This is a genomic window from Nocardioides flavescens (assembly GCF_009823805.1).
GTDB lineage: Bacteria > Actinomycetota > Actinomycetes > Propionibacteriales > Nocardioidaceae > Nocardioides > Nocardioides flavescens.
In genome coordinates this window covers 1-110,552 of sequence record NZ_WUEK01000015.1, presented here as the reverse complement: position 1 = coordinate 110,552, position 110,552 = coordinate 1, and the positions used below count along the sequence as shown (strand labels likewise).

The 110,552-nt window shown below is 73.5% G+C and carries 120 protein-coding genes and 1 tRNA gene (1 of these 121 running past the window's edge); 32 read left to right on the top strand and 89 right to left on the bottom strand.

The genetic code is table 11. From position 1 onward, the window contains the following. Positions 1-303 carry the 5' portion of a GNAT family N-acetyltransferase gene (locus tag GRQ65_RS20205; protein ID WP_237448619.1) on the bottom strand. The gene continues 234 nt to the left of window position 1, outside the view, so only the first 303 of its 537 coding nucleotides appear in the window; its start codon is at positions 301-303; its stop codon lies off the left edge, out of view. 27 nt (positions 304-330) lie between these two features. Here GRQ65_RS20205 and nucS point away from each other — a divergent pair, with 27 nt between their 5' ends. Next, a complete protein-coding gene (gene nucS / locus GRQ65_RS20200; RefSeq protein ID WP_160879806.1) occupies positions 331-1,014 on the top strand; it encodes an endonuclease NucS in 684 nt (227 codons plus the stop codon). A gap of 7 nt (positions 1,015-1,021) precedes the next feature. Next, a complete protein-coding gene (locus GRQ65_RS20195; RefSeq protein ID WP_160879805.1) occupies positions 1,022-1,339 on the top strand; it encodes a DUF952 domain-containing protein in 318 nt (105 codons plus the stop codon). 15 nt (positions 1,340-1,354) lie between these two features. On the opposite strand, the gene GRQ65_RS20190 is transcribed toward GRQ65_RS20195, so the two are convergent. The 7 genes from GRQ65_RS20190 to GRQ65_RS20160 form a co-directional block, all read right to left on the bottom strand. Further along, the gene (locus GRQ65_RS20190) at positions 1,355-2,953 is read right to left on the bottom strand and encodes a sulfatase-like hydrolase/transferase (RefSeq protein WP_160879804.1); all 1,599 of its coding nucleotides are present in this window, start codon (positions 2,951-2,953) and stop codon (positions 1,355-1,357) included. A 50-nt stretch (positions 2,954-3,003) separates the two neighbouring features. Further along, positions 3,004-3,921 (bottom strand): FAD-dependent oxidoreductase, encoded by a 918-nt coding sequence (locus GRQ65_RS20185; RefSeq protein ID WP_160879803.1) that lies wholly within the window; start codon positions 3,919-3,921, stop codon positions 3,004-3,006. Between the two features lie 41 nt (positions 3,922-3,962). Continuing rightward, positions 3,963-4,496: a ferritin gene (locus tag GRQ65_RS20180; protein WP_160879802.1), complete on the bottom strand. Its 534-nt coding sequence runs from the start codon at positions 4,494-4,496 to the stop codon at positions 3,963-3,965. Further along, positions 4,496-4,678 carry a hypothetical protein gene (locus GRQ65_RS20175; protein ID WP_160879801.1) on the bottom strand — a complete coding sequence of 61 codons (183 nt, stop codon included), beginning with the start codon at positions 4,676-4,678 and terminating at the stop codon, positions 4,496-4,498. Before GRQ65_RS20175 ends, GRQ65_RS20180 begins: the two co-directional genes overlap by 1 nt. Positions 4,679-4,755: 77 nt before the next feature. Beyond that, positions 4,756-6,762, bottom strand: a complete 2,007-nt coding sequence (locus tag GRQ65_RS20170; protein WP_160879800.1) for a protein meaA — start codon at positions 6,760-6,762, stop codon at positions 4,756-4,758. A gap of 51 nt (positions 6,763-6,813) precedes the next feature. Further along, positions 6,814-7,113 (bottom strand): STAS domain-containing protein, encoded by a 300-nt coding sequence (locus GRQ65_RS20165; RefSeq protein WP_160879799.1) that lies wholly within the window; start codon positions 7,111-7,113, stop codon positions 6,814-6,816. A gap of 225 nt (positions 7,114-7,338) precedes the next feature. Then, positions 7,339-7,890 carry a hypothetical protein gene (locus GRQ65_RS20160; RefSeq protein ID WP_160879798.1) on the bottom strand — a complete coding sequence of 184 codons (552 nt, stop codon included), beginning with the start codon at positions 7,888-7,890 and terminating at the stop codon, positions 7,339-7,341. Between the two features lie 18 nt (positions 7,891-7,908). On the opposite strand from GRQ65_RS20160, the gene GRQ65_RS20155 reads away from it, so the two are divergent. Then, entirely contained in the window at positions 7,909-8,490 is a 582-nt protein-coding gene (locus tag GRQ65_RS20155) for a cob(I)yrinic acid a,c-diamide adenosyltransferase (RefSeq protein WP_160879797.1), read from the top strand. An 87-nt stretch (positions 8,491-8,577) separates the two neighbouring features. Here GRQ65_RS20155 and GRQ65_RS20150 read toward each other — a convergent pair whose 3' ends face one another. The 27 genes from GRQ65_RS20150 to argS all read right to left on the bottom strand — a co-directional run bounded on the left by GRQ65_RS20150 (position 8,578) and on the right by argS (position 33,170). Then, positions 8,578-8,892 carry a hypothetical protein gene (locus GRQ65_RS20150; RefSeq protein WP_160879796.1) on the bottom strand — a complete coding sequence of 105 codons (315 nt, stop codon included), beginning with the start codon at positions 8,890-8,892 and terminating at the stop codon, positions 8,578-8,580. Between the two features lie 45 nt (positions 8,893-8,937). Then, positions 8,938-9,669, bottom strand: coding sequence for a hypothetical protein (locus GRQ65_RS20145; protein WP_160879795.1), 732 nt, complete (start codon positions 9,667-9,669; stop codon positions 8,938-8,940). Next, positions 9,666-10,208, bottom strand: coding sequence for a hypothetical protein (locus tag GRQ65_RS20140; RefSeq protein ID WP_160879794.1), 543 nt, complete (start codon positions 10,206-10,208; stop codon positions 9,666-9,668). The genes GRQ65_RS20145 and GRQ65_RS20140 overlap by 4 nt, the downstream gene beginning before the upstream one ends. A 110-nt stretch (positions 10,209-10,318) precedes the next feature. Continuing rightward, positions 10,319-11,527, bottom strand: coding sequence for an MFS transporter (locus GRQ65_RS20135; protein WP_337191909.1), 1,209 nt, complete (start codon positions 11,525-11,527; stop codon positions 10,319-10,321). Beyond that, complete coding sequence (locus GRQ65_RS20130) at positions 11,485-11,928, bottom strand: DUF2550 family protein (protein ID WP_160879793.1); 444 nt, start codon at positions 11,926-11,928, stop codon at positions 11,485-11,487. Before GRQ65_RS20130 ends, GRQ65_RS20135 begins: the two co-directional genes overlap by 43 nt. A gap of 55 nt (positions 11,929-11,983) precedes the next feature. Next, complete coding sequence (locus tag GRQ65_RS20125) at positions 11,984-12,385, bottom strand: F0F1 ATP synthase subunit epsilon (protein ID WP_160879792.1); 402 nt, start codon at positions 12,383-12,385, stop codon at positions 11,984-11,986. 3 nt (positions 12,386-12,388) lie between these two features. Beyond that, positions 12,389-13,843 carry a F0F1 ATP synthase subunit beta gene (atpD, locus tag GRQ65_RS20120; RefSeq protein ID WP_160879791.1) on the bottom strand — a complete coding sequence of 485 codons (1,455 nt, stop codon included), beginning with the start codon at positions 13,841-13,843 and terminating at the stop codon, positions 12,389-12,391. 15 nt (positions 13,844-13,858) lie between these two features. Next, complete coding sequence (locus GRQ65_RS20115; RefSeq protein ID WP_160879790.1) at positions 13,859-14,785, bottom strand: F0F1 ATP synthase subunit gamma; 927 nt, start codon at positions 14,783-14,785, stop codon at positions 13,859-13,861. A gap of 7 nt (positions 14,786-14,792) precedes the next feature. Beyond that, a complete protein-coding gene (gene atpA / locus GRQ65_RS20110; protein WP_160879789.1) occupies positions 14,793-16,433 on the bottom strand; it encodes a F0F1 ATP synthase subunit alpha in 1,641 nt (546 codons plus the stop codon). 62 nt (positions 16,434-16,495) lie between these two features. Then, positions 16,496-17,323 (bottom strand): F0F1 ATP synthase subunit delta, encoded by an 828-nt coding sequence (locus GRQ65_RS20105; RefSeq protein WP_160879788.1) that lies wholly within the window; start codon positions 17,321-17,323, stop codon positions 16,496-16,498. Then, complete coding sequence (locus GRQ65_RS20100) at positions 17,323-17,892, bottom strand: F0F1 ATP synthase subunit B (protein ID WP_160879787.1); 570 nt, start codon at positions 17,890-17,892, stop codon at positions 17,323-17,325. The genes GRQ65_RS20105 and GRQ65_RS20100 overlap by 1 nt, the downstream gene beginning before the upstream one ends. A gap of 29 nt (positions 17,893-17,921) precedes the next feature. Continuing rightward, positions 17,922-18,125: an ATP synthase F0 subunit C gene (atpE, locus tag GRQ65_RS20095; protein WP_160879786.1), complete on the bottom strand. Its 204-nt coding sequence runs from the start codon at positions 18,123-18,125 to the stop codon at positions 17,922-17,924. Between the two features lie 73 nt (positions 18,126-18,198). Further along, positions 18,199-19,014 (bottom strand): F0F1 ATP synthase subunit A, encoded by an 816-nt coding sequence (gene atpB / locus GRQ65_RS20090; RefSeq protein ID WP_337191908.1) that lies wholly within the window; start codon positions 19,012-19,014, stop codon positions 18,199-18,201. Next, positions 19,011-19,319 (bottom strand): AtpZ/AtpI family protein, encoded by a 309-nt coding sequence (locus GRQ65_RS20085; RefSeq protein ID WP_202388422.1) that lies wholly within the window; start codon positions 19,317-19,319, stop codon positions 19,011-19,013. Before GRQ65_RS20085 ends, atpB begins: the two co-directional genes overlap by 4 nt. A gap of 29 nt (positions 19,320-19,348) precedes the next feature. Further along, entirely contained in the window at positions 19,349-19,843 is a 495-nt protein-coding gene (locus GRQ65_RS20080) for a hypothetical protein (protein WP_160879785.1), read from the bottom strand. A gap of 102 nt (positions 19,844-19,945) precedes the next feature. Continuing rightward, positions 19,946-21,085 carry an MraY family glycosyltransferase gene (locus GRQ65_RS20075; protein ID WP_160879784.1) on the bottom strand — a complete coding sequence of 380 codons (1,140 nt, stop codon included), beginning with the start codon at positions 21,083-21,085 and terminating at the stop codon, positions 19,946-19,948. Positions 21,086-21,092: 7 nt separating this feature from the next. Next, complete coding sequence (locus GRQ65_RS20070; protein WP_160879783.1) at positions 21,093-21,785, bottom strand: L-threonylcarbamoyladenylate synthase; 693 nt, start codon at positions 21,783-21,785, stop codon at positions 21,093-21,095. 4 nt (positions 21,786-21,789) lie between these two features. Further along, a complete protein-coding gene (prmC, locus tag GRQ65_RS20065) occupies positions 21,790-22,629 on the bottom strand; it encodes a peptide chain release factor N(5)-glutamine methyltransferase (RefSeq protein WP_160879782.1) in 840 nt (279 codons plus the stop codon). A 10-nt stretch (positions 22,630-22,639) separates the two neighbouring features. Next, positions 22,640-23,713 (bottom strand): peptide chain release factor 1, encoded by a 1,074-nt coding sequence (prfA, locus tag GRQ65_RS20060; protein ID WP_160879781.1) that lies wholly within the window; start codon positions 23,711-23,713, stop codon positions 22,640-22,642. Between the two features lie 104 nt (positions 23,714-23,817). Then, on the bottom strand, positions 23,818-24,045 hold the full coding sequence (gene rpmE, locus GRQ65_RS20055) for a 50S ribosomal protein L31 (RefSeq protein WP_160879780.1): 228 nt from the start codon (positions 24,043-24,045) through the stop codon (positions 23,818-23,820). A 103-nt stretch (positions 24,046-24,148) separates the two neighbouring features. Continuing rightward, on the bottom strand, positions 24,149-24,529 hold the full coding sequence (locus GRQ65_RS20050) for a response regulator (RefSeq protein WP_160879779.1): 381 nt from the start codon (positions 24,527-24,529) through the stop codon (positions 24,149-24,151). Positions 24,530-24,659: 130 nt separating this feature from the next. Further along, complete coding sequence (gene rho / locus GRQ65_RS20045) at positions 24,660-26,687, bottom strand: transcription termination factor Rho (protein ID WP_160879778.1); 2,028 nt, start codon at positions 26,685-26,687, stop codon at positions 24,660-24,662. A gap of 133 nt (positions 26,688-26,820) precedes the next feature. Beyond that, positions 26,821-27,717 carry a homoserine kinase gene (gene thrB / locus GRQ65_RS20040; protein WP_337191907.1) on the bottom strand — a complete coding sequence of 299 codons (897 nt, stop codon included), beginning with the start codon at positions 27,715-27,717 and terminating at the stop codon, positions 26,821-26,823. Between the two features lie 5 nt (positions 27,718-27,722). Next, positions 27,723-28,820 (bottom strand): threonine synthase, encoded by a 1,098-nt coding sequence (thrC, locus tag GRQ65_RS20035; RefSeq protein WP_160879777.1) that lies wholly within the window; start codon positions 28,818-28,820, stop codon positions 27,723-27,725. Continuing rightward, the gene (locus GRQ65_RS20030) at positions 28,817-30,118 is read right to left on the bottom strand and encodes a homoserine dehydrogenase (protein ID WP_160879776.1); all 1,302 of its coding nucleotides are present in this window, start codon (positions 30,116-30,118) and stop codon (positions 28,817-28,819) included. Before GRQ65_RS20030 ends, thrC begins: the two co-directional genes overlap by 4 nt. After that, a complete protein-coding gene (gene lysA, locus GRQ65_RS20025; protein ID WP_160879775.1) occupies positions 30,118-31,518 on the bottom strand; it encodes a diaminopimelate decarboxylase in 1,401 nt (466 codons plus the stop codon). The genes GRQ65_RS20030 and lysA overlap by 1 nt, the downstream gene beginning before the upstream one ends. Beyond that, the gene (gene argS, locus GRQ65_RS20020) at positions 31,515-33,170 is read right to left on the bottom strand and encodes an arginine--tRNA ligase (RefSeq protein WP_160879774.1); all 1,656 of its coding nucleotides are present in this window, start codon (positions 33,168-33,170) and stop codon (positions 31,515-31,517) included. The genes lysA and argS overlap by 4 nt, the downstream gene beginning before the upstream one ends. 124 nt (positions 33,171-33,294) lie before the next feature. Between argS and GRQ65_RS20015 the strand changes: the two genes are divergently transcribed. Beyond that, positions 33,295-33,369 (top strand) — tRNA-Arg (locus GRQ65_RS20015). On the opposite strand, the gene GRQ65_RS20010 is transcribed toward GRQ65_RS20015, so the two are convergent. The 3 genes from GRQ65_RS20010 to GRQ65_RS20000 form a co-directional block, all read right to left on the bottom strand. After that, a complete protein-coding gene (locus GRQ65_RS20010; RefSeq protein ID WP_160879773.1) occupies positions 33,355-35,019 on the bottom strand; it encodes a hypothetical protein in 1,665 nt (554 codons plus the stop codon). The genes GRQ65_RS20015 and GRQ65_RS20010 overlap by 15 nt on opposite strands. Positions 35,020-35,082: 63 nt before the next feature. Further along, positions 35,083-36,393 (bottom strand): ATP-binding protein, encoded by a 1,311-nt coding sequence (locus GRQ65_RS23095; RefSeq protein ID WP_160879772.1) that lies wholly within the window; start codon positions 36,391-36,393, stop codon positions 35,083-35,085. A gap of 18 nt (positions 36,394-36,411) precedes the next feature. After that, complete coding sequence (locus tag GRQ65_RS20000; RefSeq protein ID WP_160879771.1) at positions 36,412-37,077, bottom strand: response regulator transcription factor; 666 nt, start codon at positions 37,075-37,077, stop codon at positions 36,412-36,414. Positions 37,078-37,190: 113 nt separating this feature from the next. On the opposite strand from GRQ65_RS20000, the gene GRQ65_RS19995 reads away from it, so the two are divergent. Continuing rightward, positions 37,191-37,985 (top strand): COG4705 family protein, encoded by a 795-nt coding sequence (locus GRQ65_RS19995; RefSeq protein WP_160879770.1) that lies wholly within the window; start codon positions 37,191-37,193, stop codon positions 37,983-37,985. On the opposite strand, the gene GRQ65_RS19990 is transcribed toward GRQ65_RS19995, so the two are convergent. From GRQ65_RS19990 to GRQ65_RS19945, 10 genes are all read right to left on the bottom strand, one after another. Beyond that, positions 37,958-39,232 (bottom strand): PAS domain S-box protein, encoded by a 1,275-nt coding sequence (locus tag GRQ65_RS19990; RefSeq protein ID WP_160879769.1) that lies wholly within the window; start codon positions 39,230-39,232, stop codon positions 37,958-37,960. The two genes, GRQ65_RS19995 and GRQ65_RS19990, sit on opposite strands and share 28 nt — an antisense overlap. Beyond that, complete coding sequence (locus tag GRQ65_RS19985; RefSeq protein ID WP_160879768.1) at positions 39,233-39,760, bottom strand: GAF domain-containing protein; 528 nt, start codon at positions 39,758-39,760, stop codon at positions 39,233-39,235. A gap of 19 nt (positions 39,761-39,779) precedes the next feature. Then, a complete protein-coding gene (locus GRQ65_RS19980; RefSeq protein ID WP_160879767.1) occupies positions 39,780-41,297 on the bottom strand; it encodes a sensor histidine kinase in 1,518 nt (505 codons plus the stop codon). After that, positions 41,294-41,950: a response regulator gene (locus GRQ65_RS19975; protein WP_160879766.1), complete on the bottom strand. Its 657-nt coding sequence runs from the start codon at positions 41,948-41,950 to the stop codon at positions 41,294-41,296. The genes GRQ65_RS19980 and GRQ65_RS19975 overlap by 4 nt, the downstream gene beginning before the upstream one ends. Before the next feature lie 228 nt (positions 41,951-42,178). After that, positions 42,179-44,560 (bottom strand): FdhF/YdeP family oxidoreductase, encoded by a 2,382-nt coding sequence (locus GRQ65_RS19970; protein ID WP_160879765.1) that lies wholly within the window; start codon positions 44,558-44,560, stop codon positions 42,179-42,181. Positions 44,561-44,635: 75 nt separating this feature from the next. After that, positions 44,636-46,114, bottom strand: a complete 1,479-nt coding sequence (locus GRQ65_RS19965; RefSeq protein ID WP_160879764.1) for an aldehyde dehydrogenase family protein — start codon at positions 46,112-46,114, stop codon at positions 44,636-44,638. A gap of 82 nt (positions 46,115-46,196) precedes the next feature. Next, positions 46,197-47,171: an AraC-like ligand-binding domain-containing protein gene (locus GRQ65_RS24215; RefSeq protein ID WP_160879763.1), complete on the bottom strand. Its 975-nt coding sequence runs from the start codon at positions 47,169-47,171 to the stop codon at positions 46,197-46,199. Between the two features lie 83 nt (positions 47,172-47,254). Further along, the gene (locus tag GRQ65_RS19955) at positions 47,255-49,567 is read right to left on the bottom strand and encodes a thiamine pyrophosphate-binding protein (protein WP_160879762.1); all 2,313 of its coding nucleotides are present in this window, start codon (positions 49,565-49,567) and stop codon (positions 47,255-47,257) included. Further along, on the bottom strand, positions 49,564-50,841 hold the full coding sequence (locus GRQ65_RS19950; RefSeq protein ID WP_160879761.1) for a CaiB/BaiF CoA transferase family protein: 1,278 nt from the start codon (positions 50,839-50,841) through the stop codon (positions 49,564-49,566). Before GRQ65_RS19950 ends, GRQ65_RS19955 begins: the two co-directional genes overlap by 4 nt. Then, positions 50,838-51,776, bottom strand: coding sequence for a hydroxymethylglutaryl-CoA lyase (locus tag GRQ65_RS19945; RefSeq protein WP_202388421.1), 939 nt, complete (start codon positions 51,774-51,776; stop codon positions 50,838-50,840). Before GRQ65_RS19945 ends, GRQ65_RS19950 begins: the two co-directional genes overlap by 4 nt. Positions 51,777-51,899: 123 nt before the next feature. Between GRQ65_RS19945 and GRQ65_RS19940 the strand changes: the two genes are divergently transcribed. Beyond that, positions 51,900-52,808 carry an SCO6745 family protein gene (locus GRQ65_RS19940; RefSeq protein ID WP_160879759.1) on the top strand — a complete coding sequence of 303 codons (909 nt, stop codon included), beginning with the start codon at positions 51,900-51,902 and terminating at the stop codon, positions 52,806-52,808. Between the two features lie 13 nt (positions 52,809-52,821). On the opposite strand, the gene GRQ65_RS19935 is transcribed toward GRQ65_RS19940, so the two are convergent. From GRQ65_RS19935 to GRQ65_RS19870, 14 genes are all read right to left on the bottom strand, one after another. After that, positions 52,822-53,841, bottom strand: coding sequence for an alcohol dehydrogenase catalytic domain-containing protein (locus GRQ65_RS19935; RefSeq protein WP_160879758.1), 1,020 nt, complete (start codon positions 53,839-53,841; stop codon positions 52,822-52,824). Between the two features lie 2 nt (positions 53,842-53,843). Next, positions 53,844-54,350: a DinB family protein gene (locus GRQ65_RS19930; RefSeq protein WP_160879757.1), complete on the bottom strand. Its 507-nt coding sequence runs from the start codon at positions 54,348-54,350 to the stop codon at positions 53,844-53,846. A 104-nt stretch (positions 54,351-54,454) separates the two neighbouring features. Next, positions 54,455-56,473: a sensor histidine kinase gene (locus GRQ65_RS19925; RefSeq protein WP_160879756.1), complete on the bottom strand. Its 2,019-nt coding sequence runs from the start codon at positions 56,471-56,473 to the stop codon at positions 54,455-54,457. Positions 56,474-56,560: 87 nt separating this feature from the next. Next, entirely contained in the window at positions 56,561-56,962 is a 402-nt protein-coding gene (locus GRQ65_RS23090) for an anti-sigma factor antagonist (RefSeq protein WP_160879755.1), read from the bottom strand. A 33-nt stretch (positions 56,963-56,995) separates the two neighbouring features. Next, on the bottom strand, positions 56,996-57,472 hold the full coding sequence (locus GRQ65_RS19915; protein WP_160879754.1) for a DUF2231 domain-containing protein: 477 nt from the start codon (positions 57,470-57,472) through the stop codon (positions 56,996-56,998). A 60-nt stretch (positions 57,473-57,532) separates the two neighbouring features. Then, complete coding sequence (locus GRQ65_RS19910) at positions 57,533-57,751, bottom strand: ferredoxin (protein ID WP_160879753.1); 219 nt, start codon at positions 57,749-57,751, stop codon at positions 57,533-57,535. Further along, the gene (locus tag GRQ65_RS19905; RefSeq protein ID WP_160879752.1) at positions 57,748-59,001 is read right to left on the bottom strand and encodes an NADH-ubiquinone oxidoreductase-F iron-sulfur binding region domain-containing protein; all 1,254 of its coding nucleotides are present in this window, start codon (positions 58,999-59,001) and stop codon (positions 57,748-57,750) included. The genes GRQ65_RS19910 and GRQ65_RS19905 overlap by 4 nt, the downstream gene beginning before the upstream one ends. After that, a complete protein-coding gene (locus GRQ65_RS19900; protein ID WP_160879751.1) occupies positions 58,998-59,582 on the bottom strand; it encodes a ferric reductase in 585 nt (194 codons plus the stop codon). The genes GRQ65_RS19905 and GRQ65_RS19900 overlap by 4 nt, the downstream gene beginning before the upstream one ends. Then, complete coding sequence (locus GRQ65_RS19895) at positions 59,579-60,451, bottom strand: FAD:protein FMN transferase (RefSeq protein ID WP_160879750.1); 873 nt, start codon at positions 60,449-60,451, stop codon at positions 59,579-59,581. Before GRQ65_RS19895 ends, GRQ65_RS19900 begins: the two co-directional genes overlap by 4 nt. Beyond that, entirely contained in the window at positions 60,448-60,696 is a 249-nt protein-coding gene (locus GRQ65_RS19890; RefSeq protein WP_160879749.1) for a hypothetical protein, read from the bottom strand. Before GRQ65_RS19890 ends, GRQ65_RS19895 begins: the two co-directional genes overlap by 4 nt. A gap of 57 nt (positions 60,697-60,753) precedes the next feature. Next, on the bottom strand, positions 60,754-62,085 hold the full coding sequence (locus GRQ65_RS19885; protein ID WP_160879748.1) for an ATP-binding protein: 1,332 nt from the start codon (positions 62,083-62,085) through the stop codon (positions 60,754-60,756). Further along, entirely contained in the window at positions 62,082-62,795 is a 714-nt protein-coding gene (locus tag GRQ65_RS19880; protein ID WP_160879747.1) for a response regulator, read from the bottom strand. The genes GRQ65_RS19885 and GRQ65_RS19880 overlap by 4 nt, the downstream gene beginning before the upstream one ends. Positions 62,796-62,798: 3 nt before the next feature. Continuing rightward, positions 62,799-63,680 (bottom strand): homocysteine S-methyltransferase, encoded by an 882-nt coding sequence (mmuM, locus tag GRQ65_RS19875; protein WP_160879746.1) that lies wholly within the window; start codon positions 63,678-63,680, stop codon positions 62,799-62,801. A 19-nt stretch (positions 63,681-63,699) separates the two neighbouring features. Then, positions 63,700-63,885, bottom strand: a complete 186-nt coding sequence (locus GRQ65_RS19870; protein WP_160879745.1) for a hypothetical protein — start codon at positions 63,883-63,885, stop codon at positions 63,700-63,702. A gap of 56 nt (positions 63,886-63,941) precedes the next feature. Between GRQ65_RS19870 and GRQ65_RS24210 the strand changes: the two genes are divergently transcribed. Beyond that, positions 63,942-65,189: a cytochrome P450 gene (locus GRQ65_RS24210; protein ID WP_160879744.1), complete on the top strand. Its 1,248-nt coding sequence runs from the start codon at positions 63,942-63,944 to the stop codon at positions 65,187-65,189. A gap of 57 nt (positions 65,190-65,246) precedes the next feature. Here GRQ65_RS24210 and GRQ65_RS23595 read toward each other — a convergent pair whose 3' ends face one another. Continuing rightward, a complete protein-coding gene (locus GRQ65_RS23595; protein ID WP_272917775.1) occupies positions 65,247-65,381 on the bottom strand; it encodes a hypothetical protein in 135 nt (44 codons plus the stop codon). Between the two features lie 13 nt (positions 65,382-65,394). After that, complete coding sequence (locus GRQ65_RS19860; RefSeq protein ID WP_160879743.1) at positions 65,395-66,318, bottom strand: manganese catalase; 924 nt, start codon at positions 66,316-66,318, stop codon at positions 65,395-65,397. Between the two features lie 241 nt (positions 66,319-66,559). Between GRQ65_RS19860 and GRQ65_RS19855 the strand changes: the two genes are divergently transcribed. The 3 genes from GRQ65_RS19855 (at position 66,560) to GRQ65_RS19845 (ending at position 70,217) form a co-directional block, all read left to right on the top strand. Then, positions 66,560-67,303, top strand: a complete 744-nt coding sequence (locus GRQ65_RS19855; protein WP_160879742.1) for a BTAD domain-containing putative transcriptional regulator — start codon at positions 66,560-66,562, stop codon at positions 67,301-67,303. Positions 67,304-67,483: 180 nt separating this feature from the next. Then, on the top strand, positions 67,484-68,326 hold the full coding sequence (locus GRQ65_RS19850) for a sigma-70 family RNA polymerase sigma factor (RefSeq protein WP_160879741.1): 843 nt from the start codon (positions 67,484-67,486) through the stop codon (positions 68,324-68,326). 151 nt (positions 68,327-68,477) lie between these two features. Next, complete coding sequence (locus tag GRQ65_RS19845; protein WP_160879740.1) at positions 68,478-70,217, top strand: GAF domain-containing SpoIIE family protein phosphatase; 1,740 nt, start codon at positions 68,478-68,480, stop codon at positions 70,215-70,217. Here the strand turns inward: GRQ65_RS19845 and GRQ65_RS19840 are convergent. Continuing rightward, positions 70,162-70,863 carry a response regulator transcription factor gene (locus GRQ65_RS19840; protein ID WP_160879739.1) on the bottom strand — a complete coding sequence of 234 codons (702 nt, stop codon included), beginning with the start codon at positions 70,861-70,863 and terminating at the stop codon, positions 70,162-70,164. The two genes, GRQ65_RS19845 and GRQ65_RS19840, sit on opposite strands and share 56 nt — an antisense overlap. Before the next feature lie 90 nt (positions 70,864-70,953). Between GRQ65_RS19840 and GRQ65_RS19835 the strand changes: the two genes are divergently transcribed. The 3 genes from GRQ65_RS19835 to GRQ65_RS19825 are packed head-to-tail and all read left to right on the top strand — an operon-like array spanning position 70,954 to position 72,448. Then, positions 70,954-71,547, top strand: coding sequence for a hypothetical protein (locus tag GRQ65_RS19835; protein ID WP_160879738.1), 594 nt, complete (start codon positions 70,954-70,956; stop codon positions 71,545-71,547). Beyond that, a complete protein-coding gene (locus GRQ65_RS19830) occupies positions 71,544-71,927 on the top strand; it encodes a phage holin family protein (RefSeq protein WP_160879737.1) in 384 nt (127 codons plus the stop codon). The genes GRQ65_RS19835 and GRQ65_RS19830 overlap by 4 nt, the downstream gene beginning before the upstream one ends. Next, positions 71,903-72,448, top strand: a complete 546-nt coding sequence (locus GRQ65_RS19825) for a DUF3618 domain-containing protein (RefSeq protein WP_160879736.1) — start codon at positions 71,903-71,905, stop codon at positions 72,446-72,448. The genes GRQ65_RS19830 and GRQ65_RS19825 overlap by 25 nt, the downstream gene beginning before the upstream one ends. 28 nt (positions 72,449-72,476) lie before the next feature. On the opposite strand, the gene GRQ65_RS19820 is transcribed toward GRQ65_RS19825, so the two are convergent. Beyond that, on the bottom strand, positions 72,477-73,127 hold the full coding sequence (locus GRQ65_RS19820) for a LuxR C-terminal-related transcriptional regulator (protein ID WP_337191906.1): 651 nt from the start codon (positions 73,125-73,127) through the stop codon (positions 72,477-72,479). 68 nt (positions 73,128-73,195) lie between these two features. On the opposite strand from GRQ65_RS19820, the gene GRQ65_RS19815 reads away from it, so the two are divergent. The 7 genes from GRQ65_RS19815 to GRQ65_RS24290 are packed head-to-tail and all read left to right on the top strand — an operon-like array spanning position 73,196 to position 79,009. Next, on the top strand, positions 73,196-74,167 hold the full coding sequence (locus tag GRQ65_RS19815; RefSeq protein ID WP_160879735.1) for an SDR family NAD(P)-dependent oxidoreductase: 972 nt from the start codon (positions 73,196-73,198) through the stop codon (positions 74,165-74,167). Positions 74,168-74,214: 47 nt separating this feature from the next. Then, on the top strand, positions 74,215-75,243 hold the full coding sequence (locus tag GRQ65_RS19810; protein ID WP_160879734.1) for a polyprenyl synthetase family protein: 1,029 nt from the start codon (positions 74,215-74,217) through the stop codon (positions 75,241-75,243). After that, complete coding sequence (locus tag GRQ65_RS19805) at positions 75,240-76,151, top strand: squalene/phytoene synthase family protein (protein ID WP_202388420.1); 912 nt, start codon at positions 75,240-75,242, stop codon at positions 76,149-76,151. The genes GRQ65_RS19810 and GRQ65_RS19805 overlap by 4 nt, the downstream gene beginning before the upstream one ends. After that, on the top strand, positions 76,148-77,737 hold the full coding sequence (crtI, locus tag GRQ65_RS19800) for a phytoene desaturase family protein (protein ID WP_160879733.1): 1,590 nt from the start codon (positions 76,148-76,150) through the stop codon (positions 77,735-77,737). The genes GRQ65_RS19805 and crtI overlap by 4 nt, the downstream gene beginning before the upstream one ends. Positions 77,738-77,773: 36 nt before the next feature. Continuing rightward, the gene (locus GRQ65_RS19795) at positions 77,774-78,148 is read left to right on the top strand and encodes a PH domain-containing protein (protein WP_160879732.1); all 375 of its coding nucleotides are present in this window, start codon (positions 77,774-77,776) and stop codon (positions 78,146-78,148) included. 2 nt (positions 78,149-78,150) lie between these two features. Beyond that, positions 78,151-78,921 carry an RCC1 domain-containing protein gene (locus GRQ65_RS19790; protein WP_160879731.1) on the top strand — a complete coding sequence of 257 codons (771 nt, stop codon included), beginning with the start codon at positions 78,151-78,153 and terminating at the stop codon, positions 78,919-78,921. Then, complete coding sequence (locus GRQ65_RS24290; RefSeq protein WP_202388419.1) at positions 78,872-79,009, top strand: RCC1-like domain-containing protein; 138 nt, start codon at positions 78,872-78,874, stop codon at positions 79,007-79,009. Before GRQ65_RS19790 ends, GRQ65_RS24290 begins: the two co-directional genes overlap by 50 nt. On the opposite strand, the gene GRQ65_RS19780 is transcribed toward GRQ65_RS24290, so the two are convergent. Next, entirely contained in the window at positions 78,973-80,382 is a 1,410-nt protein-coding gene (locus GRQ65_RS19780) for a hypothetical protein (RefSeq protein WP_160879730.1), read from the bottom strand. The two genes, GRQ65_RS24290 and GRQ65_RS19780, sit on opposite strands and share 37 nt — an antisense overlap. Positions 80,383-80,602: 220 nt before the next feature. Further along, positions 80,603-81,175: a GNAT family N-acetyltransferase gene (locus GRQ65_RS19775; RefSeq protein WP_160879729.1), complete on the bottom strand. Its 573-nt coding sequence runs from the start codon at positions 81,173-81,175 to the stop codon at positions 80,603-80,605. A 34-nt stretch (positions 81,176-81,209) separates the two neighbouring features. On the opposite strand from GRQ65_RS19775, the gene GRQ65_RS19770 reads away from it, so the two are divergent. Further along, positions 81,210-81,698, top strand: coding sequence for a GNAT family N-acetyltransferase (locus tag GRQ65_RS19770; protein ID WP_160879728.1), 489 nt, complete (start codon positions 81,210-81,212; stop codon positions 81,696-81,698). Then, positions 81,695-82,309, top strand: a complete 615-nt coding sequence (locus tag GRQ65_RS19765) for a hypothetical protein (RefSeq protein ID WP_160879727.1) — start codon at positions 81,695-81,697, stop codon at positions 82,307-82,309. Before GRQ65_RS19770 ends, GRQ65_RS19765 begins: the two co-directional genes overlap by 4 nt. A gap of 2 nt (positions 82,310-82,311) precedes the next feature. Here GRQ65_RS19765 and GRQ65_RS19760 read toward each other — a convergent pair whose 3' ends face one another. The 3 genes from GRQ65_RS19760 to GRQ65_RS19750 are packed head-to-tail and all read right to left on the bottom strand — an operon-like array spanning position 82,312 to position 84,341. Further along, entirely contained in the window at positions 82,312-82,548 is a 237-nt protein-coding gene (locus GRQ65_RS19760) for a helix-turn-helix domain-containing protein (protein WP_160879726.1), read from the bottom strand. A 27-nt stretch (positions 82,549-82,575) separates the two neighbouring features. Next, positions 82,576-83,394, bottom strand: coding sequence for an SDR family NAD(P)-dependent oxidoreductase (locus tag GRQ65_RS19755; protein WP_160879725.1), 819 nt, complete (start codon positions 83,392-83,394; stop codon positions 82,576-82,578). Continuing rightward, the gene (locus GRQ65_RS19750; RefSeq protein ID WP_160879724.1) at positions 83,391-84,341 is read right to left on the bottom strand and encodes an SDR family NAD(P)-dependent oxidoreductase; all 951 of its coding nucleotides are present in this window, start codon (positions 84,339-84,341) and stop codon (positions 83,391-83,393) included. The genes GRQ65_RS19755 and GRQ65_RS19750 overlap by 4 nt, the downstream gene beginning before the upstream one ends. Positions 84,342-84,547: 206 nt before the next feature. On the opposite strand from GRQ65_RS19750, the gene GRQ65_RS19745 reads away from it, so the two are divergent. Further along, complete coding sequence (locus GRQ65_RS19745) at positions 84,548-85,375, top strand: DICT sensory domain-containing protein (protein ID WP_160879723.1); 828 nt, start codon at positions 84,548-84,550, stop codon at positions 85,373-85,375. Here GRQ65_RS19745 and GRQ65_RS19740 read toward each other — a convergent pair. After that, positions 85,372-86,421 carry a YihY/virulence factor BrkB family protein gene (locus tag GRQ65_RS19740; RefSeq protein ID WP_160879722.1) on the bottom strand — a complete coding sequence of 350 codons (1,050 nt, stop codon included), beginning with the start codon at positions 86,419-86,421 and terminating at the stop codon, positions 85,372-85,374. The genes GRQ65_RS19745 and GRQ65_RS19740 overlap by 4 nt on opposite strands. Then, on the bottom strand, positions 86,418-87,530 hold the full coding sequence (locus tag GRQ65_RS19735; RefSeq protein ID WP_160879721.1) for an NAD-dependent epimerase/dehydratase family protein: 1,113 nt from the start codon (positions 87,528-87,530) through the stop codon (positions 86,418-86,420). Before GRQ65_RS19735 ends, GRQ65_RS19740 begins: the two co-directional genes overlap by 4 nt. 110 nt (positions 87,531-87,640) lie before the next feature. On the opposite strand from GRQ65_RS19735, the gene GRQ65_RS24205 reads away from it, so the two are divergent. Then, positions 87,641-88,258 carry a LuxR C-terminal-related transcriptional regulator gene (locus GRQ65_RS24205; protein ID WP_160879720.1) on the top strand — a complete coding sequence of 206 codons (618 nt, stop codon included), beginning with the start codon at positions 87,641-87,643 and terminating at the stop codon, positions 88,256-88,258. A gap of 19 nt (positions 88,259-88,277) precedes the next feature. Here GRQ65_RS24205 and GRQ65_RS23590 read toward each other — a convergent pair whose 3' ends face one another. Next, the gene (locus GRQ65_RS23590) at positions 88,278-88,409 is read right to left on the bottom strand and encodes a hypothetical protein (RefSeq protein WP_272917774.1); all 132 of its coding nucleotides are present in this window, start codon (positions 88,407-88,409) and stop codon (positions 88,278-88,280) included. Between the two features lie 37 nt (positions 88,410-88,446). Here GRQ65_RS23590 and GRQ65_RS24200 point away from each other — a divergent pair, with 37 nt between their 5' ends. Continuing rightward, positions 88,447-89,076 (top strand): LuxR C-terminal-related transcriptional regulator, encoded by a 630-nt coding sequence (locus GRQ65_RS24200; RefSeq protein WP_160879719.1) that lies wholly within the window; start codon positions 88,447-88,449, stop codon positions 89,074-89,076. Between the two features lie 8 nt (positions 89,077-89,084). On the opposite strand, the gene GRQ65_RS19720 is transcribed toward GRQ65_RS24200, so the two are convergent. Genes GRQ65_RS19720 through GRQ65_RS19700 form a run of 5 tightly spaced genes read right to left on the bottom strand, consistent with a single transcriptional unit; the run spans position 89,085 to position 93,303 of the window. Further along, positions 89,085-89,396 (bottom strand): hypothetical protein, encoded by a 312-nt coding sequence (locus GRQ65_RS19720; protein WP_160879718.1) that lies wholly within the window; start codon positions 89,394-89,396, stop codon positions 89,085-89,087. Then, positions 89,393-90,226 (bottom strand): galactosyltransferase-related protein, encoded by an 834-nt coding sequence (locus GRQ65_RS19715; protein ID WP_160879717.1) that lies wholly within the window; start codon positions 90,224-90,226, stop codon positions 89,393-89,395. The genes GRQ65_RS19720 and GRQ65_RS19715 overlap by 4 nt, the downstream gene beginning before the upstream one ends. Then, positions 90,223-91,245: a glycosyltransferase gene (locus GRQ65_RS19710; RefSeq protein WP_160879716.1), complete on the bottom strand. Its 1,023-nt coding sequence runs from the start codon at positions 91,243-91,245 to the stop codon at positions 90,223-90,225. Before GRQ65_RS19710 ends, GRQ65_RS19715 begins: the two co-directional genes overlap by 4 nt. A gap of 7 nt (positions 91,246-91,252) precedes the next feature. Further along, positions 91,253-92,311, bottom strand: a complete 1,059-nt coding sequence (locus GRQ65_RS19705; RefSeq protein ID WP_160879715.1) for a glycosyltransferase — start codon at positions 92,309-92,311, stop codon at positions 91,253-91,255. After that, entirely contained in the window at positions 92,311-93,303 is a 993-nt protein-coding gene (locus GRQ65_RS19700; RefSeq protein WP_337191905.1) for a glycosyltransferase family protein, read from the bottom strand. The genes GRQ65_RS19705 and GRQ65_RS19700 overlap by 1 nt, the downstream gene beginning before the upstream one ends. Before the next feature lie 252 nt (positions 93,304-93,555). Here GRQ65_RS19700 and GRQ65_RS19695 point away from each other — a divergent pair, with 252 nt between their 5' ends. Genes GRQ65_RS19695 through GRQ65_RS19680 form a run of 4 tightly spaced genes read left to right on the top strand, consistent with a single transcriptional unit; the run spans position 93,556 to position 96,744 of the window. Then, positions 93,556-94,044: an SRPBCC family protein gene (locus tag GRQ65_RS19695; protein ID WP_160879713.1), complete on the top strand. Its 489-nt coding sequence runs from the start codon at positions 93,556-93,558 to the stop codon at positions 94,042-94,044. After that, positions 94,041-95,639, top strand: a complete 1,599-nt coding sequence (locus GRQ65_RS19690) for a phytoene desaturase family protein (RefSeq protein WP_337191904.1) — start codon at positions 94,041-94,043, stop codon at positions 95,637-95,639. Before GRQ65_RS19695 ends, GRQ65_RS19690 begins: the two co-directional genes overlap by 4 nt. Before the next feature lie 29 nt (positions 95,640-95,668). Next, positions 95,669-95,830, top strand: coding sequence for a hypothetical protein (locus tag GRQ65_RS19685; RefSeq protein WP_160879712.1), 162 nt, complete (start codon positions 95,669-95,671; stop codon positions 95,828-95,830). Positions 95,831-95,835: 5 nt separating this feature from the next. Further along, positions 95,836-96,744 carry a hypothetical protein gene (locus GRQ65_RS19680; RefSeq protein ID WP_160879711.1) on the top strand — a complete coding sequence of 303 codons (909 nt, stop codon included), beginning with the start codon at positions 95,836-95,838 and terminating at the stop codon, positions 96,742-96,744. Between the two features lie 7 nt (positions 96,745-96,751). On the opposite strand, the gene GRQ65_RS19675 is transcribed toward GRQ65_RS19680, so the two are convergent. From GRQ65_RS19675 to GRQ65_RS19660, 4 genes are read right to left on the bottom strand one after another with little or no spacing between them, the layout of a single operon-like run. Then, a complete protein-coding gene (locus GRQ65_RS19675; RefSeq protein ID WP_160879710.1) occupies positions 96,752-98,866 on the bottom strand; it encodes a xanthine dehydrogenase family protein molybdopterin-binding subunit in 2,115 nt (704 codons plus the stop codon). After that, positions 98,863-99,876 carry an FAD binding domain-containing protein gene (locus tag GRQ65_RS19670; protein WP_160879709.1) on the bottom strand — a complete coding sequence of 338 codons (1,014 nt, stop codon included), beginning with the start codon at positions 99,874-99,876 and terminating at the stop codon, positions 98,863-98,865. Before GRQ65_RS19670 ends, GRQ65_RS19675 begins: the two co-directional genes overlap by 4 nt. Continuing rightward, positions 99,873-100,409 (bottom strand): 2Fe-2S iron-sulfur cluster-binding protein, encoded by a 537-nt coding sequence (locus GRQ65_RS19665; protein ID WP_160879708.1) that lies wholly within the window; start codon positions 100,407-100,409, stop codon positions 99,873-99,875. The genes GRQ65_RS19670 and GRQ65_RS19665 overlap by 4 nt, the downstream gene beginning before the upstream one ends. 54 nt (positions 100,410-100,463) lie before the next feature. Further along, positions 100,464-101,435: an AraC family transcriptional regulator gene (locus tag GRQ65_RS19660; RefSeq protein ID WP_160879707.1), complete on the bottom strand. Its 972-nt coding sequence runs from the start codon at positions 101,433-101,435 to the stop codon at positions 100,464-100,466. 284 nt (positions 101,436-101,719) lie between these two features. Between GRQ65_RS19660 and GRQ65_RS19655 the strand changes: the two genes are divergently transcribed. Continuing rightward, positions 101,720-102,337, top strand: a complete 618-nt coding sequence (locus GRQ65_RS19655) for a helix-turn-helix transcriptional regulator (protein WP_160879706.1) — start codon at positions 101,720-101,722, stop codon at positions 102,335-102,337. Here the strand turns inward: GRQ65_RS19655 and GRQ65_RS19650 are convergent. The 3 genes from GRQ65_RS19650 to GRQ65_RS19640 form a co-directional block, all read right to left on the bottom strand. Beyond that, positions 102,327-102,596: a hypothetical protein gene (locus GRQ65_RS19650; protein WP_160879705.1), complete on the bottom strand. Its 270-nt coding sequence runs from the start codon at positions 102,594-102,596 to the stop codon at positions 102,327-102,329. The genes GRQ65_RS19655 and GRQ65_RS19650 overlap by 11 nt on opposite strands. A gap of 126 nt (positions 102,597-102,722) precedes the next feature. Further along, positions 102,723-103,151, bottom strand: coding sequence for a hypothetical protein (locus GRQ65_RS19645; protein WP_160879704.1), 429 nt, complete (start codon positions 103,149-103,151; stop codon positions 102,723-102,725). Next, positions 103,148-104,296 carry a molybdopterin-dependent oxidoreductase gene (locus GRQ65_RS19640; RefSeq protein WP_337191903.1) on the bottom strand — a complete coding sequence of 383 codons (1,149 nt, stop codon included), beginning with the start codon at positions 104,294-104,296 and terminating at the stop codon, positions 103,148-103,150. The genes GRQ65_RS19645 and GRQ65_RS19640 overlap by 4 nt, the downstream gene beginning before the upstream one ends. A gap of 198 nt (positions 104,297-104,494) precedes the next feature. On the opposite strand from GRQ65_RS19640, the gene GRQ65_RS24195 reads away from it, so the two are divergent. After that, positions 104,495-105,418, top strand: a complete 924-nt coding sequence (locus tag GRQ65_RS24195; protein WP_160879703.1) for a methyltransferase — start codon at positions 104,495-104,497, stop codon at positions 105,416-105,418. A gap of 9 nt (positions 105,419-105,427) precedes the next feature. Here the strand turns inward: GRQ65_RS24195 and GRQ65_RS19630 are convergent, their stop codons facing one another. Both GRQ65_RS19630 and GRQ65_RS19625 read right to left on the bottom strand, forming a co-directional pair. Beyond that, on the bottom strand, positions 105,428-106,099 hold the full coding sequence (locus GRQ65_RS19630; RefSeq protein ID WP_202388418.1) for a DUF2064 domain-containing protein: 672 nt from the start codon (positions 106,097-106,099) through the stop codon (positions 105,428-105,430). After that, the gene (locus GRQ65_RS19625) at positions 106,096-106,791 is read right to left on the bottom strand and encodes a glycosyltransferase family 2 protein (RefSeq protein WP_337191902.1); all 696 of its coding nucleotides are present in this window, start codon (positions 106,789-106,791) and stop codon (positions 106,096-106,098) included. Before GRQ65_RS19625 ends, GRQ65_RS19630 begins: the two co-directional genes overlap by 4 nt. A 23-nt stretch (positions 106,792-106,814) precedes the next feature. Between GRQ65_RS19625 and GRQ65_RS19620 the strand changes: the two genes are divergently transcribed. Further along, positions 106,815-108,197, top strand: coding sequence for a glycosyltransferase family protein (locus GRQ65_RS19620; protein WP_337191901.1), 1,383 nt, complete (start codon positions 106,815-106,817; stop codon positions 108,195-108,197). Here the strand turns inward: GRQ65_RS19620 and GRQ65_RS19615 are convergent. After that, entirely contained in the window at positions 108,182-109,768 is a 1,587-nt protein-coding gene (locus GRQ65_RS19615; protein WP_160879702.1) for a GAF domain-containing protein, read from the bottom strand. The genes GRQ65_RS19620 and GRQ65_RS19615 overlap by 16 nt on opposite strands. Between the last annotated feature and the right edge of the window lie 784 nt (positions 109,769-110,552).

The following is a 110,552-nucleotide window of genomic DNA, read 5'->3' as shown; positions in this document are numbered from 1 at the left end:
CACGAGCGCGGTGCCGAGCCCGCGGCGTCCGACCTCGGGGCGCACCGACAGCTGGGCCAGCAGGGGTGAACCGTCGACGACCTCGACGTGGGCGAACCCGACCGGCTCCCCCACCGGCCCGACCACGAGCAGGAAGCCCGGTCGGTCGAGCCGCTCGCCCCCGCTCGGCGGCTCGGCGAGCAGCGGGTCGCCGGTGAGGTCGCCGTACGCCTCCTCGAACAGCACGCCGCCCGAGGCCTCCACGTCCGCGATCCGGCGCAGGTCGGCCGCCCGCGCGTGCCGGACGGGTGCGGGCTCGCTCATCACGGGCTCACTGTAGATTCGCCGCTCGTGAGGTTGGTCGTCGCGCGCTGCCAGGTCGACTACGCAGGGCGGCTGACCGCCCACCTGCCGATGGCCAACCGGGTGCTGATGGTCAAGGCCGACGGCTCGGTGCTCGTGCACTCCGACGGGGGCTCCTACAAGCCGCTCAACTGGATGTCGCCGCCGTGCTCGGTGCGCGAGGGCACCACCGACGACGGCCAGGTCGAGTGGACCGTCACCGGCAAGGACGGCGACACGCTGCGCATCCTGCTCGAGGACGTCCAGCACGACTCCTCCCACGAGCTCGGCGTCGACCCCGGACTGCAGAAGGACGGCGTCGAGAAGCACCTGCAAGAGCTCCTCGCCGAGCACCCCGCGACCATCGCCGAGGGCCTGACCCTGGTGCGCCGTGAGTACCCCACAGCCATCGGACCCGTCGACCTCATGTGCCGCGACACCGCCGGGCTCAGCGTCGCCGTCGAGATCAAGCGCCGCGGCGAGATCGACGGCGTCGAGCAGCTCACCCGCTACCTCGAGCTCCTCAACCGCGAGCCGCTGCTGACCACCAAGGGCCCCGTCCGCGGCGTCTTCGCCGCCCAGCTCATCAAGCCCCAGGCCCGCGTCCTCGCCGAGGACCGCGGCATCTCCTGCGTCACCGTCGACTACGACGCCCTGCGCGGGCTCGACGACCCGAGCCACCGGCTGTTCTGAGGGCCCGGTGCGCATCTTCCACGTCGCGACGGCTGCCGACTGGGCGGCGGCACAGGCCAGCGGGACCTACACGACCTCGACGTACGGCGTCAGCCTGACGCAGGAGGGGTTCATCCACGCGAGCCGGGAAGACCAGTGGCGTGGGGTCCTGGAGCGCTTCTACGCCGACGTCACCGAGCCGCTGGTGCTGCTCGAGATCGACACCGACCTGCTGGCGAGCGAGGTGGTCGAGGAGCCGCCGGCGCCGGGTGTCGAGGAGACCTTCCCCCACGTCTACGGGCCGATCGAGACGGCTGCCGTGGTCGCGGGGACCCCCCTGCGCTGAGCGCCGGGAGCGGGCTCAGCGGCAGGTGTCTCCCGCGCAGGTCGTGAGCCGGTCGAGCGCGCGCCGCAGCCCGTCGACGATGCCGCGGCCCTGGTCGGTCATCGCGTCGTACGACGCCTGGTCGTCGCGCAGCAGGTTGTCGAGCTCGTAGGGGTCGTTGGCGAGGTCGTAGAGCTCCTCGTGCGGGATGTGGGTGTAGCGCACGAGCTTGAACCGGCCGTTGGTGACGCCGGTGAAGTCGTTGAGCAGCGCGGAGCGGTCGGTCTCGACGTAGTCCTCGGTGGGCTCCTCGAGCCCCGTCGCCGACTGCGCCTGCGTGGGGGTGAGCGCACGGCCGAGCAGGAAGAAGCGCCGGTCGAGGGGTGGGCCGCCGTGCAGCCGGTCGAGCAGCGAGACCCCGTCGACCTCGGGCGCCTCGGCCCCGGCGATGTCGGCGATGGTCGGCGCGATGTCGATGTTGCCCGCGAGGTCGTCGATCTCCGTGCCGGGCTCGATGCCGGGGCCGCGGACGAAGAAGGGGACGTTGACCGTGCCCTGGAACTGGTTGTACTTGCCGATGTCGCGACGGTGGTTGCCCATGAGGTAGCCGTTGTCGCTGGTGAACATGATGTAGGTGTCGTCGAGGTCGCCCTGCGCGTCGAGCTGCGCGACGAGCCGGGCGACGTTGTCGTCGAGCACCTGCAAGGAGCGGATCCGCTTGCGGAAGACCTCGTCGATCTCGGCGGTCTTGGCCGCGGTGAGCGGCGGGCGGGTCGCGGTGAGCCCGAACTTGTCGCTCACGTCGGCCTCGTCGAAGTCCGGCGTGCGCGGGTAGGTCTCGTCGGTGAACGTGTCCGCGAACCGCGGCGGGTAGGCGTACGGCGTGTGCGGGGAGTAGGACGCGTAGTAGACGAACTGCCCGCCCTTGTCGAAGTCGAAGCCGTCGGCGCCCCCGACCAGCGAGAGCATCCGCTCCCCGAGCCAGGTGTCGAGGTAGGTCTCGCGGAAGTCGGTGTCGACGACGCCGTCGTTGTTGAGCTTGTAGTGGTCCTGCGCGTAGGCGTTGCCCTGGACGACGGCCGACCAGGCCTGCCACCCGTCGGGCACGTGCGCCTTGCGGGCGTCCTTCTCCTCGCGGGTCAGGTCGATGCCGGGGTGGAAGGGGTACTCGTTGAGGTACTTGCCGAGCATCGCGCTGCGCCAGCCGGCCTGCTCGAGCCAGACCGGCAGGTCCTTGCCCTCGCGGGTCTCGCGCCAGCGGTCGTAGCCGCCCTCGGGCCACACGTTGCCGATGACGCCGTGGTTGTGGGCGTACTCCCCCGACAGGATCGAGGCGCGCGAGGGGCAGCACGACGACTGCTCGGTGTAGAAGTTCGGGAACGACGCGCCCTGGTCGCGGATCAGCTCGTTGACGTGCGGCAGGTACGGCATCAGCGACCAGTCGAGGTCGTCGACCAGGATCATGACGACGTTGGGCTCGCGCGGCTCGGACGCGCCGGCGACCGGCTGCGCTCCGCCGTCCGCCTGGGGTGCCCGGGGGCCCGAGGAGGCCAGCGACCCGCTGGTGCCGAGCGCGGCGGCGCCCAGGGTGAGGCAGACCAGCAGCACCACGAGGAACCGGCTGCTCCGAGACACGGCCCCGAGGCTACCGGCGGGTCCGAACCCCTCAGAATCCTCAGGAGAGGTCAGCCGACCAGCGAGACGACCTCGTCCGCGCAGCCCCAGCTGACCGTCACACCGGCCCCACCGTGGCCGTAGCAGTGCACGACGTCGCCGCTCCGCTCGAGCCGCACCTCGGCCCGGCCGGGAGCGGTTCCCACCTTGTGGGCGAGCACCTGCGCGCCCGCGAGCTCGGGCACCAGTCGCAGCGCGCGGCGCAGCACGGCCCGGGAGACCTCGGGGTCGGCGGAGCGGTTCCACTCCCCCTCGACCCAGGTGCCGCCGACGACGACGTCGTCCTCGCGCGGCACGACGTACGTCGGCCCGTCGGCGTCGTAGGCCCACCGGTCGAGCCCGACCTGCTCGACGAGCACCACCTGCCCCTGCAGGGGGTGGACGCCGGGGTCGGCGGCGAGGAACTTCGCGCCGATCCCGGAGCAGTTGACCACCAGGTCCGCCCCGTCCTCACCCGTGCGCGGCAGGCCCTGGAGGTTGAGCCGGGTGACGGTGCCGCCGAGCGCCTCGATGCGGGCGACCAGCCACGGCAGGTGGCGGCGCAGGTCGACCACCGGCGCGGTGTGGCTCCAGCCGCCGTCGTGGCCGGCGGGCACGTCGACGGTCTCGCGCAGCTCGGGGACGGCCGGCGCCCACCACGGCCGCTCGGCCCGGCTCGCCACGACCTCGGTGCCGTCGAGCATCCGCACGCCGCTGTCCGGCTCGGAGGCCGCGAGGTCGGCGTACGCCGCGCGCGCGGTGCCCGCCCAGGCGAGCACGCGGTCCTGCGGCCAGATCCGGGCCGGGCGCCACAGCCCCGCTGCGACCCCGGAGACCGTCTCGCGCGGTAGGTCACGCGCCAGGACGTCGACGCGGTGACCCGCCTCGAGCAGCCGTACGGCGCACGTCAGTCCCACGACGCCGGCGCCCACCACCACGATCCTGCTCACAGGGCCGAGTCTGGCCTACGGGCGGGTGGAGCGGGAGGTGTTCACCCCTCGGCGGCGCCCGCAGCGCGCGGCGCCGTCGGGTCGGCCCCCTCGGCTGCGGCCTCGCGCTCGACGTAGCCCTCGATGTCCTCGAGGTCGCCGGCGTTGCGGGTGACGATCGCGAGCAGGTCGGTCATGGTCGCGACCTCCTCGACCTGCTCCTTGATGAACCACTGCATGAACTGCTCGGAGGCGAAGTCGAACTCCTCGCGCGCGATGCGCAGCAGGCCGTTGATCTGCTCGGTGACGCGCTTCTCCTGGTCCAGCGCGAGCTGGACGGGCGCGACCACGTCGGGGAAACGGCACACGGGCGCCTCGACGCCGGGGATGTCGACCTGCGAGTCGGTGTCGAGGAGGTACTGCACCATCATCATGGCGTGGTCGCGCTCCTCGAGCGCCTGGCGGTAGAAGAAGCCCGCCATCTGCGGCATGGTCAGGTCGTCGAAGTGGACCGCGCAGGCGACGTACTGGTGGTGCGCGGAGAACTCGTTGCCGATCTGGGCGTTGAGCGCCTCCACGAAGCGGGGCGAGACCATCAGGCGGCCTTCGAGAGCTGCTTCTTGGTGACCTTCTTGCCGTCGAGGGTCACGAGCTTGCGGCGCTTGACGGTGAGCCCGTCGGGCAGCGTGCCCTCCTTGAGCATGCGCAGCGGGCAGCGGTCGCACTTCTTGCGCGACTCGCAGCACTCCGTCTTCGGCAGCTTCACCTTCTTGCCCACGACCACACCGTAGCAGCGAAGTCAGGTGAGCCTCACCTAGGTGAGGGCTACCTCACCTGGCGTCCTCCGAGGCGGGCTCAGTCGAGCTCGTTGGCCCGGCGGATGACGTCGACGATGCCCCCCATGATCTCGGTCAGGCCGAAGTCCTTGGGCGTGAAGACGGCGGCGACACCGAGCTCGACCAGCCGGCGCCCGTCGGACTCGGGGATGATCCCGCCGACGATCACCGGGACGTCGGCGCCGGCCGCACGCAGCCCGTCGAGGACCGCCGGCACCAGCTCCATGTGGGAGCCGGAGAGGATCGAGAGCCCGACGCAGTGCACGTCCTCGGCGACGGCGGCCGCGACGATCTGCTCGGGCGTGAGCCGGATGCCCTGGTAGATCACCTCGAAGCCCGCGTCGCGCGCTCGTACGGCGACCTGCTCGGCGCCGTTGGAGTGACCGTCGAGCCCGGGCTTGCCGACCAGGAGCCGCAGCCGGGTGCCGAGCTCCTCACCGGTCGCGCGGACCCGCTCGCGCACGGCCGTGAGCTCCGCCCCGGCCGCGCCGGCGGCCTGGGTCATCCCGACCGCTCCGCTGACGCCGGTGGGGGCGCGGAACTCGCCGAACACCTCGCGCAGCGTGCCGGCCCACTCCCCCGTGGTCGCCCCGGCGCGGGCGGCGGCGAGCGTCGCGGTCATGAGGTTCTCGTCGGTCTTCGCGGCGGCGGCGAGCCGCTCGAGCGCAGCGCGGACCTCGGCCTCGTCGCGCTGGGCCTTCCACGCCTCGACGCTGGCCAGCGCGGCCTGCTCGGCTTGCGGGTCCGCGGTCTGGATGGCGCCGTCGAGGTCGGCGGTCAGCGGCGAGGGCTCCGTGGTCTCGTAGACGTTGACCCCGACGATCTTCTCCTCGCCGGCCTCGATCCGGGCCCGACGGGCGGCGTGGCTCGAGACCAGCGCCTCCTTCATGTAGCCGGACTCGACCGCGGCGATCGCGCCGCCCATCGCCTGCACCCGGTCGATCTCCTCGGTGGCCCCGCCGACCAGCTCGGCGACCTTCGCCTCGACGACGTGCGAGCCGTCGAACAGGTCGTCGTACTCGAGCAGGTCGGACTCGTAGGCGAGCACCTGCTGCAGGCGCAGCGACCACTGCTGGTCCCACGGCCGGGGCAGACCCAGGGCCTCGTTCCACGCCGGGAGCTGCACGGCGCGCGCCCGCGCGTTCTTGGACAGCGTGACGCCGAGCATCTCCAGCACGATGCGCTGTACGTTGTTCTCCGGCTGCGCCTCGGTCAGGCCGAGGGAGTTGACCTGCACGCCGTAGCGGAACCGGCGCATCTTGGGGTCCTCGACGCCGTAGCGCTCGAGGGTGATGCGGTCCCACAGCTCGACGAAGGCGCGCATCTTGCACATCTCCTCGACGAAGCGGACCCCGGCGTTCACGAAGAAGGAGATGCGCCCGACGACCTTGCCGAAGTCCTCCTCCGAGACCTGGCCCGACGCCTTGACCTGGTCGAGGACGGCGATGGCGGTGCACAGCGCGTAGGCGAGCTCCTGGGTCGGCGTCGCTCCGGCCTCCTGCAGGTGGTAGCTGCAGATGTTGATCGGGTTCCACTTCGGGATCCGGTGGACCGTGTAGGCGATGACGTCGCTGATCAGGCGCAGCGAGTGCTCGGGCCCGAAGACGTAGGTCCCGCGGGAGAGGTACTCCTTGATGATGTCGTTCTGGGTGGTGCCGGCGAGCTTCGCCGCGACCTCCTCCGGCGAGAGGTCGGGGTGCTGCTCCTCGGCGACGACCTGGTAGAGCGCCAGCAGCCACATGGCCGGCGCGTTGATCGTCATCGAGGTGTTCATCTCGGTGAGCGGGATGTCGGCGAAGAGCTTGCGCATCTCGCCCAGGTGGGGCACCGGCACGCCCACCTTGCCGACCTCGCCGCGCGCCAGCGGCGAGTCGGGGTCGTAGCCGGTCTGCGTCGGCAGGTCGAAGGCGACGGAGAGTCCCGTCTGCCCCTTGGCCAGGTTGCCGCGGTAGAGGGCGTTGGACGCCTCCGCGGTCGAGTGGCCGGCATAGGTCCGCATCACCCAGGGACGGTCCTTCTCAGGCATCCTCCGAGGGTAGGGGCGAAGTTAACGCGTGGTAACCGCTCTCGGTGTTACCTATCCGACACCACGGTCGACCTCGACGACCCGGATCAGGTGGGACAGGTGCAGGAGTCGGGTGACCGCCGGCGAGGGGTGCCGCAACCGCAGGTGGTGGCCGTCGCGCACGCTCTGCAGGGTCGCCGCCGCGAGCACGCGCAGGGCGGTGACGTCGACGGAGTCGACGCCGCTGAGGTCGATGACGACCTCGGGGTGGGAGGCGAGGTGCTCCTGGATCGCCGAGCGGACCCGCATCGTGCTGCGCACGTCGAGATCACCGCTGAGGACCAGGACGGGCCCGTCGCTCATGATCTCCATCGGTCGCTCCAGCGTGTCGAGGCTCACACGTATTAGACGTCCGGGGCGCCCGTTCGGTTGCCGTGACGCGCCGTCGAGGAGGTGCTGATCACCCTGGGGTGGATGTCAGCGTCGTCCCGGTGCGTGCCCGAGTGGTGCCGACGAGGGAGCCGTGCCGGAGGCACGGCGACCGAGGAGAAGTCGCTCGGGTGCGTGCTGGGGCGGGGCTGACGCCGCCTCAGCTGATCAGCTCCTCCTCATGGCCGCCCCGGCGGTCCCGAGCCCGATCAGGGCCATCCCGGCGACCCCCTCCGGCGCGAAGATGTGGCCGATGTGCACCAGCACGGCCCCCGGCACCAGCAGCACGACCGGCCAGGCGCGGTGACGGCGCAGCTGGTCGTAGACGAGCAGCGCGGCCGCGGCGATGAGCGCTGCGCTGCCGACCTCGCCGAGCGGCGTACCGATGCCGAACATCAGGCTGACCGCCCGCGGTCGTGGTACGTCGGGACCGAGCTCGTGGGTGACCCAGCCGGCACCGATGCCGCTCACGACGTCGAGCGCGGTGTAGAAGGTCGCGTAGACGTAGGCCGCCAGGCGGATCAGCCAGGCGACGGCGTCACGACGTCCGTGCACGAGCTCGGCCAGCGCCAACCCGACCAGGGGGAAGACCAGCAGCCCCGGCACGTGCAGCGCGTACCACCGGTAGGAGGTGTCGTAGCTGAGGTGGTGGGGGTGGAAGAGGCCCGCCACCGCGAGCGCGAACCCGGGGACGGCCAGGAGCCAGACGCGACGAGGCATGGCCCTACTGTGGCTCCCATGGTCAACCTGACGCGGATCTACACGCGCACCGGCGACGCCGGCGAGACCCGGCTCGGCGACAACTCGGTCACGACCAAGAACGACTCGCGCCTGCACGCCTACGCCGACGTCGACGAGGCCAACGCCCACCTCGGCGTCGCGGTCTCCGTCGGGGGGCTCGACCCCGACGTCGTCGACGTGCTCGTCCACGTGCAGAACGACCTCTTCGACGTCGGCGCCGACCTGTGCACGCCGGTGGTTCCGGACCCGGAGTACCCGCCGCTGCGCGTCGAGCAGGACTACGTCGACCGCCTCGAGGCCTGGTGCGACCACTACAACGACACCCTCGAGCCGCTGCGCTCCTTCATCCTGTCCGGCGGGAGCCCGGCGGCCGCCCAGCTGCACGTCTGTCGCACCGTCGTACGCCGCGCCGAGCGGTCGGGCTGGGCGGCACTGTCCGAGCACGGCGACTCGATGAACCGACTCGCGGTGACCTACCTCAACCGTCTCTCCGACCTGCTCTTCATCCTCGCCCGCCACGCCAACCGCGAGCAGGGCGACGTGCTCTGGGTCCCCGGCGGCGAGCGCTCGAAGGGCTGAGGCCGCCCGCCGGGGTGGTAGTCCGTGACGTCCTGGCCCCCAGGACGCGGCGCAAAGGGCCAGAACGTCACGGACTACCGATCAACGTCAGAGCAGCAGGAGCACACCCAGGGCGAAGACGGCAGCGAGGCCGAGGAGCCCGAGGCCGACAACGCTGTAGGTCCGGGACCGCTGCTCGTAGGCGCCCGCGGAAGGCCGCAGCTCGCTCGCCTCGACCTCGGGCATCACCAGCGTCTCGACGCGGGTCCGGGCGGCGAGCAGCCGCCGGTCCACCTGGGCCGCGACGCTGCCCTGCTCGGCGGTCGGCGTCACCTCGAGCTGGCGTCCGGCCCGGACGAGCCGCACTCCCGTCCACGTCATCGCCACGCACACCACGAGCCCGAGAACACCGAAGACGACCACGGTCCCATGGTGCCCATGAGCCCCAACCGTCACGCGGTCCGGGGCCTAGCCGACCAGCTGAGGTGTGGCCGTCAGCACGTCGAGCTGCGCTGGCGCCCCCGCGATCGTCACCGTGCCGTCGACCGGCTGCCAGGCTCCCTGCCCCTGCAGGCGCCACTGCGCGGCGTACGTCGTGTCCAGGCTCGGAGCCACCTGACCCTTGCGCCGGTACTCGTGGGTCACGCCCATCGTCGGGTACGGCGCACCCCGCTCCGACGTCGTCACCGACCGGCCGTCACCGAAGTGCCACGTGAACGACTCCGGCCACACCCGCAGTTCGACGACCTGGTCCAGTAGAGGCACGGCGATGATCGGGAGCACTTCGGGTGCGTCGGTGTAGAAGTTCGTCTCGAAGTTCACCAGCGTCCGCCCGTTCGGCGGCTGAACGATCAGGTTCTGCGGCGGCAACGGCGTGAACTGGAAGGCCTGCGTCACCAGAGCTGTCGTCACGACGGCTTGCTCCTGCGGTGCTTCTTGCGGGACGCAACTCGGCGTCCAGTTGAGACCGTCGCAGAAACCATCCACGAGTTCCGTTCCGAGATCTATGGTCACCGAGGTCTGATCCGCATCGCTCGGGGTGTTTTGCGACGAGTTTCCGGTGAGGTTCTGGTTGGTTACATGGCCCCATAGTCCCCCGGTGCCAGCGGTCGCTCCGGCAGATCCGTCATCACCGTCTGCGCTAGCCGCCGGCCCGCTCAGGACGATGATGACGAGCGCCGCGGCGATACGGGCCTTCATGACGTCCGAAGATCTAGCTCACGAACTTTGAGCTCACCGGCATCGGTAATTGCGAGTCCGACCACGTCGGTCCGTGGTGGGAATTCACGTACTACTTCACCCGTGCTGGACAGCCAGGTCTGTGAAGTCTGTTCGACGCGGACGTTCCAAACTTGACCCAAGTTTCCTGTGGTCTTAAACCGCGAGCTCAGCGCACGCCAACTGCCTCCGTCGATCCTGCCCCCGTTCGCGAAGCCATCGGCGAGTCCCTGAGCGAGACTCTTGCAGTTTTTGCACTCCGGCGACGACATCGCCAACCACTCGCTCGGATCACCGGTGGACAGCGATCGCGAGATCGCGTCGACGTAGGACTCGATGAAGTCGCGGTAGGCCTGCTGGGTGTCAGCCGTCTCCGACGCGGTGGGCGAGGCGGACGCGGTTGGCGCCGACGTCGAGGCGCTCGGCGCCGGGTCGGCGACCTTGGGCTCGGGGTCTCCCCCGCACCCGGCGAGGGCCAAGGCACCGGCCAGTGCGAGAGCAGCAAGCGTGCGTGACGTCATGTGAGTCCTCCCCCGGAAGCGGACGGCCTCACCCTAACGAGGGAGCACCGCCCGGAGGAACCGCTCGATCGCCGCCTGTGGACAGACGGCACTGGTGTGACCAGAGGGTCTCAGGGGGCTCGGACGGTCTGGGGTCGAGCCGCGGTGACGCTCAGCGCGGCGGGCGCCATCAGGACCGCGACGGCGAGGAGTGCCTCGAGGGTGCCGACGTGGTCGCCGAGGTAGCCGAGCAGCGGCGGCCCGGCGAGGAACGCGGTGTAGCCGATGGTGGAGACCACCGCGACCCGGCCGGCGGAGTGGCGGGGGTCGTCGGCAGCCGCCGACATCCCGACGGGGAAGCCGAGCGAGGCGCCGAGGCCCCAGATCAGGATCCCGAGCACGACCACGGGCGCCACCGTGCCGAAGACGGTGAGCACGATCCCGAGGGCCGCGCAGAATGCTGTCGCCCACAGCACGCGCACGCGCCCCCAGCGGTCGAGCACGTTGGGGCCGAGCAGGCGGCCGGTGGTCATGGCGGAGACGAAGACCGCGAACCCCGCGACGCCGACCCAGTGGTCGACCTCGTAGCCGTCGATGAGGGCGAGGCTGAGCCAGTCGTTGGCCGACCCCTCGACGACGGCGAAGCCGAGCACCATCACGCCGATGGCGAGGGTGCGGGGCTCGAGCCAGGCGGAGCCGGCCGAGGCTGGGGCCGACTCCCCCGGCTCCGGCTCGACGACGGGCAGGAACGAGCGGGTCCAGCGGAACACCGCGGCAGCGCTGACGACCCCGACCGCGGCGAAGTGCAGCGGGATCGGCACGTGGAGTGCCGCCATCGGTACGCCGATCGCGGCCCCGGCGATCGAGCCGAAGGACCACGCGGCGTGGAAGCGCGGCATGATCGAGCGGCCGAGGTGTCGCTCGACCTCGGCACCCTCGACGTTCATCGCGACGTCCCAGACCCCGGTGCCGATGCCGTAGCAGAAGAGCCCGACGGCGGTCAGCGGCACGATGCCGAGCACGGCACCGCTCGCCGCGCAGAGCAGACCACCCGCGTCGAGACAGACCGCCGTGCGCACCACCAGAGCCGCGGAGTGGCGCTGGATGAAGAACCCCGCCGAGGGCAGGGCCAGCACCGAGCCCGCCGCGATGGCGAGCAGCAGCAGGCCGAGGGCACCGTTGTCGAGGTCGAGCCCCGAACGCACGTCGGGGATGCGCGAGACGAAGGAGCTGAACAGGACGCCGTTGAAGGCGAAGACCGCGAAGACGGCGTTGCGAGCGGCAGCGTGGGGAGAGCTCAGTGCGACCAGTCCGTCCCGGGCGGGCGGGACTCCAGCCACGCCTGGAAGCCGGTCAACGACTCGCGCCCCATCGCCAGGTCGACCGGGCCGGACGCGGTCTCGCACTCGACGACGACGTGGTCGGGGTAGAGCACGTTGCGCTCCAGCCCCTCGGGCTCACGGGACCGCTCGTAGGCCAGCGACCCGCGGGTCCAGGCCCGTTTGGGACGCGGCGAGAGCGTGAAGATCCGGAACCACTCGAGCTGCTCGCCGGAGTAGCGACCCAGGCCCAGGAGCCAGCCGCGCCCCGGCTCGTCGCCGGGGCGCATGCGGTGGCTCAGCTCGAAGGTGCCGCCGTGGCGTGACAGCACGCGACGGCGTACGACGAGCGCGAGCCCGTAGAGGATCACGAGGGCGACCAGGGCGCCGGCGACGTCCAGCAGCGTCAACCAGACGGGCACCCTGGCATCCTCCCATTCGCGACCGGGGCCCACAGCGGGGCCCCGGTCGAAGGCGTTACCTCGAGGTGTCGCGCTCGACGACGCGCAGGCGCGCCTCGGCCATGCGGATGCGGCGCTGGGTCTCGTCGCCGGTGGGCAGCGAGCCCGAGCGGGCCTCCTCGAGCGCGGCGCGGGCCGCGTCGACGTCGACCTCGGCCGACAGCTCAGCGTGCTCCGACAGGATGGAGACACGGTCGCCGGCCACCGACAGGAAGCCGCCGTCGGCCACCGCGAAGACGACGGAGCCGTCCTCGCTGGTGATCTCGACGACCGCCTCCGTCAGGACCGACAGGACGGGCGCGTGGCCGCGGAGGACGCCGATGTCGCCCTCCACGGTCCGCGCGATGACCATCGTGGCCGCACCGGACCAGACGACGCGGTCGGCCGCGACCAGCTCGACAGTGAGTGAGTCAGCCATGGGTCACAGGCTCTTCTGGATCTCGTCCCACTTGCGCTCCACGTCGTCGAGACCGCCGCACATGAAGAACGCCTGCTCGGCCACGTGGTCGTAGTCGCCGTCGGCGATCTTGTTGAACGCCTCGATCGTCTCCGACACCGGGACCGTGGAGCCCTCGATGCCGGTGAACTGCTTGGCGACGTAGGTGTTCTGCGAGAGGAACCGCTGGATGCGGCGGGCCCGCGAGACGATGATCTTGTCCTCCTCGGAGAGCTCGTCGACACCGAGGATCGCGATGATGTCCTGGAGCTCCTTGTTGCGCTGGAGGATCTGCTTGATGCGGATCGCGCAGTCGTAGTGCGCCTGGCCGATGTACTCGGCCGAGAGGATCCGCGACGTCGAGGTCAGCGGGTCCACGGCCGGGTAGATGCCGAGCGAGGCGATCTCGCGCGACAGCTCGGTGGTGGCGTCGAGGTGCGCGAACGTCGTCGCGGGCGCCGGGTCGGTGTAGTCGTCGGCCGGCACGTAGATCGCCTGCATCGAGGTGATCGAGTGACCACGCGTCGAGGTGATGCGCTCTTGGAGCACACCCATCTCGTCGGCGAGGTTGGGCTGGTAGCCCACCGCGGACGGCATGCGGCCCAGCAGGGTCGACACCTCGGAACCGGCCTGGGTGAACCGGAAGATGTTGTCGATGAAGAGCAGCACGTCCTGGTTCTGCACGTCGCGGAAGTACTCCGCCATCGTCAGCGCAGACAGCGCGACCCGCAGGCGGGTGCCCGGCGGCTCGTCCATCTGGCCGAACACGAGGGCGGTCTGGCCGATGACGCCGGCCTCCTCCATCTCGACGATGAGGTCGTTGCCCTCGCGGGTGCGCTCACCGACACCGGCGAACACCGACACACCACCGTGGTCCTTGGCGACGCGGGCGATCATCTCCTGGATCAGCACGGTCTTGCCGACGCCGGCACCACCGAACAGACCGATCTTGCCGCCCTGGACGTACGGCGTGAGCAGGTCGATGACCTTGATGCCGGTCTCGAACATCTGGGTCTTCGACTCGAGCTGGTCGAACGCCGGCGCCTTGCGGTGGATGCTCCACCGCTCCGGGGCGTCGAGGGTCTCGCCCTCCTTGAGGTTCAGCGGCTCGCCGAGCATGTTGAACACCTTGCCGAGCGTGGCGTCGCCGACGGGCACGGTGATCGGGGCACCGGTGTCGCGCACCTGGGCGCCGCGGACCAGGCCGTCGGTCGGCTGCAGCGAGATCGCGCGGACCATGCCGTCGCCGATGTGCTGGGCCACCTCGAGGGAGAGGACCCGCGACTCGCCGCCGATCTCGAGGTCGCTCTCGAGCTTGTTGTAGATGTCGGGCATCGCGTCGACGGGGTACTCCACGTCGACGACCGGCCCGATCACGCGTGCGATGCGCCCGACGGCGCCGGCACCCGTCTCCTTGGTCTCCTCGACCACTGCGGTCATGTCTCTACTCCCTACTTACGCTTCGGCCTGGGCGTCGGCCAGCGCGTTGACGCCACCGACGATCTCGCTGATCTCCTGGGTGATGCCGGCCTGACGCGCCTGGTTGGCCACCCGGGTGTACTTCTTGATGAGCTCGTCCGCGTTGTCCGTCGCCGACTTCATCGCCTTCTGACGTGCGGCCAGCTCGGAGGCGGCCGCCTGCAGCAGGGCGAAGAAGATGCGGCTCTGGACGTACTGCGGCAGCAGCGCGTCGAGCACGCGCTCCGGCGAGGGCTCGAACTCGTAGAGCGGCAGCAGCTCGGTCTTCTGAGGTGCCTCGCTGGACCCACCCTCTTCGGCCTCCACGACCTCGAGCGGCAGCAGCCGCACGGCCGTCGGCTCCTGCGTCAGCATCGAGCGGAACCGGGTGTAGACGACGTGGACCTCGTCGACGTCGCCCTCCTCGCCCTGCTCCTTGACGAAGGAGGCGATGAGCGTGCGCCCGATCTCCGCCGCCACCTCGTAGGACGGCTGGTCGGAGAAGCCGGTCCAGGCCTGCACGACCGGGCGACCGCGGAAGCGGTAGTAGGCCTCCGCCTTGCGACCGGTGACGTAGAGGTCGATCTCCTTGCCCTCCGAGCGCAGCCGCTCGGCGAGGCGCTCGGCCTCCTTGAGCACGCTCGCCGAGTAGGCCCCGGCCAGACCGCGGTCACTCGTGACGACGAGGACGGCCGCCCGCTTGGGGTCGGTCTCCTCCTTGGTGAGCGGGTGGTCGACGTTGGAGTACGTCGCCACGGCGGAGACCGCCCGGGTCAGCTCGCGTGCGTACGGCGCGGCCGCCTGGGCCCGCTGCTGCGCCTTGATGATGCGCGAGGCAGCGATGAGCTCCATGGCGCGCGTGATCTTCTTCATCGACTCGGTCGACTTGATCCGCGCGCGGTACTCCCGCAGCGATACAGCCATCGGTGGGTCAGCCTCGCTTCTGCTTGACGATCTGCTCCTGCTCGAGCTCGTCGTCCTCGAGCGCCTCCTCCTTGGCCGAGCCGGCCTTGACCGAGCCGCCGTCGGAGGTCTCGAACTGGTCGAGGAAGGAGGTGTAGGCGTCACCGAGCGCGTTGTCGGTGTCGTCGTCGAACTTGAGCGTCTCGCGGATCGTCGACAGCACGCCGTCGTGCGAGCGGCGCAGGTAGTCGAGGAACTCGCGCTCGAAGCGGAGGACGTCCTCGACCGGCACGCGGTCGAGGCGGCCGGTGGTGCCGAGCCACAGCGAGACGGTCATCTCCTCGAGCGGGTACGGCGAGTAGGCCGGCTGCTTGAGCAGCGCCATCAGGCGCTGACCGCGGTCGAGCTGCTGACGCGAGGCGGCGTCGAGGTCGGAGGCGAACATCGCGAACGCCTCCATCGCGCGGAACTGCGCGAGGTCGACCTTGAGCGAGCCGGTGACGGCCTTCATCGCCTTGGTCATCGCCGAGCCACCCACGCGGGAGACCGAGACGCCGACGTCGATCGCCGGGCGCTGGTTGGCCGCGAACAGGTCCGACTGCAGGAAGATCTGGCCATCGGTGATCGAGATGACGTTGGTCGGGATGTAGGCCGAGACGTCGTTGGCCTTGGTCTCGATGATCGGCAGGCCGGTCATCGAGCCCGCACCGAGCTCGTCCGACAGCTTCGCGCAGCGCTCGAGCAGGCGGCTGTGCAGGTAGAACACGTCACCGGGGTAGGCCTCGCGGCCCGGCGGGCGGCGCAGCAGCAGCGACACCGCGCGGTAGGCCTCGGCCTGCTTGGTGAGGTCGTCGAAGATGATCAGGACGTGCTTGCCGTCGTACATCCAGTGCTGGCCGATGGCCGAGCCGGTGTAGGGGGCGAGGTACTTGAACCCGGCCGAGTCCGAAGCGGGCGAGGCGACGATGGTGGTGTACTCCAGCGCGCCGGCCTCCTCGAGGGCGCCACGCACCGAGGCGATGGTCGAGCCCTTCTGACCGATGGCGACGTAGATGCAGCGGACCTGCTTGTCCGGGTCGCCCGACTCCCAGTTCTGCTTCTGGTTGATGATCGTGTCGATCGCGATCGTCGTCTTGCCGGTGGAACGGTCGCCGATGATGAGCTGGCGCTGACCGCGGCCGATCGGGGTCATCGAGTCGATGGCCTTGATGCCGGTGGCGAGCGGCTCGTGCACCGACTTGCGGGCCATCACGCCGGGTGCCTGCAGCTCGAGCGCGCGGCGCTCGCTGGACTCGATGGCGCCGAGGCCGTCGATCGGGGTGCCGAGCGGGTCGACCACGCGACCGAGGAAGGCGTCGCCGACGGGGACCGAGAGGATCTCGCCGGTGCGGCGCACCGTCTGACCCTCCTCGATGCCCTCGAAGTCACCGAGGATGACGACACCGATCTCGCGGGTGTCGAGGTTCAGCGCGAGACCGAGCGTGCCGTCCTCGAACTCGAGGAGCTCGTTGGCCATGCACGAGGGCAGGCCCGAGACGCGGGCGATGCCGTCGCCGGCGGTGGCGACGGTGCCGACCTCCTCCTTGGCCGCGGCCGAGGGCTGGTAGTCGGACACGAACTTCTGCAGTGCGTCACGGATCTCGTCCGGGCGGATCGAAAGCTCCGTCATTGGTCTGTCCCTACTCTCTTGAGCTTCGCTTCGGGTGCTCTGGGTGTGGTGCGGGGTGCGGGTCAGCCGGCGAGGCGGCGACGCGCCTCGTCGAGGCGGGCGAGCACCGTGCCGTCGATGACGTCGTCACCGATCTCGACGCGCAGACCGCCCAGCAGCGAGCGGTCGACCTCGAGGTTGAGGTGGATGGGGCGGTCGTACTGTGCGGAGAGCGCCCGGGCGAGACGCTCCTGCTCCGCGTCGGTGAGCTCACGCGCTGCCGTGACGAGGGCGACGCCCTCGCCGTAGGTGGCCGCCGCGACCTTCTGGTACTCGCCGATGGCGGCACCGAAGGAGCGGTGGGAGCCCGAGAGCGCCTGCTCGGCCAGCGTCATCGTCGCGGGCAGCACCCTCGAGGCGAGCAGCGCGCGCAGGAGCCCGGCCTTGTCGCTCGCGGAGCGCTGTGGGTCCGACAGGGCGGTCCCCAGCTCGGGGTTGGCCTCCACCGTCTGACCGACGACGAACAGCTCGTCGGACAGCCGGCCGGCCGCCTCGCGACCCGCCGAGCGGACGACCGCGACAGCCCCGAGGTGCTCCAGGGTGTCGGCCAGGTCGCGGGCGGCGACCCAGCGCTTGGCGACGGCGTCGGCGACCAGGTCGACGGCGGGGCCGGAGACCTTGCCGTCGAGCAGCTGGCGCGCCAGTGACGACTTCGCCTCGGCGGCGGTGGAGACGTCGGTGACGGTGCGCCGCAGCGCCGGCTCGCTGCGCAGGAGCGCGGCCACGCCGAACAGGTCGCTCCCGAGGGTGGCGTACTGCTCCTCGGTGAGCGAGCCGGAGTCCAGCCGGTCACCGAGGTCGTGCAGCGCCTCCGCGGACGAACCGCGCAGCGAGCTCAGCGGGTGGACCATCAGACGCCCCTGGAGCCGGCGGCCTCGGAGGCCTCGATGGTCTCGAGGTCGGCCAGGAAGCGGTCGACGACGCGCGAGGAGCGCTCGTCGTCCTCCAGGCTCTCGCCGACGACGCGACCGGCGAGGCTCGTCGCCAGGGCACCGACCTCGGCCCGCAGAGCCGTGACGGCCTGCTGGCGCTCGGCCTCGATCTGAGCCTTGCCGCTCTCGACGATGCGGGTGGCGTCGGCCTGGGCCTGCTGCCGCATCTCGGCGATGATCGCCGCACCCTGCTCACGGGCCTCCTCGCGGATGCGCGAGGCCTCGTGACGGGCATCGGCCAGCTGAGCCTCCAGCTGGGCGAGCTTGGCGTCGGCCTCGGCCTGCTTGGTCTCGGCCGCGGCCAGGCCACCCTCGATCGCGGTGGTGCGCTCGGCGTAGGCCTGCTCGAAGCGGGGCACGACGAACTTCGTGACCGCGAACAGCACGATCGCGAACACGATGAGGGCCAACACGATCTCCGAGAAGATCGGGACGAGGGGGCTGTGCTCCTCCCCCTCGGCCGCGGCCAGCACGATGTAGCTCTGCATGGGTCAGTTCTCCCTGGTGGGAACGCTGGCTAGAGGACGAAGGCCAGCGCGACGGTGATGATGAACAGCGCCTCGGCGAGGACGAAGCCCAGGATCGCGATGGACTGCAGGTTGCCGCGCGCCTCGGGCTGGCGAGCGACGCCGCTGATGAAGGCGGCGAAGATCAGACCGATGCCGACACCCGGGCCGATCGCGGCGAGACCGAGACCGACGAGGTTGAGCGAGCCATCCACGGTGTTTCCTTTCGTTGTCCGGGGCCTCTGTGGTCCCGGGCTGGTGTCTTGCGGTGGAGCGAGGAGGTGGGCCTCAGTGCTCGTCGGCGAGGGCCTCGCCGATGTACATCGAGGCGAGCAGGGTGAAGACGTAGGCCTGCAGGAACATGACCAGCATCTCGAGGAAGCTGACCGCGATGCCGAGGCCGAAGGACAGCACGCCGACGACGCCGTAGCCGATGTTGCCGGAGGTGAGCAGGGCCGCACCGCCGGTGGCGAACAGGATCAGCAGCAGGTGGCCGGCGAACATGTTGCCGAACAGACGCAGCGTGAGCGTGAAGGGGCGGACCAGGATGTTGGAGATGAACTCCAGCGGCACCAGGAGCAGCAGGATCGGGCCGCTCACGCCGCCCGGGACGGTGGCGTGCTTGAGGTAGCCGAACGGGCCGTGGGCGTAGATGCCGGCGCCGATGTAGAGCAGCCAGGTGATGATCGCGAGCGGGACGATGAAGCCGATGCGCGAGAAGCTGGGGAACTGCAGGAACGGCAGGATGCCGTAGTAGTTGTTCACCAGGATGAACAGGAAGAGCGAGAACAGGTAGGGCACGAACTTCATGAAGTGCTCGCCGCCGATGGACTCGCGGGCCATGGAGTTGCGCACGAAGCCGTAGACGGCCTCGCCGGCGAACTGCAGGCGACCGGGCACGACCTCGGCCTTGCGCGAGGCGAGCACGGTGAAGCCGATGACGATGACGGCCGAGAGCACGACCAGGCCCATCGGCTTGGTGATCTCGAAGCCGCCGAGGTTGGCGAACGGCGGCAGGTCGAAGCTGGAGGGCCCCGGCGGGACGAACTCACCGTCGCCGCCCTCGGCGGCGGAGATGATGGCGGGGATCAGGGTCGCGCTCACTGCAGCGGCTCCTTCGGCTCGTCCGGGGCGGGGTCGTCAGGGTGGTGCGGAGCGGTCGTGGTTCGGGTACCACCGAAACGACCGAAGCTCATGTAGATGCCCAGCCCGGCGCCGAACAGGATCCCCACCACCACGAGGAAGCGGGTGTCCAGCCAACGGTCGAGCAGGTAGCCGAGAGCGCCGTAGAAGAGGACGCCGGCCACGAGGTAGCCGAAGGCCTGCCACGGGTCGCCGTACGACTCTCGTCGCGTCGCGCCCTGGGGGTCGCCCGACTCCGGAGAGGTCGGTGATCCGGGGCGCGCCATCGCGCTCGGAACACTAACAGTCCGCGCCCTCACCGCTGACCACCGGCCTCGTGCTCGACGGCGGGGTCGGAGGGGGCGTCGAAGTAGGGCTGGCGCGAGCGCAGGGTGAGCACCAGCTGGGCCGTCATCCAGGCCAGGGTCGCGGCGACGAGGCCGAGGGCGAGCCAGCTGCGCCCCGGGCCGTCGGCGAAGACGTCGATCTCGGAGATGCGCACGAAGACCAGGAGCAGCACGGCGGCCTGCGCGAGGTAGGTCACCAGCGCCACGAGCAGGGTCGCGGAGGGGAGGATCCGGGCGACGAGGGCCAGGGTCGTGCAGCCGAAGGTCAGCACCAGCAGCACCGTGAGCGCACCGACCGCGGCTCCCAGCAGGGCGTCGGAGCCCGATGCGAGCAGGCCCAGGAGCGAGGCGACCGCGCCTGCGGCGGCCGTGACGGCGATGGTCCCGAGCAGGACCCGCGGTTCGGTGCTCGCCACGCCGGCAGAGCCGGCGCGAGCCTCGCTGCGCGTCTCGGTCGTCATCATCGGCGGCCGTCCTGGGTTGGCGTGTGCTGCGCCGTCTGCGGGCGCTTGTGAAAGTTAGCACAAAGTCCGGAGGGCACGGAAAATCAGGGCGCTGCCACCCTCTCAGGCATCCTCGGTGCCGGGCAAACGCGGCTTGGTGAGCACCGGGAGCACGAAGGTCGCGGCGATCGTCACCGCGGTCATGCCGCCCACGGCCAGCAGCACCCAGGTGCCGCTGTAGAGGCTGGCCAGGACGGTGCCGAACGCCACCAGGGCGGCCCAGAGCCACATGATCAGCACCGCACGGCGCTGGCTGTGGCCGATCTCGAGCAGCCGGTGGTGCAGGTGCTGCTTGTCGGGGGCGAACGGCGAGCGCCCGGCCCGCGTGCGGCGTACGACCGCCAGCACCAGGTCGGCGATCGGCACCAGCAGCAGCGAGATCGGCAGCAGCACGGGCAGCAGGGTGGGCAGCAGGCTCGCCCGCGCTCCCCCGGCACCCGCGGCGAGCTGCTCGGGCGAGAACTGTCCCGACAGGGTGACGGCGCTGGCCGAGAGGACGAGCCCGAGCAGCATCGAGCCGCTGTCGCCCATGAACAGCCGCGCCGGGTGGAAGTTGTGCACCAGGAAGCCGATGCAGACCCCGGCGAGCGCGATCGAGAGGAACGCCGAGGTGGTCGCCCGCTCGGCGCCGTTGAGCCGGGTGAGCGCGTAGCAGAAGGTGAAGAACGCCAGCGAGCCCACGCCGACCACCCCCGCGGCGAGCCCGTCGAGGCCGTCGACGAAGTTGACGGCGTTGATCGTCGCGACGACCAGGAAGCCGGTCAGGAGTGCGCCCTGGCTGCCGTCGAGCGCGAAGACGTTGCCGCGGGCATCGGTGAAGAAGAAGAACTGGATGCCGAAGGCGACCAGGAAGCCCGAGGCGAGCACCTGTCCCCCGAGCTTGGTGAGCGCGTCGAGCTCGAAGAGGTCGTCGAGCACCCCGACCGCGCAGATCAGCGCGCCGGCGATGAGCACGATGCCGGCGTCGCGGAAGACCACCGGCGAGGTCGAGGAGAGGAACGGCAGCTCGCGGGCCACGAGGTAGGCCGCCACCAGGCCGCCGAGCATCGCCAGCCCGCCGAGGTAGGGGATCGGCTCGTCGTGGACGTCGCGGTCGCGGACCCGCGCCACCGCCCCCGAGCGCAGCGCGATCTCCCGCGCGACGACGGTCAGCAGGTAGGTGGACGAGGCCGCGACGAGGAAGACGAGGAGGTACTCCCTCACCCGGCGCTCACTCCTCGGTCCCCGGATCGGCCTCCGGCGGCGCGGCGGGGTCGGCGATCACGGCGTCGTGGGTGGCCAGCACCTCGTTGAGCCGCTCGAGGCTGATGGCCCCGGCCCGCAGCAGGCGGCCCGGCGTGCACGTGACGTCGACGATGGTCGAGGCCTCACCGCCGGGCGAGACGCCGTCGTCGACCACGACCTCGACGTCGTCGCCCAGCATCTCCTCGGCCCGGTCGGCGTCGAGGGCTGCGGGCTCACCGGTCAGGTTGGCCGAGCTGACGGCCAGCGGGCCGGTGCGCTCGAGGATCTCGAGGGCGACCGGGTGGTCGGGCATCCGCACGGCGACCGTGCCGCGGGTGTCGCCGAGGTCCCACTGCAGGGAGGTGTGGGCGTGGCAGACCAGCGTGAGCGCACCGGGCCAGAACTCCTGGACGAGGGCGCGCGCCCAGGTCGGCACCTTGACGGCCAGCGCGTCGAGCGTGGTCGCCGACGAGACGAGGACCGGGGGCGGCATCTCGCGGCCGCGGCCCTTGGCGTCGAGGAGCTCCTGGACCGCGTCGGCGTCGAAGGCGTCGGCCGCGATGCCGTAGACGGTGTCGGTCGGCATCACGACGAGGTCGCCGCGCTGGAGGGCGTGGCTGGCGGCCTCGACGGCCACCTCTCGCTCCTCGGGGGTGCTGGTCGGGTAGCGCGTGCTCACGCGCTCATCGTGCCAGCCGTGCGGTCGTGAAGCGCGGACGGCCCGCGAGGTCGCGGTGGTCGCGGACCTCGCCCCACAGCCCGGTCGCGGCGAGCACGGCGGGCACGGCCGCTCCCTGGACGTCGGCGTGCTCGACACCCAGCTCTCCGCCCGGTCGCAGCAGCCGGGCGGCGCGGCGGGCGAGCAGCCGGATGGCGTCGAGGCCGTCGGCCCCGGAGAACAGCGCGAGGTGCGGATCGTGGTCGCGAGCCTCGGGGGCCACCGACTCCCAGGCCTCGAGCGGGACGTACGGCGGGTTGCACACGACCACGTCGACGGTGCCGAGGAGGTCGTCGAAGGCCGTGAACGCGTCGCCCTGGCGCAGGTCGACGCCGGTGCCGGCGAGGTTGCGCACGGCCCAGCGGTGGGCGTCGGGGTCGAGCTCGACCGCGTGCACCCGGGCGTGCGGCGCCTCGTCGGCCAGTGCCTTGGCGATCGCCCCCGAACCGGTGCAGAGGTCGACCACGACCGGGTGCTCCAGTGCACCGAGGCGCTCGAGGGCCCACCCGGCCAGCAGCTCGGTCTCCGGGCGCGGGGTGAAGACGCCGGGCCCCACCTCCAGCCGCACGTGGCGGAACCACGTGTGGCCGACCAGGTGCTGGAGCGGCTCGCGGTCGCAGCGACGCGCCAGCAGCCGCTCGTACGCCGCGAGGTCGGCCTCGCCGACCTCGTCGAGCAGCACGAGCCGGCTCCGGTCGATGCCGACGACGTGGGCGAGGAGCACCTCGGCGTCGTGGCCGGGGCTCGCGACGCCGGCCGCCTCGAGCCGGGCGCTGGCTGCCGCGAGGAGCTGACGACGCCTCACCTGTCGAGGCTCACGAGTCCAGCGCGGCGAGCCGCTCGGCGAGGTCGAGCTGGACGCACGAGTCGAGCACCGGGCCGAGGTCGCCGTCGAGGACCTGGTCGAGGTTGTAGGCCTTGTAGCCGCTGCGGTGGTCGGAGATCCGGTTCTCCGGGAAGTTGTAGGTGCGGATGCGCTCGGACCGGTCGACGGTGCGCACCTGGCTGCGCCGGGCGTCGCTGGCGGCCGCGTCGGCCTCCTCCTGGGCAGCGGCGAGCAGCCGCGCCCGCAGGATGCGCAGCGCCTGCTCCTTGTTCTGCAGCTGCGACTTCTCGTTCTGGCAGCTCACCACGATGCCCGAGGGCAGGTGGGTGATGCGCACGGCCGAGTCGGTGGTGTTGACGCTCTGGCCGCCGGGCCCGCTGGAGCGGAAGACGTCGATGCGCAGGTCGTTGTCGTCGATGCTCACGTCGACCTGCTCGGCCTCGGGGAGCACGAGGACGCCCGCGGCGCTCGTGTGCACGCGTCCCTGGCTCTCGGTCACGGGCACGCGCTGCACGCGGTGGACGCCGCCCTCGAACTTCAGCAGGCCGTACGGCGCCTCGCCGGGCTCGACGGCCCCCTTGGCCTTCACGGCCACGGTGACCGACTTGTAGCCGCCGAGGTCGGACTCGGTGGCGTCGAGCAGCTCGACGCGCCAGCCGTGCTGCTCGGCGAAGCGGGTGTACATCCGCAGCAGGTCACCGGCGAAGAGCGCCGACTCTTCGCCGCCCTCCCCCGACTTCAGCTCGAGGATCGCGTCCTTGTCGTCGGCCGGGTCGCGCGGCACCAGCAGTCGGCGCAGCAGCTCCTCCGCCTCGTGCTGGCGCTTCTCGAGCCCCTCTGCCTCCTCGGCGAACGCCGGGTCCTCGGAGGCCAGCTCGCGCGCAGCCTGCAGGTCGTCGACGACCGCGTCGAGGTCGCGCTTGGCGGCCAGCACCCGGCTCAGCTCGGCGTAGCGCTGGTTGAGCTGCTTGGCCAGGCGTGGGTCGGCGTGGGTCTCGGGCGCGCCGAGGCGCTCCTCGAGCCCTCGGCGCTCCGCCTCGAGCTGCTCGACCGCCTCGAACACGCGCGTCCCCTCTCCTCGTCGTCGCTGGTCGTCCTGCGTCACAGCCGCACATGACACGAGCGCCGGCCCCCGTCCGGTGGACGGGGGCCGGCGCTCGGTGTCGGCTACTTGCTGTCGCTCTTGGCCTTGGCCTTGGCGTAGCGAGCCTCGAACCGGGCCACGCGGCCACCGGTGTCGAGGATCTTCTGCTTGCCCGTGTAGAACGGGTGGCACTGGGAGCAGACGTCGGAGCGGATCTGGCCGCTGGCGACGGTGCTGCGCGTGGTGAACGTCGCGCCGCAGGTGCAGCTGACCTGGGTCTCGACGTAGTCGGGGTGGATGTCGGCCTTCATGGTTTCCTCTCTCGTGCTCCGGGTCGCCCGGCAGGAGTGCGGGACGTGAACCGGAGCCAGTCGGACACCCTAGTCAACGCGGGCCGACCCCTACCAATTCCCGTCAGGCGGGCTCGGCCGTGCGCGCGAGCAGGGCCTCGACGCGGCTCGCCAGGTCCTTGGGAGAGAAGGGCTTGGTGATGTAGTCGTCGGCGCCGGAGTCGTAACCGGTCTGGACGTCCGACTGCTGCGCGCGGGCGGTCAGCAGGATGACGGGGATGTCGCGCAGGTCGCTGTCGCCGCGCATCGCGCGCACGGCCTCCAGCCCGGTGAGCCCCGGCATCATGACGTCGAGGACAGCGAGGTCGGGGCGGTGGTCACGACAGGCCGCGACGGCGGCGCTCCCGTCGGCGACGCTGACGATGTCGTGTCCCAGCGTCGAGAGCTTGAACTCGACGAGGTCGCGGATGTCCACGTCGTCGTCCGCCACCACGATCAGCGCCACAGTGCCGCTCTCCTCCCGAGTCTCCCCGTCCGACCTTGAGTATCGACACTTCCGTGGGCTCCCTGCGGAATAACGCGGAAAGAGCACGAAACCCACCCATGCGTCATGTTCGACCTTACAGCGCGGAGGCTCAGAGCGGGTCGCGTTGCAGAGCGGTGAGGAGCTCGATGTTGGTCGAGGTCGAGCCCACGCGGCGCAGCAGCTCGTTCAGCGCCTCGGCGGGGGGACGCTCGGCCAGCGCCCGCCGCATCGGCGTCAGGATCGCGAGCTCCTCGGCGCTCACGAGCACGTCCTCACGCCGGGTGCCGCACCGGGTGACGTCGACCGGGGGGTCGAGGCGCAGCTCGGCGAGCTCGCCGGACAGGCGGACCTGCCAGTTGTCGGTGCCGGCCAGCTCCTCGAGGACCACCTCGTCGGTGACCGAGCCGCTCTCGACCTGGACCGTGGCCAGGATGGTGAGCGAGCCGCCCTCCTCGAGGCGGCGGGCCGCACCGAGGAACCGTTTGGGCGGGAACAGCGCGGCCGGCTCGATCCCCCCGGGCAGCGAGCGCCCGGTGCTCGGCGCCGCGAGGTTGAAGGCCCGCGCGAGCCGCGTCATCCCGTCGACCAGCATCACCACGTCGTGCCCGAGCTCGACGAGCCGCTTGGCCCGCTCGACGGCCAGCTCGGCGACCGTCGTGTGGTCGGCCGGTGCCCGGTCGAACGTCGAGGCGATGACCTCGCCCTTGATCGAGCGCTCGAAGTCGGTGACCTCCTCCGGGCGCTCGTCGATCAGCACCACCATGAGGTGGCACGCGGGGTCGTTGCGGGTGATGGAGGCCGCGATCGCCTGCAGCAGCGAGGTCTTGCCCGCTCCCGCCGGCGAGACGATGAGCCCGCGCTGACCCTTGCCGAGCGGAGCCACGAGGTCGAGCACGCGACCGACGACGTCGTCGGGGCCGGTCTCCAGCCGCAGCCGCTGCGTCGGGTGGGTGGGCTTGGCGACCGTGATGTCCTCGCGGTGCTTGGCGACCTCGGGCTCGGCGCCGTTGACGCTGTCGATGCGCACCATCGGGTTGAACTTCTCGCGGCGCTCGCCCTCGCGCGGCTGACGCACCTGTCCCACCACCGCGTCGCCGCGACGCAGCGCGTACTTCCGGACCATCGACAGCGACAGGTAGACGTCGTCGGGACCGGGCAGGTAGCCGCTGGTGCGGACGAAGGCGTAGTTGTCGAGCACGTCGAGGATGCCGGCCGCCGGGACGAGCACGTCGTCCTCGAGGATCGTGGTGTCGGGCTCGTTGCGCTGACCGCCGCCCGCGCGGGTGCGGTCGCGGTCGCGGCCCCGACGGCGCCGGTTGCGTCGGCTGCCCTCGCCGTCGCCGTCCTCGTCGTCGCCCGGGACGTCCTGGCCGCGCTCCTGCTGCTGGTTGCGGTCCTGCTGCTGGTTGCGGTCCTGCTGCTGGTTGCGGTCCTGCTGCTGGTTCCGGTCCTGCTGCTGGTTGCGGTCCTGCTGCTGGTTGCGGTCGCGCTGCTGGTTGCGGTCCTGCTTCTCGGGCTGCTGCTTCTCAGGCTGCTGGGCGCGGTCCTGCTGACGGTCCTGCTGACGTTCCTGCTGGCGCTCCTGCTGGCGCTCCTGGCTGCGGTCCTGCTGGCCGCGGCGCTCCTGCCGCTCCTGCCGCTCCTGCCGGTCCTGGCGCTCGCGACGTTCGGTCGGGGCGGCCTCGGGCTCGGACTTCGCCTCGGACCTCGCCTCGGACTGCGACTCAGGAGCGGGGGCCGAGGACTGCTGGCGCTCCTGCCGCTCGCGCTGGAGCCGCTCGCGCCGCTCCTGGCGCGACTCGGTCTGGGCGCGGGGCTCGGTCTCGCGGGCGGGCTCACGCGTGGCCTCGAGGTCGAGCTCGGGCTGCGACGGGGCCGGCTCGGTCGCCTTGGCACGGGAGCGCGCCGGCTTCTCCTGGGGTGCCCGGTCCGGAGAGGTCTGGGGTCCGGCCTGGTGCTCCTTGATCGCGTCGAGGAGCTGGGCCTTCTTCATCGAGCTGACGCCCTTGATGCCGAGCTGGCCGGCGAGCTCCTTGAGCTGGGGCAGCAGCATGCCGCCGAGCCCGCCGGCGCCGCGGCGCCTGGCGGTCGGGGTCGACTCGGCCGGGGCGGCGTCGGGGGTGTTCGTGTCTGTCACGGGGGTGCTTCCTTCACTGGTGCGCGGTGACACAGCCTGCTCAGCAGGGGTCAGCGCGGATGGCACGGGGTCTGCACGGGTGCGCCGGAGCTGTGTCCACGGCGAGGTCGACAGCGAGGTCCACGGCGCGCGGTCACCCTAGCACCGTGGCGCGGGCTCCCTCGGGGTCGATCGCGAGGATGTGGTGCTGCCACCCCGGGGGGCAGAGCGGGGCCAGGTCGTCGTCGCCGTCGAGCACGAAGGCGAGCACCGTGGGGCCCGCGCCGGAGACCACGGCGGGCACGCCGTCGGCGCGCAGCCGCTCGACGAGGTCGAGGGAGTCCGGCATGGCCGGCCGACGGTAGTGCTGGTGGAGGGTGTCGCGGGTGCCGCGCCACAGCTGGTCGACGTCTCCGGCCAGCGCGGCGACGAGGAGCGCCGCAGCTCCGGCGGCCGCGGCGGCGTCGGCGTGCGGCACCGTCGGGGGCAGCAGGCCGCGGGCGAGCTCGGTCGAGACCGGCTCGGCCGGCACGAACACGACGGTGCCCACGCGGGCGTCGACGGCCGAGCGGACGGCGTACGACGAGCCGTCGCGCGGGTCGGTGCCCGAGATGACGAAGCCGCCGAGCAGCGCCGGGGCGACGTTGTCGGGGTGGCCCTCCATGCCGACCGCGAGGTCGAGGACGGCGCGGTCGTCGAGCCGCTCCGCTCCCCCGTCGACGAGGGCCCGGGCGAGCACGAGGCCACCGACGATCGCCGCCGACGAGGAGCCGAGCCCGCGGGCGTGGGGCACGACGTTGGCGCAGCGCAGCCGCAGCCCGGCCGGTGCCTCGCCGAGCGCGTCGAAGGCGACCCGCATCGCGCGCACGACCAGGTGCGACTCGTCGAGCGGCACCTCACCGGCGCCCGCGCCGGTGACCTCGACGACCACGCCGGAGCCGGTGAGCTCGCCCTCGAGCTCGTCGCGCATCGCGAGCGCGAGGCCGAGGGAGTCGAAACCGGGGCCGAGGTTGGCCGAGGTCGCGGGGACCGAGACCCGGGCGGTGGTCACCGCGGTCAGAGGAGGCCGGCGGCCTCGGCCGCGGCGTTCACGTCGGCGTCGACGACGGACTCGACCATCGGACCGAACCCCTCGAGGGCGGTCACAGTGTCCTTGAGCCCGTGGCCGGTGACGGTGATGACGACCGTGCTGCCGGCGTAGGACTCCCCGCCGGCCACGTCGGCCAGCAGCCCCGCGACGCCCGCCGCCGAGGCCGGCTCGACGAAGACGCCGTCGCGGCTCGCGAGCTCGCGCTGGGCGCTCAGGATCTGCTCGTCCGACAGCGCACGGAAGCGGCCCTCGGACTCCTGCGCGGCCGCCTCGGCGAGCTTCCAGGAGGCGGGGTTGCCGACCCGGATGGCCGTCGCCTTGGTCTCGGGGTCGGGGAACGGCTCGCCGGTGACCAGCGGGGCCGCACCCTCGGCCTGGAAGCCCCGCATGCGCGGCTTGCGGGTGGAGACGCCGAGGTCGAAGTACTCCTGGTAGCCCAGCCAGTACGCCGAGACGTTGCCGGCGTTGCCGACGGGCAGCAGGTGGAAGTCGGGGGCGTCGCCGAGGAAGTCGACCACCTCGAAGGAGGCGGTCTTCTGGCCCTGCAGGCGCACCGGGTTGACCGAGTTGACCAGGGCCACCGGGTGGTCCCAAGCGAGGCCGCGGGCCAGCTGGAGGCAGGCGTCGAAGTTGCCGCGCACCATGATGACCTTCGCGCCGTGCAGGATCGCCTGCGCCATCTTGCCGGCGGCGATCTTGCCCTCGGGCACGAGCACGATCGGGGTGATGCCGGCCTTGGCGGCGTAGGCCGCCATCGAGGCCGAGGTGTTGCCGGTGCTGGCGCAGACGACGGCCTTGGCGCCCTCGTGGACGGCGACGGAGATCGCCGCGGTCATCCCGCGGTCCTTGAAGGAGCCGGTCGGGTTGTCGCCCTCGACCTTGAGCCAGACCTCCGCGCCCGTGTGGCCCGAGAGCCACTCGGAGTGCACCAGCGGGGTGCCGCCCTCGCGCAGGGTGACCGCGGGGGTGCCCTCGGGGATCTCCAGCAGGTCGCGGTACTCCTCCACCACGCCGCGCCACTGGTGGGTGCGGGCGCGGGGGTTGGCCTGCTGCTGGGTGGTCATTCGTCTCCGCCTTCCACGCGCATCACCGAGGTGACCTCGCGCACGATGTCGAGCTCGCGCAGGTGCTCGACCGTGGCGGCGAGCTGCGCGTCGGTGGCCGCGTGGGAGACGACGACGAGCTGGGCGTCGTCGTCGCGTCCCTCCTGGTGCACCGTCTGGATCGAGACGCCGTGCTCGCTGAAGGCGAGGGCGACCTGGGCGAGGACGCCCGCCTTGTCGTCGACGTCGATGGCGACGTGGTAGCGGGTGACGGTCTCGCCCATCGGCAGCACCACGCGGTCGGCGTACGCTGACTCGCCGGCGCCGGTCTTGCCGGCCAGTGCGTTGCGGGCGACCGTCACCAGGTCGCCGAGCACGGCGGAGGCGGTGGGGGCCCCGCCGGCGCCGGGGCCGTAGAACATCAGCTGACCCGCGGAGACCGACTCGACGAAGACCGCGTTGTAGGCCTCGCGCACCGAGGCGAGCGGGTGGCTGCGCGGGATCATCGCCGGGTGCACGCGCACCGCGACGGCGCCGTCCTTGAGCTCGCAGATGGCGAGCAGCTTCACCACGGCGTCCATGTCGCGCGCCGACTGCACGTCGGCGGCGGTGACCTCGGTGATGCCCTCGCGGTGCACGTCGGCGGCGGTGACGCGGGTGTGGAAGGCGAGCGAGGCGAGGATCGCGGCCTTGGCCGCGGCGTCGAACCCCTCGACGTCCGCCGTCGGGTCGGCCTCGGCATAGCCGAGCTGCTGGGCCTCCTCGAGCGCCTCGGTGAACCCCGCACCGGAGGAGTCCATCTTGTCGAGGATGAAGTTGGTGGTGCCGTTGACGATGCCGAGCACCCGGGTCACCGTGTCGCCGGCGAGCGACTCGCGCAGCGGGCGCAGGATCGGGATCGCGCCGGCCACCGCGGCCTCGTAGTAGAGGTCGCGCCCGGCCTTGGCGGCGGCCTCGAAGAGCGTGGGACCGTCCTCGGCGAGCAGCGCCTTGTTGGCGGTCACGACGCTCGCGCCGTGCTCGAGCGCGGAGAGGATGAGCCCGCGGGCGGGCTCGATGCCACCGATCACCTCGACGACGAGGTCGACGTCGTCGCGGGCGACGAGGCCCTCGGCGTCGGTGGTGAGCAGCCCCGCGGGCACCTCCACCTCGCGCGGGGCGTCGAGGCGGCGCACGGCCACGCCGACGAGCTCGACGGGGGCGCCGACCCGGGCGGCGAGGTCGCGCGACTGCTCATCGAGCAGCCGCACCACCTGCGAGCCGACGGAGCCGCACCCGAGTACGGCGACCCTGAGCGGGCGCTGGTCAGTCAGGTCCATCACGCGTCTCCCACATCGGTGGCGAGCAGGTCGTCCACCGTCTCGCGGCGTACGACGACCCGGGACTCGCCGTCTCGCACCGCGACCACCGGCGGTCGCAGCACGTGGTTGTAGTTGCTCGCCATCGAGCGGCAGTAGGCCCCGGTGCCGGGGACGGCGAGCAGGTCGCCGGGGGCCACGTCGCCGGGCAGGAACTCGTCCTTGACCACGATGTCGCCCGCCTCGCAGTGCTTGCCGACCACGCGCGCCAGCACCGGCTCCGCGCCGGAGCGACGCCCGGCCAGGGTGCAGGAGTAGTCGGCGTCGTAGAGCGCGGTGCGGATGTTGTCGCTCATCCCGCCGTCGACCGAGACGTAGGTGCGCTGCGCGCCGCCGTCGAGGGCGACCTGCTTGACGGTGCCGACCTCGTAGAGGGTGCACATCGACGGCCCGACGATCGCGCGGCCCGGCTCGATGGACAGGTGCGGCTGCGCGATGCCGAGGGCGCGGCACTCGTGCTCGACGATCGCGCTCATCTCGGTGGCCAGCCGGGCGGGCGAGGCCGGGGCGTCCTGGGTGGTGTAGGCGATGCCGAAGCCGCCGCCGAGGTCCATCTCGGGCAGCTCGACGCCCAGCTCCGCGGCGATCCGGGCGTGCAGGGCGAGCACGCGGCGCGTCGCGACCTCGAAGCCCGCGGAGGCGAAGATCTGGCTGCCGATGTGGGAGTGCAGGCCGCGCAGCTCGAGGCTCGGCGCGGCGAGCACGCGCTGCACGGCGTCGTACGCCGCTCCGTTGGTGATCGAGAAGCCGAACTTCTGGTCCTCGTGGGCGGTGGCGATGTACTCGTGGGTGTGGGCCTCGACGCCGGCGGTGACCCGCACCATGACCCGCTGGCTGCGACCGAGGGACTCGGCGACCCGCGCCAGCCGCTCGATCTCGTGGAAGGAGTCCACGACGACGCGGCCCACCCCGAGCTCGACGGCCCGCTCGAGCTCGGCGGCGGACTTGTTGTTGCCGTGGAACTCCACGCGGGCCATGTCGAAGCCCGCGCGCTCGGCGACGGCGAGCTCGCCGGCGGTGCACACGTCGAGGTGCAGCCCCTCCTCGGCGACCCAGCGCACGACCGCGGTGCTGATGAACGCCTTGGCGGCGTAGTAGACGTCGTAACCGGCGAAGGCGTCGCGGAAGGCGCCGGCGCGCGCCCGGAAGTCGGCCTCGTCGAGGACGTAGGCCGGGGTGCCGTGCGTACGGGCGAGCTCGGTCAGCGCCACTCCCCCGACGCTCAGCACGCCGGCGTCGTCCTTGTGCGCCGAGGTCGACCACAGCTGGCCGACGAGGTCATTGACGTCCTGCGGCTGGCGCAGCCACGCGGGCGCGCGCAGGGCGCCGGGCGCGTGCGCCCAGCCGGCTTCGTGGGTCACATCCGCTCCGGGGCCGAGACGCCGAGCAGGCCGAGCCCGTTGGCGAGCACCGTGCGGGTGGCGTCGACGAGCACGAGCCGGGCGCGGTGGAGGTCGGTGGGCTCCTCGTCGCCCATCGGCAGCACCCGGCAGTTGTCGTAGAAGCGGTGGTACGCGCCGGCGGTGTCCTCGAGGTAGCGCGCGACGCGGTGCGGCTCGCGCAGGGTCGCCGCGCTGGCCACGACGCCCGGGAAGTCGGCGAGCGCGCGCAGCAGCTCGCCCTCCTTCTCGTGGACGAGCAGCTCGGGGTGGTCGGCCGGGGCGAGGCCGAGGTCGGCGGCGTTGCGCAGCAGTGAGCTGACCCGGGCGTGGGCGTACTGGACGTAGTAGACGGGGTTCTCGCTGCCCGCCTTGGCCCACAGGTCGAGGTCGAGGTCGATCGAGGAGTCGCTGCTGTAGCGCGCGAGGGCGTAGCGGGCGGCGTCGACGCCGATCGCGCTCACCAGGTCGTCGATGGTGACGACCGTGCCGGCGCGCTTGGACATCCGCAGCGGCTCGCCGTCCTTGAGCAGGTTGACCATCTGGCCGATGAGGATCTCGAGGTTGGTGCCCGGGGTGTCGCCGAACGCCGCGCACATCGCCATCATCCGCGCGACGTAGCCGTGGTGGTCGGCGCCGAGCATGATGAGGCACCGGTCGAAGCCGCGCTCGCGCTTGTCGAGGTAGTAGGCGAGGTCGCCGGACAGGTAAGCGCCCTGACCGTCGGACTTCACGACCACGCGGTCCTTGTCGTCACCGAACTGCTCGGTGCGCAGCCAGACGGCGCCGTCCTGCTCGTAGGTGTTACCGAGCTCGGTCAGCCGCTCGATCGCCCGGTCGACTGCGCCGGACTTGTGGAGGTCGTCCTCGTGGAAGTAGACGTCGAAGTCGACCCCGAAGTCGTGCAGGCTGCGCTTGATCTCGTCGAACATCATCTCGACGCCCTCGGAGCGCAGGATCTCCTGCGCCGCGGCGTCGTCCTTCTCCACGAGCTCGGGGCGGCGTGCGACGACGGCCTGGGCGATCTCGTGGACGTAGGCCCCGCCGTAGCCGTCCTCGGGGGCCTCGAGGCCGCGCACGCTGTGCAGCAGCGAGCGGCTGAACCGGTCGATCTGCGCACCGTGGTCGTTGAAGTAGTACTCCCGCGTCACCGCGGCGCCGACGGCCTCGAAGATCCGGCCGAGCGCGTCGCCGACGGCGGCCCAGCGCACGCCGCCGATGTGGAGCGGGCCGGTGGGGTTGGCGCTGACGAACTCGAGGTTCACGCGCTCGCCGGCCATCAGCTCGCTGGAGCCGTACGCCGCACCGGCGGCCACGATCTGCCCGGCCACCTCGCCCTGGGCGGCAGCCGCGACGGTGATGTTGAGGAAGCCAGGTCCCGCGATGTCGACCGCGGCGACGCCGTCGTGCTGCCCGAGCCGGTCGGCGACGAGCTGGGCGAGCGCACGGGGGTTGGTGCCGGCCTTCTTGGCCAGCTGCAGCGCGACGTTGGTCGCGTAGTCGCCGTGCTCGCGCTGGCGGGGTCGCTCCACCGTCACCGCACTCGGCGGGCCGTCCGGCAGGGTGAGCTCACCCTCCGCGGACAGCGTCGCCAGGACCTCGACGATCGCGGCCGACAGCTGCTCAGGAGTCACCCGCGAAGCCTATCGGCGCTGCGCCGCGGGGCTTGCATCCGTTTCCACGGTGGGACCCGGGTGGGACCTGAACGGGCCCGGTTCGGCTCCAGCGTCCGGTGCGAGTAGGGTCTGCACGTCCCTGGCCCCCGTAGCTCAGGGGATAGAGCGCCGCCCTCCGGAGGCGGAAGCGTAGGTTCGAATCCTACCGGGGGTACCACCGCTTCCCTCCTCGGCCTCGCGCCTCGACCCGCCCCTTCGCGCGGCACACCGTGCGTTCGCGATCAGCACCACGACCGGTGATCACGACAGCCTGGATCCGGGTCCCGACGAGGTCTGGTGTCAGGCGGAGGCGACGTCGGTCGGCCCCGTCGATGCGACGTCGGTCCGCGAACCAGCGGTACCTCACCGGCCCCTCCAGGCCCCGCGGGACCCGCACCGACAGCGTCCGTCCCACCTGGGCCTTCCCGCTCAACCGGACCTGGAGCCCCGCACCCTCGGTCATGGAGACGGGCCGAGACGTCACCACCCCGCGCAGGCGACCCCGCTTCTCGGCAGCCACCTCGACCCAGACACGGGTGGCTCCCGGTGGCACCCGGGTCGCGTCGCCCGGGCCGCTCGGAGAAGCGGAGGTCAAGGGGTGGCTCCCGGTCGCGTCCTCGACGTACCAGGTGTAGCGCAGCGGGCCGTCCGGGTCCGGCGAGAACCGACCGGTGAGCTCGGCCCGCACCCACCGGCCGTTGAGGTGCTCGACCCCCACACGGGGGAGGCGGTCGAACGGCGGCAGCGGCGCCACACGTACGGCCACCAGGGCGCCTCCGTCGCCGTCGGCGCCGAGAACGGTCGCCGAGGCGTAGGCCCCGATCTGGATCGTCTCCCCCGCAACGGCGGCACCGGTCGAGCCGTTCGGTCCGTCCCGTCGGAGCAGCAGGGTGCCGCGACCCCGGATCCTCGTGGCGGTGACACCCGTCGGGCAGAAGGACACACCGAGGTACTCGGCGTCGGCGTCGAGGCCCGTGCCGGAGCGGTAGTCGAGGTAGGTCACCTCGCCGCTGCTCGGGTCGGTGACGGCGATGCCCCGCAGCCCCGACGGCGCGCTGCGCGGCGCGAGCCGGATCTGGGCCTCGAAGGCGCCGCCACCGGCGTCGACGGTCTGCACCTCGCCGGGCTGCACGGCACCTAGGATCACCCGTTCGGCGGTGGAGAAGACCGAACCGAAGTTCCCACCCACCGGCGCGTAGCAGTCGGCGTACTCGATGACACCGCACGAGGCGCCCTGGTAGACGCAGGTCGCGTCGGCGTGCAGGAGCGAGAAGTTGTGGCCGAGCTCGTGGACCAGCACGCCGCGCAGGCCCGCCGCCCACCCGGCGGACACCACCACGAACCCGCCGGCGTGCACGTCGGCGCCCAGCATCGCGAACCCGATCGCGTTGGCAGCACAGCGCGGTGGCAGCACGTAGACGACGTGGGCGCCGGGCGACCGAGGCGGCAGACCGAAGAGGGCGCGTCCCTCCGCCTCCATGGCCTCCTCCGTCCCCGGCGGGGCGGTCTCGGTGATCAAGGCGTCGGGGGCCCACAGCCCGCACATGGCGCCGCCGGTCGGGGTGGCGGGAGAGTCGACGTAGCGCGTCTCCACCCGGGTGAACGAGGAGAACACGTTCGGCAGGTCCTCGGCGACGTCCTGGAGTGCGGCGTCGATGGCCAGGTCCATCTCGCCCGCGCTCATGGGAAACTCACCGTGGTCGGTGATCACCGCGACGTATACACGATGGGCAGTGGCGCCCGGATCCGCCGTCGCGACCGGCGTGAGGATCTGTGCGGTCAGCACGACCGTGAGCGTCGCGACCCACGACCGCACGAGCCGCCCCATGGTCGGACGATAGCGACTCCCGCTGCCCGCGTCTCCCGATCTCGGCCAGGTGCTGCGGCGTCGTCACCTGCGCGGCAGGTGCAGCTCGAACGCCGCTCCCTCGTGCGACTGCACGAGGACGATCTCGCCACCGCACGAGCGGGCGACCCGCTGGGCGATGCCGAGCCCGAGTCCCGCGCCGCCCGAGCCGTGGGTGACCCCGGGCTCGAACAGCGTGTCCCGCACCTGTGCGGCGACCCCGGGTCCGTCGTCGGCGACGGTGAGGACCACCTCGGCGGGCCGGTCGGTCGCGCTCACCCGGACCGAGGTGGCCGCGTGCCGCACGGCGTTGGCCAGCAGGGGCGACAGCGCCCGGACGACGAGGTCGGCGGGCGCGGCGACGCGGGCGGTCGAGGTCTCGACGCTCGTCTCCACGGTGGCGCCGGGAGGCAGGTCGCGGGTCGCGCGGGCGACCACGTCGGCGACGAGGCAGGTGCCGTCGCCCGTCCGCGCGGAGCCCGACCGCGCGAGGTCGAGGAGGGTCGAGACGACCTCGGACATCTCGCGAGACGACACGTGGATCTGCTCCACGTCGGCGCGCAGCTCGGGGTCGTCGATGCCGCGCAGCAGGGCCAGCTCCGCGGAGCCCCGCACCGAGGTCAGCGGGGTCCGCAGCTCGTGGGCCAGCTCGGCCGTGAGCCGCTGCTCGGACCGGATCGCCGAGGCGACCCGGTCGAGGAGGTGGTCGAGCGTCTCCCCCAGCGCCGCGAGCTCGTTGTCGGGGGGTCCCAGCGCGAACCGGTGGGAGAGGTCGTGCTCGCTCCAGTCGGCGGCCCGCTCGGCCATCTGGCGGACGGGGGCCAGGGCCTGGCGGGTGACCCGCAGCGACACGACGGCCGCGCCGACGACGACGATCAGCCCGAGGGCGACGGTGGCGAGCAGCGCGTAGAACTCCGAGCGCTCGTAGGGCGCGGAGTCCTGGCTGACCACGAGCACCCCGCGCTCGCCGCTCGCCGTGGCGAACGGCGTCGCGAGCAGCTGGACCTCGTCGCTGGGACCGCTGCGCTGCTGGGCCCGCGTGACCGTCGACAGGTCCGCGGCCGCCGCGCGGAGCTCGGGCTCGACGGACCCGGCGACCGGGGTGCCGTCGGCGGCGAACACCTCCATGCCCCGGTCCAGGGTGTCGGGCGGCACCGTGAGCCGGCGCGACGAGGCCTGCTGGATCGCCTGCACCGTGGTCGCCGACCTCTCGTCGAGCACGGTGCGGATGTCGCGCTGCGCGGTCCAGCCGAGGACCACCTGCAGCCCGACCCCGGCCAGGAGCATCACGACCAGGACCAGCGCGACGGTGGAGGTCACGATCTGGCGGCGGAACGACCCGCTGGCCCTCCTCACCTCGACGTCACCTCGACCTCACCTCAGCGCGTACCCGACGCCGCGCACGGTGACGAGCTCCAGCGGCGAGCCGACCTCGGCCAGCTTGACCCGGATGCGGCGGACGTAGGAGTCCACGGTGTTGTCGCTGACGATGCCGCCGTGCGGCCAGGCGGCCGCGACGACCGCGCGGCGGCGTACGACCTCACCGGGGCGCGAGGTGATGGCGGCGAGCATCCGGAACTCCGTCGGCGTCAGCAGCACCTCCGCGCCGCCGCAGGTCAACGCGTGCCGGGCCGGGTCGAGGGCGAGCTCGGTCGGCGCCGGGGCCGTCGCCACCCGACTGCGCCTGGCCAGCGCCTCGACCCGGGCCACGAGCTCGAGGACGTCGAACGGCTTCGGCAGGTAGTCGTCGCCGCCGGCGCTGAAGCCCGAGAGCCGATCGGGCACCGTGCCCAGGGCGGTCAGGAAGAGCACCGGCGCCGACTGACCTCCGGAGCGCAGCGCCTGGCAGACGTCGCGACCGTCGGCGTCGGGCAGGCCGATGTCGAGGATGATCACGTCGAGCGTCTCGTCGGCGCCGAAGAGACGCACCGCCTCGCCGCCGTCGTGGGCGGGCACCACCTCGTGCCCGGCGTAGCGCATCGCGCCGGTCACGACCCGCCGGATCGCGGGGTCGTCCTCGCACAGACCCACCCGGGTCATCGCCCACCTCCTGCTCGCCCCACGGCCGCTCACGACGAGCGTGCCACGGCTCGGGGCCGAGCGCCCGCAACCAGTCAGGTCGCGTGCAGGTAGCGCTCCCTACGGTCCGGGTCGTGCGCAACCGAGACTTCCCCGTGCCCAAGGTCCCCGCCGTCTTCGCCCTGTTCTGGGTGGTGAAGACCCTCACCACCGGCATCGGCGAGACCGGTGCCGACTTCCTCGGGACGCTGAGCATCCCGCTCGCCGCCCTGGTCGGGGTCGGGGGCTTCGCCCTCGCCCTGTGGCTGCAGCTGCGCTCCGAGGCCTACCACCCGGTGCGGTACTGGCTGACCGTGCTGAGCGTGGCGCTGTTCGGCACGATGATCGCCGACGGCCCGCACGTGGCCCTCGGGACGCCGTACTGGGTCGACTCGATCGTCTACCTCGTGCTGCTCGTCGCGGTGCTCGCCTGGTGGAAGCGCAGCGAGGGCACGATCTCGGTGCACTCGATCACCACCGGGCGGCGCGAGCGCTTCTACTGGGGCGTCGTGCTGCTCACCTTCGGGCTGGGTACGGCGCTCGGCGACGCGACCGCGATCAACGCCGGTCTCGGGTTCGCCTGGTCGATCGCGCTGTTCGGCGTGCTGATCCTGGTGCCGCTGGGGCTGTGGCGCCTCGGGCTGGACGCCACCGTCGCGTTCTGGTCGGCCTACGTGCTGACCCGGCCACTGGGCGCCTCGGTCGCCGACTACCTCGGCTCGAGCCACGCCCACGGCGGCATCGGCTGTGGCACCGGTCCCGTCACCGCACTCGGCCTCGTGCTCTTCGCGAGCCTCGTGGGCTACCTGTGGTGGACCCACGCCGACGAGGACGCCGCCGGACGCACGGTCACGGCGCGCCATCAGGAGCTCGATCCCGCCGAGGTCTGAGCCACCACCGGCAGGGTGAGACGGACCTCCACCCCGCCGCCGTCCGGCTCCTCGATCCAGATCTGTCCGCCGTGCAGCTCGACGATGCGACGGCACGCGGTGAGGCCGATGCCGAAGCCGGCGACGCCGTCGTGGCGCCCGCCCCGCGCGAGGAACTCGAAGACGCGCTCGCGCTCCTCGTCGGGGATGGAGGGTCCGTCGTTGCGGACCCGGACCTCCAAGGTCTGCGGCTCTCCCTCGCGGGGCGCGGTGTCGATCTCGACGTGGAGACGGCGGTCGGGGTCGCGGAACTTGACCGCATTGGTCAGCAGGTTGACCAGCAGCGTCCGCAGCAGGTCGGCGGACCCCACCACCCGGGGAGCGTGGTCGAGCCCTGCCGTGGTGCGGACCGAGGCCCCGGCTCGTGCGATGAGGGCTCCGAGGTCGGCGACGGCGGCGTCCACGACGGCGCGCAGCGACACCACCTCCGGCTCCGGAGCGGCCGCCGAGGCGACGGCGAGCAGGGCGTCGACCAGCGCACCCATCCGCTGGGCCGATGCCTCGGCCTGCTCGGCGAGCAACCGGGCCGAGGCGAGGTCGGGCTGGGGTCCGCCCACCAGCTCGCCCAGCAGCTCGAGGGAGGCCCGCACCGCGGTCAGCGGAGTCTTGAGGTCGTGGCTCACCAGGGCCGCGAAGCGCTCCAGTCGCTCCTGGACTGCGCGGTGCTCGGAGACGTCGAGGACCTGCGAGACGAAGTAGAGCGGGTCGCCGGCGTCGTCGCGGACCAGGGCGACGGACAGATCGCCCCACACGACGTGGCCCTCGCGGTGGAGGTAGCGCTTGGTCATCCGGTAGCCGTGGCGCCGCCCGTCGAGGCACTCCTGCAGCAGCTCGAGGTCCGCCGCCAGGTCGTCGGGGTGGGTGATGTCCTGGAAGGTCAGGTCGAGCAGCTCGCTGGCGGAGCGGCCGAGCATCGTGCACATCGAGTCGTTGACCCGCGCCCAGGTGCCGTCGAGGTGCACGATCGCCATCCCCACGGGCGAGTGCTGGAAGGTCAGGGCCCACTCCCGCCGCCCGAGGACGCGGCGGGTGACCGACGCACCGCGCTTCCAGTCGAGGACGAGGGCCCCACTCTCGTCCTCGACCTCGGGCTCCCAGGAGACGACGTCGTCATCGCACGGTTCCACCACCGCACGCTGCCGCGCGCGGGCACCGCGCCGCCAGGGCCGGAGGTCCTGCAGGTCGCGCAGCCCCTCCGACGCAGCCACTCAGGCGGGGTCGTAGGCGTCGAGCAGCTCGAGGACCGGCCCGAGCCGCGAGGCGAGGAGCGACAGCATGTCCTCGTCGTCCGCCGAGAAGTCGCGCGCGACCCCGAAGCGCACGAGCGCGGCCCCACCGATCACCCGTTCACCGGAGACCACCGGCATGCCGACCACTGCCTGGACCGACCACGCGTCGATGAACGCCGTCTGGCGGCTCGACGGCGCCGTCGGGGTCCGCTGCGCCGACCAGCGGACCGTCTCGCCGCGACGCACCACGGGCGCCCACAGCCCTTCGGAGGAGTCCTCGGTGCGCGCCATCACGGCGCGCATCGAGGCCGTCCGACCGGAGTCGGGGTGGTGGGCCGCGAGCGGCACCAACCCGCCGTTCGAGTCGAGGCGCCGCACCGCGACCGCATCGCCCACCGCGGTCGCGAGGAGCCGGCTGAGGGCGTCGACGAGCTCGCGCAGCGCGGCACTGCCCGCCCCGTCGACGCGGGACTCCAACCACTGCCGGGCTGCGCCCCCCTCGCTCACGTCCGCAGCCTAGGTGCCGTCAGAGAGGCACCGTCCAGCGCACAGTGGTCCCCTGGCCCGGCGCCGACGTGACGGTGCTCTCGCCCCCGAGCCGCGCGGCCCGCGAGGCGAGGTGGTCCAGTCCACTGCGGCGTCCGGACGCCACGTCGAACCCTCGCCCGCGGTCGCTGACGACGATGCGGAGCGTGCGCCCGGGCAGGTCCGCCGCCACCTCGACGGAGATCTCCTGCGTCGCACCGTGGCGACCGGCGTTGCTCAGCGCCTCGCCGACGACGGCCAGGACGTCGGGCAGCAGAGCGGCTGGCACGGCCGTCCGCACCGGGCCCGAGAAGCGCAGCTCAGGGCGGAGGCCGAAGGACCCGCCCGCGCGCTCGACGAGCCGGGCGACCTCACTCTGCAGGTCGCCGGCGCCAGTGGGCGCCCCGAGAGCGAAGATGCTGCGGCGGATCTCGTCGATGGTCTCGTCGAGCTCCTCGGCCGCCTGACGCAACCGGTCGCGCACCCCCGGCCCCGCGTCGCGTCCGACGCGCTCGATCCCCAGCCCCGCCGCGAAGAGCCGCTGGATCACGAGGTCGTGCAGGTCGCGTGCGATCCGGTCGCGGTCCTCCAGGAGCACGAGACGCCGCTCGTCGTGGGCGGACCTGGCCATCTCCAGGGCCAGCGCCGCCTGCTCGGCGAAGGTGGTCAGCGCCTCCGCGGGGAGCCCGGCGGCGGCTCCGGCGCGCGCGACGGTCCAGGCGAGGGCGACCGCACCGTGGGTCCGGTCGGAGGAGCGCAGCGGGACGACGACGGTCGCACCGAGCCGGGGCCAACCGAAGTGCGCCGACGGGTCGACGGCCCGCGGATCGGCGGCGAGATCGTCGACGAAGACCGGCTCTCCTGTGCGCACGACCCACGCAGCGAGCGAGCTCTTCATGCCCATCCGGGCCAGGACCGCAGGGTCGACCTCGGCGCCCGAGACGACCCGCAGGGTCAGAGCGTCACCGTCGTCACCCGCCACCACCCAGGCGATGTCCGCCCCGGCCAGCTCGCGCGCGCGGTCGGCGACCAGCTGGAGCGCCTCGTCGCCCGGTCCGCGCTCGAGCAGTCTCGCGGTGATCTCGGCCGTCGCGTCCAGCCATCGACTCCGGAGCCGGGCCTCCTCGCGCGCCCGTTCACGGTCGAGCACGAGCCCCACCAGGGCCGCCAGCCCGGTCAGCACGACCTCGTCGTCGGCGCCGAAGTCACCTCCGTCGTACCTCTCGGCGACGTGTACGACGGCGAGGAGCCGGCCCTCGCAGCGCACCGGCAGCGCGAGGAGCGCCGTGTGCGACCCACCGGTCGCCGGCGCACCGGGACCGACCACCACGAGCGTCCGAGCCGAGCTCGCGTGGAGCGTCCTGAGCGTGGCCCGCCGGGCGCCGACGAGCCGCGCACCGGTCCGGAGCAGACCCCGCAGCGCGTCGTCCGGATCCTCACCGGCACCGACGGGATCGGCGAGCGTGGACAGTCCACGGAGGATCTCGCACCCGGCGCCGTGGGTCGGGTCGTCGTTCATCTGCCCGCGTGCCTCGTGCGGAGGACGGCCGCCTGGGTGCGGCTGGTGAGGCCGAGCTTGGCGAGCAGCGAGGAGATGTAGTTCTTCACCGTCTTCTCCGCCAGCGAGAGGCGCTCCCCGATCTGGCGGTTGGTCAGCCCCTCGGCGATGAGGTCCAGGATGCGTGCCTCCTGCGGCGTGAGCGCCGCCCAGGGGTCGGGCGCCGCGTCGTGACGCAGCCGGTCGACGACCCGGGCCTGGAGCGCCGCGTCGAGGAGGGTCTCCCCCGCCGCGACCCGACGGACCTGGTCGACCAGGTCGCAGCCGCGCACGCGCTTGAGCACGTACCCGGCCGCACCGGCCACGACCGCCGCGGCCAGCGCGTCGTCGTCGTCGTACGACGTGAGCACCAGGACCCGGATGGCCGGGGCCGTCGAGCGCACGTCGCGACACACGTCGATGCCCGAGCCGTCCGGCAGCCGACCGTCGAGGATCGCGACGTCGGGCCGCAGCACCGGCAGCTCTCGGAGCGCGACCTGGGCGGACCCGGACTCACCCACCACCACCACGTCGCCGTCCGCCTCGAGCAGGTCGCGCAGTCCGCGCCGGACGACCTCGTGGTCGTCGAGCAGGTAGACCCGGACGGGCCGGGGAGGAACGGTCCCGCTCGTCATGTCAGCACGCTAGCCCGACGAGGGGCTCGGACCGCGGCGTACGGACCGGCTCGGGCACAGCCTGGACGAAGACGGGACCTTGGTCCCTGGTGCCGTCAAGGTCCCCACGGCACTCTCACTGGTCAGAGGACCGGTGATCCGACCGGTCGCTCGGCTTCCGGGCCGGCCGTCGAGCATCCCCGTCTCCAGGCGGCCGGCCCGGGGACAGGGTGACCCGGCCCGGCCCTCTCAGCTGAGGTGGTACGGCGCGACGTAGCGCTGCGGATCGTGGCCCTGGTCGGGCGACGCGTCGACCACGCGCCCCTCGGGACGCGACGGTCCGGGGGCGTCGGGCACGGACGCGACGAGCCGCACCACGATCGACTTGTACGCCGGCTGGTTGCTCCCCTCGGCCTTCGAGTCCAGGGCGACCAGGGCGTTGGTCTCCGGGTAGTACGCCGCCGCGCAGCCGCGCGGGGTGTCGTAGGCGACGGTGCGGAACCGCTCGACGGAGCGTCTCGAACCGTCCTCCCACTCGCTGACGATGTCGACGTGCTGCCCGTCGCGCAGGCCGAGGTGCTCGAGGTCGAGCGGGTTGACCATCACGACCTGCCGGCCGTCCTTGATGCCGCGGTAGCGGTCGTCGAGGCCGTAGATCACGGTGTTGAACTGGTCGTGCGAGCGCAGCGTCTGCAGGAGCAGGCGGCCCTCGGGCACGTGCAGCACGTCGGTCGGGCTGACGGTGAACACCGCTCGCTGGACGTCGGTGTCGAAGGTGCGGGTGTCGCGCGGCGGGTGCGGCAGCACGAAGCCGCCGGGCTGGTCGACCTTCTCCTCGTAGCCGGCGCAGCCAGGCACCATGCGGCCGATGCGTCGGCGCAGCAGGCCGTAGTCGTCGCGGAACGCCGCCCACTCGATGCCGTGGCGGTCACCGAGGGTGGCCATGGCCGTGGAGCAGACGATGTCGACCTCGGAGCGCAGGTGGGGCGAGGCGGGCTCGAGCGGGCCCTGGGAGGTGTGCACGGAGCACACCGAGTCCTCGACGGTGACCCGCTGCCGGCGCCCGCCGGTCATGTCCTTCTCGCTGCGGCCCAGGGGCGGCAGGATCAGGGCGACCTTGCCGTGGACGACGTGCGAGCGGTTGGGCTTGGTCGAGACCTGCACGGTGAGGTCGGCGTTGCGCAGGGCGTCCTCGGTGACGCGCGTGTCCGACATCGCCGTGACGAAGTTGCCGCCGAGGCCGAAGAAGACCTTGGCCTTCCCGTCGCGGAACGCCTTGACCGCACCCACGGAGTCGTAGCCGTGCTCGCGCGGTGGCTCGAAGCCGAACTCGTCGCGCAGCGCGTCGAGGAAGTGGGCGGGCGGACGCTCCCAGATGCCCATGGTGCGGTCGCCCTGCACGTTGGAGTGGCCGCGGACCGGGAAGACGCCCGCACCGGGCTTGCCGATGTTGCCCTGCAGGAAGGCGAGGTTGCAGATCTCCTTGACGTTGGCGACGCCGTTGCGGTGCTGCACGATGCCCATCGCCCAGCAGTAGACGGTCTTGCGCGACCCCGCGATCATCCGGGCGGCCTCCTCGATCTCGGCGCGCGTCAGACCGGTGGAGCGCAGGACGAGGTCCCAGTCGAGGGCGCGCAGGTGCGCGACGTACTCCTCGAAGCCGTGGGTGTGCTGCTGGATGAAGTCGTGGTCGAGCTGGTCCCACTCGAGCAGCAGCGACGCGATGGCCTGGAACAGCGCGAGGTCGCCGTTGATCCGCACCGGCAGGTGCAGGTCGGCCATCGCGGTGCCGGGCCCGACCATGCCGCGCGGGGTCTGGGGGTTCTTGAACCGGACCAGCCCCGCCTCCTTGAGCGGGTTGATCGCGATGATCTTCGCGCCGTTCTTCTTGGCGATCTCGAGCGCGGAGAGCATGCGAGGGTGGTTGGTGCCGGGGTTCTGCCCGGCGATCACGATGACCTCCGCGCCGTGGACGTCGTCGAGGGTGACCGACGCCTTGCCGATCCCGATCACCTCGGCGAGCCCGACCGACGTCGACTCGTGGCACATGTTCGAGCAGTCGGGCAGGTTGTTGGTGCCGTAGGCCCGCACGAAGAGCTGGAAGGCGAACGCCGCCTCGTTGGTGACCTTGCCCGAGGTGTAGAACACCGCCTCGTCCGGGGAGTCGAGCCCGTTGAGGTGCTCGGCGACGAGGTTGAACGCCGCGTCCCACGAGATCGGCTCGTAGTGGGTCGCCCCCTCGCGCAGCACCATCGGCTCGGTGATCCGGCCCTGCTGGCCCAGCCAGTAGTCGCTGCGCTGCTCGAGCTCGGCGATCGGGTGGGCCGCGAAGAACTCGCGACCGACCCGGCGCAGGTTGACCTCGTCGGTGACCGCCTTGACACCGTTCTCGCAGAACTCCGCGGTGTGGCGGTGCTCGGGCGCCGGGTCGGGCCACGCGCACCCCTGGCAGTCGAACCCGTCGACCTGGTTGAGCTTCAGCAGGGTGGCCGCCGTGCGGCGCACCCCCATGCCCTGAAGGGCGCGGTTCATGCTGACGGCGACCGCGGTGGGCCCGGCCGCGTGGTCCTCCGGGCCGCTGACCGACAGCTCGGACTCGTCGATGTCTCGTTCGGGCGCGTGACGGCTCATGGTCCCGGGTGACCGCAGCCCACCGTTCCCAATCCCGCCCCGGAGGGTGGCCGCGACCGTGGTCCGGGACCCGCCTCAGCCCAGCTGGAAGGGATCGCGGGTGCCACCGGTGAGCTCCACGAGGACCGACTTGGTCTCGAGGTACTCCTCGACGGCGTCGCTGCCGTTCTCCCGGCCGATGCCGGACAGACCGAACCCGCCGAACGGCATGTTCGGGGCGACGACGCGGTAGGCGTTGATCCACACCGTCCCGGCCCGCAGCCGCGACGCGACGCGGTGGGCGCGGTGCACGTCCTTGGTCCACACCGCCCCGGCCAGGCCGTACGGCGTGTCGTTGGCCAGTCGGACCGCCTCGTCCTCGTCGCGGAAGGTGTAGGCCGCGAGCACCGGTCCGAAGACCTCCTCCCGCACGATCGTGGCGCCCGGGTCGGCCACGACGACGGTGGGCTTGACGAAGAGTCCGCCCAGCTCGGCGTTGGGCTCGCCGCCGCACGCGATGGTCTGGCCCTCGGCCCTGGCGCCCTCGAGGTAGCCGAGCACCTTCTCGTACTGCGGGCGGTTGGCGACCGGACCCATCTCGGTCTCCGGCTCGGTCGGGTCGCCCTGTTTGATGGCGTCGGCCCGCTCGACCACCTTCTCGACGAGCGCGTCCTTGACCGACTCGTGGACGATCAGGCGCGAGCCGGCCATGCAGGTCTGGCCGGTGGCGGCGAACACACCCGCGACCAGGCCGTTGGCGGCGGCGTCGAGGTCCGCGTCGGCGAAGACGACCTGGGGCGACTTGCCGCCGAGCTCGAGGGTCACCTTGTTGACGTTCTGCAGGGCGGACTGGGCGACCTTGATGCCGGTCGCGGTCGAGCCCGTGAACGCCACCTTGTCGACCCCGGGGTGCGAGGCGAGAGCCTCACCGGTCGAGCGGTCCCAGCCGGTGACGACGTTGAGGACGCCCGCAGGCAGCCCCGCCTCGTGCAGCACCTGGGCGAACGCGATCGTCGAGGCCGGCGCGTGCTCGGAGGGCTTGACCACGCACGTGCACCCGGCGGCCAGGAGCGGCGCCAGCTTGAAGGTGAGCAGCAGCAGCGGGCTGTTCCACGGGGTGATCGCCCCCACGACCCCCACCGGCTGCTTGAGGGTGTAGCCGAAGTAGGAATTCGGGTTGAGCGCCGGGACCGTCTTCCCCTCCAGCTTGTCGGCGAGGCCGGAGAAGTAGAGGTACCAGTTGCCGAGCCCGTTCAGCTGCCCGCGCATCTCGCGCATCAGCTTGCCGGAGTCGCGCACCTCGAGCAGCGCGAGGCGCTCGGCGTTCTCGGAGATGGCCGCCGCGACCTGCCGCAGGACGGCCGCGCGCTCGAAGCCCGAGCGGGCACCCCACTCCCCCTCGAACGCCGCACGCGACGAGGCGACCGCACGGTCGACGTCCTCGGGCCCGCCGTCGGCGACGACGGCCCAGGGCCGGCCGGTGTAGGGGTTCTGCGACTCGAAAGTCCTGCCCGAGGCGGCGTCGACCACCTGTCCGTCGATGAAGAGGCCGAAGGTCTCCAGCTCGTTGCTCACCCCGACGACGCTAGGCACCCGGCCGGGGCGCCGCTATCCCCTCCGTGCCCGCCGCAGGCCGCTCAGTGCAGAGCACCGGCGGTCAGCTCTGCAGCGTGACGCTGGGCAGCTCGCCGAACTCGTCGCGGTACTGCTGGGCGAAGCGCGACTGGTGGTAGAAGCCCCACGCGGTCGCGACGTCGGTCACCCGGGTCCGGCCGGGGTCGCTGCGCAGGAGCTCGGCCCGCACCTTGCCGAGGCGGACCTTGCGGACGTAGGCCATGGGCGAGGAACCCAGTCGCTCCTGGAACGCCGCGTGCAGGGTGCGGACACTGACGCACCCGACGCGGGCGAGGACCTCGGGCGTGAGCTCGGCGTCGGCGTGGGCCTCGATGTGGGCGACGACGGGCGCGAGCCGGCCGAGGCGGTCGCGCTCCCCCTCACCCGCCAGCGCGTCGGAGTACTGGTGGCGGCCGGCCATGAGCAGCTGGGTGAGCACGAAGGACTCCAGCTGGGCCCGGGCCAGCGGGGAGCCGGCGAGGCCGTCGACGCGGTCGAGCTCGGTCGCGAGGAAGGACACGGCGCGCAGGAGCGACGCACCGGCGGGACCGGCGAGGTCGAGCTGCAGGTCGAAGTCGACGATGTCGGCGACCGGGCGGCCGAGGAGGTCGGCGAGGTGCGACTCGAGGCTGGCCCGGGTGACCTTGAGGATGAGCTGCTCGGCGTCCGGGGCCCAGTGCACGGTGGTCTGCTCGTCGGGCAGCAGGACGGTGCCGGCGCGCTGCGCCGAGGTGTGTGCGCTGGCGCCGTCGCTGCGGCTCGCCGCGGTGGTGCCGGCGGTGGTGAGGTTGACGTGGTAGCAGGTGTCCGTCGGCGGCATGTGCAGCGCCGTCTCGGCGCCGTAGGTCAGGTAGCCCAGGGTCAGCTGCCGGTCGGTGACGGCATTGAGGCGCATGTCCATCCGGTCGTGACGGCCCTCGAGGTGGTGCGGGAGGTAGACTCGGGCCACCGCCTCACGAGCCTCCTCGAGGCTCGTCGTGCTGGCGACGGGAGAACTGCTGAGGTACTCCTGGACCACGTCTCCTCCTCCGTGGCCGCCCGGGACGCAGGTGTGGCGCCGGTCACGGCCTCGGTCCCGAGTCTAGGCAGACGATCGGCGGGTCACCGGCCGAGCAGGTCGAGGGCGGCGCCGACGATGGCGGCGCGGTCGATGCCGTGGCGACGGTAGGCGTCCGGCAGGCTCGAGGACTCCCCGAACTCGCTGACCCCGAGGCAGCGGATCCGGTCGCCGCGTGCGGCCGCGAGGAAGGCCAGCGTGTGCGGGTGGCCGTCGAGCACGGTGACCAGGGGCGCGGGGTGCGCCGCCGGCAGCAGCACGTCGAGGACGTCCGAGGCGTCGGCGCCGTCACGGCGTCCGCGGGCCTGGAGCGAGCGGAAGACCAGGTCGGGACTGGTCAGGCACAGCACCCCGGCGCGGACCCCCGCAGCCTCCAGCGCGTCCGCCGCGTCGAGGACCTCCGGCATGATCGCCCCGACGCCCACGAGCGTCACCTCGTCGCGCTCGGCCCCGTGGGCGGACAGCCGGTAGCCGCCCGCGACGGCCAGCCGGCGGCGGCGCTCGCGCAGGTCCGCCGTCTCTGGCACCTGCGCCCGCGCCGGGTCCACTGGGCGCGTCGAGAGCCGGAAGTACGCCGAGGTCCCGCCGGGCACCCCCACCTGGGCCATCGCGTGCAGGAAGCACCATTCGAGGTCCTGGGCGAACGCCGGCTCCCAGGCTGTGCAGCCCGGCTGCTCCAGCCCGATCGACGGTGTCGACACGGACTGGTGGGCGCCACCCTCCGAGGAGAGCGTGACCCCGGACGGCGTGCCGACGAGGATCGACTGCCCGCCGGCGTACAGGCCGAAGGACCAGGGCTCAAGTGCCCGACCGACGAACGGGTCGTAGAGCGTCGCGATCGGGATCAGCCGCTCGCCCCAGCGCGACCACGTCGCGCCCAGCTCACCGAGGAGACCGACCAGGTTGACCTCGGCGATGCCGAGCTCGAGGTGCTGGCCCGACTGCGACTCCGACCAGCGCAGCAGCCGCTCGGCGTCGTCGACGAACCAGTCCCGGCGCTCGGCCACCGACCAGACGCCGGTCTTGTTGATCCAACCGCCGAGGTTGGTCGAGGAGGCCACGTCGGGGCTGCACGTCACGACGCGCGACGCGGCCGCCGGGGCGTCGCGGACCAGGTCGGCGAGGAGCCGGCCGAGCGTGGCCTGCGTGGACGCCGCCTTGCGGTGCGGGTGACCCAGCTCGGTCGGGACGGCGAGCGGGGCGGGTGCCGGCACGTCCGGGCGGCTGAGCTCGCGAGCCCGCCGGGCGCAGAGCAGCCCCGCCGGGGAGTCGGGGTCGAACGGCGCGAACGGGTCGTCGAGCGAGGTGCCGGAGCTCTCGGCGAGGGTCTGCATCTGCGCGCCGGTCAGCAAGGCCGAGTGGTTCTGGGGGTGGCCCTCGGTGGGCAGCCCCCGACCCTTCACGGTGTAGGCGAACACGACCGTCGGGCGGTGGTCGTCGACCGTCTCGAACGTGTCCACCAGCAGCCCGAGGTCGTGACCGCCGAGGTCGCGCAGGGCCTCGGCGAGATGCCCCGGGCTCACCGACACGAGAAGGGCGCGCAGCCTCGGCGAGCCGGAGTCGCCGGCGATCCGCTCGGCCAGCTCGTCGGGTGCGACCCGCAGCGCGCGCTGGTACTCCTCGTTGGGCATCGACTCGAGCCGCTCGCGCAGCTCCTCGCCGCCGTCGCGCTCGAACAGCTCGGACACGACCGAGCCCCACTTCAAGGTGACGACCTGCCAGCCGCCGGCCTCGAACATCGCCTGGAGCCGCTGGATCTGGATGTCGGGGACCACCCGGTCGAGAGACTGGCGGTTGAGGTCGACCACCCACAGCAGCTCGCCGAGGCTGGCGACCTGCGGGTCGGCGACGGCCTCCCAGATGGCCCCCTCGTCGAGCTCCGCGTCGCCGAGGAGGCTGATGAAGCGGCCCGCCTCGGGTGTCGTCGGGAACTGCGAGCGGGCGTAGCGGTGGGCGATGGCCGCCCACAGGGTCGCGGTCGCACCGATGCCGACCGAGCCGGTGCTGAAATCGACCGGGTCGGGGTCCTTGCGGCGCGAGGGGTAGGCCTGGATGCCGCCCTGGGCGCGCAGGGTCGTGAGGTACGCCGGGTCGAGGGTGCCGAGCAGGTGGTTGACCGCGTGCAGCACCGGCGAGGCGTGCGGCTTGACCGAGACCCGGTCCAGGCTGGTCAGCTCGTGGAACCACAACGCGACCACGATGTCGACCATCGAGGCCGAGGAGGCCTGGTGGCCGCCGACCTTGACCCCGGTGTCGTTGGGACGACCGCGGTTGGCGGCGTCGACGATGGCCGTGGCCTCCCAGCGCACCCGGCGGGAGATCGCACGCAGGGTGTCGAGGTCGGGACGGTCGCTCACGCGGTCTCCTCCGGGGTGCTGGTCGGGGTGCTGGTCGAGGTGCCGGGGACGTCGGTGCGACACGCTGCACAGTCGCACTCGCGTCCCAGGATGCGGGTCAGCACCTCGTGGGTGTGGGCCCCGAGGTCCGGGCCGGCGCCGGTGAGCGGCAGCGAGCGCTCCCCCAGCACCGGCACCACACCCGGGAACAGGACCTCCTGCACCGTGCCGTCGACGTCGACCGGCAGCGGCTGGACCATCGCGCGGGCGACGTACTGCGGGTCGTCCACGATGTCGGAGGCGACGTAGATCGGCCCGGCGGGCACGCCGGCCTCGTCCAGGCGGGCCAGCACGTCGGCCCGCGGCAGGGTGCGGGTCCAGGCCTCGATCGCCCGGTCGAGCTCGTCGCGCCGGGCCCAGCGCTGCGCGTTGGTGGCCAGGCCCGGGTCCGAGGCGAGGTCCTCACGGTCGATGGCCCGCATGCAGCGGCCGAAGATGGAGTCGGCGTTGCCGGCCACGACCACCGAGTGCCCGTCGGCGCAGACGTAGGCGTTTGACGGTGCGATCCCCTCCATCCGTCCCCCGGTCCGCTCGCGCAGCACGTGGTGGGCGGAGTAGTCGGGCACCAGCGACTCCATCATCGAGAAGACGGCCTCGTGCAGGGCGACGTCGACGTGGCGCTGCCCGGGCCCGACCGGGCCCTCGCCCAGGCGGCGGCGCTGCTCGCGGTCGAACAGCGACATCAGCACCCCGAAGGCGGCGTACAGCCCGGCGATCGAGTCGCCGATCGACACCCCCACCCGGGCGGGCGGTCGGTCGGCCTCGCCGACCAGGTCCCTCATGCCGCCGAACGCCTCGGCCACGGCCGCGAAGCCTGGTCGCGCAGCCATCGGCCCGGTCTGACCGAACGCCGAGACCCGGGCGACGACCAGCTCGGGGTTGGCCTCCGTCAGCGTCGCGGCGTCGAGACCCCACCGGTCGAGCGTGCCCGGGCGGAAGTTCTCGATGAGCGCGTCGGAGCGCCGCAGGAGGTCGAGGACGACCTCGCGGCCCTCCTCGGTGCGCAGGTCGAGCTCGATCGAGAGCTTGCCCCGGTTGATGGTGCGGTAGAGCATCGAGGTGTCCCCCGCGTAGAGGCGCCAGTTGCGCAGCTCGTCGCCCGTGCCGGGACGCTCGACCTTGATCACCTCGGCGCCGAAGTCCGCCAGCAGGCGACCCGCCGTCGGTGCGGCGATGAAGTTGCCCAGCTCGACGACCCGCAGGCCGGCCAGGGGTCGGTCGGCGTCGAGCCTCATGCGCGCACCCGCGCGTCGCCGGCCCTGCCGAGCTGGGCGGTGACCGGACTGTCGAGCTGCTCGGAGAGCCAGGTGGAGACCTCGGCTGCAGCGCCGAGGTCGAGGTCGGCCGGACCGGTGGTCGGCACGCCGCTCTCGCGCAGGAGGTAGAAGAGGTCCTCGGTGGCGATGTTGCCGGTCGCCGCCGGGGCGAACGGGCACCCGCCGAAGCCGCCGATGGAGGCGTCCAGGGCGATCGGGACGTCGAGTGCGAGGTCGGCAGCCGCCGCGGCGTTGGCGTAGCCCGTGTTGCGCGTGTTGTGGAAGTGGAACCGCAGGCGGCGCAGCCGCTCGTCACCCTGCACCAGGGCTGTGAGCCCGCGGACCTGGGCGGGCACGCCGACGCCGATGGTGTCGGCCAGGGCGAGCTCGTCGATGCCGAGCGCGAGCGCCGCCTCGGCGACATCCGCGACCCGCTCGGGTGCGACCGGCCCGCTGAAGGGGCAGCCGAAGGCGACGGCCAGCGTCACCGACACCGACCTTCCCGCCCCGCGCGCCACCTCGACCGCGCCGGCGGCCTCGTCGAGCAGGGCCGCGACCGGTGCGCCCTGGTTGCGCTCGGCGAAGGCGTCGGTCACCGGGACCACGACGTTGATCTCGTCGCACGCCGTCTCGACCGCCCGCACCGCGCCGCGCCGGTTCAGGACGAGCCCGACGTACGTCACGTCGTCGCGCTGCGGCAGAGCCGCCATCACCTCCTCGGCGCCCACCATCTGCGGCACGCGGTCGGGTCGGACGAAGCTCACCGCCTCCAGGCGACGCACGCCGAGGTCGAGGAGACGGCCGATCAGCTCGACTCGGGTCCCGACGGGCAGCGGCCGGTTCTCGTTCTGCAGTCCGTCGCGCGGCCCGACCTCGACGAGCTCGACCGGGGCGACGCGGGCAGGGAGGTCCACCGTCCCAGTCTCGACCGGGCTCGGAGCCGCCTCTATCCCGCTGCTGCGACCGCTCATCCGATCCCTGCACACCTGCTCCGCCGCTCTGGTGGAGAGGACCCGCGGCCGTCCATGCTCGCGGCCATGGACTACACCGAGGCCCAGGCCGCCTTCTTCGGCCCCCGCGAGGGGGAGACCCGCGAGCTCGACTGGTCGAGCCCCGCCCGCGCCCTGCGCGACGCCATCGAGCCGCTCGCCACGATCTGCTTCTGGAGCGAGCCGGCCTACGACGCCTACGCCGCACGGGGACTCGACTTCCTCCAGGGCTACGTCTGGGGACGGGCCAGCGCCCTCGGCGAGCCGGAGCCGGCGGTCGCCGCCGCGGCCTTCGGCGTCTTCGAGCCGGGACTGATCGCAGACGTCTACGCCTCGGGTCGGGCGACGTGCGGCCTCGAGGACGTCCGGGCCGCGAAGCTCGAGGGCTCGAGCGCGGCGCTGAGCGCCGTCCTGGGCGAGGCCGCGGAGCTCGACGGGCTCGAGCAGACGGTCTCGGCGCTGCGCGCCGCGGCCGAGTCGGCACCGGCCCACGGCCGCGCCCTGTTCGCCGGTCTCGCCGCCCAGCCGTGGCCCGAGGACCCGTACGCCGCGCTGTGGCACGCCTGCACGCTGCTGCGCGAGCACCGCGGCGACGCCCACCTGGCCGCGACCGTGCTCGCCGGTCTCGACGGCGTCCAGGCCAACGCCCTCACCGAGCTCTGGATCGGCTGGGAGCCCACGACCTACACCGCCTCGCGCGGGTGGTCGCCCGAGGCGATGGCCGCCGGCACGGCCGCCCTCGAGGAGCGCGGCCTGGTGTCCGGCGACGCCCTCACCGCCGCCGGCACCACGCTGCGCGAGCGCATCGAGACCTCGACCGACGCGGCGGAGCAGTCGGTGGTCGACTCCCTGGGCGACGCCCTCGCCACGCTGGTCGCCCGGCTGGACGGCTGGGCGACCCGCGTGGTCGAGCGCGGCTGGTTCCCGCCGGACCCCTACAAGCGGGCGGCCGGCTGAGCTCCGGCGCGGGTCAGGGGTTGACGACGACCTTGATGGAGCCGTCGGTCTTCGAGGCCGCGGTCGCGAAGGCCTCCTCGACGTCGTCGAGGGAGAACCGGTGGGTCACCATCGGGTCGAGGTCGATGCGACCGGAGCGGACCAGCTCGAGCGCCCGCTCGTACTGACCCCGGCCGCCGTTGCCGCCCACGCCGAAGACGGTGAGCGTCTTGGCCATGATCGGGATGACCGGCAGCGGCGGCAGGTCGTTGGCCCACCCGATGTGGGCGACCTTGCCCTCCTTGCGCACCGCGTCGAGCACCATCGCCGACGACGCCGGGAAGCCGCTCGTCTCGATCACGATGTCGGCCCCGATCCCGTCGGTCAGGTCGAGGACGGCCTGCGTCGCGTCGGTCTCGAGGACGTTGATGCAGTCGCTCGCGCCGTAGGCCCGGGAGACCGCGAACGGCGCCTCGCGGGCGTCGGTCACGATCAGGCGCCCCGCACCGGAGAGCGAGCAGAGCCGGGTCAGGGCCAGGCCGATCGGGCCCTGGCCCAGCACGACGACGCTCTCGCCCAGGATGATGCGCAGCCGGTCCACGGTGTTGAGGCCCACCGCCAGCGGCTCGAGCAGCGAGGCCTGCCACGGCTCGACGCCGTCGGGGCGCGGGATCAGGTTGACCACCGGCACCGCGATCTTCTCGGTCAGGCACCCGTCGGACCACAGCCCGATCAGCTTCTTGCGCTTGCAGTCGAACGGCTTGTCGGTGTGGCACTCGGGGCAGTCGCCGCACGGCAGCGACGGCTTCACCGCCACCGGCTTGCCGATCCACGACTCGTCGACGCCCTCGCCGACGCTCTCGACCCGGCCGGAGAAGTCGTGGCCCGGGACCCGCGGGAACGGCGTGTCGATGCGACCGTCGTACTGGTGGACGTCGGTGCCGCAGAGCGAGGCGGCCTCGACGGTGAGCACGACCCAGCCGGGTCGCGCGGTCGGCTCGGGACGTTCCTGGAGCTCGACGGTCTCGAGCGCGGTGAGCACCGCTGCGCGCACGGTCAGACCCCCTCGGGCGCGAACTCGCGGTCGCGCATGATCTCGAAGGCCTGCTCGGTGTGGCTGGAGGCGTGGCCGATGATCAGCGGGCTCCACTCCTCGACCGTCATGGTGCCGAGGTCGGGGATCTCGATGGTGCGGGCGAGCACGTCGGCGCTGACGACCGGTCCGGCGGTGGCCAGGGTCCGGCGGGTGCTGGCGAGCTGCTGGCGCGCGAGCTCGATGGTCGGCGGCGGGTAGCCCGTCAGGTCGTGCCCGACCTCCTCGCGGAAGACGAAGCGCAGCTCGGGGTCGCACTCGATCCGCTTGAGGTCGCCGAGCCAGAGCAGGGCGCACATGTTGATGTGGGAGACGACCTGAGCCACGGTCCAGCCACCGTCGCGGTGCGCCCGGTGGAGGTCACCGTCACCGAGCTGGGCCAGCGCGGCGCCGAGGCGGCCCAGCGCGGCGTCGGCCTCGGCCAGCGCGTCGGCGATGGGGCCCGGGATGTCGGGGTGTGACTCGGTCACGGTCTCAGCACTCCTCTGCGTTCGGGTCAGGTGCCTCGATCCTCACGACGGGCGGCGGCACCCCACAAGGCCGCAGAGTGCGACGTCGCACCACCTGGCGGCAGTCAGGCCGCCGGTGCAGGGACCGGCGCGGGTATCGGCGCGGCCGTGGGCAGCGAGAACCGGAACGTCGTGCCGCTCGCTTCCACCCGGTCGTGGGCGCTGATGGTGCCGCCGTGGCGGGCGACGATGCGCCGGCAGATGGCGAGGCCGAGTCCGTGGCCGCGGTGGCTCGCCCCGTGAGCGCGGCGGAACTCCGAGAAGACCTCGTCGTGCAGCCCGTTCGGGATGCCCGTGCCGTTGTCGGTGACCTCGACCTCCGTCAGGCCGTCGCGGGCCGGGCCGAGCGCGGCCCGCACGATCACGTGGGGCTCGACCCCGGGCGCGGTGAACTTCAGGGCGTTGCCGATGAGGTTGTCGAGGAGCTGGTAGACGAGCGTCGGGTCGGCGCACACGGTCGGCAGCGGGCCGCTCACGACCTGGCCGACCCGGCCCCGCTCGTGGGCGATCTGCGTGACGACCTCGGAGAGGTCGACGTCCTGCGGGTCCAGCTGCTTGTCCTTCACCGTCGCGTAGGCGAGCAGCTCCCCGATCAGCGCCCGCATCCGGGCGCTCGAGGTCCGGATGCGCGCCAGGAACGCGGCTGTCGTGGGGTCGCCACCGTCGGCGCCGGACGGTGGCGAGAGGTGGTCGGCCAGCAGGTCGACCCACCCGTCGATCGCGGCCAAGGGGTTCTGCAGGTCGTGGGCGACCACGCCCGCGAAGGTCTCGAGGGCCTCGCGCTGGGTGTGCTCGGTCGTCACGTCGCGCAGGCTCAGGACCGCGCGCACCTCGCGGCCCGGGGTGCGCAGCTGCCGGGCTCCGAAGGAGAGCACGCGCGGCGGGTCCTCGCCCACCCAGGCCTCGGCGTCCTGCACGTCCTCGCCGCGCAGCGCCCGCGCGAGCGGACGGTCCTCGGGCGGCACCTGCTCACCGTCGACGACGAACGACGTGAACGGCGCCAGCCACGCCAGCTCCGCCGTCGGGTCGACGCCGAGCAGGCGGCCGGCGGCGGGGTTGGCGAAGGTGACCGTGCGCTGCTCGTCGATGACGAGGATGCCCTCGTGCACGGCCGCCATGGTGGCGTCGAGGAACGCCGCGCGCTCCGCGGCGTCGGCCGCGGCGTCGGCGAGCGCCACCTGCAGCCGCGCGGTCTCGGCGCGGCCCGTGGCCAGCGCGAGGCAGATGCCGAACACCGCCACGACGAACAGCTGCGAGAGCAGACTGCCCACCTCGCTGCTGGCCGCCGCGAAGGTCCCCGCGTCGAAGAGGGTCGCGGCCACGACCGCGGCACCGGTCGTCGCGGCGAACCACACGTTGACGACGACACCGCAGCGGGTGCCGACCCAGACCGCCACACCCAGGACCAGGAAGCCGACCGGGGCCTGCGTCGCCACCGTGTCGAGCCACAGCAGCGCCGCCGCGAGCACGAACGCGCCCGCGCCCTCGGCCGCCGCGCGGGTGTCGGGGCGGTGGGGACGGCGCCGGGTCAGGACCGGAGCGAGCAGGACGAGCGTCAGCGTGCTGACCACGAGGCCACCGCACAGGTTGCGACCGACCAGCATCGGTCCGAGGACGGGCGAGGTGGGCAGCCCCAGCAGCACGAGACCCACGACACCGACGACGGCAGCCAGGACGACCGGCACGAGCACCGCACCGAAGAAACGTGCGAGCGCCTGCGCGGAGTCGAGTCCGCGCACTCCGGTCAGCGGGTCGAGACCCGGCAGCCATCGGCGCAGCAGGGCGACGGCCGCGGGAGCCTGGAGCCCGTTGGTGACGGCGCCGATCACGGCGACGCCGAGCGGGCTCCCCGACAGCAGGAGGGTCGCGAACGCCGCCGTCGCCAGGACGACCGTGTCGAGGCTGCGGAACCCCACCCGGCGCACGAGGAACCACGTGATCGACAACCCCAGCGCCGGCCAGACGAGGGCGGCCTGGTCGACGACGAGCAGTCGACCGAGCACGGCGAGCACGACCCAGGAGGCGGCGAAGCCGACGAGCCACGCGTACGACGTCCCCGGAACTGCGGCGCGCGCCGTCGACATGGACCCCCCCTCGCCCGCCGGCGGCGGTCCGGACCAGCCTAGGGTCGTCCGCCCTGGGTCCGCTGGCGTTCCGTCAGACCGACCCGGTCACGAAGGAGCGGTTGCCTCGTCCAGCGTCGCGAAGACCGGGAGCGCCTGGTCCATCGCGGTGACCCGCAGCAGCCGGCGCACCGGGCCGTCGGTGGCGACCAGGGCGAGGGAGCCGTTGCGGGCACCGACGACCTTGCGCCCCGTGGCGAGGGCACCGATGCCGGCCGAGTCGATGAAGGGCACGGCGGTCAGGTCGACGACCACCGCACGGGCGGCCGCGACCTGATCGTCGTCGTAGAACGCCCGGCGCAGCTGCGAGTGGGTGGTGAGGTCGAGGGGGCCGTCGAGGCGCACGACGACCTCGCCGGGGTTGCCCGAGTCGGCCACGTCGATGGCCAGCGGGGCACGCCGACCGAGCCGCCAGCCCTGGGCTCCGTCCTCGAAGTTGCCGCCGATCACGGCCCCATCATCCACGGTGGCCGCAAGGGGCGCTCAGCGTGCCGCGACCTGATCGCCCCAGACGGCCTTCGCGCCGGAGTCGCCGACCCGGTAGACCTGCACCGAGGCGGCGATGGCGGCGACGAGCGCGAGCACCGCGACCGCCCGCGTCAGCACCGGCGTACGCCGCTCGCCGGTGGGCTCGACCGACCGCCGCTGACGCCTGTCGAGGACGACGAGCGCGAGGGAGAGGACCAGCAGCGGGACGGCGAACCAGATCAGCTGGTCGCCCAGCTCGGCGTGCCGGCCCGGGTCACCGACCCGCTTCTCGAGCGCCTCGCCGCTCGAGGTCGCGACCGGGATGAGGACGGTCGCGACGGCGGCACAGGCCACGACCAGCACGCCGTAGCGCTCGCGCCACGCGGGTCGCAGCGCGATGGCGAGGGTCCCGAGGCAGGCGAGGGGCAGCAGCACGACGACGGCGTGCACGACGAGCGGGTGGACGGGCAGTCCGTTGACGAGATCGAACACCGTTGTTTCTCCTGAGGTGAGGTGGGGCGAAGGGACTGGCGGGACTGGCGGAGGGAGTGGTCAGGCGTGGGGACGGGTGCGCTCGACGCGCAGGGCGAGCACGGGGCAGGCCGCGGCCGCGGCCCGGGCGGGGCGCAGGAGCTCGGCGTCGGCGACGGGGTCGAGCCGCGCGTCGCCGATCACCGGGAACCCGTCGGGGTCCAGGGAGATGCGCTCGGGCAGCAGCCGGGCGCACAGCCCGTGGCCGTCGCAGCGGGTCCAGTCGATCTCGAGCCTCATCGCGCCACCACCGGCAGGGTGTACCGCAGGGGCCGGCCGCACTGCCCCTGCCGGCGGTGGACCTCGAGCTCACCGGTCGCCGCGAGCACCTCGAGGGCCGAGGCGACGAACCGCGCCGCGCCGTCGGGGTGGGCGCAGGCACCGCGACCCGGCAGCGGTGCGGCGCGCGAGCGCAGGCACGCGACGGCGTCGCCTCCACGGGCGAGGTCGTCGAGACCGGCCGCGAGCGCGGGCAGCCCGAACACGCAGGGGCCGCACTGCCCGGCCGACTCCGAGGCCAGCCAGTGGGCCACGGCGCTGGCCTCGCCGAGCGCGCAGGTGTCGTGCGGCAGACGAGCCAGCACAGCCGCACCCAGTGAGACGCCGGCGGCCCGCAGGGCGGGCCGGCTCAGGACCAGGTCGCTCGGGTCGGCGAGCCAGGTGCCGTGGTAGCCGCCGACCAGGACCGGCCCGGTGCCCTCCCCGAGCAGCGCGCGCAGGGGCAGCCCGGTCGGCACCTCCACGACCCCCGCGTGCGGGACGTCGCCGAGCAGGGTGACCAGGGTGGTGCCGGGCTCCTCGGCGCAGCCGACCGAGGCGTACGCCGCCGGCCCGAGCTCGGCGAGCAGCGCGAGCTGCGCGAAGGTCTCGGCGTTGGACGCGAACGTCGGGTCGCCGTCGACGCCCTGCACCGTGGGCAGCACGCGCCGACCGGGGGGCAGGGCGGGGCCGCCCGAGACAGCCCGCGCGAGGGCCCGCACCTCTCCGCCGACGAAGCCGTGGTCGTGGCGCTGGAGGCGGAACGACCCGCGGTCGGGCCGTTCGTGCAGCGCCGCGTCGAGCGAGGCGTGCGCCTCGGCGTCGGAGACGGCGACCGTCACGCGTCCCGTGCCCAGCGCGCGGGCCACCAGGACGGCGCCGTCGAGGACCAGGTGGGGCACGAGCCGCAGCAGAGCGCGGTCCTTGCCGCTGGCGGGCTCGCCCTCGGAGCCGTTGACCAGGACCTGCGCCCGCGGCCCCGGGGCCACCGACCGGAGCTTGACCGCGACCGGGAACGCCGCTCCTCCGCGGCCCAGCAGACGCACCGCCTCGGCGGCCTCGGCCAGCCCGGCGGCGTCGTAGGAGCGCAGTGGGGCGTGCACGCTGCGGTGGCGGGCGAGGTCGACGCGCCGCCTTGATCCGGTGCCGGCGAGCAGGCGGGCCGTGCCCCAGGCCCGCACGGTGCCGGTCGTGCCGCCGGGTGCGGTCCCGGACGCAGCCAGGGCGCTCATCGGGCCGCTCCGACCAGGGCCCGGGTGCGGGTCCGGTGCAGCGGGGCCCGCCGGGCCCGGGCCAGGGCGCCGAGCCGGACGGCGACAGCCGCACCGACCCCGGCCGCGCAGACGGCGTACAGGGCGAGGGCCCAGCCGGCGCCGGTGTCGGTGCCGGCGAGGATCCCGTGGCCCATGGCCAGCACCCAGGCGACGTACGCCGAGAGGTGGACGCCGCGCCAGGCCCGGGCGGCGCCGGCGCTCGCGGCCAACCGGCCCCGCAGCGCGCCGGTGAGGGACACGACTCCGAAGCCGTAGGCCGCGAGGGTCCCGAGGCCGAGCGCCACCGGCTGCCAGCCGGCGGTGAACGGCACCAGCGCGCCGAGCGCGCTGAGGTCGACGTGGCTGTCGGTGACCAGCAGCACCACGTGCAGCGCGAGGAACGCCAGGGTGAGCACCGCGGCCGAGCGGTGCGCGAGCTGCGTGAGGACCCGACGCGACGCGACGGGCGAGGAGGAGCCGAGGGCGCCGAGGCCGACGGCGAACGACGCCGCGACGACCGCCGTGAAGCCGGCGGCACGGGCCAGGAACCACAGCGTCATGCGACCCACCCCACGGTGACCTCGACGTGACCGTCGGTGGTGACGTACCGCGCCGCCGTCCCCTCCGGCACGCGGCCGGTGACGAGCGCGGCGGTGCTGAGCGCGTTGGCCTCGACACAGCTCGCGCCGCGCACCGAGACCGTGCGGCAGCGCCCCTCGGCAGGGCGGCCGGTGCGCGGGTCGAGGAGGTGGTGACGGGGGCCGTCGGCGGTGGTCCACCGGCGGCCGGCCGTCGACGACGTGGCGAGCCCACCGTGGTGGAGGGTCAGGATCGGGCCGGGGCCGCCCTCGTGCTCGCTCACCGACACCGGCCAGGGGTGCTCCCCCGCCACCGCGAGGTCGCCGCCCACGGCGACGAGGGCCGGGCGGCCCAGCAGGTCGTGGACCCGGGCGGCGGCCTCGTCGGCCGTCCACGCCTTGGCGGTGGCGCCCAGGTCGAGGGCGAGACCCTCCGGCACCCGCAGGCGACCGCCGGCGTGGTCGACCTCGACGAGGCGCCAGTCGGGCAGGACCGCGGGCGCGGCGGCGAGCGGCGCGGCCGTGCGGCGGCGTACGACCTCGAGGTCGTCGTCGTAGCCGGCGGCCGCGAGGTGTCGACCCACGGTGGGGTCGCAGGCGCCGTCGGTCAGTCGCGCCGCGTCGAGTGCGACGTCCACGAGGTGGAGGGTGAGCGACCCGACCGGCGTCCAGCGGCCGGCCGCGGCGTTGGCCCGGCTGAGCTCGCTGTCGTCGCGGAACCGGCTCACCGCCCGCTCGACGTCGCCCATGAGCGCGCGCACCGCGCTCTCGGCGCGGTCCAGCTCGGCGGGCTCGCCGTCGACGACCAGGCGCACCGTGCACGACCAGTCGTGCCACTGCCGGGCGTTCACGACGAGTGGCTCCCCGCGACCGGCTGCTGCGACTGGCTGGCGGACGTCGAGCCCGTGGTCGAGCTCGTGTCGGACGACGTCGACGTGGAGCTGGTGGTCGAGCTGCCGGTGGTGCCGTCGGCCTCGGTGGAGGCGGCGTGGGCAGCACTGAGGGCGAGGGCTCCGGTGCCGCCACCGGCGGCCACGACGAGGCCCGCGGTGACGACCCGGGCCCGCATCAGGAGACGGGTGGTGGGGTGGCTCATGCAGTGAGGTTCGCCCGGCGCGGCTCAACAGCACCGTCCTGCGACCTCAAATCCAGGTCAAATCGCGCTGTGGGCAGCCCCCAGCTCGAGGCGTACGACGCTCCACGGCCCGTCGCGGTCGACCACGAGCCGACCGCCCGAGGCGGCCGCGCACCGGCGGGCGATGTCGAGGCCGAGCCCCGTCGAGCCACGGTCGCTGCGGCCGCGGCGCACGGCGTCGGGGTCGAAGCCGGCTCCCTGGTCGCGCACCTCGACGGTGACCCCGCCCGACGGGTCTGCGACGGCTCGCACCGCGAGCGGGGTGAGGTCGGGGGTGTGCGCGACGGCGTTCTCGACGAGGGCGTCGAGCGCGTCGCGCAGGTCCTGCTCGGAGCAGCGGACCGCGGGCAGTCCGTCGGCGACGTCGACGGCCAGATCGCGGCCCTGGTCCTCGATGAGGGGCTGCCAGTACGCCGCGCACGCGGCGGCGACCGGTCCCGGGTCGCAGCGGGCGACGACGCCCTCGCGCTGGGTGCGGCGGGCCTCGTGGATGACGGCGGTCAACGTCCGCTCGAGGCTGGTGACGTGCTGCTCGAGCTCGGTGCGGGCGCGTCCCTGCTCGAGAGCGTCGACGTCGAGGCGCAGGGCCATCAGCGGGGTCCGCAGCCGGTGGGACAGGTCGGCCGCGGTCTCGCGCTCCGCGGCGAGCAGCTCCTCGATGCGCTCCGAGAGGCCGTTGAGCGCGTGCGCCACCCGGCGCACCTCGGGCGGTCCGCTCTCCGGCACGCGGCCGGCCGGCGCGCCCACGGCGATGGCGTCGGCCAGCTCCGCGGTCCGGTCGAGGTCGCGCACCAGGCGGCGCGAGACCAGCTCGGCCGCGACGGCGACCAGGACCAGCAGGAGCGCCGCGGCCGCGCCGAGCGGGAACAGGCGCTCGGCCAGCGTGCTGCGCACGCGTGCCTCGCTCGCGAAGGCCACGACCGACGTCGGCCCGCCCTGCGTGCCCACCACGAGGTGCACCAGGCGACCGCCGTCGACGTCGTCGACGTCGACGCCGCTCTGGGTCAGGAACGGGCCGTCCCGGTCCCCGTCCCCGTCACCCGGGCCGGATCCGCGCTGCTCGGAGGCACCCGGCAGGTCCGGTCCGTACGTCGTCCCGTCGGGAGCCAGCACCGCGACCGGGGTCGCGTCGTCGCGGTCGTTGACCCGGTCGACGTAGGCCTCCAGGTCGTCCGACCCGGCACCGGCCGAGACGTAGTCGGCCACCGAGCGCGCGGTCTGCACCGCCTGCTGCTCGACGTCGGAGGAGGCGGTGCGCGCCTCGAGGAGCCACACCGGCACCGCGAACAGCACCAGCACCGCGACCGTCGCGCCGACGGCCAGCGAGACGATGCGTCCGCGCAGGCTCACGCCGGGCCTTGCCCTGGTCCCGAGCCCAGCCCCGGGGCGACGAGCTTGACGCCCACCCCGCGCACGCTGTGGAGGTAGCGCGGCGCCGCGGCGGTCTCGCCGAGCTTGCGCCGCAGCCACGAGAGGTGGACGTCGACGGTGCGGTCCGCGCCGCCCCAAGGCTGCTGCCAGACCTCGGCGAGGAGCTGACGCTTCGACACGACCTGACCCGGACGCGACGCGAGCGCGAGGAGCAGGTCGAACTCCTTGCGGTTGAGGTCGAGCTCGACGCCGTCGACCGTCGCGGTCCGCGACACGGCGTCGACGCTGAGCCCGCCGACGACGACGCGCTGCTCCTCGGCCGGGGCGGACGTCGTACGCCGCAGGACGGCGCGGACCCGCGCCATCGCCTGGGCGGCCGAGAACGGCTTCACGAGGTAGTCGTCGGCGCCCGCGTCGAGCAGGCGCACCACCTCGCGCTCGTCGTCGCGGGCGGTCGCCACGACGACGGGCAGGTCGCCCTGGGCGCGGATCAGGGCGAGCACGTCGGCGCCGTCGAGGTCGGGCAGACCGAGGTCGAGCAGCACCGCGTCGGGCCGCTCGACCGGCAGCGCCCTGATCGCCTCGACCGCGGTGCCGGCGGTGGTGACCGTCGCCCCCAGGTCGACCAGCGCGCGCGACAACGACCGCCGGATGGGCTCGTCGTCCTCGACCAGGAGGAGGTGGACCACCGCTCAGCGCTCGCCGCGGAGGGACTCGAGGCTCGCGGCGATCGCGCGAACGTCGTCGGGTCCGGTCTGGCAGCAGCCGCCGACCAGCCGGGCGCCCGCGGCCAGCCAGGCCTCGACGTCGGTGGGGTCGAAGCCGGGCTCGCCGACCCACACGCGCGCCTCGGCGTCCCAGGTCTGGCCGCTGTTGGGGTAGACGACGCCCGGGAGCCGGCCGGGCCCGTCCAGCGAGGCGAGGACGCCGGACGGGGGCACGCAGTTGACCCCGACCGCGACCACCTCGGCGACATCGGCCGCCATGGCGAACGCCTCGGCCACCGGCTCGCCCGCACGGGTGCGGCCACCGTCGGCGGTCAGCGCCAGCCACGCCGGGTGCCCGGAGCCGTCCAGCTCGGCGAGCACCGCCTCCACCTCGGCGAGGCTCGGCAGGGTCTCGACGGCGAGCACGTCGGCGCCGGCCTCGCGCAGCACGTCGAGGCGGGGGCGGTGGAACGCCCGCAGCCCGGCGACGTCGAGGTCGTAGCGGCCGGTGTACTCCGAGCCGTCGGCGAGCGCGGCGCCGTACGGCCCGACGGACGCCGCGACCCAGCCGTGCGGGGCGACCTCGTCGCGGGCGCGCCGGGCCAGCTGCACGCTGTCGCGCAGCAGCCCGTCCGCCTCGGCGCCGAAGCCGATCTCGGACACCTGGTAGGACGCCGAGATCGCCACCTCGGCGCCGGCGCGGTAGTACTCCGCGTGGGCCGCCTGGACCGCGCCGGGGTCGTCCTGCAGCAGCCTCGCCGACCAGGTGCTGCTCGAGAGGTCGTGTCCGTGCGCCTCGAGCAGGGTGGCGAGGCCGCCGTCGAGGACGACCGGTCGGCGGCTCAGCGTCTCGGCGAGCGACTCCACGCGGGCAGCGTACGCACGGTCACGCGTGACCCGCCTGAGGGCCGTCCACCTCCAGCGCGTCGTCGTCGGGCTCGACGGCCCGCTCCTTGTCCTCCTCGCTGATCTCCGCGCCGGCGACCGGGTCGCCGGCCGCGGTGCCGGGGACGTCGTCGGTGCTGGTGTCGTCGTCGATGCGCTGCTCGGGGGTCGTCTGCTCGTCTGCCATGTCGTACCGCTACCCAGCCCGCGGCATGACACGCGCGCCGCCGGTCACCGGGACGCGTGACCGACCTCGCCCTGCGCCTGCTCCGCGACGGCTACCGCGCCCTCGACCACCTGCCCACCCGCACCCGGGCCCGCGCGGCCGCCGAGGCGCGGCTGCTGGGGCGCCGGGCGGTGGTCGTGGCCGGCGAGGCCGGGGCCCGGGTGTTCTACGACGAGTCAGTGGTCCGACGCGCCGGCGCGATCCCGCCGCCGCTGGCCTGGCTGCTGTTCGGCCGGGGTGCCGTCCACGGCCTCGACGGGACAGCTCACCGCGAGCGCAAGGCGGGGTTCGTCCACCGGCTCGGTCCCGAGCAGGTCGCGGGGTGCGCCGCGCTCGCCGCGGAGCACCTGCGGGAGAGCCTCGCGACGTGGCCCCCGGAGGGCCGGGCTCTGCACGGCGCCCTCGTCGAGGCCTACGGTCGGGCGGTCCTCGAGTGGTCCGGTGTCGACCTCGCGCCCGCCCACGCCGGCAGGCTCGCGCACCGCTACGCGCGCACCGTCGACGGGTTCGGCTTCGCCGGCTCCGCCTACGCGCGCGCCTGGCGCGACCGGGTGTCCACCGACCGCTGGGCCGCCCGGCTCGTGGCCGACGTGCGGGCCGGCCGCGTCACCGCGCGTCCCGGCACCCACCTGGCTGCGGTAGCCGACCTCGACGCCGGTGTGCACGTCGCGGGGGTCGAGCTCGGCAACGTTGTCCGCCCGGCGATCGCGGTGTCGTGGCTCGGCACCTTCGCCGCGGCCGCGCTGGCCGCCTCCCCCTCCTGGGCGCCGCTGCTCCTCGGTCCCGACGGTGCCGCCCGGCGCTGGTCCTTCGCCCAGGAGGTGCGCCGCACCGCGCCGTTCGTCCCGGCCCTCGCCGGCCGGGTCCGGCGACCCGTCACCCTCGACGGGGTCGTGCTGCACGAGGGCGACCGGATCGTGCTGGACGTCGTCGGCATCGACCACGACCCGGCCTACCACCCGCTGCCCGAGGTCTTCGACCCCGAGCGGTGGCTCGGCCGTCAGCCCGACGCCTGGACCCTGGTGCCGCAGGGCGGTGGGCCGATCACGGGTCACCGATGCCCGGGTGAGGACCTGACGCTCCAGCTGCTCGCCACGACCCTCGAGGTCCTCGCCGAGCATCACCTCTCCCCCACCGCCCCGCTGCAGGTCGACCTGGCGCGCATCCCGACCCTGCCCGTCGACGGGCTGCCGCTGAGGCTGGGAGCCCAGGGCACGAACGACGCCCGCACGCACCCGTCCGACTCCTCCTCGGACATCTCGTAGCCCCACTCGCCCTCCTCGAGCGGCACGACGTGGGTGGCGAGCACGGCGGCGCGCAGCTCACCGGACGCTCCACGCTCGCTGGTGCACGGCGATGCCGAGCAGGACGACGGCGCTGAGGACCAGCAGGTCGGCTCGACCCGGGATCAGCAGGCAGACGGCGAGCACGATGCAGAGTCGGACGGGCAGCGTCACGGCAGCCTCCTCGTCACTCGTCGGGGGTGAGGGCGTCCTTGGCCTTGGACAGCAGGTTCTTGCCGCCCTGGGCGTACGCACCTCCCGCCGTCCCCGGCTCCGGCGTGCCCAGGCTGCCGTCGTACGTCGAGTAGAGGAGCGGGTCGGGGGCCGGGACCTGGTTGACGTCGTCCGCCAGCGGCAGCCCCTGCTCGAACGCGATCTCGCCCTCGCCGACGAGCGTCGCGCCCTGGGCCCAGCGGCCCTCACCGGCTGTGCTGCCCTCGTGGAAGCTGTAGAACGTCCTCGCCGCGAAGTCCTTCTCCTCCTCCGAGAGCGAGTCCTCGATGCCGCTGTCGACCAGCCCGTCCTCGATGAGCTGCTCGATGCCGAGCAGCCACTGCTGCTGGTGGAACGTGTCGCGCGCGAGGTTGAACTGGAGCATGTCCTTGACCCCGGGGTCGTCGGTCATGCCGTAGACCCGGGCGGTCTGCAGCCGGCTCTGCGCCTCGGCCGCGACGTTGCTGCGGAAGTCGGTGAGCAGGCTGCCGCTCGCGACGATGTAGCCGGCGTTCCAGGGCACGCCCTGGCTGTTGGTGGGGGTGGCCGCACCACCGGTCACGATGGCGTGCTGGACGTTCTGCCCGCCGAGGACGGCGGCGAGCGCCGGGTTGGCCGCGGCGGCCTCCGCCTGCGTCTCGGACGGGGCACCCTCGAGGAGGCGGGCCATCATGGTCACGAGCATCTCGACGTGACCGATCTCCTCGGTCCCGATGTCCATGATCATGTCCTTGTACTTGCCGGGGACGCGGCAGTTCCAGCCCTGCCAGAGGTACTGCATCATCACGGTCATCTCGCCGAACTGGCCGCCCACGAGCTCCTGCAGCTTGGCGGCGAAGAGGGCGTCGGGACGCTCGGGCTTGGCGTGGAACTGCAGCTCTGAGCTGTGTCGGAACACGGTGTTCTCCCTGCTGTGTCTGGTGTGAGGTCGTCTGCACCCACGACGGTGCCGGGCCCCGGTGACGGATCCGTCGCTCCCACCGTCACGCCTGCCGTCACACCTGCCGTCACACCCGCGTCACGTCCCGCACCAGGTCTCCCCCTAGGGGTGGCATGGGGCGCGGGGAGCCGGACACCAGAGGCGAGGACACGGGAGGCGCGGAACGCGGGAGGTCGCGATGGACGGCGGAGGAGCTGCAGTGCAGCTGCGCCTGCTGGGCGGGTTCGCGGCGACCCAGCGCGGCGACGAGGTGCGACTCTCGGTGGCCGCCCAACGGGTGCTCGCCCTGCTCGCCGTGGCCGAGCGCGGACGCACGGTCCCCCGAACGACCGTGGCGGAGCGGTTGTGGCCGGACTCGCGCGGCGACCGGGCGGCCTCCAACCTGCGCACCGTCCTGTGGCGCATGCAGCGCCCGTCCGGACGCGCGCTGGCGATCGGCACCTCGCACGACGTGCACCTCGCGCCCGAGGTGGAGGTCGACCTCTGGCGGGCCCACGCCCTGGTCGAGCAGCTCGGGTCGCGCGAGGGTCTGCCCGACCCCCTCGACGCCGCCTGCCTCCACGAGGACCTGCTCCCCCGCTGGGACGAGGACTGGCTCGTGGTCGAGCGCGAGGACCACCGCCAGCGCCGACTGCACGCCCTCGAGGCGCTCTCGTTGCGACTGCAGGAGCAGGGGCGCTACGCCGAGGCGCTCACCGTCGCCCTCGGTGCCGTCGGCGGGGAGCCGTTGCGCGAGACCGCGCACCGGCGGGTCATCGAGGTGCACCTGCTCGAGGGCAACCGCTCCGAGGCGGTGCGTCACTACCACCGCTACTGCAGGCTGCTCGCCGCCGAGCTCGGGCTCGGCCCGTCGGCTTCCCTCGACGCGCTCGTCGGGCCGCTGCTGCGCCGTCCTGCGCACCGCGAGCGGGCCCTGGCCCGCCCCGTGGCACGCCGGTGGTGAACGCGTCCGAAGCTGCGCGCCACGTGGAGGTCTGAGGCCGAAACCCCTTGTGCCGCGGGGGTTTCGCGCTCTCGGACCACCTCCGGAGGTGAGGTGAGGGGTTGCCGGCACCACTACTTTGGGGTGAGCGCGGACGGCTGCAGCCACCGGCGGTCCGCCACTCGGAAGAGAGACGCCGCCATGACGCCGTCCGCCCCCACCCCCTCCCCCACCCGCACTCCCGGTGAGGCCCGCCTCGCCGCCCGCGCCGAGCGCGGCGAGCAGACCCGCCGACTGCTCGAACGGGCCTACGCCCACCCACCCGGCCCAACCCGCAGCGATCTCCTCGACGAGGTCGTGCTCCTCAACCGAGGAGTCGCCGACGCCGTCGCCAGCCGCTACCGCGGCCGCGGGGTGGCCGAGGAGGACCTCCGGCAGGCGGCGTACGAGGGCCTCGTCAAGGCGGTCCGCAAGTTCGACCCCGCCGTGCGTCCGGACCTGCTGACGTACGCCGTGCCGACCATGCGCGGCGAGGTGCAGCGCTGGTTCCGCGACCAGTCCTGGATGGTGCGTCCGCCGCGCCGCATCCAGGAGCTGCAGTGGCGGGTCAGCCGCAGCATCGAGCGATTGTCGCAGGACCTCGGTCGCGAGCCCACCGACGGAGAGATCGGTGACGACCTCGGCTGCCAGCCGGGAGAGGTCGAGGAGGCCGTGCAGGGGTTCGGCTGCTTCCAACCCCCGTCGCTCGACCGACCGGCCGGTGAGCCAGGGACGAGCGCGCCACTGGGGGAGCTGCTTCCTGCGGGGGACGACCACGCCGAGTCGTCCGCCGAAGCGCGCGTCGTGCTGGGCCCCGTCGTTCGAGAGTTGTCGGAACGCGACCGGCGCATCCTCTACCTCCGCTTCTTCGAGGGGCTCAGCCAGCACGAGATCGGCGCCGAGCTCGGCGTGACGCAGATGCAGGTCTCCCGGCTCCTGCAGCGCATCCTCGGCACGCTCCGCGCCGAGCTCGCGGGTCCGGACGGCCGCTCCCTGGCGTCGTGACGGCGGGTCCGGGTGGATCCGCGCCGCCGAGGTGTGAGGCAGCCAGATGGGGACCCGTCGCCCCAGGAGGTGGCATGATCGGGGGGCTGCTCGGGTAGCGGGAGCGAGCACGACGCCGGCTGGTCACCGGCCCGACGAGCACGAGGTGACGATGAGCGAGGCGTACGGCTTCGCCGACGACGCTCTCGAGCGCTACGCCCGGATGGTCCGTCGCAGCCTCGGTGTGCCCACGGCCCTGGTGACCCTGGTCGAGGACGACCGGCAGGTCTTCCCGGGCGCGATCGGGCTCCCGAGCCCCTACCAGCAGAGCCGTCAGACGCCCCTGTCGCACTCGTTCTGCCAGTACGTCGTCAAGGACGAGCAGCCGCTCGTCGTCACCGACGCGCGCCTCGACGACCGGCTCGCCGACAACCTCGCCATCCCCGACCTCGGGGTGGTGGCCTACGCCGGCTGGCCGATCGTCGACCACACCGGGCGCACGGTGGGCTCGCTCTGCGCGATCGACTCCCAGCCGCACGAGTGGCGTGCCGACGAGCTCGACGCCCTCGCCGACATCGCGGCCGCCTGCTCGACCGAGCTCTCCGAGCGCGGGCAGCGCGAGGCCGCCCAGAACGCCCTGCGCGTCTCGGAGGAGCTCGGCGAACGCAGCCGGGTGCTGCTCGCGATCGGCGACCGCCTCGCCGCCTCCCACACCCTCGCCGAGATCGCCGCCGGCATCGACGAGGTGACCCGGCTCGAGCTCGGGTGCAGCCACACGGGGCTGTGGCTGCGCACCGCCGAGCTCGAGGGGCGCAGCTCGCGCACCGACGCCGGCGAGACGATCCGCGCCGTCTCCTACAGCGGGCAGGACCGCGCCGGGATGGACGACCACCAGACGGTCGAGACGGCCGGCCGCTCCCCGCTCGGCGACTGCCTGGCCGAGGCGCGGGCCCGCTACCTGGTCGACCGGGGCGACCTGCGACGGCGCTACCCCGACCTCGCCGACGACGGCACGCCCGCCGGCTCGGCCCGCGCGTACCTCCCCCTCGAGCACACGGGTGACGCCTACGGCGCGCTCGCGCTCAGCTGGCCGGTGCCACGGCGCTTCACCCTCGCCGAGCGCCGCACGCTCGCCGCCCTCGCCTCGGCGACCGCGCAGGCGGTCAAGACCGCGCTGCTGCTGCAGGACCGGGTGCACGTCGCGGAGACCCTGCAGCGGGCGATGCTGACCGACCTGCCCAGCGTGCCGGGCCTCGAGCTCGACGCGCGCTACCGCCCGGCCGCCGAGCGCGACCAGGTCGGCGGGGACTGGTACGACGCCGTCCACCTCCCGACCGGCGAGACCAGCCTGGTCATCGGCGACGTCGGTGGTCACGACATCGGAGCCGCGGCGTCCATGGGTCAGCTGCGCAGCACCCTGCGCACCCTCGACTGGGCCGAGGCCCGCACCCCGGCCGAGACGATCCGCCGGCTCGACTACGCGACGGCCGACCTCGGCACCCGGTCGGTGGCGAGCGTCCTCTTCGTCCGCGCTGCGCCCTCGGGCGACGGGTGGTCCCTGACCTGGACGAGCGCCGGTCACCCTCCGGCGGTGCTGGTCTCCCCCGAGGGCTGCGCGACCCTGCTCGGCGGCACCGACGGCAACGACCTGCTCGTCGGCATCGCGCCCGAGACCAGGCGCCGCGACCACCGGCTCGACGTCGAGCCCGGCTCGACCCTGGTGCTCTACACCGACGGCCTGGTCGAGCGGCGCGGCGAACCTCTGACCACCGGCTTCGACCGGCTCTGCGGCGCCGCCCGCCGTCACCACGGCCGCGAGCTCTCGTCGTTCCTCGACGCGCTCATCGGCGAGCTGGTCAGTGACGAGCACGAGGACGACGTGGCGGTGCTGGCGGTCCGCTTCGCCGGCTGAGCTCGGCCGCCACCCGTGGACTGACCTGCGGCTCGAAGCCGTGGCGGTAGCCCCAGACGATCGCCTCGGCCCGCGTCGTGGCGCCCACCTTGCGGTAGGCGGAGCGGATGTAGGTCTTGACCGAGTTGATGCTGAGGAAGAGGCGCCGCGCGATCTGCTCGTTGCGCAGTCCCCGCACGACCAGGGCCAGCACCTCGGACTCGCGCTCGCTGAGCCCCTCGCTCCGGCCGGGCCACCCGTCCGGGCCTCCGGCACGCGTTCCCCACCGGTCGTGCGCTCCCGGGGCCGGGGAGACGACCGTGCGCCCGGCGACGATGTCCTCCAGGCAGCCGACGAGGACCTCGGGCTCGAGCGCCTTCGACAGGTATCCGGCGGCTCCCTCGGCGAGGGCCTGCTCCACGAGGACCGGGTCGAGGTTCCAGCTGTAGGCGACGACCTTGGTCGTGGTCCCGCACCGACGCTCGGCCGCGCCGGCGGGCTGCAGCGCGGCGAAGGTGTCGACCAGCACGACGTCGACCGGCTCTTCGCCCGGTCCCACCACCTCGACGCGGTCGCGGAACGGGTGCAACATCGCCGAGACGCCGGCGACGACCAACGTGTGGTCGTCGCGCACCTGCACGCGCAACGGGCGCGGAACCGGGTCCATGGAGCCGGGTGTCCGGTTCTCCGCCGTTCAACCCCGGCGTTCAACCCCTAGGGGTGGCCGGTCCGCACCTCGACGGGGTTACCCGGGGCCATGACCACTGACAGCAGCACGAGCGCCACCGAGCGCGCTCAGCACGCGGCATCGACCGCAGGAGAGCAGGGCCAGCACGTGGCCGGGGTCGCCGCCGACGAGGCGCGCAGCGTGGTCGGCGACGCCGCCGAGCAGGTGCGCGGCCTCGCCGACCAGGCCCGCGGCCAGGTGCGCGACCAGCTCGACGAGCAGAGCCGCACTCAACGTGACCGCCTCGTCGGCACCCTCGGGACCCTGGGCGACGACCTCCACCGGATGGCGGACGGCGCCGACTCCGGCCTGGCCACCGACCTTGCCCGCGAGGTCGCCGACCGGGTGCAGGGCGCCGCCCGCCACCTCGACGGCCGCGAGCCGAGCGACCTGCTCGACGACGTCCGGCGCTTCGCCCGACAGCGTCCTGGCACGTTCCTGCTCGGCGCCCTCGCCGCCGGGGTCCTCGTCGGACGGGTGGCCCGAGGTGCGCGCGATGGCGCCGTCGCCGCGAGCGCGGAGCCGACCACCGATCTCTCTCCGACGAGCCCGCCCGTGACGCCGACGCCGCCGACGACGGGCACGGCCGCCGGCGAGCCGATCGACCCGGTCGACCCGCTGTGAACGACGACCGCAGCCTGGGCGAGGTCGTCAGCGACCTCGGCGAGAACCTCTCCACCCTGCTCAAGCAGGAGGTGGAGCTGGCCAAGACCGAGCTGAGGAGCGAGGTCACCAAGGCGGGCAAGGGCGCCGGGATGCTCGGTGGCGCGGGACTGGGAGCGTGGTTCGCCCTCGTCTTCCTCAGCCTCGCGCTGATGTTCCTGCTCGACAACTGGCTGCCGATCGAGGCAGCCGCACTCATCACCGCCGCGGTGTGGGCCGTGGTGGCCGCCGTGCTGGCCGTCCTCGGGCGCGCCCGGCTGAAGAAAGCACACCCCGAGCTCCCGCACACGCAGCAGAGCCTGAAGGAGGACGCGTCATGGGCCAGAGCCCAGAAGAGCTGAACACCGAGATCGAGCAGACCCGGGCCCGGATGGCCGCCGACATCGACACCCTGCAGGACCGGGTGAGCCCGTCGGCGATCGTCGAGCGCCGCAAGCGCGCCGCACGCGACCGCGTCGGCTCGGTCCGCGACCGGGTCATGGGTACGGCGCACGACGTGGGCGGCAGCGTCTCGAGCGGAGCCGGCGGGGTGAGCGAGAGCGCCCAGCAGCGCTTCGAGGGCAACCCGATCGGCGCCGGCCTGGTGGCTTTCGGGGCCGGCATGGTGCTGGCCTCGCTGCTGCCCGCCACGCGCGCCGAGGCCGAGGCCGCGCACCGGGTCGTCGAGACCGCGCGCGAGCAGGGCCAGCCGCTCGTCGACCAGGCCCGCGAGGCCGGTCAGCAGGTGGCGAGCGACCTCAAGGACGCGGCGACCGACGCGGCCCAGCAGGTCAAGCAGAGCGCCCAGGAGTCGGCGACGACGGTGCAGGACGAGGGCCGCTCCGCGGCCCAGAGCGTGCGCGACGAGACCACCACCTCGTGAGTCCGGTGCCACCGGTCCTGACGCGAGGTCAGGGCCGGTGGCGCCACGGCCGCGGCACGAAGTCGTGGTCGAGCCCCCAGATCACGGCCTGCGAGCGACTCTCCGCCCCGATCTTGCGGTAGAGCGAGCGGATGTAGGTCTTGATCGAGTTGATGCTCAGGAAGAGGGTCTGGGCGACCTCCTGGTTGCTGAGCCCACGGCAGATCAGGGCGAGGATCTCCGACTCCCGCTCGGTCAGCCCCTCGGCCCGGCCGGGCCAGTCACCCGCGCCGCCGTCGAAGGCGTCCTGACCCACCTCTTGGTCGACCTCCACGACCTGCTCCCCGGCGTGCACGCGCTCCAGGGCGGCGACCAGCCGCTCCTCCGAGACGCCCTTGAAGACGTAGCCTGCGGCACCCGCGTCGAGCGCGGCCTGGACCGCGGCCTTCTCCGCGGTGAAGGCGAAGACCACCACCGGGGCCCGGGAGCTGCGGACGAAGTCCCGCAGGTCGTCGATGAGCCCGAACGCGTCCTTGAGCACCACGTCGACGTCCTCGGCCGGGTCGCGCAGCGAGTCGAGCTCGACGACGTGCACGCGGTCGCCGTGCTCGGTCAGCATCGCGGCGAGCCCCCTCACCACGATGGGATGGTCGTCGACCAGGGCGAGTCGGAGCGGACGCGAGAGCTCGGGTGCGGGCACGGTTCCAGGTATCCCTCACCATGCACCCGGCTGCGCATGAGTGCCCGGGTCGCGGGGACCGGTCGCCCATGAGCCCAGCGCAGACGACGGACACTCCCCGCGTCGTGGTCGTCACCGGCGCCTCGAGCGGCATCGGCCGGGCCGCAGCCGTGCAGGCCGCGGGCCGCGGCGACCACCTCGTGCTCGTCGCCCGCGGCGCCGCGGCCCTCGCGCAGGCGGCGGCCGAGTGCACCGCGGCCGGGGCCACCTCGGTCACGGTCCTGCCGACCGACGTCGGCGACGACGAGGAGGTGCAGGCGTGCGTCGAGCAGGTGCTCGACGAGCACGGCCGCATCGACGTCGTCGTGCACAGCGCCGGGGTGGTGTCGTACGGACGCGTCGAGGAGGTGCCGGCCGAGGTCGCCGAGCAGGTGGTGCGGACCGACCTGCTCGGCTCTCTCAACGTCGCCCGCCACGTCGTCCCGGTCCTGCGGCGCCAGCACGAGGGCACCCTGGTGCTCCTCGGCTCGGTGATCGGCCACCTCGGCGTGCCGACCATGACGCCGTACGTGCTCAGCAAGTGGGGCGTGCGGGCGCTGGCGCACCAGCTGCGGCTCGAGAACCGCGACCGGCCCGGCGTGCACGTCCGCTACGTCGCGCCCGGCGGGGTCGACACCCCGATCTACACGCAGGCCGCCAACTACGCCGGCTTCGTCGGGCGCCCCCCGCCGCCGGTCTCGAGCGCCGAGCGAGCGGCGGCCCAGATCTGGCGACGCGTCGACCACGGGTGGCTCCCCGACCAGCTGAGCGCGCTGAACTACCCGATGGCCTGGGGCCGCGCGTACCTGCCGTGGTTGTACGACCGGCTCGTCGGGCCGCTGTTCCCCGTCGGAGCGACCGACCTGACGCGTCCCGTGGCGCCCACCGACGGCAACGTGCTCGCGCCCCGCACCCAGGGCGAGAGCACGGATGGTGACGCCGGCAGCTCGCTGGCCGGCATCGCCCGCAACCTCGCGGCGACGCTCCGCCCCGGACGCTCCCCGGGCAGCCCTCCGGGGTGAGGCGAGCCACCGCGCGTGCGCTTGGTGCGTCTGGATACCGTCTCCGCGTGCCCGCTGCGGAGGACGACCCGTTCCAGGACCTGCTCGGGGCGCGGACGCTCGGCCAGTGCGGCACCGAGGGCGTGGCGCTGCACGCCGCGCTGCGGCACGCGGTCGTCGGCGGCAAGCGGTTCCGCCCGTGGCTGGTCGGGCTGACCCACGACAGCTGTGCGGGCACCCGACCCGAGGCCGTGGCGGCCGTCGGCGCCGGGGTCGAGCTGCTCCACACCGCCTTCGTCGTCCACGACGACGTCATCGACGGCGACCGCACCCGGCGCGGTCGGCCCAGCGTGCCCGAGGGCTTCCGTGTGGCGGCCCTCGGCCGCGACGTACCGGACGAGCGAGCGGAGCTCTACGGCCTCGCCGGCGCCGTGCTCACCGGTGACCTGGCGCTCGCCGCGGCGGTCCGCGCCGTCGCCACGGCGCCCGTGCCCCCGGCGGTCACGCACCGGCTGCTCGACCTGGTGGACCAGGCTCTCGCGGTCACCGCGGCCGGCGAGCTCGCCGACGTGCGCCTGGCGACCCACCCGGGCCACCCGACCCTCGCCGACGTCCTGTCCATGGAGGAGCGCAAGACCGCGGTCTACTCCTTCGCCCTGCCGATGCAGCTGGGCGCGGTGCTCGCCGACGCCCCTGACGAGGTCGTCCACGCCCTGGGCGAGGTGGGCCGCCACCTGGGGCTCGCCTTCCAGCTCCAGGACGACCTGCTCGGGGTCTTCGGCGACTCGGCCAGCACGGGCAAGAGCACCGTCAACGACCTGCGCGAGGGCAAGTGCACCGCGCTCATCACCCACGCCCGCAGCACGGCCGGCTGGCTCGAGATCGAACCCCACTGGGGTGCCGTCGACCTCGACGACGCGCGCGCCGCGCTGGTGCGCGACGCGCTCGAGCGTTGCGGCTCGCGCGGTTTCGTCGAGGACCTCGTCACCGACTACGTCGCCACCGCGACCGACGCCGGTGCCGCCGTCGGCCTGCCCGCAGCGCTGCTGAGCGACCTGGCCGGCCTGTGCACCGTGCCGGTGCGGGGCGCGGCGTGACCGCGCTGATGCGACCCGCGGCTCCCGGACCCGAGGACCCGGCTGCCTTCTACGACGAGGTCGCCCGGCGCAGCGCCGGCCTGGTGCTGCAGTCCTACTCCTCCTCCTTCGGCATGGCCTCGCGGCTGCTCGCCGAGCCCGTGCGCACCCACGTGCGCACGCTCTACGCCCTCGTGCGTCTGGCCGACGAGGTCGTCGACGCTCCGCGAGCCGGCCTCGACGTCGAGCGCCAGCGCGCCGTGCTCGACGAGCTCGAGACGGAGACGCTGCGCGCTCTGCGCACCGGGCACAGCGCCAACCTCGTCGTGCACGCCTTCGCCGGCACCGCCCGCACCTGCGGCATCGAGCCGCAGCTCATCACGCCGTTCTTCGCCTCCATGCGCACCGACCTCGACGTGCGCGAGCACGACCAGGACAGCTTCGAGCGCTACGTCTACGGCTCGGCCGAGGTCGTCGGGCTGATGTGCCTGCGCGCCTTCCTGCTCGAGACGCCCGACCCCGACGCGGCGTACGCCGAGCTCGAGCCGGGCGCCCGGGCCCTCGGGGCGGCGTTCCAGAAGGTCAACTTCCTGCGCGACCTCGCCGAGGACTCCCAGCTCCTCGGACGCCGCTACTTCCCCGGCGTCGACCCGGCCGCGCTGGACGAGCCCACCAAGCACCGCCTGCTCGACGACATCGACACCGACCTGAGGGTCTCGGCCGCGGCCGTGACGGCGCTGCCGGCCAGCAGCCGACGGGCCGTGGCCGCGGCCCACGCGCTCTTCGCCGAGCTCTCGCTGCGGCTGCGCAGCACCCCGGCCGCCCAGGTGCGCACGCAGCGCGTGCGGGTGCCGGGACCGCGCAAGGCCGTGGTCGTCGCCCGGTCCTTGGCCACGTCCGCCCGCCCGGCACGCAAGGAGTCCCGATGAGCACCCCGTCCGAGCACCGTCGCGTCGTCGTGATCGGCGGCGGGGTCGCCGGCCTGGCGACCGCCGCCCTGCTGGCCGCGGACGGTCACGAGGTCGACCTGCTCGAGCGTTCCTCGGCCCTCGGTGGCCGCGCCGGGTCGTGGGAGCGCGACGGGTTCCGCTTCGACACGGGGCCGTCGTGGTACCTCATGCCCGAGGTCTTCGACCACCTCTTCCGCCTCCTCGGCACGACCGCCGAGGCCGAGCTCGACCTGGTCCACCTCGACCCCGGCTACCGCGTGTGGTTCGAGGGTCACCCCGACGCCGTCGACATCGCGGCCGACCGGGCGGGCAACGTCGCGCTCTTCGAGTCGCTCGAGCCCGGGGCCGGCGCGGCGCTGGAGAGCTACCTCGACTCGGCTGAGCTCACCTACGACCTCGCCCTGCGGCACTTCCTCTACACCTCGTTCCAGTCCCCCGCCTCGCTCCTGGCGCCACCGATCGCCCGCCACGCACCCAAGCTCGCCGGGCTGCTCACCCGCTCGCTCGAGTCCTACGTCGGCGCGCGCTTCGAGGACAACCGGTTGCGCCAGGTGCTCGGCTACCCGGCGGTCTTCCTCGGCACCGCGCCCGACAAGGCGCCGAGCATGTACCACCTGATGAGCCACCTCGACCTCGCGGACGGGGTCTACCACCCTCGCGGCGGGTTCCACCGCGTCGTGGAGGTGCTCACCTCGCTCGCCGAGCGCGCCGGGGCGTGCCTGCACACCGGCGTCGAGGTGACGGGCGTGCGCACCGCGCCCGGCGGCTCGGGGCGTCGTCAGCGTGTCCACGTGACCGGCGTCGACGCCGTTCGGGACGGCGCGCCCGCGTCGTACGACGCCGACCTCGTGGTCGGTGCCGGCGACCTGCACCACCTCGAGACCCGCCTGCTCCCCCGCGAGCTGCAGACCTTCCCCGAGTCGTGGTGGTCCAAGCGCGACCCGGGCCCGGGTGCCGTGCTCGCGATGCTCGGCGTCGAGGGCGAGCTGCCGGAGCTGGCCCACCACTCGCTGTTCTTCACCCGCGACTGGCAGCAGAACTTCGGCGACGTCTTCGACGCACGCCGCGTGCCTGAGCCGGCCTCGGCCTACGTCTGCAAGCCGTCGGCCACCGACGACGACGTGGCGCCCCCCGGTCACGAGAACCTCTTCGTGCTCGTGCCCGTCCCCGCCGAGACCAGCATCGGCCGCGGTGGCGAGGACGGCGCCGGCGACCCGCAGGTCGAGAAGGCCGCCGACGCCGCCATCGCCCAGGTCGCCTCCTGGGCCGGGGTCCCCGACCTCGCCGAGCGGATCGTCGTACGCCGCACTGTCGGGCCCGGCGACTTCGCCCACGACATCCTGGCCTGGCGCGGCGGTGCCCTCGGCCCCGCGCACGTGCTGTCGCAGAGCGCGATGTTCCGCGCCGGTAACGCGTCGAAACGCGTCGACGGGCTGCTCTACGCCGGGTCCAGCACCCTGCCGGGCATCGGTGTCCCGATGTGCCTGATCAGCGCCGAGCTGGTGCTGAAGCGGGTCCGTGGGGACCGGTCGGCCGGGCCGGTGGACGTGCCGCGAGACCTCTAGGCTCGGCGGACGCATCCGCCAGCAGGAAGAGGCTCCATGGACAGCAGCGTCGGCACCATCACCGCCTGGACCCTGATCGAAGAGATCCCCGTCCCACCGGACGTGACCCCTCTGCTCACAGAGGGCGAGCAGGCTGTCGCGGCGTTCAAGACCTTCCGCGACAGCGCTGTCTTCACCACGAAGCGACTGATCGTGCGGGACGCGCAGGGGTTCACGGGCAAGAAGGTCGAGATCTACTCGCTGCCCTACAGCTCGATCAACATGTGGTCGTCGGAGAACGCCGGCGGCATGCTCGACCGCGACGCCGAACTCGAACTGTGGACTCGGGCCGGCCACATCAAGGTGAAGCTCCACAAGACGATCGACGTCCGCCGGCTCGACCAGCTGATCGCCTGGGCCGTGTTGAAGTAGGTGTGCGCCACCTGGTCGCGGCTGGCGCTCGACATTCGGTCGGAGTCGACGACGGCGGACGGGTGGTGCACGCGGGAGCCGCGAGCTCGGGTGAGGGGCTCGTCGACGGCTTGACGGGCATCGTGTCGGTCGCGGCTGGCTCCGTGCATCTGGAAGCCAACACCGGACGCTCCCACACGGTCGCACTCCGTGTGGACGGGACGGCGGTGGCCACGGGCTGGGACGCGCACGGACAGTGCGACGTGAATTCTTGGACCCGGCTCGTCGCGGTCGCGGCCGGGTGGCGCCGCACGGTCGGCGTACGCGCCGACGGTCGTGCGGTGGCGTCGGGCCGGCGCACCGATGGCGCTTGTGACGTGGAGATCTGGCGTGACGTCGCCGACGCGGCCCGCGGCGACTGGCACACCGTGGGACTCCGCGACGACGGCACGGTGCTGGCCGTCGGCAACGACAGCCGGGGGCAGTGCGAGGTAGCGGAGTGGCAAGGCATCGTCTCGGTCTCGGCGGGGTCGCTGCACACGGTCGGTCTGACGGCCGCCGGCCGCATCGTGTTCGCCGGCGCGTGCTGTGGGGCTGAGGAGGAGATGGCTGCGCAGGGCGACGTCGTCAGCGTCGCGGCGGGGAGCCACCACACCGTCGCTCTGCGCTCTGCTCTCCTCCGGCAGAGTCCTCGCCGCTGGCGCCGACGACGACGTTCAGTGCGCCGTCGACGGATGGACCGACGTGGTGGCCATCGCCGCGGGCGGCGCACACACCCTCGGAGTCGGCGCTGACGGATGCGTCCTGGCGGCTGGGCGCAACGACCACGGGCAGTGCGACGTGGGTCAGTGGAGCCTGAGGTCGATCTCGACGCCGGGGTAGATGTCGAGGCCGGCGGGGGCGTCGATGATCATCCGGGCGTGCTCGGGTGGGATGGGGCGGGTGCCTTGGTGGTCGACGAGGTAGCCGAGTCCGTGGGGTGTGAGCCAGGCGTACCTTCCCGCGCCTGATTGTCGGGCTGTGTAGCCGGCGTGGGTCTTCCAGCGGTGGTGGCGTCGGCCCAGTGGGCCGGAGTTGTGGGTGCCGGTCTGGCCGGGCGGGCCCTGAGCGGTGTACGGCGTGGGATGGTCGTAGTCGACCCTGCGTGACGTGTTGACGGCGTAGGGCCAGTAGTCGCCACCAGTGGTGAGGTGGACTCGTTCCTTCAACGCCTCGGGGTGTTCGTAGGCCGTGGTCCGGATCCGGTCGGCGAGGTCGATGACCGGTTTGACGGTCACCTTGCAGCCGGCGAGGAGGCCGGTGACCCCGGTGAGCGTGCTCGGTCCGAGCCCTTCGATGCGGGCGACGGCGGGGGTGCCGTGGAGCGCGGCTTCGTGGAGGTGGACGTAGAGCACGGTGCGGGGGCGCAGCGGCTCGAGGTCGAGGTCGCGCAGGGCGTCGAGGAGGTCGGCGGGCATCGCGGTCGCCCGCGAGGGCTCTGCCTCGTCCGTCTCGCTGTCGAACAGCGCAGGTTGCTGGTGCTCGACCAAGAGCTCGAACAGTTCGGCGGGGCGGGCGAGCCACCCGAACGCGATCGACCTGAGCTCCTGGGCGCCGGCGTCGGGGTGACGTGGGCCGATGAGCTCGACGACGCGGGTCAGGGTGGCGTCGATCCAGTGGGCGTCACCGGCTTCGACGCGGGCGATGATCGTGCGCAGGCCGTGCTCGTCGGTGCGGGACATCCCGACGTACGTGCGTCGACGTTCGGCCTCGGCGCGTTCTTCGTGGAGGGCGGGGTCGGCCTCGATGATCGTCGCTTCGGCGACGGCGAGGACCCGGCCGCCGGCCTCGCGGGCGATGACCCGGGCGACCGCAGCGTCGACGGTCCCGACACAGTCCAAGGGCAGGTGGCGTGACAGCCTCGCGACCCGTCGGGCGACGCTCACCTCCGCCTCACCTCGGCGTACGACCGCCCAGGTGAGCGGGAGGCGGTGGCGCAGGTCGAGGACGTCGGCGAGGGCGTTGCTGGTGGCGACGACACCGGTGCCGCGGGCGATCGCGATCTCACCGAGGCAGTGGTCCCGCACCTTCGGCGTCCCCTGGCCTCCCAGGGCGACCGTCGCGTCCCACTTCCCCACGGACGGTCCGGAGTGCAGGTCCGCCCAGGCGGCGAGGGTCTCGAGGTCCTCGACCTCGACGAGACGGCGAGCACGCACGACCCGAGTCGCGGAGGCCAGCACGGCCTGCGCGAGCTCGTGATCGAGGTGCTCCGTCATGGGTCAAACGCTAGAGGTCACCACCGACAGTCAGACCTCGCCGAGGCCCTGGTTGACCACGATCCGAGACGGCCGGGAAACAATCTCCTGGAACGCCTGGCGGGTGGTTTCGAGACAGGACTTCGTCCTTCCTCAACCACCGATCTGTCGGCTCCCAGCTCAGCTTCAGGGGTCTCGACAACTCTCGCCAGGGCTCGCTGCTCGATCAGCGGGGGGGCACTCAGTGATCGGCGGCGTGGGGCCTGTCCCACTCGCTGCGCAGCACGGCGTACTGGTAGCCGTCGATCCAGCCGAGGTCGGCGTGCCAGGAGTCCTGCACGCCGTGCTGCTCTCGGCGCATGCCGAGCCCCTCGAGGATCCGCACGGACGCCGGGTTGTCGGCATTGCAGCTGGCGGTGACACGGCGGAGCCCGAGAGGACCGAACGCCGCGTCGAGCAGTCCGCGAGCGAGCGCCGAACCGATACCTCGGCCCCAGTGCTTCGGGTCGACGATGTAGCCCAACACGCCCTCGGTGCGCGGGGGCATGCCCGGCTGGCCCATACCGTCGACCACGTCGAGGAAACCCATTGCGACGAGCGCCCCATCGAGCTCGGCCACGCATGAGAAGTCCGTGTCACTGCCGGGCACCTCGAGCCACTCACGGCGGAACTCTGGGGCGTCGACCGACGTCCGCAGCATGAACCGGTTGGCCGCCGGGTCGTTGCGCAGCGCGTGCAGGTCGTCGAGCTCTCCCGGCCCCGGATGACGCAGCAGGAGGGGACCCGAGCGCGCAGGCCACGGGTCGGTGATCACGCGCTCATTGTCGCCGATCCGTCATCATCTGCAGGTGCTCGGAGAACCTCCCGTCGTCACCGCCTGCGAGACCGCCGAGACGCTGGCGGCGGCGAGCAAGGTCTTCGATGCCTACCGCTGCCACTACGGGCAGCCCGCGGACGCGGCGCAGACCCTGCGGTGGCTGACGCGGATGACGGAGGCCGGGCTGCTGACGGTCTTCACTGCCGCACTGGAGGACGGGACCGAGCCCGTCGGCCTCGCCACCGCCCACCCCGTCCCTGCGTCTCTCGGCGCCGGGCTGACCTGGCAGCTGCGCGACCTGTACGTCGACCCGAGAGCACGGCGCCGGGGCGTGGCGCGCGCGCTCGTGACCGCCGTACGGCGCGCGGGCGAGGCCGCAGGCGCGAGCCGGCTGTCGCTCGTGACGGAGGTGGACAACGCCGGGGCGCTGGGCCTCTACGAATGCCTCGGGTTCCGGCCGGTCACCGGCTTCACGACCCTCAGCCTCGACCTCGCCGCCGCCGCCGCCGCCGAGCGATGACGACACGTCGCACTCGCGCTGCCGCGGTGGGCGTCGTCGTGCTGGCACTGCTGCTCGGCTGCGCGTGGTGGGTCGAGGCGGGCCGGAGCGCAGCACAGGTGGCTGTCACCTGGACACCCACGTGCACGGGCACGGAGCTCACCCGGCTCCCGCGGTCCCTCGTCGACCCGGACGATCCACGTGCGGGCGATCTCGCCATCGACGTGAGGCCGGGGTTCGCCTGCTCGGTGAGGCTGAGGATCACCAACACCTCGCGGTGGACCGCCCACCTCGAGGCGGTGCGCGTGCCGTTCGCCGGTCGCAGCGGTGGCGGCGAGATGCGAGCGGAGCCGAGTCCCGCGCCGCCCGCACTGCAGCCGTCGCCGTTCGACGACATCGACGCGACGCTCCCCGTCGTCCGCGAGCTCGCGCCGGGCGAGTCGACCACGGTGGAGTTCAGGATCGGCTGGCGTGAGGACGGCTGCAACGCCGGCGGAGCCATGTGGGTCGACCAGTGGCCGGCCGTCGAGCTCCGGATCCTCGCCCGCGACCTCGAAGCGCGCTCCCCGCAGCGCCTGGTCCTGCGCACCCACGACGGAGACCACCAGCCCCCTGCGCGGGAGGGCTGCTGACCTCAGCGCGGGGGCAGGTTGGCCGCGGCCCAGGCGACGGCCTCGCTGCGCAGCGTGATGTCCAGGCGACGGTAGGCGCTGCGGACGTAGGTCTTGACCGTGTTGATGCTCAGCCCGGTCGAGGCGGCGATCTGGGCGTTGGTGAGCCCGTCGCCGATCAGGCGCAGTGTCTGCACCTCGCGTGGGGTGAGGCCGTCGGGACGGGCGGTGCCCGGACGCGGGGCCTGGTCGATCGACATGCGGAGTTCTCCTCGGGACGGGCGGGCTCAGTCAGAGCCCTGCGAGCGGCGCGACACGGCGCGGAAGACGGGCCCTGCGAGGCGGTCCCACAGGGCGGGGGCGTAGCTGAACGCCCAGATGAGCGGGTAGTTGGCCCAGGCGGTCTGCACCTCGTTGCGCGGGTGGTCGATCTGGGCGTAGACCTGACGGGCGACGCGCTCGGGGCTGATCACCGGCGGCGGCGGGGTGTTGACGGTGCCGGCGGAGTCGAGGGCGTTGTCGTAGATCGGGGTGTCGACGCTGCCGGGCGAGACGTGGACGACGTGGACGTCGGGCAGGTCGGCGTTCTCCATGACGAGCTGGCGGGCGAGCGCGCGCACCCCCCACTTGGAGACGACGTACGGCGTCATCTCGGGGACGCCGATGTGGCCGAGCAGGGAGCCGACGAGGACGAGGACGCCCTGGCGCTGCTCTCGCAGGACGGGTACGACGTGGCGCGCGAGCGAGGCGGTGCCGAGCAGGTTGGTCGAGACGACCTGCTCGAAGTCCTCGCGGCTGACCTCCTCGGTGCGGCCGTAGGTGACGATGCCGGCGCAGTGCAGGACCGCGTCGAGGCGGCCGTGCTGGTCGAGGATCCCCGCCAGGACCTCGGCGAGCCGGTCGTCGTCGGAGACGTCCGCGGCGGCGGGCTCGGCCGAGGCGGCCCCGGCCTCGCGACACTCCCCGGCGAGCTCGACGAGGTCGTCCTCGTGGCGGGCGAGGAGGACGACGTGGTCGCCCTTCTCGGCGGCGCGGAGCGCGGTCGCGCGTCCGATGCCGCTGCTGGCACCGGTCACGAGGACCACGCGCGGGGGCTTCTGGCTCATCGCTCGCCTCTCTTCCAGCGGGCACGTCCCGCGGGGCGGCGGAGGCGGCCCAGGGGGGTCCAGCCGCCACTCACGCCCTCGCCGTCGGGACGCGCCCGCAGCACGTTGCCGCCGTGGTCGGGCAGGGCCGGTCCGCGCAGCACGACGAGACGGACGAGCAGCGGCGCAATGCGGTCGTAGACCGCGGGGGCGAGCCGGTGGGCGAGCACGCCCGGTCCGTTGGCGGGCCCGACCCGGACCAGGCGTCGCGGGTGCTCGAGGCAGTCGACGACCGCGGCGGCGACGCGGTCGGCGCTCACGACCGGCGGGGGCGCGGACCCCGCGCTGCCGGCGTACGACGCGGCCTGGGCGTAGATCGGGGTGTCGACCGCGCCGGGCGAGACGAGACTGACGTGCACGTGCGGTGCGTCGGCGACCTCGAGCTGCAGGGAGCGCACGAGGCCCATCTGGCCCCACTTGGCCGTGACGTAGCTCGACATCCACGGCACGGGGATCTCGCCGAGCTGCGAGCCGACGACGACCAGGGAGCCGTGCCCCTGCGAGCGGAAGAGCGGGAGCAGCGTGCGGGCGAGGTTGGCCGTGCCGTGCACAGCGGTGGCCACGACGTGCTCGAACACCTCGCGCGGCACCTGCTCGACCGCGCCGTAGGCCATCACCTGGGCGCTCGTCACGACGGCGTCCAGACGGCCGTGGCTGTCGAGCACCCGCTCCACCGCGCGCTCGACCTGGGCGGCGTCGGTGACGTCGAGCTCCACCTGCTGCTCGGGACCCACCTCGAACGGCAGCGAGGCAGCGGCGCGGGCGAGCGAGACGCGGTCGCGCGAGGCGAGCACGACGTGGGGCGCGTCGGCCCCGTCGCGGGCGCCGAGGCGCTGCGCGACCGCGAGTCCGATGCCCGAGGTGCCGCCGACGACGAGAACGACGGGCCGAGTGGATACCGAGTGCACGTGCCTCCTGCCGTCGCTGCCGAGCCAGACCTGGCGCTGTGCGGTTGGACTGCGCAGGTTCGCGAACCCGACTTGCACACCGTGTTCAAGTCCTATCATGGCGGACCAGCAGAACCCACCGCGATACCCACAGCGACACCCACAGCGATACACACAGCGATCCCGCGCCGCGCCGTGACCCACGACCTGGACGAGGACTGCCGACCGTGACCGTGCCCATGAACGACCTGCTGACCATCGGGGACCTCGAGACCCGCACCGGCGTCCCGAGCTCGACCCTGCGCGCCTGGGAGCGCCGCCTGGGCTTCCCCACCCCGGTCCGTTCCGTCGGCGGTCAGCGCCGCTACCGCGAGTCCGACGCCGTCCTGGTCGAGCGCGTGCAGGCCGAGCGCGCCCGGGGTCTGAGCCTGGCGGCCGCCGTCGCGGCCGTCCGCCGCAGCGAGAGCGTGGGCTCGGACTCCCTGTACGCCACGCTGCGGGCCCGCCACCCCGAGCTCGACGTGCTGCCGGTCAGCTTCAACGTGATGCGCGCGCTCACCTCGGCCATCGAGGACGAGTGCCTGGCCCACGCCTCTTCCCCCGTCGTGTTCGGCGGGTTCCAGGACGTGCAGAGCTTCGAGGTCGCGGCCGACCGCTGGCGCGAGCTGGCACGCACGGCACGCACCGCGGTCGCGTTCAGCGCCTTCCCCGAGACGCTCGGCGAGGCCGAGCCGGCCCGGGTGGCCCTGCCCCGCCACTCGCCGATGCTCAACGAGTGGACCCTCATCTGTGACGACCCGCAGCTCAGCGTCGTCCTGGTCGCCTGGGAGCTGCCGCGCCGCCGCACCGACCACGGTCCGCGCCGGTTCGAGGCGCTGCTGGTCATGGATCCGCAGATCGTGCGCGAGGCGGCGCTGTTCTGCAGCGGCATCGCCCGGCAGGCCGGACTGCCCGACCTCGACCACGTCACCGCCGAGGTCGCCGTCGGCAGCGCCGAGGACCCGCGCCGCACCGCGTCGCTGCTGCGCCGCTTCGCGACGTACGCCGACGACTAGTCGCGCTCGGCGGGCTCGTCGCTCTCGGCCTGCTCGCGCAGCTCCCGGCCACGGCGCACGTCCTCGCGCTCCTTCTGCTCGGCCTTCTCGATGCCCCGGGTGTCCCGCGCCGGCAGCTGGATCTCCTCCTCGGCGGGCAGCCCGGAGACCAGCTCGCGGCCCCGCTCCAGCTCGGCGTCGAGCTCGGCGCCGAAGAGCAGCGCGAGGTTGGTCAGCCACAACCAGAGCAGGAAGACGATGACGCCGGCGAGGGCGCCGTAGGTCTTGTCGTAGGAGGAGAAGTTCGCGACGTAGAAGCCGAACGCCGCGGAGGCGACCGCCCAGGTGGCGATCGCCAGCACCGCGCCGACGCTGACCCAGCGGAACCTCGGCTGCCGGACGTTGGGCGTCGCGTAGTAGAGCAGGGCGACGACGAGCACGACGATCGCGAGCAGCACCGGCCACTTCACGATCGTGAAGACGAGCACGGTGGTGTCGCCCAGGCCCAGCGCGGAGCCGACGGCGTCGGCGACCGGGCCCGACAGGACGAGCCCCGCCAGCGCGAGCGCGACCAGCACGACGAGGACGGCGGTGAGCCCGAGCATCGCCGGGCGCAGCTTCCACACCGGCCGGCCCTCGCCGACCTCGTAGACGCGGTTCATCGCGCGGCCGAACGCCCCGACGTACCCGCTCGCCGACCACAGCGCGCCCGCCACCCCGACGACCAGGCCGAGTCCCACACCCTGCGAGGAGCTGAGGTCGCGCCGGGTCGGACCGATGCTGTCGACGACCCCGCCCGCCCCGACCGTGCGCAGGATGTCGAGCACCTGGTCGACGGCCTCCGTGCCCTGGCCGACCAGGCCGAGGAGCGAGGTCAGCGCGACAGCCGCGGGGAACAGCGCGAGCACGGCGTAGTAGGTCAGCGCCGCCGCGAGGTCGGTGCACTGGTCGGAGCTGAACTCGCGGGCCGTCTTGCGGAGCACGTAGGCCCACGAGTGCCCGTCGAGGTCGGTGGGTGAGTCGACCTTCTCGTCGGCCTCCGGGTCCTCGGTCGTCCGGTCGCTCATGGCGCTGCCCTCCTGTGCACGGGTCCGTCGTGGAGTGCGGCGCGCACGGTGCCGAGCACCGTGCGAGGACGCAGCACGGGTGAGCCGCCGCTCGCGGCGGTCACGAGTCCCTCGACCACCTCGTCGAGCACCGCGTGGCCCTGGTGGCGCGGGTGCCACCCGAGCTCGTCGGTGGCGCGGGCGCTGCTCAGCAGTGGCACCGACCAGGCGAGGTCGATCCACCCGGGGTCGAGCTGCTCGACGCGCGCCTTCCACGCCCCGGAGACGACGGCGCGCAGGGCGGCGGCCGGCACGTGCACCGGGGTCGCGTCGAGCGCCGCGGCCACGTCGGCGGCGGTGATCGGTGGCGCGGTGACCAGGTTGAACGCGCCGCCGGCCCCGGTCTCGACGACGCGGCGCACGGCGTCCGCCACGTCCTCGGCGTGCACGAGCTGCACCTCGAGGCGGCGGTCGATCGGCAGCACCGGCACGAACCCGAGGACCCAGGCGGGGACCAGCCCCGGGACGGCGTACCTCAGCAGCGCACTGCCGGCGACCCGCTGGCCCACGATGCCCGGGCGCAGCCGGGTGATCGTCGTCGCTCCCCCGGCGACCTGCTCGAGACCGTCGAGCAGCCGCTCGGCGGCCGCCTTGTGACGGCTGTAGGGCGAGGTCGGCACACCCTCGCGCGGGTAGCTCTCGTCGACGGGCTCGTCGCTCGTGCGAGGTGAGTAGACCCCGACCGACGACATGTGCACCAGGTGCGGTACGCCGGCCTCCAGCGCGGTCTGCGCGACCCGGCGGGTGCCGCCGACGCCGAGCTCCTCGAGCAGGTCGAGGCGGTGCGAGGGCTGGAAGCCCCACGCCAGGTGCACCACCGCGTCGGTCTCGGCGAACGTCGAGCGCAGCACGGGCAGTGCTCCGTCGTCGGTCAGGTCGACGGCGCGCCATGCGACCCGGTCGGCGCCCGGGTCCCCGCCCGGGACGGGGCCCGGCGGCCGTCGGCACAGCCCCGTCACCCGGTGCCCGGCCGCGGTCAGCTCGGCGACGACGGACCGGCCGACGTTGCCGCTGGCCCCGGTGACGACGACGTGCCGCCGACGGTCGGGTCCGTCCTCCCAGGGATTCATGCCGGGCCGGTGTCCGGGCCCGACGGGGGCACTCCCACCCCCGCGGGTGGAGAGCACCCCCAGGGGTGACGGTGTTGTGGGTCGTTCGCACCGGGTCTTAGAACGTCAGCGTGAGGCCCGATCAGCCGGTGCGAGTCGCCGTCGTCAGCAGCCGCCCCCTGGTGCGGGCGGGGCTCGTCCACCTCTTGACGAGCGACCCCCGAGAGGTGCTCCTCGACGACGTCGCGGCGCACGACGGACACCTCGGGCACGAGCACGTCGTCGTGTTCGACCTCGCCGCGATGGCGGTCGACACCCAGGACCTCGTGCACCTCGTGCGCTCCGGAGTCGCCGTCGTCGGCCTCGAGCCGATGGGGCGTTCGGATCTCACCGAGGACGCGCTCGCCGCCGGAGTCGCGGACGTCGTCACCACCGAGGTCACCGCGCAGGAGCTCCTCGCGACGGTGCGACGGGTCCACGGCGGCCACCGCGTCGACCTCCGCGCCCGTCAGGAGGTGACGGTCGCCGTGCTGTCCGGCCAGACCGGCCTGACCGTGCGTGAGGCCGAGGTACTGCGACTCATCGTGGCGGGGCTCTCCAACCACGAGATCGCGGCCGCGATGTTCGTCAGCATCAACACCGTCAAGACCTACATCCGCTCGCTCTACCGCCGCATCGGCGTGCGTCGCCGGTCGGACGCCGTGCTGTGGGCGGTCCAGCGCGGCGTCTCCAGCCACGGTCGACGCTGAGCCCGGACCGGGACCGGGCTCAGCGCTTCCCGCGACGGGCGCGCGCCTTCTCGACCGCGGCCTTGATCCGGCGCTGGTTCTCGGGCTTGCGGGCCTCGTCGTAGATCTTCTTGGCGATCCCGGCGTACGCGGCGGCCTTGGCGATCTTCATGGCAGGCAGGTACCCAGCCACCACTACGCTCTGACTCGTGCCACCCTCCGGGACCCCGCGCCTCGCCCTGGCCGTCGTCAACGACTTCCCCGTCGTGACGGCCGGCGTCGCTCGCCTCCTCGAGCCCCTGCGCGAGCGCGTGCTGCTCACGGAGTACGCCGAGGAGTTGCCGCCGCCCGGCGCGGCCGACGTCGTCCTCTTCGACCCCTTCGGCCACCCCGGACGCGAGGCGCGGCTGCGCGAGATCGTCGAGGCCACCCGGGCCCGGGTGATCGTCTACAGCTGGGTCGACGACCCCCAGCAGGTCGACGCGATGCTCGTGCACGGTGCGGTGGGCTACCTCCCCAAGACCGTCGACGGCGAGGCCATCGTCGTCGCCGCCGAGACCGTCCAGCGCGGCGGCAGCCTCCCGCTGCCTCGGCGCGAGCGGGACACCCCCGCCGAGGAGATGGTCGCGTGGCCCGGCGAGGCCGAGGGCCTGACCTCGCGCGAGTCCGAGATGGTCTGTCTCATCACCAGCGGGCTGAGCAACGCCGAGATCGCCCGGACGCTGTTCCTCAGCATCAACTCGGTCAAGACCTACATCCGCACGGCCTACCGCAAGATGGGCGTCGCGAGCCGCTCCGAGGCGATCCTGTGGGGCATCGACCACGGGTTCCGGCCCTGAGCCAGGTCCTAGACGTCGATCCCCTTCACCCACCGCTCGCCCGCGTCGCCGCCCCAGGCGTCCCAGGCCACGCGACCCGGTGACGGGAAGCCGTCACCGCCCTGCGTGAAGCCCTCGGCGTCCTTGTCGACGCTGTGGCGGGCGAAGTAGGCCTTCATCTTCTTCACGTCCTCGTCGCTGAGCTCCTCGCCGTCGGCGAGCTGGTGCGCCCGGTGCTCGCCGACGTCGGTGAAGTTGCGACCCGCCTTGCCGTCCTCGATCCACCGCACCGCGCGCTGACCGGTCTCCTGCACGCCCTTCGGGGGCTTGTGTCCGCTCATGAGGAGCGGGTACCCGCCCCGGTCCGCGCCCAGCCCGTCGGGGTGCGCTCGACCAGCCCGCGCTCCTCGAACGCCGTCAGCCAGCCCTCCATCGGCCACCGGCCCCACCGGGCGGCGAACGTCGCGCCGTTGCGCAGCACGTCGTCGAGGTGCTCGACCGGCGGCGCGGAGACGGGGTGCCACTGGTGGTAGGCCCGGGCGTCGCCGGTGACGGCGTGGCGCAGCCCCCGCTGCACCACCGTCTCGCCGAAGTCGGTGTCCTCCCCGCCGTAGCCGACGTAGTCCTCGCAGAAGCCGCCCGACCGCTCCCACGCCTCGGCGGTGAGCGCGAAGGACAGCGACCAGAAGAGCCGTGGGTCGGTGTCGAGCAGAGTGCCACCCGGACCGGGGTCGGGTCGGGCCGCGTGGGGGGCGTCGAGCGACGCGAGCCCGTCGAGGTCGTAGCCCTCCGGGGGCGGTGGGGGCAGGTAGGTCACCGGCCCGCTCCACACCGCGTCGGGCACCCTGCGGGCCGCCTCGGCGTACGCCGCCACGAGGCCGGGTCCGGCGACGCAGTCGACGTCGAGGAGCACCACGACGTCGGCACCGGCGGCGAGCGCGCGGCGCACTCCGGCGTTGCGGGCGCGGGCCAGCGGCAGCCCGAGCGGCTCGGCGGCAAGGTGGACGACGTGTCGGCGCAGTCCGTCGAGCTCCACGGCCGCCAGGTCGGGGTCGTCCATGGCGACCAGCACGTAGTGGTCGGGACGCGCGGTGCCTGCAGCGAGCGAGGCGTGCTGGGCGCGCAGGTGCGCGTGGCGGCCGTGGGCGATCGTCACCACCGCGACGCTCACCGGCCCGCCTCCAGCGCCGCTCCCAGGACCAGGTCGGCGAACCTCTCCGCCGCACGTCCGTCGCACCAGCCCGTCCAGCCGGCGCCGTCGAGCGCCGCGGCCCGCTCGAGCAGGCGGGCCCAGTCGCGGCCGGGCCAGGCGTCGGCGACGACCGCCGGCCACGGGCCGCGGGCCAGCACGTCGGCGGTGACCTCCTGCTCGCGGTGGGGGCGGTCCTGGGCGACGACCACGGCGGGCGTGCGGGAGGCGGCGACCTCGGCGAGGGCGTTCTGCCCGGCGTGGGTGATCACGACGTCGGCGTCGCACAGCGCAGCCCGCGGGTCGTCGACCCACGCGCCGAGTCGGGCGTCGAGCACCGTCCACTCCCACCCCGGGGTCTCGGCGCGGGCGGCGGCGAGACCGGTCGCGTCGAGCGCGCTGCCGCCCGAGCCGGAGAGGAGCACGACCCGGCGGCCGGGTGCCCGACCGGAGGTCTCCCTCACCGGGAAGCGCGAGAGCGCCCCGACCGGCTGCACGCGGGCGACGACGGCCGGTGCGAGCCCGCGCAGCATGCCTGCCCCCGTCCCGCCGGCCTCGGGCGGCCAGCAGCCGACGAGGGCGTCGGCGACGTCGTAGCCGAGCCGGTGCGCCGCGTCACCGCGCTCCCCCGGCTGCACCAGCGTCACCACCGGCACCCCGTGCAGACGCACGAGCAGCGCCATCTCGACCGAGACGTCGACGACGACCGCCGACGGGGCGGTGCCGTCGATCCAGGCCGAGACCGTGGCCGAGCGCGAGCGCAGGCCCGCGTGGCCGAGCGGCACCCAGTGCAGCCGCCCGCCCGCGGTGGGTGCGAGCGGCTCCCGGTCGCCGGTCTCCGCGTCGGGGGCCAGCTGGACCCACGGGCCCGGCCACCCGTCCGGTGCCGGGAGGGAGGAGAGGCCGGTGACCGTCTCGCCCCGCTCGGTCAGCACCCGGGCGACCTCCAGCGCCCGGTGGCGGTGGCCGTGGCCGTGGTGGTGGACGTAGTAGCCGATCATCCGACGCTCACGCGACGCGGCGGTCCGTGAGCGAGGTGTAGAGCGCCTCGTACTCGTCGACCATGCGGCTGAGCGAGCAGTGCTGCAGGGCGTGCTCGCGCACGGCCCGGCGGTCGCACCCCCGCGCCTCGACGATCGCGGCCGCGAGCCCCTCGACGTCGCCGGGGGCGGCGAGCCGGCCGGCGGTGGGCGGCACGAGCTCGGGCAGGGCTCCGCGCGCGTACGCCGCCACGGGGGTGCCGCACGCCATCGCCTCGGCGGCGACCAGGCCGTAGGGCTCCTCCCAGGCCGGCGTGGTGACCGCGACCGAGGCGCTGCCGAGCAGGGAGACGAGCTCGGCGCGGCGCAGGTGGCCGGCGTAGCGGACGTCGGGACCGAGCAGGGGGCGCACCTCGCGCTCGACGTAGGCCTCGTCGGCGACCGGGCCTGCGAGCACCAGCTCCACCCCGGCGAGCCGCGCCGCCCGGATCGCCTCGTGCGGCGCCTTCTCGGCGGTCAGGCGACCGGTCCACACGGCCGGGCCGCCACCGAACCCGGGCGTGAAGCGGCGCACGTCGACGCCGTTGTGGACGTAGCGCGCCGGGACGACGTGCTGCCACTCCTCGGCGGTGCGCCGGCTGACCGCCACGAACACCCCGGCGTCGCGGCGCAGCGCGAGCGCCGACTCCAGCCACGGCAGCGGAGGGGTGTGCAGCGTCGTCACCATCGGCGCGTCGAGCAGGTGGGCCATCGCCACCGGCAGGTGGTGGAGGCTGGAGTTGTGCACGACGTCGATGTCGCTGCGCTGCGAGAGCTCGAGCATGAGCGAGAGGTAGGCGTGGTGCTCGTGCATCCAGGTGCGCGAGGGCGAGTTCACGTCGGCGAGCGCCACCTCGCTGGGCTCCCACGCCGGCACGTCGAGCGTCCGCACCGGGAGGTCGGGGTCGGAGCCGGGTGCGGCGAACAGCGTCAGCTCGTGGCCGCGCGCGTGCAGCTCGGTGACGAGCATGTGGGTCCACGCCTCGAGGCCGCCGGCGAACGGCTCCGCCACGGGGAACCGGCTCGAGGCGATGACGGCGATCCGCATCAGCGAGCCGCCCGCGCTGCGTCGAGAGCCGCGGCGTAGACCCGGTCGTGGGCCGCGGCGACCTCGGCGCGCTGCACGCGCCGCTCGGCCGCGCTGGCGCCCCACCGCGGGCGCTCGTCGTACGCCGTCACGAGGGCGCGGGCGAGCGACTCGGGGTCGAAGCCAGCCTCGTCGAGGCGGAAGTCGAGCACCGGTCCCTGCTCGGCGTAGTAGCCGCACGTGGGCGCCACGACGGTCGTGCCGACGTCGCGGCACGCCTCGAGCCAGCCCGAGTGGGTGCCGAAGCGGTAGGGCAGCACGGAGACGTCGAGGGAGTGCAGGTAGCTGTGGAACGCGTCGTCGTCGAACCAGTCGTGCACGCGCAGGTCGACGTGGCGGAGCCGGGCGAGACCGGCCAGCTGCTCGTCGAGGCCGGAGTCGCGGTGGGCGTCGACCTGCAGCACCGCGCCGGGCAGCTCGGCGAGCACCTCGGCCAGCACGGGCAGCACGGTGAGCGGGTCGGAGTTGGCCCGCACGCTCTTGACGTGAACGCCCACGCGGAACTGCCCGGTCCGCCGGCGGGCCCGAGCCTGGGCGGCCCGCTCGATGTCGGCGAGGGGGACGACGTGGGGGTGCGGGACCACGCTCGCCGCACGGCCCCACCGGCGGCGGATCTCCGCCGCCGCGCCGGGGGTGAGGGTGACCAGTGCGTCGGCGGCGGGCACGAGCACGTCGAGCTGCGCGTCGTGCCGGGCCCGGTCGGGGTGGTGGGGGTTGCGCAGGTCGTGGACGGTGAAGACCAGGGCCGCCCCGGCCGCGTGGACCTCGTCGACCCACGAGGCGAGCTGGGCCGGGGTGCGGGAGTCGAAGCCGAAGTGCAGGTGGACCACGTCGACCCCGCGGGCCCGCGCGTGCGTGCGCACCCACGCCGGCTCGAGCATCGCCGGCGGCCACCAGCGGCCCTGGGCGGCCTGCGCCCAGTCGTCGGGATCGGGGTCGGCGAGCCGCGTCACGCTGTGAGCACCGGGGGCAGCCCCGCCGAGGGGGCTCAGGTGACGCACGTAGACGTGTCCGGCGGGCACGGACGCCACGACGAGACCGGGCCCGGGGTCGGGTGTGGGGACCGGCGCCCGGAGGGGGGCGGAGGGGCTGAGGGTCGACACGAGGTGGGGGTGTCCACCACCCGCCGGGGTGACCCTCACCCCAGAGGGTGTTTCCTCCCCAGAGGGGTGTGTGGGGCCCGGGGGCTCGGATACCCGCGCCGGATGAGCAGCAACCACCGAGTCGTGGACGCCACCCCCGAGCAGGTCTGGGAGGTGCTGTCGGACGGCTGGCTCTACCCCCTCTGGGTCGTGGGGGCCTCGCGGATGCGCGAGGTCGACGCGACCTGGCCGGCCGCGGGCAGCCACCTGCACCACTCCGTCGGGTCCTGGCCGTTCCTGCTCGACGACAGCACCGAGGTGCTGGAGTCGGAGCCCGGCGCGAAGATCGTGCTGAAGGCCCGCGGCTGGCCCGCCGGTGAGGCGAAGGTGACCGTGGTCCTGACCCCGCACCGCCCGACGGGTACCGGTGCCGGCGTGGAGACGGTGCAGACCGACGTGCAGACCGACGTGGAAATCCGTGAGCAGGCGGTGAGCGGTCCGGGCGTCCTCGTGCCCAAGCCGCTGCAGGACCCGGTCCTGGCGTGGCGCAACACCGAGGCGCTCCGCCGCCTCGCCTACCTCGCCGAACGACGTCAGCAGCGGCCACGGTGACGACCCGCGGCTCGTCGTACGACGCGGTGGTGGTCGGCGCCGGACCCAACGGTCTGGTCGCCGCCAACCTGCTGATCGACCGCGGCTGGTCGGTGCTGCTGCTCGAGGCCCAGCCCGAGGTGGGCGGCGCGGTCGCGAGCTCCGGGGAGGTGCACGACGGGTTCGTGCACGACACGTTCAGCGCGTTCTACCCCCTGGCGGCCGCCTCGCCGACGATCCGAGGGCTCGGCCTCGAGCGCCACGGGCTGCGCTGGAGCCACGCGCCGGCCGTCCTGGGCCACCCCACCCCCGACGGCGCCTGGGCGCTGATGCACCGCGACCGCGAGATCACCGCCCGGCTCGCCGACGAGGCGCACCCCGGCGACGGCGAGGCGTGGCTCGAGCTCTGCCGGCAGTGGGACACCGTCGGCGACCAGCTGGTGCAGGCGATCCTGGCGCCGTTCCCGCCGGTGCGCGCCGGGCTCGGGCTCCTCGCCCGGCTGCCGAGGGCCGGCGGGCTCGGGCTCGTGCAGGACCTCCTGACCCCCGCGCTGCAGCTCGGCCAGAGCCGGTTCGGCGGCCCGGCCCCACGACTGCTCATCGCCGGCAACGCCGGGCACGCCGACATCCCGCTCGAGGCGCCCGGGTCGGGGCTGCTCGGGCTGCTGCTCGCCCTGCTCGGCCAGACCGTCGGCTTCCCGGTGCCCGTCGGCGGCGCGGGTCAGCTCTCCGGCGCGATGGCACGCCGCTTCGTCGCCCTGGGCGGCGAGCTGCGCTGCGACGCGGAGGTCACCGCGATCGACGTCGAGGGTGGTCGCGCGAGCGGGGTCCGCGTCGGCGCCGAGCGCTTCCACGCCCGGCGCGCGGTCGTCGCCGACGTGGCGGCGCCGCACCTGTTCGGCCGCCTACTCGCACCCGAGCACGTGCCCCGCACCGTCGCTCGCGGGATGCGCCGCTTCGCCATGGACGCCGCCACGGTGAAGGTCGACTGGGCCCTCGACGGGCCGGTGCCGTGGGCCAGCACCCCGGCGTACGCCCCCGGGACGGTGCACGTCGCCGACTCCGTCGAGCAGATGGCCGAGGCCTGGGGCCAGGTCACCCGCGGCGAGGTGCCCGCGGCGCCGTTCATGCTGGCCGGCCAGATGACCACCAGCGACCCCACCCGCTCCCCCGCCGGCACCGAGTCGCTGTGGGCCTACACGCACGTGCCGCAGCACAGCCGACGCGACGCCGGCGAGGACGGGCCCACGGGGGGCGTCAAGGGCACCTGGGACCACGACGACCTCGAGCGGTTCGGCGACCGCATGCAGGCGCGGTTCGAGCAGCTCGCGCCCGGCTTCGGCTCCCGCGTGCTGAGCCGGCGGGTGCTGGGTCCGAAGGAGCTCGAGGCACGCAACGCCAACCTCATCGGAGGGGCCGTCGGCGGGGGGACCCAGCAGCTGCACCAGCAGCTGATCTTCCGCCCCGTGCCCGGCCGCGGCCGCGCCGAGACCGGCGTGCCCGGCCTCTACCTCGGCTCCGCCTCGGCTCACCCCGGCGGCGGGGTGCACGGCGCGGCCGGGTCCAACGCCGCCCGCGCGGCCCTGTTCCACGCGCGGCTGCCCTGGCGGCGGTAGGCGCCACCACCACCGGTTACCGGGCAGTCGTGAACAGACGACTCCTGGTCTTCCTCATCGTGCTGTTGTTCATCGTGGTGGTGGGCGGCGTCTTCGTGCTCATCGGCGTGATCCAGGGCGACAAGACCTCCGTCGACCGCAACGGCGGCGTCAGCGCTCCCGCCCTGAGCCGGACCTCGGGCGGGTACTGACGACCGTGACCACCTCCCGTCTCTCGACGCTCACCCGCGGCCTCGTGGCCGGCGCCCTCGGCACGACGGCGCTCGACACCGCCGGCTACCTCGACATGGCGCTCACCGGGCGCCCGGCCAGCGACTCCCCCGGTCGCACCGTGCTCGCCCTCGCCAGACGCGCCGGTGCCGAGCTGCCGGACGACGAGAGCCGCCGCTCGGCGTACGGCCAGCTCGGCGGGCTCGCGGCCGGGCTCGCCGTCGGTGTCGGCGCGAGCGTGCTGCGCCGCCTGGGACTGAAGCTGCCCGCACCCGTGGCGATCGCCGCCACCGGGGCCGCGGCCATGGCGGCCACCGACGGACCGATGGCGCTCGCCGGCGTCGCCGACCCCCGCGGCTGGACGGCGAGCGACTGGGCCCGCGACGCCTGGCCCCACCTCGCCTTCGGCGCCGGCGTGCACTGGACGCTCACCCGCTTCGAGGACGAGCGCGAGGCCGAGCGCCGCCCCGTGACGATCGGCTCGCTGCTGCGCAGCACCGCCCTCGGCGCCGCGACCGGGTCGCGCGCCTCGATGGGCGTGCTCGCCCCGGCCCTGGCCAGCGGCGGCACCGCGCGGGCCGTGCTGACGACGGGGCTCGCCGGCGCCGAGCTCGTCGGCGACAAGCTCCCCGCCACCCCGAGCCGGCTCGAGGTGCCCGGCCAGCTGAGCCGCCTCGGTGCCGGCGCCATCGGCGGGGCCGCGCTGGCCGCCCGCGAGGACCGCTCGCCGTGGCTGCCGGCCCTGGCCGGCGTGCTCGGCGCGAGCGCCGGCGCCGTCCTCGGCGCCGCCTGGCGCGAGGCCGCCGAGGACCGCGGCTGGACCTGGCAGGGCGCCGTCGTCGAGGACGCCGTCGCCCTCGGGCTGGTCGGGCTCGCGGTCCGCGGGAGCGACTGAGCGGCCCCTAGAGGAAGCGGTCGGCCGTCACCGGGATCGACCGCACGCGCGTCCCGGTGGCGTGGAACGCCGCGTTGGCGATCGAGGCCGCGGTGCCGACGACGCCGATCTCGCCGATGCCGCGCCCGCCGACCGGCGAGGCCAGCGGGTCCTCCTCGTCGAGCCACTCGACTTGGAGGTCGCGCACATCGGCGTGCGAGGCCACGTGGTAGGTCGCCAGGTCCTGGGTGACGACGTGTCCGGTGCGCGGGTCGCGGTAGGACTCCTCGAACAGCCCGACCGACATCCCCATGACCAGCCCGCCGATCAGCTGGGAGCGGGCGGTGACGGGGTTGATGACCCGACCCACGGAGTAGACCCCGAGCAGGCGCGGCACCCGCACCTCGCCGGTCCACCGGTGCACCCGCACCTCGGCGAAGGACGCACCGAAGGAGTGCAGCGCGTGGTCCTCGCTCTGCGCGTCGGTCGCCTCCGCCTGGGTCCACACGCCCGGGTCGGGGGCGTCGCCGTGGTCGGCGCGGAAGCGCTGGGCGGTGGCGACGATCGCCGCGCCCCACGACGCCGTGCCCGAGGAGCCGCCCGCCACCGTGGCCGGCGGCAGGTCGGTGTCGGCGATGCGCAGACGGATGCAGGAGGCGTCGACGCCGAGCGCGTCGGCGGCGATCTGCTGCAGCACGGTGCGCGCACCGGTGCCGATGTCGACGGCGCCGATCGCCACGTCGTAGTGACCGCCGTCCGCGGCGCTGATGCGGGCCTCGTTGCCCGGGTTCAGCATCGCGGGGTACGTCGCGGCCGCGACGCCGGTGCCGACCCACCAGTCCCCCTCGAGCGTGGCGCGGGCCTCGGCCGGCCGCTCGGACCAGCCGAACCGCTCCGCCCCGCGGCGCAGGCAGTCGACGAGCCCGCGGCGGCTGAACGGCTTGCCCGTCTCGGGGTCGACGTCGGGCTCGTTGCGGACGCGCAGCTCGATCGGGTCGAGCCCGCAGGCGACAGCCAGCTCGTCCATCGCGACCTCGTGGGCGAACATCCCCGGCATCTCCCCCGGCGCCCGCATCCAGGACGGCACGGCGACGTCCAGGGGCACCAGGCGGTGGCCGGTGCGGCGGTTGCGCGCGGCGTACATCATCCGGGTGGGCGCGGCGGTCTGCTCGCCGAACTCCTTCCACCGCGACGTGGGCTCGAGCACCTCGTGCTCGATCGCGACGAGACGGCCGTCGGCGTCGGCACCGAGGCGGAAGTGCGAGCGCGTCGGCGTGCGGTGGCCGGTCAGCGCGAACATCTGCTGCCGCGTCACCGCCAGCCGGACCGCGCGGCCGGGCTGCGTCATCGCGGCGAGCACGACCGCCATCTCCGGGGCGTGCGGCACGCCCTTGCTGCCGAAGCCTCCGCCGACGTACGGCGCGACGACGTGCAGCTGCGCCTGCTCGAGGCCCAGCAGCGGGGCCAGCGTCTGCGCGACCGGGTGCACGCCCTGGGTCGAGTCGGCGAGGGTCAGCACCTCACCGTCCCAGTGCGCGATCGCGGCGTGCGGCTCGAGCGGGTTGTTGTGCTCGACCGGCGTCTCGTAGGTCGCGTCCACGACCACCGCGGCCCCGGCGAGCGCGCCGTCGACGTCGCCCTCCTCGGTGCGCGCCGGCATCTCGGGGTTGACCGTCTCGGGCTCGTAGGTGTCCTCGGTCTCCTCGAACGCCGCCTGGTGCGACTGCTCGTCGTAGGCCACCTCGACCAGCCCGGCCGCCTCGCGGGCCGCCTCGGAGGTCTCGGCCAGGACCACCGCCACGATCTGGCCGCGGAAGTCGACGCGGTCGTCCTGGAGGACCTCCAGCTCGCGATCCTCGCCCTCCTGGAGCCGCGGGGCGCTGGTGTGGTCGAGCACGGAGACGACGCCGGGGTGCGCCACCGCCCGGGCGGCGTCGACCGCGAGCACCCGGCCGCGGGCGACGGTCGACTGCACGAGCCAGGCGTGCAGCGGCCGCGCGTCGTACGGCGCCTCCCGGTGCTCCACGGCGTACGCCGCGCGCCCGGCGACCTTGAGGGGGCCGTCGACGCGCGGGTGCGCGGTGCCGACCGAGCGGATCGCGTCGCGCTCGAGAGGGGTGACGGGCTGCTCCACGGCGCTCATCGCCGTCCTCCCTGCAGGCTCTGCAGCACGTGCTGCGTGGCGGCGGTGACCATCGGCACCTTGAAGGCGTTGCCCTCGCTCGTGCGGGCGTCCGCCAGCTCGTCGGCGCAGGCCGCGGCGACCCGCTCCTCGGTGGGCTCGGCGCCGAGCAGGGCCTGCTCGGCGACACGGGCGCGCCAGGGCTTGTGGGCGATGCCGCCCCAGGCGATGCGCACGTCGGCGACCCGGCCGGCCTCGTCGAGCTCGAGCGCCGCGGCGACCGAGACGAGGGCGAAAGCGTAGGACGCCCGGTCGCGCGCCTTGTGGTAGGTCGAGGTGGCGGCGGCCGCGCTCGCGGGCAGCTCCACCGCGGTGATCAGCTCGCCGTGGGCGAGGGTGGTGTCGCGCTCGGGGGCGTCGCCGGGGAGCCGGTGCAGCTCCTCGAACGGCACGCGCCGCTCCCCGTCGGGGCCGAGCACCACGACGACCGCGTCGACCGCGGCCAGGGCGACGGCGAGGTCGGAGGGGTGCACGGTCACGCAGTGCTCGCTGGCCCCGAGCACGGCGTTGTAGCGCGCGTAGCCGCCGATGGCGGAGCAGCCCGAGCCGGGCTCGCGCTTGTTGCACGCCGTGGTGACGTCCTGGAAGTAGACGCACCGGGTTCGCTGCATCAGGTTGCCACCCGTCGTGGCCTGGTGGCGCAGCTGCCCCGACGCACCGGCGAGCAGCGCCCGGGACACGACCGGCCAGCCGGAGCGCACGGCCGGGTGGGCGGCGAGGTCGCTGTTGCGGACGTTGGCGCCGACGCGCAGCCCGGGCCCGCCGCCGCTGTCACCGGGGAGCTCGACCTCCTCCACCTGGTCCAGGGGCAACCGGCTGATGTCGACGAGCACCCGCGGCCGGGCCACCCCGAGCTTGAGGTGGTCGACGAGGTTGGTGCCGCCGCCGAGGAAGCTCGCCTCGGGGTCGCCGCTCACCAGCGCCACCGCGCCGGCCGCGTCGTCGGCGCGGTGGTAGTCCAGCTCCCTCATGCGATCCCACCCGCCGGCTGACCCGCGACCTCGCGCACCGCGGCGAGGATGCCGGGGTAGGCACCGCAGCGGCAGAGGTTGCCGCTCATCCGCTCCCGCAGCTCGTCGTCGTCGGCGGCCACCGGGCCGGTGAGGTCCTCGGTCACGTGGCTGGGGTGGCCCTCCCCGAGCTCGCGCAGCACGCCGACCGCCGAGCAGACCTGGCCCGGCGTGCAGTAGCCGCACTGGTAGCCGTCGTGGTCGAGGAAGGCCTGCTGCACCGGGTGCAGGGTCTCGTCGTCCCCCTCGGAGCCGGTCAGGCCCGCGGCGGTCACGACCTCCGAGCCGTCGTACGCCACGGCGAGCGCGAGGCAGGTGAGGTGGCGGCGCCCGTCGAGCAGGACCGTGCAGCTGCCGCACTGACCGTGGTCGCAGCCCTTCTTGGGCGAGGTGACGTCGAGGCGCTCGCGCAGCAGGTCGAGCAGCGTGGTCCGCGTGTCGACGCTCGTCTCACGCTGGCGCCCGTCGACTGTGAGCCGGATCCTGGTCTCCATGACGTGGGCGGTGCCCCCGACGTCACCGCGGATGCGCCCCAGAGGGGTGAGGTCTCAGCTCGAGCGGCGCAGCGTTGCCGACGGGAGCTCGCCGTAGGTCCGCTGGTACGCCGCCGCGAAGCGACCCGCGTGCAGGAAGCCGTGCCGGGCGGCGACCTCGCGCACGGAGGTCGTGCCGGGGTCGGAGGACAGCAGCGCCACTTGGGCGGCGTGCATCCGCACGATGCGCAGGTAGCCCATCGGCGAGGTGTTCAGGTCACGCTTGAACCCCTCTTGCAGCGCCCGGACCCCGAGGTGGACCTCCGTGGCCAGCCGGGCGGTGGTCCAGGCCTCGGCCGGACGGTCGCGCAGGAGCTGCACGGCCCGGGCGACCGTGCCGGCCGACCCGGGTCGGTCCTCCTCGCGGAGCAGCAGCCCCGTCAGGTTGTGCGGCTGGGCCTGCAGGAGCCCCTCGAGCACGACGGCCTCGACGTGGCGCACCACTCCTGGACGCTCCACGAGGCCGGAGGGCCGCGTGATCTCGTCCAGGACGAGACGCAGCACCGACCACCACCCCCGACCCGGGCCGGTGCGCAGGTCGAGGTCGAAGTGGAACGACAGGGGCGTCGGCAACGACCGGCCGAGCACCCACTCGAGCTCTCGCTCCACGACGCTGCGGGGCATCATCAGGCAGAGTTGCTTGCTGTCCGCGGACCAGTCGAGCGAGGCGGGCGCCCCGGGGTCGAAGACGCCGGCGTGACCGGGGGTGGCGACGGTCCGGGAGCCCCGGCCGTCGTCGAGCACCACCGTGCCGCGCAGCGGGAGGTCGACGTGGAAGTCGACGAGCGGTTCAGTCGTCATCCCGACGGCCCTGCCGTAGCCGAGGACCCCCGCGGTGACCTGCCCGAAGTGCGCGGCGGACAGCTCGAGCTGCACGTCGTTCACGCCGGGGGGCAGGTGCAGCCGGTGAGGGAGGTAGAGGTCGCCGACGATCTGCTCGGCCTCGGTGGGATCGTGGGTGGGCCGGTAGGTCGACGGCACGGGCATCGGTGGCAGCTCCCCTCGCGACTCGGACGACTGGTGACCCCGGCGGCCCGGCCTCGTCAGCCGGTGTCCGTCCTACGGGTTCGCAGACGGGTCCGGGGCGCAACGACGCTAGGGCGTCGGGGAGGCCACACCCGGGTGCTCACCCTTTCGGGCGATCTCGAACGGAGGACCCGAGGCTGCCGGCAGCCGTGAACAGCCGTCGAACGCGGGCGGGCCGTCCGCTCAGCGCGGTCGAGGTCCCGGGGTGCAGCGCCGACCTGCCGCGACGTGGCCTTCTTGGGTCCATGCCGGGCCCACTGCGAGTCGGGGTCGTCTCGCCGCACCCGCTGGTCACGACCGGAGTGGCCCGCATGCTCGTGCGGGGCAACGCCGTCCCCGTGCTCGACGTCGACCCCGACCGCCCGGCGGACGACGTCGACCTGGCCGTCGTGGACCTCGCCTCGCTGACGGACGAGGACCTGCGTCCTTGGCTGCGCCGGCTGGTGGTCGACGGTGTCCCGGTGGTCGGGTTGACGGGCAGGAGCCACCAGGCGCTCGCCCGCGGTGCTCTCGTCCTCGGCGCGAGGGCGGTGGTCCCCGAGCACGTGCGGGCCGCCGAGCTGGCCGGGGTCCTGCGCGACGTCTCACGCCGGGTGCACCCACGGCCGCCCGCGGTCTCCGAGCGCCTGACTCCGCTCACCGGGCGCGAGCTCGGCGTGCTGCGGCGGGTTGCCGCAGGAGAGACCAACGACATGATCGCCGAGGCGGAGCACCTCAGCGTCAACTCCGTCAAGACCTACATCCGGATCGCGTACCGCAAGATCCGGGTCGCCCGGCGCTCCGAGGCGGTGGTCTGGGCGATCGAGCACGGACAGGGGGTCGATGCGCCTCCGGACCGCCGCGCCGAGGACCTCAGCCGGTGAGCGGGCGCACGGACGCGAGCGACCACTGCGGGGCGGCGTCGCGCACGTTGGCGAGGAACCACGCGCGGGGGCTGATGCGCGCGTGCGGCAGGTCGGCGAGCAGCTCGCGCTCGAGCCAGGCCTGGCGGTAGCAGTGCCGCACCAGGTGCTCGGCCTCCACGACGTCTCCGAGCAGGAGGGTCGCCAGCTCGAGCGCCTTGGGCGCCGTGAGATCGACGAATACGGCGAACTCAGTGGTCTCGCGGTCGGGCAAGGACATCGTCGTCGTTCTCCCAGGGTGGATCGCGATCAGGCCACCCCCGCTGACCGCACCAGCATGAGGCACCCGCCAGGTAACCGGTGACGAACGGTCGCACACCTGCCTCCATCACCCCTGCGGGTGAGCCTAGGAGGGTGGTTGCCGGCGACGTCGCGCCCGCGCCAGGGTCGCCACGACGACCGCCACCAGGACGACCGCGGCGAGCACCAGCCAGCCGGCCGTGTAGTCGCGGTCGAGCAGCGACGGGTTGTCGGAGCGCTCGCCGAACCTCCCCAGCACCGGTACGGCGAGCAGGGTCACGCTCCCGAGGACGATCGCCCCGGCCGCGATCGGCGCCCGCGCCACCGGAGGCACGACGCGGGAGACGAGGAGGCCGAGCACCACGACGACCGGGGCGAGCACCACGTCGTGCAGCACGACGCCGGCGACGAGCCAGACGGCCGCGCTGCGCAGCTGTTCGGCGTCCTGGCGACTGAGCAGCAGCCACGCGCCGTACGCCGCGACGAGGACGCCGACGGCGCCGAGGGCGATCCTCGGAGCGAGCCCGGTCCTCACGCCTGCACCTCCAGCCGGGTGACCCACTTCGTCTGCAGCACCCCGGGCCGGTTGGGCGCGATGATGCGAGCCGGGTAGCCGTGGTCGAGGTTCAGCGTCTCGCCGTTGATGGCCAAGGCGAGCGTGGTGCGCTCGTCGTCGACGAAGCCGCCCTGGAGGACCGAGCGGCTGAACGCCCCGCGCTGCTGCAGCGAGGTGACCTGGACGTCGGAGCCGAGCGGCGCCTCGACCAGGTCGATGAGGTCCCGCAGCCGCACCCCCGTCCAGTCGGCCGTGCCCGACCAGCCCTCGACGCAGGCGATCGGCAGCGTGCGCGTCTGCTGCTCCATCGCGAGCAGGTCCTCGCGGCTCAGGGTGACCGTCCGCTCGCCGCGCACGACCTCCAGGACGTACGCCGCCCCGACGGCCTCGGGTTCGATGCCGGCCGCCTTGGCGGACCGGGTGATCGGCAGCCCCTGCGGCCCGTCGCCGGTGTGCGTGGCGAGCACCGACACCTTCCGCAGCCACGGGACGGTGTTGCCGGCCGTGGCGACGACGGCGACCGCCGCGGCGGCCCAGGTCGCCCCGAGCAGCCCGCGCCGCGACAGGGCCCCGGGCGGGCCCTCCTGCTCGAGCCCCTCGTCGACGTCGGCGCCCAGCGCGCTGCGGATGAGCGGCAGCTTCACCGCGACGTGCACGACGAGGCTGCCGATCGCCACCCAGGCCAGGGCGTAGTGGGTCGGGCGGAACGAGAAGGCCCAGGGGTACCACCCGGTGACGTTGGCCAGGCCCGAGGCCAGCTGGAAGATCGCCGAGGCGACGAGCACGGCGATCGACAGCCGCTCCGCGACCTCGACCGCGAGGCGCCGCAGGCCCCGGGGCGGGCGGCGGAACAGCTGCGGGTAGACCGTCCAGAGCTTGACGAGCAGCAGCGGCACGCACGCCGTGCCGGTGATCACGTGCAGACCCTGGGTCACGCGGTAGCCCCACGCCGGGCTGGTCGGGAAGCCCAGCGGCTGGGCGACGTCCTGCGCGTAGTGGCTCACCAGGCCCGTCACGAAGCAGATCGCGAAGCAGACGCCGAGCACGAGCCCGACCCGGGCGGCGACGGCGGTGCTGCGCAGCCGGGTGCTGAACCCGGCGGTGCGGGCGGTGGCGGTGCTCACCTGGACAGTCTTCGCACCCGGTCAAGTGCCCGGCGCCGACGACACGCCCACCGCTCTGCGACCATCGGCTGGCGACACGGTGTCCGGCCGGACAACTCATTCCCCGGGGTGAGGTGACCGGCAGCGGAGAATTGGGCACCTGTCACCCATCGGTCTGGACCCAGGCCGGTGCTGTTCGTCGAGGAGGGTGCCCGAGACGTGATCGACTCACTCAGGCAGGTGCAGGTCGTCGGGGCGCTCGCGCGCCTCGCGGGACACGGCGGGTGGGCCCGTGTGCTCGCCGGCCAGCCGTTGGAGACCGAGCTCGACCGCGCTGACGCGCGACTGCTCGTCGCCGCCGGCGTCCTGCGCGAACGCGACGGTGGCCGGCTCGAGCCGGTCGACCTGCACCCGTGGTACGACGACCCCCAGACCCTCGCGTGCGGCATCGTCGCGGAGCTGCGCAGGGCGCTGATGCACGCGACCGACTGCGACGACCTCATCCCGGCCGATCCCGACGAGATCGTGGCCATGGGCATCGCCAGCCGATCGGTCGCCTCGATCCTCGCCGACGCCGTCCTGCCGATGCTGCCGGTCACCCGCGACCGCCTCGACGACGGCACGGCACGGTTCCTCGACGTGGGCGTGGGCACCGGCGCGATCGCGCAGGTGCTGTGCGAGGAGTTCCCCGGCATCGAGGCCGTGGGGCTCGACGTGTCCGTCGACGCGCTCGCCATCGCCAAGGAGCGCCTCGCCGGGTCCCGGGTCGGCGAGCGGATCGAGCTGCGCCAGCAGTCGGTGACCGAGCTGCACGAGGAGTGCGCCTACGACCTCGCCTGGATGCCGCAGATCTTCCTGTGCCGCACCGACCTCGAGCAGGGCCTGGACCGGGTCCACACGGCGTTGAAGCCCGGCTGCTGGCTCGTCATGCCGGTCGCCACCGGGGCCAGTGACTGCACCGAGCTCGAGCGCGCCGCGGTCGAGCACGAGGCGCTCGTGCGCGGCGGCGGACCGATGTCGGTCGAGCTCGCCGGCGACCTGCTGCGCCAGGCCGGCTTCACCGAGGTCCGCGACATGCTCGGCGTCGCCCAGTCGCTCGTGATGGCCCGCAAGTCGCCGGTGTCGGCCGTCTCGGCCGCCTGAGACCGGCGATCACCGGGGCCTGAGCTCCTCCCACACCCGGGCGAACCGACTGCCGGGCGCGGCCTCGGCGGCCGCGTCCGCGTCGGGCACGGTGTCGATGTCGCGCAGGGTGGCGGTGGTGCCCACGCTGATGCCGCGCGCCTCGAGCGCTGCTCGGGTGTCGGCGCCGGTGGTGTCGGTCGACATCGGCACACCGACCAGCGCGGCGGCGTACGCCGGATCCCGCAGCGCCAGCACCCACCAGCCACCGTCCTCGGCGGGACCGAGCACCGCATCGTGGTCGGCCAGCCCCGCGGCGGCGTCCGCGAGCTGTGCGGGGGTGGCGTGCGGGGTGTCCATGCCGACCTGGACGACCGGCCCGCTCAGGCGGGCGTGGGCGTCGGCCAGCCGGTCGGCGAAGTCGTCGCCGACCTGCGGGTGCACCGTCCACCCGTCGAGCGCCTCGCGCAGCTCCTCGGCGCAGACGGCCGCGTCGAGGTCGCCGTCGAGCGAGATGTGGCACCGCGTGATCGGCCCGAGATCGACGGCCGCACGGCAGGCGACGAGGGTGTCCAGCAGCGCCGCCGCCGCGATCCGGGCGGCGGACTCCATGCCGATGTCGCGACCGAGCCGGGTCTTGACCTTGCCGGGCTCCGGCGCCTTGGCGACGACCAGCGCGGCCACCCCGGTCGGCGCGCTCACGACAGCACCTTGGCGAAGTCGCGGGCCGTGCGCAGCGTGCCGCGCACCGACCCCGAGACCTTGGACTTCGTGCCTTCGGCCCGCGGGCGGTAGGACACGTCGTGCTCGGTGAAGCGCCAGCCCGCCTGGGTCGCCTTCTGCAGCATCTCGACCGGGTAGCCGAAGCGGCGGTCCTGCACGTCGAGGGCCAGCAGGTCCGCGCGCCGGCAGACCCGCATCGGCGCGATGTCGTGGGCGGGCAGCCCGATCCGGCGGCGCAGCCAGGCCACGATCAGCGCGTTGCCCGCGCGGGCGTGCCAGGGCCAGGTGCCCCGCTTCGTGGGCCGACGCCGGCCGACCGCGATGTCGGCGCGGCCCGAGCGCACGTCGTCGACCAGCGGCAGCAGCTCGACGGGGTCGAAGGAGCCGTCGCCGTCCATGAACGCCACCAGCTCGGCCTTGGCCATCAGCAACCCCGCGTGCACGGCGGCGCCGTACCCGGGACGGTCCTCGAGCACGACCGTCGCCCCGAGGCGGCGGGCCACGTCGGCCGTGGCGTCGCGGGAGCCGTTGTCGGCGACGATCACCCGGAACCCCTCGGGCACCTCGGGCAGCAGCCCCTCCAGCGCCGGCGCCTCGTCGCGGCACGGCAGGACGAGGTCGCAGACCACGCCCCCGGCTGCTCCTCCGGTCACCTCTCCGGCTGTGCTCACGGGTGCTCTCCTAGTCTCCAGATGTGCCAGATGTGCGAACTGTGGACGCCGGTGCGGCGACCGACCCACGCGCAGTACCCCGCGCGCTCCCCTGGCTCGGCCTCGCCGTCGCCGTGGTGCTGCTCAGTCTGGCCTTCAGCCTCCCGCACCTGATCGGGTGGGAGGTCGCCAGCCGCGCACCGCGCAACGCCTCGCCCGACGAGGTGCCGCCCCTCCACGGTCTGTGGCGGCCCAAGCTGTTCGGCCCCGGGACCGTCCCCGCCGTGCTCATCGCGGTGCTGGGCTGGCGCTACGGCGCCGACCTCGCCCAGCGGCTGAGCTGGCCCCGGCTCCTCGCGGCGGCGTACGCCGGCTCGCTGGGCTGGTTGCTCTCGCTGGCCTTCGTCGACGGCACGAGCGGGATCTCCCGGGTGCTGGGCAACCCCTACGAGTACCTCCGCACCGCCCGCGACGTCGGCAGCGTGCACCAGCTGCTCGAGACCTACGTCAGCCGCGTCCCCATCGACTCCCCCGACAACTGGCCCACCCACGTCGCGGGCCACCCGCCGGCGGCCCTGCTGTTCTTCGTGGGCCTGGTGCGCGTCGGTCTCGGCGGCGACTTCGCCGCGGGGATGGTGGTGACGGTGCTGGCCGCGACCACCGTGGTCGCGGTCCTGGTGACGCTGCGCGCCCTCGGCGCGGAGGACGCCGCCCGCCGCGCGGCGCCGTTCCTGGTGCTGACACCGGCCGCGGTCTTCATGGCCGTCTCGGCCGACGCGCTGTTCGGTGCGGTCATGGCGTGGGGGCTGGCCTGCCTGGCGCTGTCGACCCGCAGCGGACGGCTGTGGTGGGCCGTGCCCGCCGGCCTGCTGCTCGGCACCGGCGTGATGATGTCCTACGGCATGCCGCTGATGGGGCTCGTCGCCGTGGCGGTGCTCGTCGCCGGTCGCGCCTGGCGCCCCCTGCCGGTGGCCGCGGTCGCGGCGCTGGCCGTGGTGCTCGGCTTCGCGGCGTTCGGCTTCTCCTGGTGGGAGGCCTACCCGGTCCTGCACGACCGCTACTGGGCCGGCATCGCCAAGGACCGCCCGCTGGCGTACTGGGCGTGGGGCAACATCGCGCTGTTCACGATCATCGCGGGGCCGCTGCTCTTCTCCGGCGTGCTGAGTGCGGCCGCGACGGCGCGCGACGCCGCCCGGCGCAGCACCTCGCGCGTCGTGCTGCTGCTGGCCGCCGCCGGCGTGCTCGTGGTCGTGGCCGCCGACGCGTCGGGCATGAGCAAGGCCGAGGTGGAGCGGATCTGGGTGCCGTTCGTGCCCTGGGTGACGCTGGCCTACGTCTTCCTGCCCCCGCGCTGGCAGCGGGTCGGACTCGGGCTCCAGGTGCTGACCGCGGTGGTCGTCCAGCACCTCTTCTACACGGCCTGGTAGGCCACGTCCGCCCGCGAGCGCATGATGCTGCGGGTCATCTCGCCCTGCTCGTCGAGCGCGCCGCCGATGAGGTCCTGGGTGCGGGTGACCTGCTCGACGGTCTCGCTGATGGAGGCCAGCGCCGCGACGACGGCCTCCACCTCGCCCTGGATGGTCGAGATCCGACGGGCGATGTCGTCGGTGGCGCGCGAGGTCTCGGCCGCGAGCTCCTTGACCTCCCCGGCGACGACCGCGAAGCCGCGCCCGGCGGTGCCGGCCCGCGCCGCCTCGATGGTGGCGTTGAGCGCGAGCAGGTTGGTCTGCGTCGCGACCGCCGCGATCGTGCGGACGATGGTGCCGATCGCGGTGCTCGAGTCGGCGAGCCGGCCTGCGGCCGCGTCGGCCTCCTGGGTCATCCGCAGCGCGTCCGCCGCCACCGCGGTCGCCTGCTCGACGTTGGCGCCCACGTCGGTGATCGAGCTCATCATGCTCGACCCGGCGCGGTTGACCAGCTCGGTCGCGTCGAACCGGTCGAACGCCGACGACACCAGCGCCGCGGTGTTGCGCAGCGCGTCGCGGCGCCCGTCGCTCAGCGTCAGCGTCTCGAGGGCGAAGAAGTCCATCGTGCCGACCACCCGGCCCGCGACGAAGATCGGCAGGCACACGCCCGACCTCACCCCGGCCCGGCGCGCGGCGGGTGCGCGGACGCAGTCGGTCATCTCGGCGAGGTCGCGCACGAAGTAGAGGTCGCGCGAGCGCCACGCCCGTCCCGAGAGGCCCACGCCCTCCGCGAACGACGCCTGCAGGGTCACCTCGCGGAACTCCGGGCCCGCCGTACCCGACTCCTGCGCGAAGCGGAGCACGCCGGCCTCCTCGTCGAGCGCCCAGTAGGAGCCGTAGGCCCAGCCGAACTCCCGGCGGATCGTGTCGAGCGCGGCACCGACGGCCTGCTCGCGGTCTTGCGCCTGGGTGAGCTGCTGCAGCACGACCGTCACCGCGGCGAGGTCGCGCACCGTCGCGCGCTGCTCCTCGGCGTCGACGAGCCGGTCCAGCGTCTGGCTCACCATCGACCCGACGGCCCTCAGCGCGCCGAGCCGCTCCTCGGTGGGCTCGATCGTCTCGGTGACGAAGAAGTCCATGGTGCCCACGACCTGGCCACCGCGCAGGATCGGGAAGCACACCCCGCTGCGCACGCCCGCGCGTCCCGCGGCGGGCGCTCGCACGCAGTCGGTCAGCTCGGACAGGTCACGCACGAACACCAGCTCGCGCTGGCGCCAGGCCCGACCCGACAGGCCGACGCCCTCCGCGAACGACGCCTCCTCGGTGACCCGGCGGAACTCCTCTCCGGCCGACCCCGACTCGACCGCGAACCGCAGCACCCCGGCCTCGGGGTCGATGGTCCAGAACGACCCGTAGGCCATCCCGAACGCCTCGCGCACCGCGTCGAGCGCGACCCGCGCCGCCTCGTCGACGGACTCGACACGACCGAGCGCGGCGAGCACCTCCACGACCGCCCGGACCTCGCGCTGCGACTCGCTGAGCCGTGCCGCGATCTCCTCGACCGTCACTGATTGACGCCAGCGCCTGTTCATGTGCCCCCCTCGAAGCCGTCTCCGTCGACGCCATCCCCATCGGCGGCGGGTCGCGGTGGTGTAGAGGTATGCGCAGGTATTACCCCCGGGGGTGTAAGAGACGTCAAGGTCTTCCGCGCAGCCCCCTTGACGCAGCGCGGTTCTCCACACCGCCCTCTCCGTGCCAGGTCCAGACCAGCCCGGACGGAGTCCGCTGGTCGAGCAGCCAGCCCCTGGCGAGCGTCGTCGAGACCCCTCGGAGGTGGGCTGGGACCCGACCGTCCGGTGGTTGAGGAAGGACGAAGTCATGTCTCGAGACCACACTCGGGTACGTCGACCCGGTGGCCGACCCCTCCGGTGGTTGAGGAAGGACGAAGTCCTGTCTCGAAACCACTCTCGGGGGTACGCCGACCCGGTGGTCGAGCAGCGAGCCCTGGCACCCCTGACAGTGGGGCCGGGAGCCGACAGACCGGTGGTTGAGGAAGGACGGAGTCCTGTCTGGAACCACACTCGGGGTACGACGACCCGGTGGTCGAGCAGCGAGCCCCGGCGAGCGTCGTCGAGACCCCGCACAGTGGGGCCGGGAGCCGACCGACCGGTGGTTGAGGAAGGACGAAGTCCTGTCTCGAAACCACACTCGGGGTACGACGACCCGGTGGTCGAGCAGCGAGCCCCGGCGGGCGTCGTCGAGACCCCGCACGGTGGGGTCGAGAGCCGACCGTCCGGTGGTTGAGGAAGGACGAAGTCCTGACGCTCCTATGTCTGGTCAAGGGCTGGGTGTTGCAGGTGTCGGTAGAGGTCTCTG

What these genes read in the sequence shown, in the direction of transcription:
- GRQ65_RS20180 (WP_160879802.1), bottom strand. Translation starts at nt 4,496, where the DNA reads ATGGTCTCGCCCCGCTTCGTGGAGGCGCTCAACGCCCAGATCGGCAAC.
- GRQ65_RS20170 (WP_160879800.1), bottom strand. Translation starts at nt 6,762, where the DNA reads ATGCCTGAGAAGGACCGTCCCTGGGTGATGCGGACCTATGCCGGCCAC.
- GRQ65_RS20165 (WP_160879799.1), bottom strand. Translation starts at nt 7,113, where the DNA reads ATGGAGATCATGAGCGACGGGCCCGTCCTGGTCCTCAGCGGTGATCTC.
- GRQ65_RS20160 (WP_160879798.1), bottom strand. Translation starts at nt 7,890, where the DNA reads ATGCCTCGTCGCGTCTGGCTCCTGGCCGTCCCCGGGTTCGCGCTCGCG.
- GRQ65_RS20155 (WP_160879797.1), top strand. Translation starts at nt 7,909, where the DNA reads ATGGTCAACCTGACGCGGATCTACACGCGCACCGGCGACGCCGGCGAG.
- GRQ65_RS20145 (WP_160879795.1), bottom strand. Translation starts at nt 9,669, where the DNA reads ATGAAGGCCCGTATCGCCGCGGCGCTCGTCATCATCGTCCTGAGCGGG.
- GRQ65_RS20140 (WP_160879794.1), bottom strand. Translation starts at nt 10,208, where the DNA reads ATGACGTCACGCACGCTTGCTGCTCTCGCACTGGCCGGTGCCTTGGCC.
- GRQ65_RS20125 (WP_160879792.1), bottom strand. Translation starts at nt 12,385, where the DNA reads ATGGCTGACTCACTCACTGTCGAGCTGGTCGCGGCCGACCGCGTCGTC.
- atpD (WP_160879791.1), bottom strand. Translation starts at nt 13,843, where the DNA reads ATGACCGCAGTGGTCGAGGAGACCAAGGAGACGGGTGCCGGCGCCGTC.
- GRQ65_RS20115 (WP_160879790.1), bottom strand. Translation starts at nt 14,785, where the DNA reads ATGGCTGTATCGCTGCGGGAGTACCGCGCGCGGATCAAGTCGACCGAG.
- atpA (WP_160879789.1), bottom strand. Translation starts at nt 16,433, where the DNA reads ATGACGGAGCTTTCGATCCGCCCGGACGAGATCCGTGACGCACTGCAG.
- GRQ65_RS20105 (WP_160879788.1), bottom strand. Translation starts at nt 17,323, where the DNA reads ATGGTCCACCCGCTGAGCTCGCTGCGCGGTTCGTCCGCGGAGGCGCTG.
- GRQ65_RS20100 (WP_160879787.1), bottom strand. Translation starts at nt 17,892, where the DNA reads ATGCAGAGCTACATCGTGCTGGCCGCGGCCGAGGGGGAGGAGCACAGC.
- GRQ65_RS20085 (WP_202388422.1), bottom strand. Translation starts at nt 19,319, where the DNA reads ATGGCGCGCCCCGGATCACCGACCTCTCCGGAGTCGGGCGACCCCCAG.
- GRQ65_RS20080 (WP_160879785.1), bottom strand. Translation starts at nt 19,843, where the DNA reads ATGATGACGACCGAGACGCGCAGCGAGGCTCGCGCCGGCTCTGCCGGC.
- rpmE (WP_160879780.1), bottom strand. Translation starts at nt 24,045, where the DNA reads ATGAAGGCCGACATCCACCCCGACTACGTCGAGACCCAGGTCAGCTGC.
- thrC (WP_160879777.1), bottom strand. Translation starts at nt 28,820, where the DNA reads ATGACCACCCAGCAGCAGGCCAACCCCCGCGCCCGCACCCACCAGTGG.
- GRQ65_RS20030 (WP_160879776.1), bottom strand. Translation starts at nt 30,118, where the DNA reads ATGGACCTGACTGACCAGCGCCCGCTCAGGGTCGCCGTACTCGGGTGC.
- GRQ65_RS20010 (WP_160879773.1), bottom strand. Translation starts at nt 35,019, where the DNA reads ATGGGGCGGCTCGTGCGGTCGTGGGTCGCGACGCTCACGGTCGTGCTG.
- GRQ65_RS20000 (WP_160879771.1), bottom strand. Translation starts at nt 37,077, where the DNA reads ATGACCCGGGTGGGTCTGTGCGAGGACGACCCCGCGATCCGGCGGGTC.
- GRQ65_RS19980 (WP_160879767.1), bottom strand. Translation starts at nt 41,297, where the DNA reads ATGAACGACGACCCGACCCACGGCGCCGGGTGCGAGATCCTCCGTGGA.
- GRQ65_RS19975 (WP_160879766.1), bottom strand. Translation starts at nt 41,950, where the DNA reads ATGACGAGCGGGACCGTTCCTCCCCGGCCCGTCCGGGTCTACCTGCTC.
- GRQ65_RS19970 (WP_160879765.1), bottom strand. Translation starts at nt 44,560, where the DNA reads ATGAGCCGTCACGCGCCCGAACGAGACATCGACGAGTCCGAGCTGTCG.
- GRQ65_RS19950 (WP_160879761.1), bottom strand. Translation starts at nt 50,841, where the DNA reads ATGAGGCTCGACGCCGACCGACCCCTGGCCGGCCTGCGGGTCGTCGAG.
- GRQ65_RS19940 (WP_160879759.1), top strand. Translation starts at nt 51,900, where the DNA reads ATGGACTACACCGAGGCCCAGGCCGCCTTCTTCGGCCCCCGCGAGGGG.
- GRQ65_RS19925 (WP_160879756.1), bottom strand. Translation starts at nt 56,473, where the DNA reads ATGTCGACGGCGCGCGCCGCAGTTCCGGGGACGTCGTACGCGTGGCTC.
- GRQ65_RS19910 (WP_160879753.1), bottom strand. Translation starts at nt 57,751, where the DNA reads ATGAGGCTCGAGATCGACTGGACCCGCTGCGACGGCCACGGGCTGTGC.
- GRQ65_RS19905 (WP_160879752.1), bottom strand. Translation starts at nt 59,001, where the DNA reads ATGAGCGCCCTGGCTGCGTCCGGGACCGCACCCGGCGGCACGACCGGC.
- GRQ65_RS19900 (WP_160879751.1), bottom strand. Translation starts at nt 59,582, where the DNA reads ATGACGCTGTGGTTCCTGGCCCGTGCCGCCGGCTTCACGGCGGTCGTC.
- GRQ65_RS19890 (WP_160879749.1), bottom strand. Translation starts at nt 60,696, where the DNA reads ATGAGCCACCCCACCACCCGTCTCCTGATGCGGGCCCGGGTCGTCACC.
- GRQ65_RS19870 (WP_160879745.1), bottom strand. Translation starts at nt 63,885, where the DNA reads ATGGCAGACGAGCAGACGACCCCCGAGCAGCGCATCGACGACGACACC.
- GRQ65_RS19850 (WP_160879741.1), top strand. Translation starts at nt 67,484, where the DNA reads ATGACGCCGTCCGCCCCCACCCCCTCCCCCACCCGCACTCCCGGTGAG.
- GRQ65_RS19845 (WP_160879740.1), top strand. Translation starts at nt 68,478, where the DNA reads ATGAGCGAGGCGTACGGCTTCGCCGACGACGCTCTCGAGCGCTACGCC.
- GRQ65_RS19840 (WP_160879739.1), bottom strand. Translation starts at nt 70,863, where the DNA reads ATGGACCCGGTTCCGCGCCCGTTGCGCGTGCAGGTGCGCGACGACCAC.
- GRQ65_RS19835 (WP_160879738.1), top strand. Translation starts at nt 70,954, where the DNA reads ATGACCACTGACAGCAGCACGAGCGCCACCGAGCGCGCTCAGCACGCG.
- GRQ65_RS19825 (WP_160879736.1), top strand. Translation starts at nt 71,903, where the DNA reads ATGGGCCAGAGCCCAGAAGAGCTGAACACCGAGATCGAGCAGACCCGG.
- GRQ65_RS19815 (WP_160879735.1), top strand. Translation starts at nt 73,196, where the DNA reads ATGAGCCCAGCGCAGACGACGGACACTCCCCGCGTCGTGGTCGTCACC.
- crtI (WP_160879733.1), top strand. Translation starts at nt 76,148, where the DNA reads ATGAGCACCCCGTCCGAGCACCGTCGCGTCGTCGTGATCGGCGGCGGG.
- GRQ65_RS19795 (WP_160879732.1), top strand. Translation starts at nt 77,774, where the DNA reads ATGGACAGCAGCGTCGGCACCATCACCGCCTGGACCCTGATCGAAGAG.
- GRQ65_RS19780 (WP_160879730.1), bottom strand. Translation starts at nt 80,382, where the DNA reads ATGACGGAGCACCTCGATCACGAGCTCGCGCAGGCCGTGCTGGCCTCC.
- GRQ65_RS19765 (WP_160879727.1), top strand. Translation starts at nt 81,695, where the DNA reads ATGACGACACGTCGCACTCGCGCTGCCGCGGTGGGCGTCGTCGTGCTG.
- GRQ65_RS19760 (WP_160879726.1), bottom strand. Translation starts at nt 82,548, where the DNA reads ATGTCGATCGACCAGGCCCCGCGTCCGGGCACCGCCCGTCCCGACGGC.
- GRQ65_RS19755 (WP_160879725.1), bottom strand. Translation starts at nt 83,394, where the DNA reads ATGAGCCAGAAGCCCCCGCGCGTGGTCCTCGTGACCGGTGCCAGCAGC.
- GRQ65_RS19740 (WP_160879722.1), bottom strand. Translation starts at nt 86,421, where the DNA reads ATGAGCGACCGGACGACCGAGGACCCGGAGGCCGACGAGAAGGTCGAC.
- GRQ65_RS19735 (WP_160879721.1), bottom strand. Translation starts at nt 87,530, where the DNA reads ATGAATCCCTGGGAGGACGGACCCGACCGTCGGCGGCACGTCGTCGTC.
- GRQ65_RS23590 (WP_272917774.1), bottom strand. Translation starts at nt 88,409, where the DNA reads ATGAAGATCGCCAAGGCCGCCGCGTACGCCGGGATCGCCAAGAAGATC.
- GRQ65_RS19720 (WP_160879718.1), bottom strand. Translation starts at nt 89,396, where the DNA reads ATGAGCGGACACAAGCCCCCGAAGGGCGTGCAGGAGACCGGTCAGCGC.
- GRQ65_RS19710 (WP_160879716.1), bottom strand. Translation starts at nt 91,245, where the DNA reads ATGATCGGCTACTACGTCCACCACCACGGCCACGGCCACCGCCACCGG.
- GRQ65_RS19705 (WP_160879715.1), bottom strand. Translation starts at nt 92,311, where the DNA reads ATGCGGATCGCCGTCATCGCCTCGAGCCGGTTCCCCGTGGCGGAGCCG.
- GRQ65_RS19695 (WP_160879713.1), top strand. Translation starts at nt 93,556, where the DNA reads ATGAGCAGCAACCACCGAGTCGTGGACGCCACCCCCGAGCAGGTCTGG.
- GRQ65_RS19675 (WP_160879710.1), bottom strand. Translation starts at nt 98,866, where the DNA reads ATGAGCGCCGTGGAGCAGCCCGTCACCCCTCTCGAGCGCGACGCGATC.
- GRQ65_RS19670 (WP_160879709.1), bottom strand. Translation starts at nt 99,876, where the DNA reads ATGAGGGAGCTGGACTACCACCGCGCCGACGACGCGGCCGGCGCGGTG.
- GRQ65_RS19665 (WP_160879708.1), bottom strand. Translation starts at nt 100,409, where the DNA reads ATGGAGACCAGGATCCGGCTCACAGTCGACGGGCGCCAGCGTGAGACG.
- GRQ65_RS19660 (WP_160879707.1), bottom strand. Translation starts at nt 101,435, where the DNA reads ATGCCCGTGCCGTCGACCTACCGGCCCACCCACGATCCCACCGAGGCC.
- GRQ65_RS19655 (WP_160879706.1), top strand. Translation starts at nt 101,720, where the DNA reads ATGCCGGGCCCACTGCGAGTCGGGGTCGTCTCGCCGCACCCGCTGGTC.
- GRQ65_RS19650 (WP_160879705.1), bottom strand. Translation starts at nt 102,596, where the DNA reads ATGTCCTTGCCCGACCGCGAGACCACTGAGTTCGCCGTATTCGTCGAT.
- GRQ65_RS19615 (WP_160879702.1), bottom strand. Translation starts at nt 109,768, where the DNA reads ATGAACAGGCGCTGGCGTCAATCAGTGACGGTCGAGGAGATCGCGGCA.